General features: G+C 60.4%; 110 protein-coding genes and 1 riboswitch (1 of these 111 only partly in view). Of the genes, 55 read left to right on the top strand and 55 right to left on the bottom strand.

Annotated elements, in window-relative coordinates:
• The 6 genes from ACODR6_RS20830 to ACODR6_RS20805 form a co-directional block, all read right to left on the bottom strand.
• A protein-coding gene (locus tag ACODR6_RS20830; protein WP_489024154.1) for a hypothetical protein crosses the window boundary here: on the bottom strand, positions 1-2,017 show its 5' portion. 860 nt of this gene lie to the left of the window's left edge; 2,017 of the gene's 2,877 nt are visible here — the first part of the coding sequence; the start codon lies at positions 2,015-2,017; the stop codon falls past the left edge of the window.
• Positions 2,018-2,061: 44 nt separating this feature from the next.
• Positions 2,062-2,607 carry a hypothetical protein gene (locus ACODR6_RS20825; protein ID WP_489024152.1) on the bottom strand — a complete coding sequence of 182 codons (546 nt, stop codon included), beginning with the start codon at positions 2,605-2,607 and terminating at the stop codon, positions 2,062-2,064.
• A gap of 2 nt (positions 2,608-2,609) precedes the next feature.
• Complete coding sequence (locus tag ACODR6_RS20820; protein ID WP_489024151.1) at positions 2,610-3,515, bottom strand: hypothetical protein; 906 nt, start codon at positions 3,513-3,515, stop codon at positions 2,610-2,612.
• 4 nt (positions 3,516-3,519) lie between these two features.
• Entirely contained in the window at positions 3,520-4,320 is an 801-nt protein-coding gene (locus tag ACODR6_RS20815; protein ID WP_489024150.1) for a hypothetical protein, read from the bottom strand.
• A gap of 75 nt (positions 4,321-4,395) precedes the next feature.
• On the bottom strand, positions 4,396-5,181 hold the full coding sequence (locus ACODR6_RS20810) for a hypothetical protein (protein WP_489024148.1): 786 nt from the start codon (positions 5,179-5,181) through the stop codon (positions 4,396-4,398).
• A gap of 126 nt (positions 5,182-5,307) precedes the next feature.
• Positions 5,308-6,075, bottom strand: a complete 768-nt coding sequence (locus ACODR6_RS20805) for a hypothetical protein (RefSeq protein WP_489024146.1) — start codon at positions 6,073-6,075, stop codon at positions 5,308-5,310.
• A gap of 183 nt (positions 6,076-6,258) precedes the next feature.
• Here ACODR6_RS20805 and ACODR6_RS20800 point away from each other — a divergent pair, with 183 nt between their 5' ends.
• Positions 6,259-6,504 carry a hypothetical protein gene (locus ACODR6_RS20800; RefSeq protein ID WP_489024144.1) on the top strand — a complete coding sequence of 82 codons (246 nt, stop codon included), beginning with the start codon at positions 6,259-6,261 and terminating at the stop codon, positions 6,502-6,504.
• Here ACODR6_RS20800 and ACODR6_RS20795 read toward each other — a convergent pair.
• Both ACODR6_RS20795 and ACODR6_RS20790 read right to left on the bottom strand, forming a co-directional pair.
• Positions 6,505-7,565, bottom strand: a protein-coding gene (locus ACODR6_RS20795) for an IS630 family transposase (RefSeq protein ID WP_489024142.1) whose coding sequence is annotated in 2 segments (ribosomal slippage) — positions 6,505-7,073 and positions 7,073-7,565 — 1,062 coding nt in all. Because the reading frame shifts where the segments join, the coding sequence is not laid out codon by codon here.
• A gap of 338 nt (positions 7,566-7,903) precedes the next feature.
• The gene (locus ACODR6_RS20790; protein WP_489024140.1) at positions 7,904-8,824 is read right to left on the bottom strand and encodes an SDR family NAD(P)-dependent oxidoreductase; all 921 of its coding nucleotides are present in this window, start codon (positions 8,822-8,824) and stop codon (positions 7,904-7,906) included.
• A gap of 95 nt (positions 8,825-8,919) precedes the next feature.
• Here ACODR6_RS20790 and ACODR6_RS20785 point away from each other — a divergent pair, with 95 nt between their 5' ends.
• Complete coding sequence (locus tag ACODR6_RS20785) at positions 8,920-9,831, top strand: LysR family transcriptional regulator (protein WP_489024138.1); 912 nt, start codon at positions 8,920-8,922, stop codon at positions 9,829-9,831.
• On the opposite strand, the gene ACODR6_RS20780 is transcribed toward ACODR6_RS20785, so the two are convergent.
• On the bottom strand, positions 9,823-12,162 hold the full coding sequence (locus ACODR6_RS20780) for a hypothetical protein (protein ID WP_489024136.1): 2,340 nt from the start codon (positions 12,160-12,162) through the stop codon (positions 9,823-9,825). The genes ACODR6_RS20785 and ACODR6_RS20780 overlap by 9 nt on opposite strands.
• A gap of 833 nt (positions 12,163-12,995) precedes the next feature.
• On the opposite strand from ACODR6_RS20780, the gene ACODR6_RS20775 reads away from it, so the two are divergent.
• The 4 genes from ACODR6_RS20775 (at position 12,996) to ACODR6_RS20760 (ending at position 16,719) form a co-directional block, all read left to right on the top strand.
• Positions 12,996-14,672, top strand: a complete 1,677-nt coding sequence (locus tag ACODR6_RS20775) for a peptidoglycan-binding domain-containing protein (RefSeq protein ID WP_489024134.1) — start codon at positions 12,996-12,998, stop codon at positions 14,670-14,672.
• Positions 14,673-14,680: 8 nt separating this feature from the next.
• Positions 14,681-15,049: a hypothetical protein gene (locus ACODR6_RS20770; protein WP_489024132.1), complete on the top strand. Its 369-nt coding sequence runs from the start codon at positions 14,681-14,683 to the stop codon at positions 15,047-15,049.
• A gap of 169 nt (positions 15,050-15,218) precedes the next feature.
• Positions 15,219-15,779, top strand: a complete 561-nt coding sequence (locus tag ACODR6_RS20765) for a hypothetical protein (protein ID WP_489024130.1) — start codon at positions 15,219-15,221, stop codon at positions 15,777-15,779.
• 364 nt (positions 15,780-16,143) lie between these two features.
• Entirely contained in the window at positions 16,144-16,719 is a 576-nt protein-coding gene (locus ACODR6_RS20760) for a PIN domain-containing protein (protein WP_489024128.1), read from the top strand.
• Between the two features lie 67 nt (positions 16,720-16,786).
• On the opposite strand, the gene ACODR6_RS20755 is transcribed toward ACODR6_RS20760, so the two are convergent.
• The 6 genes from ACODR6_RS20755 to ACODR6_RS20730 are packed head-to-tail and all read right to left on the bottom strand — an operon-like array spanning position 16,787 to position 26,044.
• Positions 16,787-19,273, bottom strand: coding sequence for a DNA/RNA non-specific endonuclease (locus ACODR6_RS20755; RefSeq protein WP_489024126.1), 2,487 nt, complete (start codon positions 19,271-19,273; stop codon positions 16,787-16,789).
• Entirely contained in the window at positions 19,273-20,559 is a 1,287-nt protein-coding gene (locus ACODR6_RS20750; RefSeq protein ID WP_489024124.1) for a hypothetical protein, read from the bottom strand. The genes ACODR6_RS20755 and ACODR6_RS20750 overlap by 1 nt, the downstream gene beginning before the upstream one ends.
• A complete protein-coding gene (locus tag ACODR6_RS20745; RefSeq protein WP_489024122.1) occupies positions 20,556-21,536 on the bottom strand; it encodes a trypsin-like peptidase domain-containing protein in 981 nt (326 codons plus the stop codon). Before ACODR6_RS20745 ends, ACODR6_RS20750 begins: the two co-directional genes overlap by 4 nt.
• Before the next feature lie 23 nt (positions 21,537-21,559).
• Positions 21,560-22,447: a lipase family protein gene (locus ACODR6_RS20740; protein ID WP_489024120.1), complete on the bottom strand. Its 888-nt coding sequence runs from the start codon at positions 22,445-22,447 to the stop codon at positions 21,560-21,562.
• 23 nt (positions 22,448-22,470) lie between these two features.
• Complete coding sequence (locus ACODR6_RS20735; RefSeq protein ID WP_489024118.1) at positions 22,471-24,066, bottom strand: hypothetical protein; 1,596 nt, start codon at positions 24,064-24,066, stop codon at positions 22,471-22,473.
• Between the two features lie 25 nt (positions 24,067-24,091).
• Complete coding sequence (locus tag ACODR6_RS20730; RefSeq protein ID WP_489024116.1) at positions 24,092-26,044, bottom strand: DNA/RNA non-specific endonuclease; 1,953 nt, start codon at positions 26,042-26,044, stop codon at positions 24,092-24,094.
• Positions 26,045-26,458: 414 nt separating this feature from the next.
• On the opposite strand from ACODR6_RS20730, the gene ACODR6_RS20725 reads away from it, so the two are divergent.
• Together ACODR6_RS20725 and ACODR6_RS20720 are read left to right on the top strand one after the other, a co-directional pair.
• A complete protein-coding gene (locus tag ACODR6_RS20725) occupies positions 26,459-27,205 on the top strand; it encodes a lysozyme family protein (RefSeq protein ID WP_489024114.1) in 747 nt (248 codons plus the stop codon).
• 22 nt (positions 27,206-27,227) lie between these two features.
• Complete coding sequence (locus ACODR6_RS20720) at positions 27,228-28,034, top strand: N-acetylmuramoyl-L-alanine amidase (RefSeq protein WP_489024112.1); 807 nt, start codon at positions 27,228-27,230, stop codon at positions 28,032-28,034.
• Between the two features lie 55 nt (positions 28,035-28,089).
• Here the strand turns inward: ACODR6_RS20720 and ACODR6_RS20715 are convergent, their stop codons facing one another.
• Positions 28,090-28,791 (bottom strand): hypothetical protein, encoded by a 702-nt coding sequence (locus ACODR6_RS20715; RefSeq protein WP_489024110.1) that lies wholly within the window; start codon positions 28,789-28,791, stop codon positions 28,090-28,092.
• A 359-nt stretch (positions 28,792-29,150) separates the two neighbouring features.
• Between ACODR6_RS20715 and ACODR6_RS20710 the strand changes: the two genes are divergently transcribed.
• The 7 genes from ACODR6_RS20710 to ACODR6_RS20680 all read left to right on the top strand — a co-directional run bounded on the left by ACODR6_RS20710 (position 29,151) and on the right by ACODR6_RS20680 (position 36,915).
• Positions 29,151-29,624, top strand: a complete 474-nt coding sequence (locus tag ACODR6_RS20710) for a hypothetical protein (protein ID WP_489024108.1) — start codon at positions 29,151-29,153, stop codon at positions 29,622-29,624.
• Positions 29,625-30,246: 622 nt separating this feature from the next.
• On the top strand, positions 30,247-30,444 hold the full coding sequence (locus ACODR6_RS20705; RefSeq protein ID WP_489024106.1) for a hypothetical protein: 198 nt from the start codon (positions 30,247-30,249) through the stop codon (positions 30,442-30,444).
• A 28-nt stretch (positions 30,445-30,472) separates the two neighbouring features.
• Positions 30,473-31,300 carry a hypothetical protein gene (locus ACODR6_RS20700; protein ID WP_489024104.1) on the top strand — a complete coding sequence of 276 codons (828 nt, stop codon included), beginning with the start codon at positions 30,473-30,475 and terminating at the stop codon, positions 31,298-31,300.
• A 39-nt stretch (positions 31,301-31,339) separates the two neighbouring features.
• A complete protein-coding gene (locus tag ACODR6_RS20695; protein ID WP_489024102.1) occupies positions 31,340-33,499 on the top strand; it encodes a hypothetical protein in 2,160 nt (719 codons plus the stop codon).
• 1 nt (position 33,500) lies between these two features.
• Positions 33,501-34,463, top strand: coding sequence for an ATP-binding protein (locus ACODR6_RS20690; protein ID WP_489024100.1), 963 nt, complete (start codon positions 33,501-33,503; stop codon positions 34,461-34,463).
• Positions 34,464-34,467: 4 nt separating this feature from the next.
• On the top strand, positions 34,468-36,321 hold the full coding sequence (locus ACODR6_RS20685; protein ID WP_489024098.1) for a TniQ family protein: 1,854 nt from the start codon (positions 34,468-34,470) through the stop codon (positions 36,319-36,321).
• A gap of 393 nt (positions 36,322-36,714) precedes the next feature.
• The gene (locus ACODR6_RS20680) at positions 36,715-36,915 is read left to right on the top strand and encodes a hypothetical protein (RefSeq protein WP_489024096.1); all 201 of its coding nucleotides are present in this window, start codon (positions 36,715-36,717) and stop codon (positions 36,913-36,915) included.
• 21 nt (positions 36,916-36,936) lie between these two features.
• On the opposite strand, the gene ACODR6_RS20675 is transcribed toward ACODR6_RS20680, so the two are convergent.
• The 3 genes from ACODR6_RS20675 to ACODR6_RS20665 are packed head-to-tail and all read right to left on the bottom strand — an operon-like array spanning position 36,937 to position 38,165.
• The gene (locus ACODR6_RS20675) at positions 36,937-37,194 is read right to left on the bottom strand and encodes a hypothetical protein (protein WP_489024094.1); all 258 of its coding nucleotides are present in this window, start codon (positions 37,192-37,194) and stop codon (positions 36,937-36,939) included.
• Complete coding sequence (locus ACODR6_RS20670; RefSeq protein ID WP_489024092.1) at positions 37,191-37,685, bottom strand: NUDIX hydrolase; 495 nt, start codon at positions 37,683-37,685, stop codon at positions 37,191-37,193. The genes ACODR6_RS20675 and ACODR6_RS20670 overlap by 4 nt, the downstream gene beginning before the upstream one ends.
• A 12-nt stretch (positions 37,686-37,697) precedes the next feature.
• Positions 37,698-38,165: an LBP/BPI/CETP family protein gene (locus tag ACODR6_RS20665; protein WP_489024215.1), complete on the bottom strand. Its 468-nt coding sequence runs from the start codon at positions 38,163-38,165 to the stop codon at positions 37,698-37,700.
• A 220-nt stretch (positions 38,166-38,385) separates the two neighbouring features.
• Here ACODR6_RS20665 and ACODR6_RS20660 point away from each other — a divergent pair, with 220 nt between their 5' ends.
• Positions 38,386-39,519, top strand: a complete 1,134-nt coding sequence (locus tag ACODR6_RS20660) for an ROK family protein (protein WP_489024090.1) — start codon at positions 38,386-38,388, stop codon at positions 39,517-39,519.
• 2 nt (positions 39,520-39,521) lie between these two features.
• Here ACODR6_RS20660 and ACODR6_RS20655 read toward each other — a convergent pair whose 3' ends face one another.
• Positions 39,522-40,568, bottom strand: a complete 1,047-nt coding sequence (locus tag ACODR6_RS20655) for a Gfo/Idh/MocA family protein (RefSeq protein WP_112712050.1) — start codon at positions 40,566-40,568, stop codon at positions 39,522-39,524.
• A 278-nt stretch (positions 40,569-40,846) separates the two neighbouring features.
• Between ACODR6_RS20655 and ACODR6_RS20650 the strand changes: the two genes are divergently transcribed.
• The 9 genes from ACODR6_RS20650 (at position 40,847) to thiD (ending at position 49,674) form a co-directional block, all read left to right on the top strand.
• Positions 40,847-42,145, top strand: coding sequence for an extracellular solute-binding protein (locus ACODR6_RS20650; protein WP_203430981.1), 1,299 nt, complete (start codon positions 40,847-40,849; stop codon positions 42,143-42,145).
• Positions 42,146-42,214: 69 nt separating this feature from the next.
• Positions 42,215-43,144, top strand: coding sequence for a carbohydrate ABC transporter permease (locus tag ACODR6_RS20645; protein ID WP_489024087.1), 930 nt, complete (start codon positions 42,215-42,217; stop codon positions 43,142-43,144).
• The gene (locus ACODR6_RS20640; RefSeq protein WP_112712056.1) at positions 43,141-43,986 is read left to right on the top strand and encodes a carbohydrate ABC transporter permease; all 846 of its coding nucleotides are present in this window, start codon (positions 43,141-43,143) and stop codon (positions 43,984-43,986) included. The genes ACODR6_RS20645 and ACODR6_RS20640 overlap by 4 nt, the downstream gene beginning before the upstream one ends.
• A 40-nt stretch (positions 43,987-44,026) precedes the next feature.
• Positions 44,027-45,265 carry an ROK family transcriptional regulator gene (locus ACODR6_RS20635; protein WP_489024085.1) on the top strand — a complete coding sequence of 413 codons (1,239 nt, stop codon included), beginning with the start codon at positions 44,027-44,029 and terminating at the stop codon, positions 45,263-45,265.
• Between the two features lie 34 nt (positions 45,266-45,299).
• Positions 45,300-46,154: a sugar phosphate isomerase/epimerase family protein gene (locus ACODR6_RS20630; RefSeq protein WP_489024083.1), complete on the top strand. Its 855-nt coding sequence runs from the start codon at positions 45,300-45,302 to the stop codon at positions 46,152-46,154.
• A 22-nt stretch (positions 46,155-46,176) separates the two neighbouring features.
• The gene (locus ACODR6_RS20625; protein WP_489024081.1) at positions 46,177-47,238 is read left to right on the top strand and encodes an ABC transporter ATP-binding protein; all 1,062 of its coding nucleotides are present in this window, start codon (positions 46,177-46,179) and stop codon (positions 47,236-47,238) included.
• A gap of 41 nt (positions 47,239-47,279) precedes the next feature.
• Positions 47,280-47,376: riboswitch (TPP riboswitch) on the top strand.
• 53 nt (positions 47,377-47,429) lie between these two features.
• On the top strand, positions 47,430-48,233 hold the full coding sequence (thiM, locus tag ACODR6_RS20620) for a hydroxyethylthiazole kinase (protein WP_449097789.1): 804 nt from the start codon (positions 47,430-47,432) through the stop codon (positions 48,231-48,233).
• Positions 48,230-48,865, top strand: coding sequence for a thiamine phosphate synthase (gene thiE / locus ACODR6_RS20615; RefSeq protein WP_489024079.1), 636 nt, complete (start codon positions 48,230-48,232; stop codon positions 48,863-48,865). The genes thiM and thiE overlap by 4 nt, the downstream gene beginning before the upstream one ends.
• Positions 48,862-49,674, top strand: a complete 813-nt coding sequence (thiD, locus tag ACODR6_RS20610; protein ID WP_489024077.1) for a bifunctional hydroxymethylpyrimidine kinase/phosphomethylpyrimidine kinase — start codon at positions 48,862-48,864, stop codon at positions 49,672-49,674. The genes thiE and thiD overlap by 4 nt, the downstream gene beginning before the upstream one ends.
• Before the next feature lie 3 nt (positions 49,675-49,677).
• Here thiD and ACODR6_RS20605 read toward each other — a convergent pair whose 3' ends face one another.
• The 4 genes from ACODR6_RS20605 to ACODR6_RS20590 form a co-directional block, all read right to left on the bottom strand.
• Positions 49,678-50,286 (bottom strand): YdeI/OmpD-associated family protein, encoded by a 609-nt coding sequence (locus ACODR6_RS20605; RefSeq protein WP_489024075.1) that lies wholly within the window; start codon positions 50,284-50,286, stop codon positions 49,678-49,680.
• 63 nt (positions 50,287-50,349) lie between these two features.
• Positions 50,350-51,198, bottom strand: a complete 849-nt coding sequence (locus tag ACODR6_RS20600; RefSeq protein WP_203430987.1) for a carbohydrate ABC transporter permease — start codon at positions 51,196-51,198, stop codon at positions 50,350-50,352.
• Positions 51,191-52,129, bottom strand: a complete 939-nt coding sequence (locus ACODR6_RS20595) for a carbohydrate ABC transporter permease (RefSeq protein WP_112712072.1) — start codon at positions 52,127-52,129, stop codon at positions 51,191-51,193. The genes ACODR6_RS20600 and ACODR6_RS20595 overlap by 8 nt, the downstream gene beginning before the upstream one ends.
• A 69-nt stretch (positions 52,130-52,198) precedes the next feature.
• Positions 52,199-53,506 (bottom strand): ABC transporter substrate-binding protein, encoded by a 1,308-nt coding sequence (locus tag ACODR6_RS20590; RefSeq protein WP_489024073.1) that lies wholly within the window; start codon positions 53,504-53,506, stop codon positions 52,199-52,201.
• Between the two features lie 206 nt (positions 53,507-53,712).
• On the opposite strand from ACODR6_RS20590, the gene ACODR6_RS20585 reads away from it, so the two are divergent.
• The 11 genes from ACODR6_RS20585 (at position 53,713) to ACODR6_RS20535 (ending at position 64,461) form a co-directional block, all read left to right on the top strand.
• The gene (locus tag ACODR6_RS20585) at positions 53,713-54,912 is read left to right on the top strand and encodes an ROK family protein (protein WP_130283750.1); all 1,200 of its coding nucleotides are present in this window, start codon (positions 53,713-53,715) and stop codon (positions 54,910-54,912) included.
• Between the two features lie 35 nt (positions 54,913-54,947).
• Positions 54,948-56,048 (top strand): Gfo/Idh/MocA family protein, encoded by a 1,101-nt coding sequence (locus ACODR6_RS20580; protein WP_489024071.1) that lies wholly within the window; start codon positions 54,948-54,950, stop codon positions 56,046-56,048.
• A gap of 17 nt (positions 56,049-56,065) precedes the next feature.
• Positions 56,066-56,707, top strand: a complete 642-nt coding sequence (locus ACODR6_RS20575; RefSeq protein ID WP_489024069.1) for a ThuA domain-containing protein — start codon at positions 56,066-56,068, stop codon at positions 56,705-56,707.
• 184 nt (positions 56,708-56,891) lie between these two features.
• Positions 56,892-57,374, top strand: coding sequence for a GNAT family N-acetyltransferase (locus ACODR6_RS20570; protein WP_489024067.1), 483 nt, complete (start codon positions 56,892-56,894; stop codon positions 57,372-57,374).
• Positions 57,375-57,399: 25 nt separating this feature from the next.
• Positions 57,400-58,422 (top strand): glycoside hydrolase family 3 N-terminal domain-containing protein, encoded by a 1,023-nt coding sequence (locus tag ACODR6_RS20565; RefSeq protein ID WP_489024065.1) that lies wholly within the window; start codon positions 57,400-57,402, stop codon positions 58,420-58,422.
• Positions 58,423-58,461: 39 nt separating this feature from the next.
• Positions 58,462-60,111 carry an ABC transporter substrate-binding protein gene (locus ACODR6_RS20560; RefSeq protein WP_489024064.1) on the top strand — a complete coding sequence of 550 codons (1,650 nt, stop codon included), beginning with the start codon at positions 58,462-58,464 and terminating at the stop codon, positions 60,109-60,111.
• Positions 60,112-60,167: 56 nt separating this feature from the next.
• Positions 60,168-61,145, top strand: coding sequence for an ABC transporter permease (locus ACODR6_RS20555; RefSeq protein ID WP_112712088.1), 978 nt, complete (start codon positions 60,168-60,170; stop codon positions 61,143-61,145).
• Between the two features lie 13 nt (positions 61,146-61,158).
• Entirely contained in the window at positions 61,159-62,037 is an 879-nt protein-coding gene (locus tag ACODR6_RS20550) for an ABC transporter permease (protein ID WP_413712516.1), read from the top strand.
• A complete protein-coding gene (locus tag ACODR6_RS20545) occupies positions 62,034-62,837 on the top strand; it encodes an ABC transporter ATP-binding protein (protein WP_489024061.1) in 804 nt (267 codons plus the stop codon). Before ACODR6_RS20550 ends, ACODR6_RS20545 begins: the two co-directional genes overlap by 4 nt.
• Positions 62,834-63,733, top strand: coding sequence for an ABC transporter ATP-binding protein (locus tag ACODR6_RS20540; RefSeq protein WP_489024059.1), 900 nt, complete (start codon positions 62,834-62,836; stop codon positions 63,731-63,733). The genes ACODR6_RS20545 and ACODR6_RS20540 overlap by 4 nt, the downstream gene beginning before the upstream one ends.
• Before the next feature lie 50 nt (positions 63,734-63,783).
• On the top strand, positions 63,784-64,461 hold the full coding sequence (locus ACODR6_RS20535; protein ID WP_489024057.1) for a spermidine synthase: 678 nt from the start codon (positions 63,784-63,786) through the stop codon (positions 64,459-64,461).
• Here ACODR6_RS20535 and ACODR6_RS20530 read toward each other — a convergent pair.
• From ACODR6_RS20530 to ACODR6_RS20520, 3 genes are read right to left on the bottom strand one after another with little or no spacing between them, the layout of a single operon-like run.
• Entirely contained in the window at positions 64,458-65,255 is a 798-nt protein-coding gene (locus tag ACODR6_RS20530) for an HpcH/HpaI aldolase family protein (protein ID WP_199625330.1), read from the bottom strand. The two genes, ACODR6_RS20535 and ACODR6_RS20530, sit on opposite strands and share 4 nt — an antisense overlap.
• Positions 65,256-65,273: 18 nt before the next feature.
• On the bottom strand, positions 65,274-66,131 hold the full coding sequence (locus ACODR6_RS20525; RefSeq protein ID WP_203430998.1) for a sugar phosphate isomerase/epimerase family protein: 858 nt from the start codon (positions 66,129-66,131) through the stop codon (positions 65,274-65,276).
• Positions 66,132-66,170: 39 nt separating this feature from the next.
• Entirely contained in the window at positions 66,171-67,538 is a 1,368-nt protein-coding gene (locus ACODR6_RS20520; RefSeq protein WP_489024055.1) for an amidase, read from the bottom strand.
• A 232-nt stretch (positions 67,539-67,770) separates the two neighbouring features.
• Here ACODR6_RS20520 and ACODR6_RS20515 point away from each other — a divergent pair, with 232 nt between their 5' ends.
• A complete protein-coding gene (locus ACODR6_RS20515; RefSeq protein ID WP_203431000.1) occupies positions 67,771-68,046 on the top strand; it encodes a hypothetical protein in 276 nt (91 codons plus the stop codon).
• 61 nt (positions 68,047-68,107) lie between these two features.
• On the top strand, positions 68,108-68,545 hold the full coding sequence (locus ACODR6_RS20510) for a DUF1810 domain-containing protein (RefSeq protein WP_489024053.1): 438 nt from the start codon (positions 68,108-68,110) through the stop codon (positions 68,543-68,545).
• Here the strand turns inward: ACODR6_RS20510 and ACODR6_RS20505 are convergent.
• Positions 68,542-68,730, bottom strand: coding sequence for a hypothetical protein (locus tag ACODR6_RS20505; protein WP_130283726.1), 189 nt, complete (start codon positions 68,728-68,730; stop codon positions 68,542-68,544). The genes ACODR6_RS20510 and ACODR6_RS20505 overlap by 4 nt on opposite strands.
• A gap of 75 nt (positions 68,731-68,805) precedes the next feature.
• Positions 68,806-69,429 (bottom strand): TetR/AcrR family transcriptional regulator, encoded by a 624-nt coding sequence (locus ACODR6_RS20500; RefSeq protein ID WP_130283724.1) that lies wholly within the window; start codon positions 69,427-69,429, stop codon positions 68,806-68,808.
• Positions 69,430-69,557: 128 nt separating this feature from the next.
• Here ACODR6_RS20500 and ACODR6_RS20495 point away from each other — a divergent pair, with 128 nt between their 5' ends.
• Positions 69,558-69,776 carry a hypothetical protein gene (locus ACODR6_RS20495; RefSeq protein ID WP_112712111.1) on the top strand — a complete coding sequence of 73 codons (219 nt, stop codon included), beginning with the start codon at positions 69,558-69,560 and terminating at the stop codon, positions 69,774-69,776.
• A gap of 79 nt (positions 69,777-69,855) precedes the next feature.
• Here the strand turns inward: ACODR6_RS20495 and ACODR6_RS20490 are convergent, their stop codons facing one another.
• Together ACODR6_RS20490 and ACODR6_RS20485 are read right to left on the bottom strand one after the other, a co-directional pair.
• Positions 69,856-71,691 carry an ABC transporter ATP-binding protein gene (locus ACODR6_RS20490; protein WP_489024051.1) on the bottom strand — a complete coding sequence of 612 codons (1,836 nt, stop codon included), beginning with the start codon at positions 71,689-71,691 and terminating at the stop codon, positions 69,856-69,858.
• Positions 71,692-71,722: 31 nt separating this feature from the next.
• On the bottom strand, positions 71,723-72,919 hold the full coding sequence (locus ACODR6_RS20485; protein ID WP_489024049.1) for an aminotransferase class V-fold PLP-dependent enzyme: 1,197 nt from the start codon (positions 72,917-72,919) through the stop codon (positions 71,723-71,725).
• Positions 72,920-73,024: 105 nt separating this feature from the next.
• Here ACODR6_RS20485 and ACODR6_RS20480 point away from each other — a divergent pair, with 105 nt between their 5' ends.
• On the top strand, positions 73,025-73,867 hold the full coding sequence (locus tag ACODR6_RS20480) for an IclR family transcriptional regulator (protein WP_130283715.1): 843 nt from the start codon (positions 73,025-73,027) through the stop codon (positions 73,865-73,867).
• A 9-nt stretch (positions 73,868-73,876) separates the two neighbouring features.
• Here ACODR6_RS20480 and ACODR6_RS20475 read toward each other — a convergent pair whose 3' ends face one another.
• From ACODR6_RS20475 to ACODR6_RS20455, 5 genes are all read right to left on the bottom strand, one after another.
• Entirely contained in the window at positions 73,877-74,389 is a 513-nt protein-coding gene (locus tag ACODR6_RS20475; protein WP_130283713.1) for a RidA family protein, read from the bottom strand.
• Between the two features lie 20 nt (positions 74,390-74,409).
• The gene (locus ACODR6_RS20470; protein WP_489024046.1) at positions 74,410-75,618 is read right to left on the bottom strand and encodes an amidohydrolase/deacetylase family metallohydrolase; all 1,209 of its coding nucleotides are present in this window, start codon (positions 75,616-75,618) and stop codon (positions 74,410-74,412) included.
• The gene (locus tag ACODR6_RS20465; protein WP_489024045.1) at positions 75,619-76,488 is read right to left on the bottom strand and encodes an ABC transporter permease; all 870 of its coding nucleotides are present in this window, start codon (positions 76,486-76,488) and stop codon (positions 75,619-75,621) included.
• Positions 76,488-77,429: an ABC transporter permease gene (locus ACODR6_RS20460; RefSeq protein ID WP_489024043.1), complete on the bottom strand. Its 942-nt coding sequence runs from the start codon at positions 77,427-77,429 to the stop codon at positions 76,488-76,490. Before ACODR6_RS20460 ends, ACODR6_RS20465 begins: the two co-directional genes overlap by 1 nt.
• A 76-nt stretch (positions 77,430-77,505) precedes the next feature.
• Positions 77,506-79,032 (bottom strand): ABC transporter substrate-binding protein, encoded by a 1,527-nt coding sequence (locus tag ACODR6_RS20455; protein ID WP_130283707.1) that lies wholly within the window; start codon positions 79,030-79,032, stop codon positions 77,506-77,508.
• Positions 79,033-79,240: 208 nt separating this feature from the next.
• On the opposite strand from ACODR6_RS20455, the gene ACODR6_RS20450 reads away from it, so the two are divergent.
• Complete coding sequence (locus ACODR6_RS20450; RefSeq protein WP_489024041.1) at positions 79,241-79,732, top strand: hypothetical protein; 492 nt, start codon at positions 79,241-79,243, stop codon at positions 79,730-79,732.
• Positions 79,733-79,834: 102 nt separating this feature from the next.
• On the opposite strand, the gene ACODR6_RS20445 is transcribed toward ACODR6_RS20450, so the two are convergent.
• A complete protein-coding gene (locus tag ACODR6_RS20445; RefSeq protein WP_489024039.1) occupies positions 79,835-82,675 on the bottom strand; it encodes an autotransporter outer membrane beta-barrel domain-containing protein in 2,841 nt (946 codons plus the stop codon).
• A gap of 147 nt (positions 82,676-82,822) precedes the next feature.
• Positions 82,823-83,869 (bottom strand): hypothetical protein, encoded by a 1,047-nt coding sequence (locus ACODR6_RS20440; protein ID WP_489024037.1) that lies wholly within the window; start codon positions 83,867-83,869, stop codon positions 82,823-82,825.
• A gap of 170 nt (positions 83,870-84,039) precedes the next feature.
• On the opposite strand from ACODR6_RS20440, the gene ACODR6_RS20435 reads away from it, so the two are divergent.
• Positions 84,040-85,692 carry a transcriptional regulator gene (locus ACODR6_RS20435; protein WP_489024035.1) on the top strand — a complete coding sequence of 551 codons (1,653 nt, stop codon included), beginning with the start codon at positions 84,040-84,042 and terminating at the stop codon, positions 85,690-85,692.
• A gap of 209 nt (positions 85,693-85,901) precedes the next feature.
• On the opposite strand, the gene ACODR6_RS20430 is transcribed toward ACODR6_RS20435, so the two are convergent.
• From ACODR6_RS20430 to ccoN, 11 genes are all read right to left on the bottom strand, one after another.
• Entirely contained in the window at positions 85,902-86,591 is a 690-nt protein-coding gene (locus tag ACODR6_RS20430) for a CBS domain-containing protein (RefSeq protein WP_489024033.1), read from the bottom strand.
• Positions 86,592-86,690: 99 nt separating this feature from the next.
• Positions 86,691-87,410: a response regulator gene (locus tag ACODR6_RS20425; RefSeq protein ID WP_489024031.1), complete on the bottom strand. Its 720-nt coding sequence runs from the start codon at positions 87,408-87,410 to the stop codon at positions 86,691-86,693.
• 108 nt (positions 87,411-87,518) lie between these two features.
• Positions 87,519-87,674, bottom strand: coding sequence for a cbb3-type cytochrome oxidase assembly protein CcoS (gene ccoS, locus ACODR6_RS20420; protein WP_112712143.1), 156 nt, complete (start codon positions 87,672-87,674; stop codon positions 87,519-87,521).
• A complete protein-coding gene (locus tag ACODR6_RS20415) occupies positions 87,671-89,959 on the bottom strand; it encodes a cation-translocating P-type ATPase (RefSeq protein WP_489024028.1) in 2,289 nt (762 codons plus the stop codon). Before ACODR6_RS20415 ends, ccoS begins: the two co-directional genes overlap by 4 nt.
• Positions 89,956-90,441, bottom strand: coding sequence for a FixH family protein (locus ACODR6_RS20410; RefSeq protein WP_203431015.1), 486 nt, complete (start codon positions 90,439-90,441; stop codon positions 89,956-89,958). The genes ACODR6_RS20415 and ACODR6_RS20410 overlap by 4 nt, the downstream gene beginning before the upstream one ends.
• The gene (gene ccoG, locus ACODR6_RS20405; protein WP_489024026.1) at positions 90,438-92,006 is read right to left on the bottom strand and encodes a cytochrome c oxidase accessory protein CcoG; all 1,569 of its coding nucleotides are present in this window, start codon (positions 92,004-92,006) and stop codon (positions 90,438-90,440) included. Before ccoG ends, ACODR6_RS20410 begins: the two co-directional genes overlap by 4 nt.
• Before the next feature lie 183 nt (positions 92,007-92,189).
• Positions 92,190-92,375 (bottom strand): hypothetical protein, encoded by a 186-nt coding sequence (locus ACODR6_RS20400; protein WP_489024024.1) that lies wholly within the window; start codon positions 92,373-92,375, stop codon positions 92,190-92,192.
• Between the two features lie 9 nt (positions 92,376-92,384).
• On the bottom strand, positions 92,385-93,248 hold the full coding sequence (gene ccoP / locus ACODR6_RS20395; RefSeq protein ID WP_112712151.1) for a cytochrome-c oxidase, cbb3-type subunit III: 864 nt from the start codon (positions 93,246-93,248) through the stop codon (positions 92,385-92,387).
• 1 nt (position 93,249) lies between these two features.
• Positions 93,250-93,402, bottom strand: coding sequence for a cbb3-type cytochrome c oxidase subunit 3 (locus ACODR6_RS20390; protein WP_112712153.1), 153 nt, complete (start codon positions 93,400-93,402; stop codon positions 93,250-93,252).
• A gap of 9 nt (positions 93,403-93,411) precedes the next feature.
• Positions 93,412-94,146, bottom strand: coding sequence for a cytochrome-c oxidase, cbb3-type subunit II (gene ccoO, locus ACODR6_RS20385; protein ID WP_130283685.1), 735 nt, complete (start codon positions 94,144-94,146; stop codon positions 93,412-93,414).
• 8 nt (positions 94,147-94,154) lie between these two features.
• On the bottom strand, positions 94,155-95,777 hold the full coding sequence (gene ccoN / locus ACODR6_RS20380; RefSeq protein WP_489024022.1) for a cytochrome-c oxidase, cbb3-type subunit I: 1,623 nt from the start codon (positions 95,775-95,777) through the stop codon (positions 94,155-94,157).
• Between the two features lie 240 nt (positions 95,778-96,017).
• Here ccoN and ACODR6_RS20375 point away from each other — a divergent pair, with 240 nt between their 5' ends.
• The 7 genes from ACODR6_RS20375 (at position 96,018) to ACODR6_RS20345 (ending at position 102,133) form a co-directional block, all read left to right on the top strand.
• Positions 96,018-96,749, top strand: coding sequence for a Crp/Fnr family transcriptional regulator (locus tag ACODR6_RS20375; protein ID WP_489024020.1), 732 nt, complete (start codon positions 96,018-96,020; stop codon positions 96,747-96,749).
• Positions 96,750-96,765: 16 nt separating this feature from the next.
• Positions 96,766-98,691, top strand: coding sequence for a hybrid sensor histidine kinase/response regulator (locus tag ACODR6_RS20370; protein WP_203431022.1), 1,926 nt, complete (start codon positions 96,766-96,768; stop codon positions 98,689-98,691).
• A 104-nt stretch (positions 98,692-98,795) separates the two neighbouring features.
• Positions 98,796-99,239 carry a pseudoazurin gene (locus ACODR6_RS20365; protein WP_199625351.1) on the top strand — a complete coding sequence of 148 codons (444 nt, stop codon included), beginning with the start codon at positions 98,796-98,798 and terminating at the stop codon, positions 99,237-99,239.
• Between the two features lie 155 nt (positions 99,240-99,394).
• Complete coding sequence (speD, locus tag ACODR6_RS20360; RefSeq protein WP_489024017.1) at positions 99,395-99,832, top strand: adenosylmethionine decarboxylase; 438 nt, start codon at positions 99,395-99,397, stop codon at positions 99,830-99,832.
• Positions 99,832-100,935 (top strand): fused MFS/spermidine synthase, encoded by a 1,104-nt coding sequence (locus tag ACODR6_RS20355; protein WP_489024015.1) that lies wholly within the window; start codon positions 99,832-99,834, stop codon positions 100,933-100,935. Before speD ends, ACODR6_RS20355 begins: the two co-directional genes overlap by 1 nt.
• A gap of 3 nt (positions 100,936-100,938) precedes the next feature.
• Positions 100,939-101,766, top strand: coding sequence for a hypothetical protein (locus tag ACODR6_RS20350; protein ID WP_489024013.1), 828 nt, complete (start codon positions 100,939-100,941; stop codon positions 101,764-101,766).
• Between the two features lie 10 nt (positions 101,767-101,776).
• Positions 101,777-102,133 (top strand): hypothetical protein, encoded by a 357-nt coding sequence (locus tag ACODR6_RS20345; RefSeq protein ID WP_148194662.1) that lies wholly within the window; start codon positions 101,777-101,779, stop codon positions 102,131-102,133.
• A gap of 354 nt (positions 102,134-102,487) precedes the next feature.
• On the opposite strand, the gene ACODR6_RS20340 is transcribed toward ACODR6_RS20345, so the two are convergent.
• Positions 102,488-104,287, bottom strand: a complete 1,800-nt coding sequence (locus ACODR6_RS20340) for an IlvD/Edd family dehydratase (protein ID WP_489024010.1) — start codon at positions 104,285-104,287, stop codon at positions 102,488-102,490.
• A 106-nt stretch (positions 104,288-104,393) separates the two neighbouring features.
• Between ACODR6_RS20340 and ACODR6_RS20335 the strand changes: the two genes are divergently transcribed.
• Positions 104,394-105,320 carry a LysR family transcriptional regulator gene (locus ACODR6_RS20335; RefSeq protein ID WP_130283667.1) on the top strand — a complete coding sequence of 309 codons (927 nt, stop codon included), beginning with the start codon at positions 104,394-104,396 and terminating at the stop codon, positions 105,318-105,320.
• A 26-nt stretch (positions 105,321-105,346) separates the two neighbouring features.
• Here ACODR6_RS20335 and ACODR6_RS20330 read toward each other — a convergent pair whose 3' ends face one another.
• On the bottom strand, positions 105,347-105,601 hold the full coding sequence (locus ACODR6_RS20330) for a BON domain-containing protein (protein ID WP_203431027.1): 255 nt from the start codon (positions 105,599-105,601) through the stop codon (positions 105,347-105,349).
• A gap of 142 nt (positions 105,602-105,743) precedes the next feature.
• Between ACODR6_RS20330 and ACODR6_RS20325 the strand changes: the two genes are divergently transcribed.
• Positions 105,744-106,235 (top strand): cytochrome b, encoded by a 492-nt coding sequence (locus ACODR6_RS20325; protein ID WP_489024008.1) that lies wholly within the window; start codon positions 105,744-105,746, stop codon positions 106,233-106,235.
• Positions 106,236-106,241: 6 nt separating this feature from the next.
• On the opposite strand, the gene ACODR6_RS20320 is transcribed toward ACODR6_RS20325, so the two are convergent.
• Positions 106,242-106,736: a hypothetical protein gene (locus ACODR6_RS20320; protein WP_112712179.1), complete on the bottom strand. Its 495-nt coding sequence runs from the start codon at positions 106,734-106,736 to the stop codon at positions 106,242-106,244.
• 113 nt (positions 106,737-106,849) lie between these two features.
• Positions 106,850-107,353 (bottom strand): NUDIX hydrolase, encoded by a 504-nt coding sequence (locus ACODR6_RS20315; protein ID WP_130283862.1) that lies wholly within the window; start codon positions 107,351-107,353, stop codon positions 106,850-106,852.
• A 407-nt stretch (positions 107,354-107,760) separates the two neighbouring features.
• On the opposite strand from ACODR6_RS20315, the gene ACODR6_RS20310 reads away from it, so the two are divergent.
• Entirely contained in the window at positions 107,761-108,000 is a 240-nt protein-coding gene (locus tag ACODR6_RS20310; RefSeq protein ID WP_489024006.1) for a hypothetical protein, read from the top strand.
• Here ACODR6_RS20310 and hemN read toward each other — a convergent pair whose 3' ends face one another.
• Positions 108,001-109,353, bottom strand: coding sequence for an oxygen-independent coproporphyrinogen III oxidase (gene hemN / locus ACODR6_RS20305; RefSeq protein ID WP_489024004.1), 1,353 nt, complete (start codon positions 109,351-109,353; stop codon positions 108,001-108,003). It abuts the gene before it with no gap.
• Between the two features lie 183 nt (positions 109,354-109,536).
• Between hemN and ACODR6_RS20300 the strand changes: the two genes are divergently transcribed.
• Positions 109,537-109,881: a hypothetical protein gene (locus ACODR6_RS20300; protein WP_489024002.1), complete on the top strand. Its 345-nt coding sequence runs from the start codon at positions 109,537-109,539 to the stop codon at positions 109,879-109,881.
• Between the two features lie 42 nt (positions 109,882-109,923).
• Positions 109,924-110,484, top strand: a complete 561-nt coding sequence (locus tag ACODR6_RS20295; RefSeq protein ID WP_489024000.1) for a threonine transporter RhtB — start codon at positions 109,924-109,926, stop codon at positions 110,482-110,484.
• A 1-nt stretch (position 110,485) separates the two neighbouring features.
• Here ACODR6_RS20295 and ACODR6_RS20290 read toward each other — a convergent pair whose 3' ends face one another.
• Positions 110,486-111,565, bottom strand: coding sequence for a LacI family DNA-binding transcriptional regulator (locus tag ACODR6_RS20290; protein WP_489023998.1), 1,080 nt, complete (start codon positions 111,563-111,565; stop codon positions 110,486-110,488).
• A gap of 170 nt (positions 111,566-111,735) precedes the next feature.
• On the opposite strand from ACODR6_RS20290, the gene ACODR6_RS20285 reads away from it, so the two are divergent.
• Positions 111,736-112,719 (top strand): ABC transporter substrate-binding protein, encoded by a 984-nt coding sequence (locus tag ACODR6_RS20285; RefSeq protein WP_199625364.1) that lies wholly within the window; start codon positions 111,736-111,738, stop codon positions 112,717-112,719.
• Positions 112,720-112,795 lie beyond the last annotated feature (76 nt).

Raw genomic sequence — 112,795 nt, 5'->3', positions numbered from 1 at the left:
CCGCGACCACGCTCGCCGCTGCTTTCGCCGAGGAATTCGTTCGCTGCAAGTCGAAGGGCTGCAGTGTCGAGCAAGCCACCTCCGCCCGGCTCGCCTTGGCTCCGTCCGCGCGATCAGATTTCCAATCGGTGATGGCCGTTTCGAATGCTGCCAGACGGTCATCGCTCGCTCGCACCGTCTCCACCGCTTGGCTCCCGGTAGCGACGGCATCCGCAAGCCCGTCTTGATCCTGCCGATCCAAGTCGAAACTTACCAACTTCGCCCGTGCCTCTGACAGCGCCACGACATGCGCTGGGGTGTTGTCTCTTGCTGAAGCAGCCGCAGCCTTGAGGTCGGCAATGCGACCGTCACTTTGTGAGAGCTGCAGCTGGCAAGATTTTGCGTCGTCAAGCGCTTGGCTATGAAGCTTGTCCAAGCGCGATGCGTCGAAGGTGGAGACCGCTAGCGACGCCCGCACGAGATCGGTACACTGGTCGGCAGTTGGCGAATGACCTGCGATAACTGCTGCGGACGACGCAAGCTTTTGGAGCCGTTCGTCACTGGCCTGCAGCGTAGCAATGTCTTGCGCTCGTTCCTCGCGCCAGGTTGCTATTCCGTATAGTCCTCCAAATCCAGCTACGACAGTCACCGCTGCCGCCGCTAGCATTCCGGCACCGCGCACGCGCTTGATCGGCGGCACGACGTTCGGAGTTTCTTGCGGAGGCGACGCACGATCATCGGACTTGGATGCAGGCTCGGATTGAACCAAGGTCGGCGTAGAGACCGCCGCGGGTGCTTCGTGTTCCTCGGCCGCCAGGAGATCGTTTAGATCATTGATATGCGATACGGCACGCCAATCGATTCCCTTCGCTCGCAACGAATCGAGCTTTGGAACCAACGCCTTGTCCGGTCCATCGACGTTATCTTGCGGCACGACGAAGAGCGAGCCGGTGGGAATGAACCGCTGGACGATCTCTATCTTCTCCGCAAGCGCGTCGATGGCGCCTACCTCGCCACCCTGGCGGGGCAAAATAATGCCCGTGGCAACGATGCGCTTGCTCTCCCAATCCTTGGCAAGGCCGTATCTTGCTGACCGATCTGCAATCGCGGCAGCCAATCCAAAGCTGCCACCGAAAAACTCCGAGTCAAATCTGACGCGGGTCTTCAAGGAAAGCTTTGAGCCTGTTGGCTCAGAATGACGTACATCTCGAATGACCTGGTAAAAAGTATCCTCGTTGCCACTTAAGGTGTTGGCAATGGCAAAATGGCGATCGACCGCTTGGCCAAGGACGCTGCCGGACGCTGATGCGAGGCAATCCTCCTCCGTGGTTGCGCCATCCTGCCCAGCAAGCGGAAAAACAGCGACGCCAGCGCTTGGAGGCGGCAGCGGAGTCCGCCTCCGAGATTTCTTGGGAGCCAATTCTTCGACCGGCGCCTTGCCAAGAAGGGCGTCCGGGGCCGTCGAAGGTACCGGGTCCCTGCCATTACCTTGCGCAGTAGCATCAGGCTCCCTCGCGGCCGATCCACTGCTGCGCATGGTAAACCAAGGTCCGTCCATCAACCGCTCAATATCCTCAGCCGCCTTGTGCTCCGAGAATGCCTTGAGCAAATTAATGGCGAGCGTTGCCTGATGGAAAAGCTTTCGGTCCGTGTTGGCTGTATGATAGGTCTTCTGGTCGAAATGCGACTTGTCGTTTCGCAGGTTCAAAAGTTCCCAGCACCACGTCCGTACGCTACCGGAGTAGCGCTTATCCAGGCTAGGAATGTCGCGACCGTACTCGCGGATTGTATGGAGAACGGTGTTTGTATCCCATTTCGGCTGCCCGTTCTCATCGCGGATTGGGTCTAGGCCTCTGGTCTCTCGGCCGCCTTCCCTCTGTACTGGCGTAGTGCGGCGCTTGTTCAGCTTCGCAAACCAGTCTTCTCCCCACGACTTGCCCAGCCCGTTCTCGACCACCGGAATCAATGCGACCAGAAGACGATACTGGATCTCATCGTTGAAGCCCGCGTTCAGGCTGCTCTTCGAAAGTTCGGACATTTTTGACCCCTCTTGATGCCCTTTTTACTGCAGGGAGGCCGTCGTCAAATGCCGACGAAGAGCTGATATTTTGCTGCCCGGTCCAGTGGTGTCTCGTTGGGATACTCCCACAGCCCGCCAATCTGCCCGATTTGATCCGGAGTGCCCTTCAGCCACGTGACGCCCCCACTGTCGTAGAACCGAATTACGGTCTTCGTGAAAAGCTTTGAGCGGAAAGCTTCGTCGAGCTGGAGGGACAAGGACCACTCATGCTGGCCGCCGATCTCGTCGTGGAAAATCGTAAGTACATAGCCTTTGCCCTCGAGCGTCTCTACGTCGCTAGTGCTGCTCGCAGCCCGCAAACTCAGTCCTTCGCCAAAGCCATCGACGTGAAGCTGGTCCTGCATTTCCCGGTCAAGCGTCTCGCGGATCGAAAAATAGCTCTCCCTCACGTCCGGTGAGAACCAGAGCAGCCTCTGCTCCTCGGCGGAAAAATCTGGCCCGGTCGTCAACGCTTCGCGAATACGATCGGCGGTGATCACCCCAAGAGTATCAGTGTCTACTTGCTGTTCGAGCGCAGCCGCCAGTGCGGCAAGTTCAAGCCTATCCATGGCTATCTCCTTAGCAGCAGGTCAAGTGAAGCCTCGACGCACTTTTTCATCATGGTAGCCGCAGCGCTGTACCGCTGCTCAATCTCATACCGGCTGACCCCGATGCTCTGGGCATAAGGCGCTAGCGTAAGTGTGATCCGCGGGTGCATGTCCAGCTTCACCAAAAAGGCGTCCCACAGAGATTGGTCATGCCGAGACAAGCGATCCAGGCAAACCCGCGCAGCTGGCTTGACGCCTGTATCGTGAACAAGGCTCTGGTATCGATCCGTCGACACATTTGGGGCGTCGGGATCGAATGCCTCGCGGGCATCTTCGCAAAATTCCTCGAAGTAACCGCGAAAGGTGGGCAGGTCGACATTCACGTTCTTGTCCGTCGGCCACTTCTCCAAGCACCGCGCCTTGACTTCAAGGATATGCTCAATCGACATCCTATCGACGCGGCGCCCTGCCCTTTCATGTGAGCTTGCAATCTGGCGGCTCTCACGATCCATGCGTTCCCACATCGCGACACGATGAGGAGAGGTGCCGCCTTGCCGCTGGCGAGCCCTATTCAGAAAGCGGGGAAAGATCACCCAAAACGCAGCCTCCGGTGCCGTATTCCTTCGGTCCGGGTTGCCGTTCAAGATAGGATCTCCCTCGATCATCGTAACCAACTCTTCGACATCGCCAAGCAAGGATATCCCATAGGTCCACTTGCTGCTCGAGCCCTGCCGTTCCTTCATGGCGCGTCCAAGTCTCTCGAGAAAAGCGCGAACTTCTCGTGAAACATCCGGTTCGCTGGATGAAAGCCCATCAATAAGCACCCGAACCTCGATGGCGGCCAGCCGCATGATATCGCGGTAAAGGACGCGCCATCCACCGTAGCCGAACCAATGCTTCTCGCCGTATTCTCCTTGACGGGTGGCCATTGGATTAACCTTCAACCAGGAACCTGGACGAGTCGATGGTTTTAGGAGATCTGTCTTTTGGCTCCTTCACGCCAAGAGAAACGGAAAGCGTGTCAGCGTAGCCCGTTCGATCACAAATCGACCAAACGCCGACTTTGTGCATACCGCCTTGCAGGCTGACGATACCATTTTCCGAGCTGCTAGTGGCCTCATAAAACCTTACTTCAGTACTCGTGGTGGCAACGATAGTATCATCAACTAGCACGGAGGTTACGCACTCCCGAGGGGTTCTGTTCCCAGGCGTTTTCACCATGGCAGCCTGAAAGGCATACTCACCGGTTTCCGGCAACATAACGTTGCCCCAGAAATACTGGCCAATGGTTTTGTTCGAGGGGTTGGCATACTGCGACAATCCATCAACCTTCTCGAAAGCCGCCAGGTTGAATGGCATTTTCGATCCGATTATTGCTGAGCCCGCCGGAAAACTTACCGGAGCCGTAGGAAGCTTGTCATTAGGCCCGCCCGATAGGGAATAAACGTCAAGGTTAATGCCTTGTACCAAGTTCGAAGGTGAAGAAGGGTGGCTCTCCACAGTGTGCTCGCCTCCAGTGTTGTTGGCGCTGGTCGGTGAGTTTGGATTGAATGGGCTGGAATCCTCTTTTTTACTCATGAGCTCAATCAGGGCGTCGAGTTTAGTCTCAATGCCGCCCACACGCTTTTCAAGCTGGTCGATCCGGTTAGTATCTTGTGCATGTGCCGAGTTGATGTGCGCGACAGCCAAAAGAACCGGCAACGATATGAACGTTTTCCTTAAAAGATTTCGCATTCACTTTCTCCTCATGAGGATGGACTCTTCACACGAAGTGCGCACCCTGAATTATTGATCTTGTCACTCGAAGGATCACGCGTCTTCGCGCAGTAGAAGATCGGCACTGATCTCCTTCAATGCGCGGTCGCTGGGGCCTTTAATTTTTAAGGGGAAGTGGACGGCACCGAAGTTAATGTCTCTCCCGCTACAATAGCTCCAAAGAGAGAACTTATGCAGGCCTTGCTCCAGCCCAACACGCCGCTGAGAGCTTCCTTGATCGCTGTTGCCATCGACTATGACGGTAGGAGGTACGATAATCTTCGCGGTTAGGATCTGCTGGTCGTCTAGCTGAAGAGATGCCACGCAGCTGCCAGCGTTGGAAAACCCGTCCTTTAAGATTTCCGCTTGAAGCACATATTCACCTCCCTGTTTGACTTGGAGATAACCCGTCCAGTTTAGGACGACTTTCTTCTCCGCATCGGAACGGTACTGGGACATCCCAGAAATTCCCGAGAAGGCGTTGTATTCAAAGCGACTCGGGGCACTCACAGGCTCCGAGGCAATTGCGGCTCCCACGGTAGAAGAATCTAGCCGTTCCGAGAATGGAAGGCGGTACAGATCCAGAAAAAGACCGGGCACCAGATTGGTCGTATCGACCGTGGCCCGCTCCTTACTCGCAGAAGACGTTGACGGCGCCGTCGGGGTCGCCTCTTTCTTTCCCATCATATCGATGAGCGCATCGACTTTCGCTTCAAGCGTGTCCATTCTACGTGATAGCTCGTCGTTGGAGGGCCCTTCCTGCGCCCCCGCTGAGCCGCCGAACATTGTCCCTGCGAGGATGGTTGCCCCTAACAGATTGAAAAGTCTTTTCTTAATCACGGTTTATTCCCCAAAGTTGCTCTGCCTGATCAACATCACCCAAACAGCGTCGACCCGTGGACAGAATACAAATTTTCATTTGTAAGTAGAATCGATTGGATAACAATATCCAATCGATTCCTGTTGTCACCGGGCGAGGTATTCGTCGAACGCCTTATTTGAGACCTGTGGCGCAGTTGCAGTATTGGCGCTTCCCTCCATTAGGTCCTTGGTGGTTCGGATGAGGAGGCCCGTCTCCTTGAGGCCGGTCTCGCTGCCCTTGATGACGCTGTCGATGGCAGCAACGCTGCTACCAAAGTCCGCGAGCGTGATGTTTGCCTTCACGAGTTCGATCTGTGCCGGCAGCATCCGCTTCGCTAGCGTGATATCGCCAGACTGGACCAATAGGCCATCGAGGCGTTCCTGCAGCTTCTTCTGGAGCCCCATCGCATTTGAAAGGCTGGCCTCCAATCCGGCCTTCTCCTGGAAAAGGAGTGCCAGCTGTTGGCGGAACGTATTCGCGTTGGGATATGTCTTGCCTGCAAATGTGATCGGAGATTCAGGCTGGGGCGAACTTGCCTTGAACACCACCTTGCCCTCCTCAAGGAAGGATGCGTTCTTTGCCACAAGCATCTGCTGCTCGTCGACCAATGCAGTGATGCGGTCTTTTTGAGCGCGGATAGCTTCCACTAGCCCACCGACTTGCTTCTCCAGCTTCTGCAGCGTGGTGTAGCGGCTGGTCAGGCAGCCAAGGGGGTTCTCCTCGCAGGCAGCGTCATCCCACCCAAGAATGTTCTCGTAGACGATACCGCTGATCTTGGCGGCGGCGGAGGGTGCGGCATTTTTTAGGGCAATGTAGCCGCCCCCTGCCAGAACTGCGGTGGTTGCGAGGTACATGATAGACTTGAAGAACATTTGATTGATCCCTTTGTTTGGCGGGTGATTTGTTGACAAACAAAGAGCTGCAGGGACCAAAAAGAACTTTGCCGAAATTGCCGGAGAAAGTTTTTCCTTTAGGCCTCAACAAATCGGCAAGCTTCGCGCGAGGCGTGTCGAGCACGAATGTACTCGTAGGGGTTTTAAAGGGATTCCATTTTCATGAAAGTCACGAACGATAATTCGATCTACAGCCTGATGATGCCAAAGGCACAGCGTTCACAAGCACCGGGGGAACAAGCTGCGATGCCCCGGCTTGCACAACAACCCACCGCCGCCACGGCTGCAGGGTCGATGCAGGGCGAAGACGCGATGCTCGCCAATTTCAAGGATCGAATGGCCAAGCAGGCACTGGATTGGGCCGACAGTGACAAGGACGGGACCGTTACTAATACCAGCGCTCAATGATCAGAACCCATTTGCCCATTTTCGGTGCCCGATCGACATGACGCGCCACGGCTGGGTCTCGAGTTTTCGCCAGGCGTCGCAACAGTGATCGACGATATCGTCGTAAGATTTGAAGACGCGGTTTGATAGCCAATTCTCGCGCATGAACTGCCAGAGGTTTTCAACCGGGTTCAGTTCCGGCGATTTTGGTGGTAGCGGCAGGATGGTGATGTTGCCGGGGACAGCGAGTTTATTGGACATGTGCCACCCTGCCTGATCCATGATGAGGATGGCGTGTGCATCATCGGCGACATGGCGAGATATTTCGGCCAGATGCTGGGTCATGGCATGTGTGTCGCACCAGGGCATGACGAGAGCGGCCGCTTTGCCAAGCTTCGGGCAGATTGCCCCGAAGATGTAGGCCGATCTGGTGCGCTGATCGTGCGGTGCTGACGGTCGTGTTCCACGCCTGGCCCAACGGCGTGTGAGCTTGTTCTTCTGTCCGATCCGGGCCTCATCTTGGAACCAGATTTCTATTCGCTTTCCTCGGGCTTCTCCGTCGGCGATTTCTGCCACTGCGGCGGGGAAGTTTTTTTAAACGCCTCAATGGCTTGAGGGTCTTGAGCATGATGCTTCGGTCTGGCGGTGAGCTTACGATAGCCCATCGCATTCAATTCGCGCCCAAGCGTTTGGCGGCTCACCAAGATGCGATGCTCTTGCCACAGCCACTGAACCAGATCAACAAGTCTCCAGCGCACGACGCCGTCGAGGTAGGGGACAGGACCTTTTTCAACCGCCTCGATAAGTGCCTTGCGTTGGCTGTCGGTCAACAATGCCTCTCGCCCCTTGGCCTTCCCGGTCTTCAGGCCATCTGGACCTTGCTGATTGAAACGCTCGACCCAGTCGCGAATAATCTGCAAGCCTACCCCGCCCATAGAGGCGGCCTGGCTGCGCGACCCACAGTCATAGATCACCGACAACGCAAGTAACCGGCGGGACCAATCCGCGTCCCGGCTTTGTCTGGCAAGCCAACGCAGGTCATCGGCGGTGAAGTCCTGACGAATATTCAGTGCCGTTCCCATGGCGAAATCTCCTTCCGCCATGTTGAATCATGATTTGCGCGGAAACGGAATCCCGTGAGTCAGTTTCATCGAGCTCTGGTATAAATCCGAATACCTTGCGGGCCAACAGCGCCTCGCTGAAGCAAACGACAGGCCGTACGACGCCGAGGCCGCCGAGGCGCGATGGAGTGAAATAGACAAGGCCGGAACGGGTGTCGCTTCGGCTCAGGATCTTGTCAGCGGCTTCTTCGACAAAATCCAGTTGGGAGGGGGCAGCATCACCCAACTGCGCCCTGGATCGCGCTGACGCAAAAATGCTCCCGGGCAGAAATGTCCGGGAGCGCATTTCAAGTCAGCAGTCACATACCTATGCGGCTAGTGGTCATTTCCCACAGGCGTTCGGCGTTTGCATCATCGACCGCGTAGGCGGCGACACCGCCACTGAAATCTTTTGGACGCCTGGAGACGACGGGCGCCTCGTTGCAATCCTCGAAGTAACGGCCGCTGATGCCGTCGAGCAGCGGCGAGCACGCCAACAATACACTAGTTGCGGCTCCTTGCTCCGGTGATTTGCGCTTCTCAACCGGCGTCTTCAGGCCACCAGTGAATTTCTGGAGCCCCGTGGCAATCGCTCCTGGATTAAGCGAGTTCGACGTGATGCCGTCGTCCTTCCATCTCTGGGTCACGCCTACGGACAAGAGTGCAGTAGCCGTTTTTGCTTGGCCGTATGCCGTAAACGGAGTGTACGGGATGAATTTGAAGTCAGGATCATCAAAGTAAACCGGTGAGAACAGGTGTCCACTCGAACTCAAGGAGACAACTCGAGCACCGCTAGCCTCTGCGAGCCGTCGGTGCAGGCCTGTTGTTAGCGCGAAATGACCAACGAAATTGGTCGCGAACTGCAGCTCGAAACCATCGCCGGTAAGCTCCAGCTCCGGCACAGCCATGACTCCTGCGTTGTTCACCAAGATATGTACCGGTCCCGAAACGCCGTCCACAAACGAGCTGACGCTTTCCAGGCTCGCGAGATCGAGGGGCCGTACTTCAATTGCATCTCTGCCAGGCCGTTGCTCCAACTGCCCGATCGCCTCCTTCGCAGCATCTGGCCGGCGTGCTGCAACAATCACATTTGCGCCTGCATTCGCCAACGCTCGTGTCGTCTCCAGGCCGATCCCGGCGGCGCCGCCAGTAACAATTACTGTCTTCCCATTCAGGTCGACGTCGCTGGCGACTTCGGCTGCTGTCGTTTCGAAACCGTAGCGGGTCTTGAACAAGCTCATGGTTTTCTCCTCTTGTTTCTTAAAAGGATATAGAGTTGGGTGGATGTGAAGAGAATGCGGACAACACTTTACAGCTAGTTGAGCAAAATTGAACAATGGAAACGCCTTCGCTCGCGGAGCTCCGAGCATTTATCGCCCTTTCCAAGGCAGCCAGCTTTCGGTCGGCAGCTCGTAATCTTGGAGTTTCTCCATCGGCGCTGAGCCATTCCATATCCCAATTGGAAGCCAAGTTAAGCGCCCAACTGGTTAGCCGAACGACGAGAAGCGTCGCGCTGACAGCCACGGGGCAAGCATTTCTAGCGAGGGTCGAGCCAGCGTTTGCGGCTATAGAAAATGCAGCCGCGGAAGTGCTTGATCAGGTGGAAGCGCCGGCGGGCAACATCCGCATCAACACGAGCGAAGCTGGAGCGGAATTGCTTTTGCCGCTGGTCGCCGGCGAGTTTTCAGAGGCGTACCCAGGCATCACCTTTGAGATAAGCACCGAGGGTAGACTGATAGATATTGTCCGGGATGGCTTCGATGCGGGGGTGCGCCTCTTGGAGGCAATACCCCAGGACATGATAGCTATCCCCTTGGGAACGCAGCAGCGACACCTCATAGTGGCATCGCCTCGATTCCTTCAAACGAATGGAAAACCAAGCACACCAGCCGAGCTTTCCAGCTTCGAGTGCATTAGGCAGCGACTGCCTAGTGGGGCACCGCTTCCATGGGAATTCCAGCGACACGGGGAGAGCTTTGTCGTGGATGCTAGAGGGAGGCTGTCGTTTGACAATTCCCGGATGGCGGCGCTGGCAGCCTCGCTCGATAGCGGGATTGCATTTCTCAGCGAATGGGCGGCCAGGCCGTACCTGGAAAAAGGAGCCCTTGTACCCCTGCTCGAAGAATGGACGCCGTCGTATGACGGCCTTCATATCTACTATCCCAGGGCCAGACACCAATCGGCGAGTTTCGCTGCTTTCACGTCGTTCATTCGAAAGGCGGCGCGAGAGAATGTCAGCTCATCGTGACGGCGACCTTGCTTTGTCTAGGAGGTGTCGGATACCGCGAACCGCCATCTTCGAACCACTCGCAACTGTCTCGGTTGCAGTCGGCTCTTCGCCAAGCACCGCCAAAAGATGCGCTAGCTCATGTTGGACAGATTTAGGATGGATCGCATGGCGCCCCATCAGTTCCAGTAGTCGCCGCGCCACGGAAGGTTGCGAAAAAGCATCTAGCGCCTGGGTGACCTCGGCGCGACCCTCGCCAGCAGAAATGATCTTGTCGTCAATCCTCGCGATTTCCCAGCCTGGCGCAGGGATTGCAATCAGAGCGCTCCGTTTTTCGCGAAGCAGATGGGCCCTGACCTCCAATTCACGATCCAAAGCGTTCACGAAAGCTCGCGCTGCCAGGTCGAGTTCCGCAAGCCATTCACTCGCCAACAGCCTCTCTACGCCTTGCCTTGCATGCTTCGCGCCCAACAAGGAGCCTACGCCTCCCAAGCCGCCCAGTATCACCGCGCCAGCTGGTCCAAAGGCCGCCAAGCCAAGAAGCTTGCCGGAAAGGCCGCCTGCCGCGGCGAGCCCCGCTTTAATTGACCCATCCAAGCCGATTGAGAACGGAATATCACGCAAGGCGATCTTCCCACGCCACCAGCGGTATAGGTGACGTATAGAGGACGATGCCACGGAGATGTGCGGCACATGTAAATCGGCTAGCGCGTCACCAGCATCGACGGCCGTTCTCATTATCAGGTCCGCCATGGCGTGATCGTAGCCATCGATAAAGAAGACCTTGCTGACCCAGCTCTCGCCACTGGAAAGCACGGCATCAAGTAGGTCGCTGTTGGCATACACCGGCATGTCGGGATACTTGGAAAAGTGCTCCCGCAATCCCTCCAAGCCCAGCAAGCATTTAACTTGAAAGGGGTGACCATCGACCAGCAAGTCGTAGCCTGGATTGTTTGCAGTCGCGGGAAACGACACGACGTGACCCAACTCGGAAAGTCGAAGCGCCACGACTTGCTCCGAGATATATCCACGGAGGCTGCTCTCCGCTCCTCTCGCGGCGGCACCCTGCATCTCAGACATACGGCTAGCGAATACCGAGAACGAAAACGCACCTACGATATCATCAACCCGCGAGAAATCGGCGGCCCTCACGACCATTGGATCGATCGAGGATATATTGAAGAGCAAGTCAGCGGCGGTCAGGCCTGCAACAACACCAACCTCCGACGCGTCGCCGCGATCGAACGCGAACCGCTCGAACGCCTTGTCGGAAGGCCCTGTTGTGCCCGGATACATCAGGGACGCTGGCCTCGCATCGTCGGCGTCGGATCCGACGCCGATGCGTGGCCTCAGCGACCGAAATTCATCTAGCATGCGATAGAGCCCGGGCTTGTCCGCACCCATTCCCCTCAGCCCCAGCTGGACGCAGAGTTCAGCAGCCAGCCTCGAAGCTGCTGCGCCTCGGACATGCTTATGGGCAAGGGCCGCTCCGCCCAACAGAATAGGTACGCTAAACAAAGGATTCGCTAGCATAAAAAGCGTGGATACCACAGTTGACCCGCCGACCAATGGAATGAAGGCGGCGGCCTGCGCGGCGAAAATGTAGGCGCTGAATCCCGCGAGATTCACGCCCAATCCAATACCGAGCATAGACCCGCTAGACGCAAGCAGCGCCAGGATCGCTCCATCCCCCTTCTTGGCTACTTCACTAAGCGCGAGGTCGTGCGATGCGTCAGGATGCTCGGATAAATATTGTCGAACTCTTGCCGAGAGATCCTGACGCTCATCATCCGTGAAGAGGCCCAGTTCAATGCCCTGTTGCAGCGCCCTCACCGTCACCTGTGCCTGAGCAATCACAAGCGAGCCAAAGCCCATCCCTGGCGGCTTGACGAGTATCTGCGCCAATCGACTTCGAAAGTCGTCGCGGCGTGTTTCGATTGGGCGCTTTACGACAGCCGCAGCCTTGAGCCCGACGTCATCGCAGCATAACCGGGCCGACCTGCTCGAAAGCGGATGCATGGGCGTGAGACCCAGAGCTTTCTGCACCTCCACCCAAAGCCGCTCGCGAAGCACTTGATCAGTGACTTCTGAGGCAGCAAGCCGTCCAGCTAAATCTTGAAGTCGATCGTAAAACTGACCACGCCTGCGCGGTTTCCCTGAAGCCTTCTTAAAAATGTCTGCAGCTTTTCCAGCCGCAAAGTTTGCAAGCGAGGTTTCCTGAATGCCCACGATGTACTGGCATAGCTCAATGCGTTTTAGATCGCTCAACCCCGCCAAGATGACCCAGGAGGGTAGAGCATCACTGTGCAGAAACGCCCCAGGCTGCTTGGAGAGCGATTGCTCGGAGTCCATAGTGTGAATGCCTATAGCTTGGTCGCGCGTTCGATGAGGTACTGCTGGCCATCAGGCGTGACGTCAAAGACCAGTTGTGCCCCCATCAATCGGCCAACGACCAAAGCTTCTTCCAAATAGACTTTCATGACACCTTTATCAGGGCGCATCTCGCCGTCGTCGAAATCGAACCGAGCAGGAAACGTAAAGTCTGGAAGGGTAATCTTCGATGCCTTGGCGATTTCAAGATAAAGCGGCAGCGCGGCGGCGTGGCGTTCACTGGCAGAGGTTTCGGATTGCGGGTTTGAGCGCCACCACTCAATTCGAGCGGCCGATCCTCGGGCTTCGAAACAGACAGAGGCTGACTGTCGCCGTTATACAGCGACCCGGAAAGACGTCGCGCAGCCGCCCCCCTCATTGTGATCCTCATGTTGGCTTCCCCCGATCTTCCTCGATGACATTCTATACTTTTCCGATCGAGAGTTGTCACATCAACCTAAAATAGGCAAATTCCCGGGCAACACGTATCGCATCACTATTGTCGGCATCAAGGAAGAACACTCAAGTTGTTTCACAATTCGAGCAGCAGGCGAGCATCCGAAAAGCTAGGTAGCTTTAAGTCGGACGGATGATGGTTTAGCGGCGGAAAAACGCGCATACGATATTTAGCATGTTCTTTAACCACCACGCGGAAGAGCATTTGCAGTCAGGGCATCGCGACATTAATGCAACTTAGATGGGTTTTTTACTTGATAGCCTGTTTGGAGGTCGCGTGGACCTTTCCGAGCATTAGTCCCGGAGTTAGAAAACCGTGGGCGAATTAATCCAATTAGAGTTGCAGGTTGGGGGCAACGATGGGTCGAAAATATCTTTCTATGCTGATGACGACGGTTGCCATCAGCATTCCAGTAATTGCGCATGCAAACGATGATCTTGTCCGAGGCATATTTGGAGCGATTATCGGCGGCGCGATACAAGGTGCGGCCAACCGAGGCATGCAGCAGCGCCAGCAACAGCAATACCGGGAACCCGAGAGTTATCCTGATCAGCCGCGATACGTTGACGAGCGCACCGAGCTACGCGCCGAGATCCAGCGACGGCTGAACGCACTTGGCTTTATCGCGGGCTACCCTGACGGCGTGTTCGGATCGCAGACAAGGCAAGCAATTGCGCAGTTCCAGCGATCCTCTGGATTCCCAGTAACGGGCAAGATCACGACCGCCCAAGTCTCCGCACTCTATAGGAAGACCGGCGGAGCTCTCCCTTCCAATGTCGCCTCTGCATATGACGACAGCTCCCAGCAAGCGGCAGTAGCGCCTCGCCCCACCACCGTGGAAGAAAATGATCCGCCGGCCACCGAGGTCGCTAGCTCAAGCCAAATCTCCCAGCAGGCCCAGCCATCGGCTGACGAAGATCCGCTTGCCGACGCGCCAGTGTTGAAGGCCATCCCGGGAACGGCGACTTCGCAAAACGGGTTGGAAGCCCCGCAGGCCGCTACGCCAGCGACCGCCTACACTGCGGAGCCTTCACAGGATGATACGGAAGCCGAGTCCGCAGAGGGCGCGGTAACGCAGTTGGCGGCGATAAAGACAACCGTCTCTTCACCCACTACCGTGGAACAAGATCCTCCCGCCCAGGAAGTCGAGGCGTCAGCAACTGTAACAACTGCTGCGTCAAGCAGCACCCCTTCGCAGTCGTCGCCTGAGGCCGCCGCCGCTACCCTCCCGGATCCGCAACCTGCAACTCCCCCTTCCGACCAGCCCGTCGTTGTTGCTTCTGCAGATGGCAGCCTATCACTTACCTACGTCGTCAAGCCCGGACCCTTCAAGTCTAGCCTGACCAATGCTGACATCTTGGGCGTAAAGCTCGGGATGACGCCAGATGAAGTCAAGACGGCGATGTCGGCCGCTGGTTATGAAGCCAGCAGCCCGTCGACAAACACCATAGTTTACCCCCGGAAAGTCAACGGCGTTGAACTGAAGGTCGATGGGCCGAACAGCTATACCGCATCCCTGGGCTTCTCACGCCAAGACGACAATCTCGACGATCACGTTCAAGTGGCGTTTGTTTCCCCGCTCAACGGTAATGCCGCGTACGAAGTCACTCGCAAGATCCGCTATCGGAAGGATGAAGTGAAGCCGGACGGCAAGCAATTCGTTGGATCCCTGTTCACGAAGTATTCGAACCCGTCAGACACGAAGAGCAGCGTCAAGCAAGTGGACATGTCGGGTGGAGGCATGAACGGATACATGTCCGGTGTCCTGGGCTCCACCGAGTACGCGAGATACGACCAGTTGGAAACGTGGTGGTACTTCTCGGGTGGCCGTCAAATTACCACCGCCTCAGGGTACGACGACAAGCTCTATATCCAAGTGTTTGGCACCGCGCCTACGCTTGACGAGATCAACATGGATCTCTTCACCAAGGATATTGGCGACAAGGACGCAAGCCAGAGAAAGGCAGCAGACGAGGAAGCGATGGAACGCACGAAGTCAGTTCCGCGCAGCAACGGCGTGCTGCCAAAGCTTTAGGTATGAAAATGCGACCTGATTTTACGTCCTTGCGATCCGCAATTGCAGCTCTCTTTATATTGACGGCCGGAGCCTCGACTAATGCGGCTGCCGGTCAAGTTACCGGTGGGACGGCAACCTTCGATAGCGTGGGTCAGGCTGGCAATCCGTTTGAGCGTGGCGCTTGGGGAAACGCAAGTAATGGGAGTTCGTGGGCCCAATACGACTTGCCGGCTCCCGCAGTGGTGCGAAGCATCTACATCAAGTCGGCGGGCACAGACATCACGTCAACCCAAAGCGTGATCGACGTCAAGGTCAAGCTCCCCGACGGCTGGCATTCGATTTATACGCTCAAGGAAAAAGTGATCAACCGGGGCTTCAGTGGTGGAGCGACATGACCACAAACTGGGCCCATTCGCATCAATATCGGGAATATTGCAATTAGTGGCGTTAGGCTGGATATGAGCGGACATGGCTGGTTCGCAGCCGAGGACGTCAGGTTGGAAACGCAGTGACACTCGCGCTTCAAGTGCGCCAGTGCCCTGAGAGGACTCGACTAGAAACACCATGTTCCCGCCCGACCTTACAAAAGCGCAGCACATCGAACTGCTGAATGAAATGTCGGACGGAGATTTCGCGCGGTTCCGGTACTGCCAGGAAATGGCCGGCGCATATCTCGCGATCGGCCAGTTCGAAGACACGCTAATTTCCGCCATGCAGATGTGTGACGCCATCAAGGTCCGGAGCAGGTTAGGCGAGGACGCAAAGCGGTGGGAACTCCTGCTAGCAAAGCGACAACACCTGAAAGACTCTACTCTAGGCAGCTTGATTAAGATTCTTCAGGACCATGCGATAGCCCAAGAAGACCTAAGGTACCTGAGATGGCTTCGGGAAAAACGCGATTACTTCGTTCATAGGCTTTTCCACGATGGAGCATGGCCAGGTGACATGAGCGAAGAGCGTTGCCGGTTCATGACCCGACGGCTGCTGGCAATCCAGCTGTGGATGTCGCGGGGTCACCGAAACATTTGGTACATCTTTGAGAGGGCCGGTCTCGTCGATGTTACCAAGCTTCCTGATGGCGGCATGCTTGTAATGAACAAGGATCTCCCCAAGCTTCTCGCCTAATAGAGTTTATTGGCCCTGACCTTTTCCAGCCGTGAGAAATGCCCGAGCCGTCGGGGTTACAGACTCTGGTGCCACCTTCACTAGGTAGATCTCAGAGCCGATTTGTACGCGCAAAGGACCGCCCAACCGTACGCGCTCAAGGAAATCCAAGACTTCCTTGTCACCATCGCCCAGAACTAGGATTTCCTTCGTTTGCATCGATCTCTTGAGCAATTTCCGCGCTATTTCCTTAGCACGATTCTCAGTCATCCCAAATTCGGCAGCTTACCGCGCAGGCTTGCCAGTGCTAAATCTCGCATTCCGCCGTTTATAATCTGGTAACCATGATCCCGGCACGCTTTCCGCCAGAACGGAGCTGCCACACATGACCACGGCCTTCCTGCTCGATACCTGTGTCATAAGTGAAACGAACCTGCCTGATCCCGACCTAAGGGTAATACGCTTCCTGGAGGAAACCGAGCAGTTCTACCTGCCGGCAGGTGCATTGATCGAGCTTATGATGGGAATAACCATGGTCTGCGCGACGAGCCCAACCAAGGCCATCAGGCTTAGTGCCTGGTACCATCAACTGATGAAAAGTGGCATGCCGATCCTGGAAACTGGCAGGGACGTGATTGAGATCATGGGCGTACTGATCGCAGACAGCAAGCTTCGCAATTTATGGGACCGGCCCACTGACAAGTTCGGGAAGGTGATTGGGAGATCGCGCGGCGGCCAGGACGTGCACATTGCTGCTGCAGCGTTAGCACATCGACTGCCGATTGCGACCATGAACGTCGCCGATTTCATGTTGATCAATTCGTACTATCCACTGCCGGGAATCTACGATCCAAGAGCAGGGATTTGGCACGCGAGAATGGAGCCGCTTGCCGAGAGGTTTCCCATCGAGCAAGGGCACTCAGAGACACTCCCAGCCTACAAGCTCGAATTTAGCAGGTGAGCTATAGCAGCTCCCTCCGCGAGCGGCGACTACCCGAGCATGTTCCTATCTGCAATCGTCGCCGGCTCTATCCCTTGGTAGATGAGCTAATCCATATCTCAAGTATCCCTCTTTGAACGAGCTTGCTTGGCTTTGGATTGGGATCCATCGTGTGGTTCAATGACTTGAAATCACCAATCAGCTGTATTGCCGCCGCCCTGTCTTCTGCGCTGTCAGCGTTGTACCGCACTTCGTTGGCGCCGAGAGCCTTGGAAGTGCGCTCCTCCCCCGGCACTTTCCAACCGAGCGCCTTCAAGCCGTTCGCAATTCCTTCCGCTTCGCTCCTGACTAGTCCCGCGAATTGTAGGTAGACCGTCACGTTTGGTCGCGCTTGAGACGACGTGGTGACGTTGTCCCCCAGCAGTTGCCGAACCAAGGCCAATTGCCCCAGTGTGCGAGGTCCTAATGCGAGCGTCCCGTCGTCAAAGCGCTCCTTTATTGCGCGAAGTCTCGCTGTAACGTCTGGCAGCGTATCCTTCCATTCTGGCCACTGCCACTTGGTCGCGGGTATCTGACCAAGCAAATAGAGGAGGTTGTAGCGACCATTGAGCGTCAGTTTGTCGAACTCTTCTGCGGATAATTTCTCCACCATTCTAACGAGGATTTTTGTTTGCTCCCCCGCGATGACCTCATCGTCTCGTATGGCACTGACGATTTGCTGGGTCGCACTAAGCCTGTCGTCCTTGTCCGCGTCATCAATGCTTTCCAACAGACTTGAAAGCTTGTCACCGCTTAGGCCAGCCTTGTTGACGAGCCGTGGATTCAGCGTGTCTGCCTTCCTGACCTCCTCACCAAAATCGATGCCACTCAGCTTCTCGATCGCCGCCACCGGCATTCTATACAGAGCGGGATCGAACGTAGGCGCAACAGAAGTCACGCGCATGATAAATGCATCCACGACGAGCGGCGTGCCGCCTACCTGACCGAGGTCGGAGCGCTTCGATACTGCGACCTTCCAATATGCCTGTGGAACCTGAACATTATCTATTATTGGGTCGGCGTCGGAAAAGACTGGTCCTGTAAAGATCGTCACGCGGGTTGCAAAAGGATTGTGGGCGGCCCGTACCCAATCAGACAACGTGTTCCATGCACTGTTGAAGGATGGTGACTGCGGAACGAAATTGACTGCGACGTTCACCGACTGGTCAACCATTTCTCCCGCCTTGGATGGGTCCAAGGACTGCAGATCCGGCCCCCAAGAAATATCTTCTCGTCCGGCAAGAGGTGAAGCAGAAACAGCACGCCAAGAAAGAGGTTTTGGTTGCACATCGACGGGAAGCCGCGAGTCGGCCCGGATAAGGCTGGGTCCCTTAGGAAGGGCGAGGCGTGTACTCCGGTCCAGGTTAACCGCGGCGTACAGAGGGGATCGGAGAGTTTTGTTCAATACGATTGAGTGGTTGAGATATTTGAGACCCCCGCCATTCTCATAGGCTTCCTTGACCAACTCAGGTGCCAACCCCGGAAGTGGTACGTTAATCCCAGTAAACCTCTCATCATACCCATTCGATCCACTGGCATCACTAAATGTTGGCAACCGATAGTCTTGTACAGCAACGCGGAAGTCCGGCTTCCATTGTGTCTGGTTCATCGTTGGCGTCCGCAACTTATCTGCTCCAGCCTGAACGACAGCTTCTCTTATTTCCTTAGGCAAAGACTCAATGCCTGAGGATGGGTCGCTCAACAAGCTGACAATAGCGTCGATGGATTTCGAGAAGAGGGCGCGGTTCCGTGCGTCCTCGGCAACTCGATTTTGTTCACTCTGCGCGGCTTTCAGTTGAAGGGCAGCATATAGATTGGATAGCTCCTTTTGGCTTTCCTGGAGGGCGTAGTTGGCGTTCTGGAGAGCGTAGTTGGCGTCCTGGTTATCCTTTAAAAGCAGGTCCTTTGTTGCGAGAAGGCGCCCCTTTTCGACCGACTCCTCCTCAGCACGGTCCCATTGGGAGTAGGCAAAAGCAGCGATTGCACCGAAGATAATGGCAAGGGCAGTTGTCGCATAGATATAGATCTTGCCATTGCGGGCTCGAAGTCGCCTGCTCGCGTCGACAAGTTCTTTAATGTCGGCGTCTGACGCGTATTGCTCAGCTTCGCGGAGGGCGTCACTCTTCAGCAGGTAACCCACGCTTTTCGTGGCTTTCCATTGCCTTGCAAGCGCAGAAATACGGATATATGCGCGATCCTTGTCCAACACCGCCTTTGCGCTTGGTGCTTGTACTTGATCGTCAGGACTTGGTCCCTCGTAGTCGATCAGCTTCGCGCTCTTGAAATCTTCTACAGACGCGACCCCTCTCGTCGCCAAAACGCCTGTCCAGTGGTTCAATACTCGTTCGAGAGAAAGCCGATCGCCAGGATCCACGACAGATTTCCCTGCTAGACGTACACGTGCAATAAATTTTCGTAGTGAACTGTCATCGGCCCCACCTGACGCGAAGGACATGAGTTTAACGTGGCTACGTCTGATAGCTTGAACGGTATCACCAGAAGCTGGTGGCGATATAACTTCGTTCAACTCGACCATCAAAGTCTCCCGACAATTTTATCAAGAGGTTTATTGATCTCCGTCATAGAATTGCACTCGGCCAGAAGTGAGATGTCCACCTCCACAAAATATTGCAAAGCCTCCTCGCGAAACGCGCTGAAGACTTCATTGAGCCTAGTGCTTATCCTCTCCGTAGCTAGGAGATCGTCAACATTCCGCGCGGAAAATTCGATTGGTGCTCTCCAGGAACCGGCGGGATCAAGCCTCTTAAGCTGGTCTAGCTGGAATTTTATCCCTTTCCAGAGGCGTCCGAATGCAGGGATGATACTTGCGTTGTCCGCGATCCTGACACTGAGTTGAACCAAATCGCCCAGATCGGCCAGCCTTCCATCCAGCGTCTGCCAATCCTGATGCTGAGAGACTAGCCTAGTTATGATTTCGGACAGGTTGAGCGTTGCCTCCTTAGCATCGCGGAGCCGCTTCTGTTCATCGGCTGATACCTGTGTGATTTCGCTCATCTTGCCGAAAGCGTCTGCAAGATCCTGTAGCTCAAGCCTACCAGCAGTTTGAAAAATTTTTCCATCGATACGGGTTGGTATAAATCGCAGTGGCCCTTTCAACTCTTCGAGATCCGCAACGAGCTGCCCGCGTGCCCCGGTTTGGAGGGCAAGACCAAATCGCTTTTGGCAGACGTCCAGATCCGTGAACCAATTCAATTCATCGTTCCTGACATTGCCGGCGGGAAGTCCATCAATAAGGATGGAAAGAGTGTTACAAAGTTTCTCCAAAAGATCGAAAAATGATCTCAACTCGATCCCGCTGTTATCGTCCCCCTCAAACTTGCTTATGGCCGTCTCAAGACTAGGGTAGTCGATCACCGGAAACTGAAACCGCTGTAGTTCATCATGTATACTCTTATAAGATCTAAGTAGCTCCAAATGCCCTCCAACTTTGTCGAGCCGGGACTTATATCCTTCCATCACGAGCCGAACCTCGTGTTTATTGAGGTTGGCATCTGTCAGCCAGAGACCATCTAGAGCCTTAGATAGGTGATCCAAAGTTGGTCGCTGATAGAGTTGCGCAACATAGCTGCTCCCGAGCGGTTGAAAGGTAGGATCCGCCTTCGCTACCGACATCAACAACGTGCTGGTGGACTTACCACGAGCATCGGTATAGATCAGGATATTGCTCCAAACCGCGGAAGCCGACCCATTTAAATTAATCTTCGTATCATCGATATTGGCATTATTCAGAACGTTTCGAATATCGCTCGTGTCGGAGTATAAGTCAGCAAGCGCGTTGACGATCTCTTCTCGCGTGGTCATCGGCGATCGCCATCCAACTTAATGCGATCGATCAGTATTCCCTCGTTGCGATAGAACGTGGTTTTCGATGGAGAATTTGGTTCCGTAATCCATCCGCCACTATGATGGAGCGCGATGACCCTCCAATCTTTGTCGAACACCGGCGCTCCCGATGAGCCGGGTAGCGTGTCCGTGAGGTACTGCACCCTTCCCTCGCCGATGTAGACCACGACATTCGCCGACAAGGATACTTGCTTTGGCCCACCTCCCGGATGCTGGATGATGTTGACGTGATCGCCAACCGCGATAGCGGGCATCGGATCTATCTCAAGGGCGCCCCACGTGGACGACGGGTTCCCTCCAACCTTCACGGCAGTCCAATCCTCTTCCTTGCAGGTCTGAAAATAGACATCCGGAAGGATAGGGTATTCTTGGATTGGTGCGTCCGTGCCAAGGACCGTGCGCTGGTAATTAGCTTGCGCGACCGCGCTTCGAGCAGCCTCACAATCTGGAAGAACGTGATTGTTAGTGATCGCTAAATCGTTTGCGGTCAGAAACGCCGTACCAGAGCTACCGTCATTGCGGCGGATGCGAATAACAGATCGGCCAGCCTTCAAACCGCGTTCCAGGTAGCTGAACTCAACCAGGGTACTTCTCGAGCCTATGATCTTCTCAAGCGATGATGCAGGCTGACCACCCTTCCACTGGGCTTCTGGTCCCTCGATTTTCGGCGGCGCCTTGCGTTCCGCGGCAAGGATCAATGGCTCTAGACCGGGATTTTCAACCAACGCAACCTGAATTATGCTTCCAACCTTCCGACGGGGGTTGGCCCACCGCAGGATAGATCCCCACATCGCTGTTGCAGAGCCGTTGAAATCGACGCCCGCGATATCCAGGCCAGCATCTTCCGCAATTCGTGTTCCGTCAGCCCGAACGGGATAAAGTCCCGCTAAAATCGCCCGAAGTCGGCTTATTTCCTCGTTGCTGAACTCTTCCAAAATCGCCTCCCGAAAATTTGCGTTTAAATTCCCAGCGCCTTCCTCACGGTTGAACGGACTTGATCTCGCTGAAGGTACTCCTGGATATCGTGTCGCCAGACGCCATGATTGAAGACTTCAACGTCGGTGATCTTGGCTGCACCATCTACCTTGAAGTCATTCGCAAGCATCGGATCGAAGCCATCCACCGGGTCAAGCCGGTCGAAGATGTTAGTCCATCCTCCAATGACACGCTCAGAGGGAAATCCATTGCGTGCCGAATAGCCGGGCGCCAGCTTGTCTTGGATTTCGTCGAGCCCAAGTGGGCTCCCTATAGTGACAAGGCCATCTACAGAGGGGCAGTCACTGACGTTCTTCAGGCAATCGTAGGCTATGACCGTTCCCATGGAGTGGCTGACTACGATGTGCGGCCCTTTCCCCGTAGGTACGCTTTTAAGCGCCTTCACAAAGCGTGCTCGAATCTCTTTGCGGACATGGTATCGAACACCTGGACGCGGGCTGAAATCGACATCGAAGAGATAGTGATGGACATCGCGAAGGAAATTCTCGAGGAAGGCTTTCTTGATTGGCCAAGGCAGCGGTATCCTTTCGGTCTTGATATCGCTGTCGCCCGCCAGGTCTGCTGCCGCCAACGTCCCGCCAAGCTTTGCTGCAAGCCCCGCTGTAAACACAGCCTCCTCGATTGATGGTGCTCGGGGCGGCTGGACATCCCCTGCAGCAAGCGGCGCTTCGGTCAGAGGCACCGGCTCCTCGTAAAGGACGTCCGCCCAGTACACCATTGACGAGCTGACGCCGTTGGCGCCAAGGTCAAGGCCTTCGGGCTCATCTGCCAGGAAAGTCCGCCAAAGCTTCAGGAGCTTGTCGGCTGGTGGCTTGTTTTCAATCCCGTGAATGAAAGTAATATGTGTCACTAATTTCCCCGTTCCTTGCTTTCCTAAAGCGCCCACCGCTCTACTGAATCGTAGAGGATCTTGTCGGGCCGCACCGAGACGTGGACGTGCTTATCGTGCGGGTTCTCGCCAGTATATCGCCGCCACTCCCAAGCGGCGGCACCGTCAATTGCTCGAGAGTAAGCAATGCGTCTGTTCCAAATGACATATTTGATTCGGTGGTCGCGGCTCGTTGTGAGACTTTCCGCTATTGCGGCGGCACTGCAGCCATTTCTCGGATCGTGCGTGATGTCCATTGCCGTGACCACGCCTTTGCTACCATCGATCACCCAAGGATTATGGTCTGAGTTTCTTGTTGCATGATCCGCGTCACCGATGGTCCCGTCGCTTGCCTTCAGCCGCCGTGGCGCCATCCGGTTGACCTGCGCGAGCAATGTCTTGAGGCTTTCGGCGACACGCCATTCTCGGATGGCAGCGCTTTCTTCACCTGGTGCAGATTCTTCTGCGACGCCATTAAGCACCATAGCAGCGTCGCTGTCGTCGGCGTCATTCGGCGTTCTTCGAATTGCTTGCTCTGGCGCCACAGGACTGGAGGGGATGGCATGCATCTCGCCGGTATCGACGTTGCTAAGCCGGGAAATCTGAGTCGCAGCGCCCAAGCGGCGGCTGCCACTTGTATGATAGATGACGTCAGCAAGCATCACTTTTGCCGTCTTGAGGTCCCACAATACAAACTCCGCCGTCGCGCCGGCTGACAGGCTGGCTCCGTCGTTGTTGAGGAGCATCGCGAAGATGTTTTTCCGTATGCGAAGGCTGCCTCCGGTCTTTAGAAGCGTGGGAACCAAAAGGTATGCTCTACCTGCGCCGTCGATCGCACGAACAAGCTCGGTATCGCGCACGAGGTCTGACATGGGATGATTGGCCAAGCTGTCGACAAAGTCATGAAGTGCCTGCGACCCAACTCGCTGATCTACAGGTGTTGCATTCAAGGTCTCACTCTGATCGAGAGTCGTCGCAAGTCGACGGATCCTGGCAAGCCTCGTCAGGAGTCGGGACGAGTGCTCGTTTGCCAAGGGCGCAACCCGCAAGAAGTCTGGCACAGCAACTGGGATACCGTTTGCAGCAAGCCGCCCAGCCACAATGGATAACAGGGCGTCAGCCGGCACCGCTACATCTCGCGACTCGTAGGTAGTTTCGGTGCGGAAGTGGTTGAGAAGGCTTGAAAGCGAGCCTGCCGCGAGCGAAGCGGCTCCAATCGTCTCTACGACGCCTTCTTCATGCGCGGCCTCGGTCTTCTCAGTGCCATGTTCCTGGATTGCCACCTCAACGGTTTCCTCGAACAGGCCCAGTTGTTCCAGCAACTCCAACCCGGAGGTGATTTGGCCAAGAACGCTAGCCCCACCCACAATGACGAGATCCGTGGCTCCCAGGGTTACTATCCTCTTAGACCGGTCGGCTATTTCGCGCCCGACCGCAATCATGCTCTCGAAGGCAAGGGCCGTGACCTCAAAGTCTATCTTCGCATCGACGATAGTCGAGCCTTTAAATTCCGATGCCGTCGACGTGGCGGTACCTGCAGCGTCGTCGCCAGATGCATTGTTATCGCTTTCAGTTCCGTCGGAACCATCCGGATCTTCCATCTCGCCGTCCTCAATACATTGCGAGTTAAACCGATCTCCTGCCTGCATTTGAAAGCACCGCATCCTCGAACGTATCAAGGGGGCGGTAAATCACGGCATCTTCAATCGAATACTCACCGGCGACGGTGCTAACCGACATCGGATCGGCATCTCGCAAGTTGCCGAATTGGAAGCCAGTAATCTCTTCGATGTGTGTTATTGCGACCTGGAAAGTTCGATACGGCCCAAGGACAAAGCCTTCTGCAGATTCCGTCCTCCGTCGCTTCTGCAGCAGATCGCGGATCAAATCTCCCTGACTGAGGAGGTACGCAGTTGCGTGCAATCCGCCCACGACGTTTTTCATGACCACAATTTTCCAGAACTCGATCGGGACCAGCTCGTCGCTCTCGGGAAGCGGGGGATCATCTGCACGCAACACTGGTCCCGTGAACACGCACGCCTTGAACCCGTTGGTGCGGGCGCTGTCCAAAATGTAGTTCTCGAGCCCTTGCCAAAGTGTCTTGCCTTGGTTCAGGCTTGAATGCTGGAGAGCAGAGTTGGTGTAGTGAAAAGTGTCATCGTTGGCGGTGGCAGCCTGCGCTCCCCAATTCGGATCTTCTCTCCGAACCATATGTCCGCGGTCGATCTGGAGGTCGGCGTAGGCCTTCTGTCCCAATTGCAAATCGCGCGGGATGCGTAGGTCAAAGAACCATTGGTCATCTCCTCGCTTAATCCTAACCGCCTTCTCGCCATCGACATTGACCGCGGTAATTCTCGGGCAACGACGACTCTTTGAGTACAGCACGCCGAAGTTAGTGTACCTCAGTTCAAAACTTCCAGCATCCTTTTGATCGCTAGGCTTTTGCAGATCTTCTGCGACCTCGGCCTTGAAGCTAGGCCAAGCAACTTCGAAGCCCTTGCCAAGGAAGCCCTGATCGAAGCCGCGCCTTCCCTTGAAATACACGGCTTCGTGGGTGCCGTCGGCCCTCTCCTTCAGTGTACCCAGATCGGCGCCAGTTACGACCGGCCCGCCCGCGCCGGACAGAAGACGTTTCAATGTCTCCACGCCCACGGCCGCGTTCGCGATACCAAACTCGCCCATGAAGTGAAGGCCCACTACTGCCTTCTGCTCAAGGCTAACCAATGGCGATCCAGAGCACCCCCCGGTCGTCGTGCAGTCATACCTAAGGACGAGACTGCCGCCTTCCTTCATCACTAACCCGCCGGAGAACCTCTTGACGTCGTAAAGGTCACCGAAATACTCCCGCAACTGAGTGAGGTCGTTCCGGCTGTCGTATGCCGGATAGCCAATCGTCGCTACAAGCTCCCTGTCGACCGCAGGCTTCGCAGCGAATTGAAGGGGATCCGGATCTAGCTCTTCACGGGTCTGAATTTCGACGAGTGCCACGTCAGCTTCGGCGGTGTCGGCTAGATAGCGGACACGCTCGACTGGTAGTTCGTAAGATGCGCCCGTGATTGAGCTCACCTCCTCGCGCATGTCCAGTTTCATTCCGTAGAAAACGCCTACGTTAGATCGCAGGAATACCGCCGAGCCATCGCGAACCCGGCGAGAAACAAGCTCGGCAACATGACGATTTGTCGCGAAGATACTTCGTCCTTTTCCAAGGCGCTCGACGATGAACCCAGTACCGCCCCAGCGCAGGGAGTGGTTCAAGAACTCTACGCGGCCGATGGAAGGGATCATGGCGTCCACTCCCCTCACGGCTCCTTCAGTAAGTTCCGGAAATTCAGACACTGACTTGAACTCGACCCGATTGTCCTTGATCAGCATCGGTGGCCTAATATAGCGTTGTATGATGGCCTCGGTATTAAACGCCGGGGCGGCCTCGGCTACTTCCATTGTGTCGCCAACCTTGACCGGACCGCGGGCAAGGAGATCATTCGTAGCATCTTCAATAAGGCGACCAATATCGGTGCCAGAACGCAAACTAGGGGCGAAGCGTTGCCTTATCGCCTCAAATGGATCCTGTGCCGCCATTATCCCCTCCATGCCGAGTGATGCATCGTTTCAGCATCTCGATGGCGTCGATCGCAAGCATCGATGATCTCACGCCGAAGCAATTCCGAGACAATCTACAGGTCGCAGAGTATTTCAACTTAAACTGTCAATACGTTTTCACCCTTATGTTATAAGCCGCCATTCCAAGAAATCTGTCAAGGTTGTATTTTTTCGCGAGGCTTACTGAAATCCCAAGAAATCACAAAATTTTAATTATCCTTAGTTGTCTCGCGTTACCGAAAATCACTAAATCGTTGGCCCGCCTATATAAATGTCTGAGTTGCAATTCGCGACTGTTAAGTATACAATTTAGCTTAGGCGATTTTGCATTCTAACATCCTTGAATTTTCTAGCAGCAGCCAAGATCAAATCACGATCCGGGACAGGAATTTCATGGCCCACGTAGCACAAACAGCAATTTCCGAAGACGAAATCGAAGCCGCTCGCGGTTACAGGGAGGGGCTAATATGGCTTAGGGACACGTACTCATTGGAGACGGTCCAGCCTCACGGCCCCGCATCGACAACACCAATCGGGGACAAGTCTTTTGCCTTGATCGTTGAGTTTGAAGTCTCGAGCAAGCAAGTTTACGAGCGTAAATACAGACACACGATTTGGCCGAAGGAAGAGTCTGGCGTCACTGTTGGAATTGGCTATGACGTGGGCTATGCAACAAAGATCATGCTGCATGCCGATTGGGACGGCGCGATAAGTCCCCAAATGACGGCAGCCCTCGAACGAGCCTTGGGTGTCACGGGAGACAAAGCTGGGCCCCTGGCGCGTGAACTAGCCACGTTCGTTGACATACCGTTTGATATAGCCTTGCAAGTGCACCGAAACAAGGTAATCCCGCGATGGGTTGCCATCGTCGAAGGGGCCTTGCCGAACACGCGCAAAATTCCGGCCGAAGCTTTGGGTTCGCTTGTTTCCGTCACCTATAACCGTGGCGCCTCCTTCTCTAAGGACGGCGATCGCTACAAGGAAATGCGAAATATCAAGTCCCACATGCAATCGGGGAGCTTCGACAAGATTCCTGCCGATCTTCGTTCAATGAAACGGATATGGCCTAACGTTCCCGGTCTGCAGTCACGTCGAGAACGTGAGGCGCAATTATTCGAAACAGCTCTTCGCAACGTGTGAACTCCAGCCTGCAGGTGGAAGAATGGCAAAATTTGCAAAGGCGCAATGGAAGAAAATCTCGGGCGGTTCAGGTAGCTTTCTTGGAGGCCCCGCCAAGATAGTGCACCACACAACAGAGGGTTCCACCGCGCAGGGCGCTTTCGACGCCTTCAAGAAACACAGGTCGGATCCACACTTTACCGTCGATGCAACGACGATCTACCAGCATATTGACACTGACGAAGCGGCGCGAGCGTTGAAGAACCCATCCGGCGGCGTCGAAACCAACCGGGATGGTGCAATCCAAATTGAAATCGTTGGTTTTGCCCACAGACTAAAGACGCGGGCTACGTTGGAAAACGTCAGGAAGCTCTGCCGCTGGATCGAAAAGACCCATGGCATCCCGAAGGTATGGCCAAACGGCCATCCCAAAGCTGCCGTGAATGGCCGCGATCCCGGTGGGCATAATCGGAACGCCAAGACCTGGGATACCAAGGGCGGCCACTATGGCCATAGCAATGTCCCGGAGAACGATCACTGGGATCCTGGATACACGGAGGCAGAAGTCAAGTTTGTGATGATGGAAGATGCCGAAGCGCTGGCGGCCGCTCGAAATGAGGGTCCAGATGTGTTCGAGTCCATCCCCTTTGACGATCCGGGCCTCGAGAATGATCACTCCAGAATGCCCGACCACTCGGAACCAAATGCCCCTAATGGCGGCGCGAAGCGAACGGACATCAAGGCGTCAGCCAAGACAAAGGCAAAGGCCAAAACCGTTGAAGGCGCGGAGACCGCTAGCCGGGCAAAATCTACGAAGCGAAAGGCTGAAACTCGCGGCGTCCCAAAGTAGTCGCGCGTTTGCCATCGGGCGTTGGCCGAAAACCCTCGTAATGGTTTCTGGTAGGTCAGTCGCTGCTCCCGGGCGTGGGCGAATACTCTGGCTGCCGGGACGCGCGATTGGGAAGCTTGATGTCCTTGCCATAACGCGCAAACAGCCGGATAACTGCCTTGAACTGATAATCGTTAATGTATTCGATAAGGGTCGCGCGTTTCGCGTTCGTGAAATGCGATTCGGTCTTATCACCTATCAATTCCAGCCAATACGAGAAGTAGTCGCCAAAACTTTTCTGGCCCACGACACCGTGCTCTATGAGACCTTCAACTCGCTCTAGCCTTCCAGGAAAGGCGTCGAAGGCATCACGAACATATTGCTCCACCGGGGAAAAGAGATCGTCGGATAACTTGCCTTCTGCAGCCCGAGCGATGCTGTACAAGTCCTTCGCCGATTCATACGTCCTGACTTGGCTCCGTAGGAGCGAGTGATGCCTGAGCGCAAGGTGAAATTCCAAAGGCGTGAAGTATTTTTTGTGGCGGGCCCCAACCTCATCGACATAGGACACGCTGCCAAGCTCCCAGTCTATCAGACGGAATGCGAGCTTCACGTGCTCGTCCGATCCAAACTTCTCGATTTCGTCAGCAGCTGCGCGGGCCGCCAATTGTCGGTTAGATCTGGAGTATTGCCACAGGGCAAATGCTCCACCAATGACCGTCAACAACAACGTAAGAGCGTCAATGACGGAAAAATCAGTCGCCCTATCCCATGTCATCTGCGGTCTCCACCATCGACACGATCGTTGCTCAGCGCGAGATGCCACTGAACGATTAAGTGCGAGCTTGCCTCACCTCCGCCCTTCGCGCTACTTCCAAATTAGAAGGGATTTGCAATCTGTCCCGGGCTCGGACCGGCGGCGTATATTACGTCCACGGCCCGCAAACGCCTCGACTTGCGACCACGGCGTTTTGCCGGTTAAGACCCGCTTTGAGCTTCAAAGAAGGGATCCCGCGAGTACCATTGGTCGGCCAATGTTAGACAACTCGGCAAGAAAATGGTCGGGCTAGTAAAGTTTCTTCTTTACGCGGACGGAAAATCACGTTCCCCTATCTCATCACAACCGGTTTCCGAACGATGTCCGCAGTCCTGTCCAATGATCCAAATCCCGTCGCACCGGTTTTCTGGAAGAGTGAAGAGTACATTTCGATAGCACTCGATCACATCTATGATGCTGCAGATGAGGAAATCCGCCAAATACTAGAGCAAGCAGCGCACGGTGACCTTGACGAGGCGATCGCCAATTGTTCCCTGAAGATCTCCGCCAAGGGCATCCATCTCTCGCCAGTACCGATCGACGATTGGGTCCAGGAGCATGACCTGAACGAACCGTGCTTCCTGCACGACTTCCAAGATGGCGATTCACTCCCCTGGCTGACAGGCGTGATCAACGAACATCGCGATGAGCTCAAGCGGCTAATGGTCAGGTACGTACTGAGACAGGTGGGCTACGAGCAGACGTACACCGCCAACAAGTTCACCGATGCATTAGAGCATCGCCTCCCCAAGCGGACGATTTCACAAGTTTTGATCGACGATATCGTTTGGTGACGCCCGTCTCCACGCAGCCATAAGGGTCACGAGCCTTCTTTCTCGCAAACCGATGCTATTGCGACGTTCGATCCAATTCGAGACGACTCAAATTGCAACGAACCGTGAACATTAACCATATTTTAACAATTCCGAAACGAAACGGCGCATTACGTCCAAGACCGTCTTTCAAGTTGAAACAGTTCGCGTATAACCGGGCAATCGAAAACCGAAGCGGAACATTTCGCATGTTTGAAATAGACCTAGACCTATCCGGAGCGCGGGCTACCCGCGGGATCATTCTCTAGGCTTCGATTTTCGAGCGGAGCCCACGAGGCCCGCAGCTACCCGCCTCCACCGAACGCAACTGTGTTAACTGGAACGGTAGCATGACATACTTCTCTTCGACGAACTTCAAGATCATCACTTCTTCCGTGCCGGAGTTTGCCTTCAACCTCCGTATAAAGTCCCGTGCCTTCTGGCCTTCGGAACCGTCCAACAACGGTCCGATCGCGTTCGCCCGGGCTCGCGCCTCCGTCGACCTATGGACGGCGCGACTGGATTGCTTCTAGCAAGCTCCAGTTCTCGCCGCTCCGTCACTTGCTGTTCCAGCAGGTGAACGACTTGTCGCCAGGAGCGCGAAATGAGCACACGTTGTGTGATGAAGTGCATGATCAATAACTCGCAGCACGGCTCGGCAGGGCCGCGCCTCGTTGGCTACGACTGCGATGGCCTCGCCATCGAATGGTTGGAATATGAATTCCACCACCTTGCCCTCGACCTCCACCCGGATGGGTTTCTCGGTCCGATATCGAACGGCTCTGCCTTCGGAAACGACTGATCTCCCATCCCGATAGAGGACGAAAATAATGTCTGTAATTCACGGCAAGGGCCTTGCGTATCGTCTCAACCTCAAGCGTGCTGGCCTCGACTTCCTGAACAAGCGCACCGACAAGGCCAAGATTTACGGCCTGCAGGATCCGAAGTTGCGCGACACCGTTGCAGTCCCCTGCAACAAGCCCGCAATCGAGCCGCAGAAGGAGGTCCATTGGAACCCGCCGACTGCCGGTCTTGCCACGCGCAAGCCGCCCGTCAAGCAGGCAAAGACTGCTCGCGGCTGGACCATCTTCAAGGGCGTCGTTATCTGGCACGAAAGCGAGACGGAGTTGCGCGTCGCACTTCGCATCCAGGCGCGTCGCGACGTAGTGCTGATGTATTCGCAGTTTCCCGTGTTTGCCTTCCACGGCGAGGACGGGAAGATGCACAAGCACACCGCCGATCTCTACGTGGAATATGAAGACGGCTTCAAGCAGGCCATCGTCATCAAGCACGAGAAGAAGCGTGAGAAATTGCTCGACGAAATCGAGCGTATCAAGGCCGACCCCAGTTTTGCGCAGGTCGATGACATCCGTCTCGTAACGGAAGCCTTCGGCAATCTCGAAGCAGCCGAGAACGCCAAGAACATCATCTGGTCCCGCCGCTATCATGACCAGTCCCAGGTGGACACTCTCTTGGCCTTCCTTGCGAAGTCCAGCGGCCCTGTCCAGTTCCGTTTCGGGGATCTCCTGCGTCATTGCGAGAGCCGTCGCCTTCGTCGCATCGCGATCTGGCGCCTTATCGACCTGGGGATCCTTCTCTCTCCCACCGGCGAGAAGATCAACGAACTCACTTGGCTGACCAAGGTCACGGCGCACTAAGCGCCGGACTGCCCCCTGTCCCAAATTCAAGGACCTACGATGAATTACTACCCCATGCCCATTATTCCCGCTCGCGTGCCCGGCCCTTCTATTATCCCGTTGGACTTGGATCCTGTCGTCACCATTGGGGATACGAAGTACACCGTGCAGTCCCACGACCGCACGATCGTCCACCTGCGTGATGAAGAAGGTAACCCCTTCATGATTACGCAGGCGGCGCTCTACGACCTCGTGATTGACAAGAAGACTGCGACGGTCCAGCGCAATCGCAACACCGCAGAGGTGAAGCTGCTCGACCTCTTGTATGGCGACCGCCGTCCCGAGGACTACGGCACCAAGGATCGCTTGATCGCGATCTTCCGCCAAAAGCTCTTTGTAAAATATGACAAGGAGTGCCTGGAGAAGGGTCATATCCCGCGCTCCAAGGACGGCAGCTTCAAGGCTTGGATCGACCGCCAATGGAACGAGCTCATCTTCAAGAACCGTCGCGCCGACACCACCGAGTGGGTGCCGCCGCCACCGTCCGTCTCGACGTTCGAGCGCCGCTACACCGCCTGGAAGAAGAGCAATCACAACATCCTCTCGCTCTTCCCGCGCCACTTTGGTCCGGGCGCAAACAAGATCACCAAGTGGAAGCCCGAGGCGATTGATTTTGCGACGGAGTATGCCGAGCTCTATTTGAGCAAGGAGAAGCCGCGCAAGATCGACGTCTACCTCTGGTACAAGGCAGCTCATTTCAAGGAGAATGCCCAGCTCGAGGAAGCTGGCGAAGAAAAGTTGCAGCGTTTTGGCCGCACCGCCTTCTTCAACATCATCGACAGCTTCCCGGCGTTCGATGTGATGTGCGCCCGCGAGGGCGACGATTATGCCCTCAAGCATTTTGCACCGGTGATCCGGAGCTACGAGACGCAGATGCCCGGCAAGGAAGTCGAGCTGGATTGCGTCAAGACGGACATGATGACCCTCTGGGCACGCGCGGGGCGGCTTAAGCTCGTTCCGAAAAAGCTGCGCAAGATGCTCAAGAAGATCCGCATCTGGTTCGTGGTCGTCATTGATCGCGCTACGCGCTACGTGCTCGCCATCAAGGCCTTGGTCAATCCAACTGGCCAGGGCGTGCTCGACGCAGTGCGCATGACGATGACCGACAAGACGCTGGTATCAGAACTGGTCGGCGCGAAAACACCTTGGGCCGGTCACTGCCTGCCGCGCGAAGTCATCTTCGACAACGGCGACGAAAATATCGTCGAGGAGGTAACGGCGTCCCTCCAGGCCCTTGGCATCACGGTCACCAAGCCTCCGGCCGGTGCGTCCGCCGATCGTCCGTTTGTCGAAAGCCTGTTTCGCATCATCGTGCCGCTTTTCACCGCTTTCTTCGCAGGCCGCACCTTTGCCTCGATCAAGGAGAAGGGCGAATACAAGCCCGCGGAACACGCGAGCTTGTTCATCGACGAATTCGTGGAGCTCTTCCATCTGGGCATCGCAGATATTTACCACAATCGTCCTCACGGTTCGCTGGGTGGTCGCTCGCCGCACAATGCGTGGTGGGAGGCGTGCCATGAGCATGGGTTCGATCCGCCCCCCGGGCCCGAGGAAATGCTCCGCGCTTTTGGCAAGCCTGAGCGCCTCACGCTTGACCAGTATGGCATCAAGCGCATCGGCCTTTCTTACCGCAATGCTCAGCTCGACCACGAATACGGAGACGAAGGCCGTGTGAAGGTCGACGTCCTCGTCGACAGCAGCCGCATCAACGACATCCTCGTAAAGGGCAAGCGTGGCTGGTTCTTGGTTGAAAACCAGAATGGCCTGATGACCGACATGACGGAAGCAGAATGGTCTGCCGCTCGCGCTGCGGACCTCGCTGCCAACAACGAGGAGAGCGAACCGGGCCTTGGCTCGATGTACTCCGCGGTGAACCGTCTTCGCGAGAGCGGCGAAGCTGCTCGTCTTCGCGCCGACATGAGCCCGATGCGCCCGTCGCAGCAGGAACTGGCCACTCGTCGTCGCCAGATGTTCACCGGCTACGAACCGGCCCCTCAGTCAGGCGCGGCCGTGCCCGTCACCTCCGAAATCATCATCCCCCGTGATGAGCTGCGCGATGGGACGGTAAGCCCGGTCGCACGGGTGGTCGATGTCGATGCCGCTCCCGTAGCTCCTAAGCTTCGCAATGCCTCCAAGTTCAACCGCAAGTGGGAAGACTAACATGCAGAACGCAAAGAACTTTGACCGCAACGACTTCCGCAAGACCAAGGTCGATGTCCGCAAGACCTACATTGACGGCGGCGGCCGCGACGAAACCCTTCTCGATGAACTCCGCGCGATCTTGGAGAACATCGAGGACTTCAAGGCAGGCGCAGCATCTCCGCGTCGCTGCCTCTTCGTGACGGGTCCCGCAGGTACCGGCAAGACCACGGCTCTTCGCCATCTGGTCAAGGATATCCCTGAGTTCCAGCCCTATGTCGATGAGCATAAGTCCCCCAAGGTGCCCTTCCTTTACGTCAAGGCCAAGAAGCAGAGTTCCTGCAAGAACCTGGTGGCTGAGATCGTCTCTGCATACGGCTTGCCCGCCGAGGGCTCGGAGAAGGTCCTGACGGAACTGATGTTCGAGCTTATCAAGCAGCGCGAGACCCTCTGCATCCAGGTCGACGAGATCCAGCACGCAATCCGTGCCAATTCCGAGTCGACCTTCGAAGCTGTCCAGGACCTCCTCAAGACGATGGTGGATCTCCAGGACTGGCCCCTCCACCTCATTTTGTCGGGTGTCCCCAAGATCGAGAAGCTGCGCCGCGACGAGCAGATCGCCCGCCGTTCCGTCCTGGTACCGTTCCATCGCCTGCAGTGCCCCGACGATGCAGACTGGGTTCATTCGTGCCTCAAGTCAGTCGCCGTCGATGGTTGCAGCCTGGCTCTCCATGACGATCTTGAAGGGGACGACTTCCTTGGACGCCTTTGCCACTCGGTCAATGGTGCTTGGGGCACGCTGATTGAAATGGTTCAGGCAGCCAGCTTCCGCTGCATGGAGGGCAAGCATGTCGTCCTCACCATCAAGCATTTTGCCCGTGAGTACGAGCGCGATACCGGCTGCGAGATGGCTGACAACATTTTCCTGAGCCCGGTCTGGCAGGACCTGAAGCCCAAGTATGCACTCAAGATGGACGAGGAATAAAACAATGCAGGATCCTGTAACAGTGTCGCTTCCCGTCTTCGAGGCTCCCGAGAGCTTGGTCTCTCGCTTTGCCAAGGCCAACGGCTATCCGTCGCTGCAACACTTCTATGCAACCACGGGCATTCGTCGCAAGGAACTCTTCGCGGGAAACCCTGCGGACCTCGCAAAGTTTGCTAGCCTTGCAGGATGCGACACCCAGCATATGGCGACCTGGATCGTGTCCCGAACTGCGGGTGGCGCGGGGAGCTGGCGCTTGGGGGCCGCGACCTTCAACAAGGAAGCTCGCCGTGGAAAGCGTTTCCGTTTCTGTCCCAACTGCGTGATGCAGGACATCACGGAGGGGACGGGCGTGCCTAGCACGCGTCCATATGTTCGCACGAGCTGGACTGCCCGCATCGTCAAGAATTGCACGACACACAAGCGCCCACTCTCGGAGGTTCCCTTCAGCAAGGCACAGGATGACGATTTCGCTCGGTTCATCGATGCAGAGCATGAGCTGATCAGCCAGGCAGCAAAAGCTGTCCCGGCCACTGCGCTGGTTGCGGTGGACGCGTACGCCGAGGCCCGGATCACCGGCTCTTCAAACGAGCCGTACCTCGATCGCTTCGAGGCGCACGTGGCAATCGAGCTGTGCAACTACCTTGGTCATTTCATCAACCGCAACCAAGTTGCCTTGCGTCAGCTCCCAGTCGAATTCGCAGGGGCGGATCCTCGCGAGATTGGCTTCCATGTCGCCCGTCAGGGCGAGACAGCCATTCGCGAAATCGTCAAGTCTGCTATCAATCACAATCGTCTCGCGCCCAGCTTCCAGGGCGCGTTCGGATTGATGGGACGCTGGCTCCGCGAAAATGCCAGCAGGCCCGCATACACCGAAGTCGCTGAACTTTTCCAAGACATTGCCGAACGCACCCTTCCCGTTGGCCCCGGTGACATCTGCGTTGTTCCAGTGCGCCAGCGCCACGTCCACACGATCCTGAGTGCTAGCATCGAGTACGGCCTGTTCGACAAACGCATCCACGAGCTGCTTTCCGCAGCTGGCATCATCAAGAAGAGCATTCTTGCTCCGAGCCGAATCTGGTTCAATGCCGTTGACGCTCACGATATTCTCATGGATGCGGCGAGGACGCTCACGAGCGCGGAAGCTCGCGAAAAGCTTGGGCTGGCCGAAACAGCCATGGCCGCAATTCTCGAAGCGAACCTCCTCCCACGCGTAGAAACGCGGACGCAGATGCGCAACTATGCCCGGATCCGGTTCCGGGACCTGCGTGCCTTCCAGGAGAAGCTCTTCGCAAACGCGAGGGAACTCGGTCCTGATAACTCGTTGATGCCGATCCAGTCTGCATGCCGCGCAGCTGGTGCGACGCTGCCCGAGGTTCTTCGCTTGATCATCGACGGTACCCTTAAGAATGTTGCCGCCCACGAAAACCATGCCTTCCGTGTCGATGCCCTCCGCATCGATGTCCAAGAAGTCGTGGACCATTTCAAGGCCTCGCGGCTCTTGGCCCCCGATGCCATTGACGCAACTCTCCTCACCGTGCGGGACGCTCAGCGTATGCTGGCAGTGAACTCGGTCACAGTACCGCACCTGCTGCGCCTTGGCGGTCTCGAAACTGTAGAGATCGAAAATCCGCGCACTGCGGCCCGGAAGTTTTACATCCCGATGCTCGCCGTGGAAGCTTTCATGAAGGAGTTCATTTCCATCAAGGAGCTGTCGCGGATCCATGAAACTCATCCGATTACGATGTTCGAATTGCTGGAAGCGGATGGGATCGTACCCGCGTTCGACAAGGAGGGGATGGCTACCCGGTTCTACCGTCGAGCCGATGTCGAAGACGTGGGTTTCCGATTCCGTCGCTAACTTTTCCATATCCACAAGTCGTAGAAACTGGCTCGCGTTGCGGGCCTTTTTTTATGCTTCTGTGAAACTTCTGTTTTGTTTGTGGGGGTTAGGCCCATGCGTGAGCCGGATTCGCGCTGGATTTAGGCTCAGTGATCAACTATAACTGTCGTCACCACCGGTTTGCGATGGAAAACCCCAATCAATAAGCCATTGCTTTTTAACGCTATTCTTCAACTGTGCATCTGATCAGGCTCAAAACTACCCGGTTTCATCATTTGCGCGAGTGGTGGCATCCGACGCCTCACGGACCTGCGCCTATTCGCAGTCGAACACTCTGCTGTAAACCCGCTTGCCAGAGAACGAACGACAACTAGCTTTCAGCCAATCTACATTTCCGGGAGAAGCCGTCCCATGCAAAGCCAACGCAAGAGCCTGTTTCTCTCACTCGCTCTTATCGCAGCAGCCGTTCTTGCGTTCTTTCTTTTCCTCTTCTTGACCGGGCACGACCCGGACGAGACGCCGCCGACGCTGATGGAATGGATGCTGGCGGGAGCGCTGATTGCCCCGGGGTTCGCCTATCTCCTTCGGTGGAGAGCGCAGAAGGATCGCTAGCTTCGCTCGATAACTGAGCCGCTACACACCCGGCGGCACAGTCCCCCGGCTCGCGACCTCATATCCCAATCCACGAAGCGCGCGCACGAGCGCCTGCGGTCCCTTGGTTTCCTCCACCCTCGTCTCGCCGACGCCTTCCCAATAGCGGCGCTGCCAGCTGGAGAAGACCGCCTCGAATGCGCGGTAGTCGGCGTCGGACATTGGGAAGGGTTCCGGAAAGTGGGCGACGTAGAGAGCGCCTGAATTCATCGACTCCCATTCGATGATGATCGTTCTCAATGCGGCGTCCTCCGGGACTGTGGTTTTGGTGACAATGCCAGCTGTTTCTGGAGGTCGTCCAGCATTGGCCGTTGTCCCTTGAGCATCTTTTCCGCCGCCTGTTCAAGCGAAAACCATCCGGCGCGGTCGACCTCGGGAAAGCGCTTCCTTTTGCCGGATTTCGGTGGCCACTCGATTTCGAATTCTATGCTCTCGATATGATCGGCATCGAGATCGGCTTCGACCGACCAGGCGACGACGATCTTGCCGCCCGGCTGCTTGTATTCGCCGAGCAGGAGAAAGTCGCCGTCGATGACGGCGCCGAGTTCTTCGCGCGTTTCACGGATCGCCGCCTCGAGGTCCTCCTCTCCGGCTTCGACGATGCCTTTCGGGATCGACCAGGCGCCCTCATCCTTTCGCGCCCAGAAGGGGCCGCCGGGATGGGCGAGCAGCACCTCGGGGCCGCCGGCGGCGGCGCGATGGATGAGTAGGCCTGCGCTACGCGCCGCCATCGGATACGCCCTTCACTTCTGGCAGAGCTTGGACATGTTGCGTTCGAGGCCGCGGCGCAGCGCGCCGGAGATCTCGTCCTTGAGGCTTTTGACCACGTCGCCGAGATTGCCGCCGGTATCGGTGATCTCGATCGAGCTTTCGGTGGTCTTGCAGGTCGCGAGATCGACATGAACGCTGACATCGGCGGTCGCCGAGAAGCCGCCCTGGACCATGGCATTGTCGGAGGTCTTGCAGGCAAGCGTGCCGCGAACCTTGGCGTCGGCAAGATTGCCGTTCACCGATAGCTGCAGCTGGTCGATCTTCACATAGTCGAGCTTGTCGACCCCGATCTCGACACTGACCCCGAAACTCGATGCCTTGGCCTTCAGCGATCGGCAGGGCTGGGCTTCGCCGATGGCGCGCTCAAGCGCATTTGCGCCACTTGCCGGAACGGCGGTGGTCATCGGTGCGATCAAGGCCGCGGCGGCAAGCATGTTCATCGATCTGCGCATTGCATTCTCCTCGCAGCAGCGGCCGTTTTGTGAGGCCGCCGTCCTCATCTAGGATTCGCAGGCGCTTGTGCCATAAGCAAGGCGCCAATTGCCCGCATGCAAAGACTTGGAATTCTTCGGCAGGAAATCAGATACTTACGATAGGGTGGGCGTTACTTTCATCACTTTCTCGGCTAAAGAAGCAAACAAGCGCTCAAGGAAGTCGGTCATGCGGTATCTTCGATCAGGGCCGCGGCGTCAGGCCCAGGAGACGGGCGTTGCGCGGGGCAAAACGGTGGGGTTGCGATCCGGAGAGATCGCCGACCGGAATATCCGCGTCATCCTGGAGGCGATCCGGCGGCATGGGCCGCTGACGCGCATGGAGCTTGGCCAGCATTCCGGCCTGACCGGCCCCGGCATCACCAATATCCTGCGCCGCCTTGGCGAAGAAGGACTGGTCATCTCGAACCGGCGCAATGGCGCCGGCGGAGGTCCGACCGCGACGGAATTCGCGCTGCGGCCGGAAGGCGCCTATTCGATCGGCATCCGGGTGCGCGCCCGCCGCAGCGAGGCGGTGTTGATCGATCTCAGCGGCCAGGTTCACGACCGCATCTATTTCTCTCTCGATCCGGCGGCCCCCACGGCATCTGTCAGCGAGGCCATCGGATCGATGATCGAGCGCCATGCCGATCTGCCGATCGTCGGCGTCGGCATTGCCTCAAACATCTGGAGCGAGGCTCAGAGCGAAGAGCTCGCCGCTCTATCCGGCCTGCCAAGGCCGGAGACGGAAAACGAATGCACCGCGGGCCTGCTCGCCGAGCGCACGATCGGCACGCCGGCGCCTGCGGGCGGCCTGGCGATGATCGTGCTCGATGACGACGTGCAGGCGGGATTTCTGGTTCGCGGCGTTCCCTATTCCGGCGTTCACGGCCGTGCCGGCGGTATCGGCGAGATGCGGACCGGGCCGGATAACGTTTCGCTGAACAAGGTTGCCGGCTTCGGCTCGCTTTGCGCTGCCGTCGGCAAGGCAGACTGTGCCCGGCTGCTGTCAGGCGAGGACATTTCCTCGCCCGAGCTGGCGCAATGGATCCGTGATGTCGCGAGCCACCTGCTCGATCCGATCATCGGCATTGCCGGTTTCGTCGCGCCTAGCGTCATCATGATCGGCAGCGATCTGCCGCGCGGCGTCATCGAGGCGCTGATCCATCAGCTGTCGGTGGAGCGCCGCGATACCTCGAAGCGCCCCTTCCTGACACCCTGGATCTCGCCGATGAAACCGGCAAGCTTCAGCGGCGGCGGCGTTGCGCTGGGGGCAGCACTCCTGCCCTTCCTCAACACGCTGCTGCCGCCCGTCTCGGCCTGATCTCAAGCCAGTGCCTCGTCCGTATGGCTGAGGTCGGAAGCGAGCGCCTTGTCCAGAACCTTCTGGATATTGGCAGCCCGCCGGAAGGACGGCTCCTGCGTCTTGCCGGCGCGAACCGCCTGCACGAAACGCTGGTAGTTGGTCTCGACAGGATCGAAGGGAACATCGCGCCAGGTCGCGGTGTGGACGTCCTCGCCGAGGCAGGCGCGCAGCGTCGACTTGCCGGTGTCGTAGATCATCTCGATCGATCCGGTCTCGCCATAGACGCGAAGGCGCAGCTGGTCCATCTGGCCGGCGGCGGTGCGGGTTGCCTGGATGGTGCCGATTGCGCCGGTGGTGAAATCGACATTCATCGTGAAGCTGTCATTGGCGTCGAGGTCGTATTCGCCGATCTTGTGACCCGGCGCCTTGTTGAAGGTCTTCAGCCGGGCAAAGACATGCGCGACGTCGAGACCGGAGCCATAGGAGGCGAAGTCGACGATATGGATGCCGATGTCGCCGAGCGCCCCGTTCGAGCCATGCTTCTTGCTGAGGCGCCAGAGCCATTTGCTCTCGCTCTTCCAATCGCCCCAGTGGCGGCCGACCAGCCAGCTCTGCAGATGCGACGCCTCGACATGCCTGACTTCGCCGATCTCGCCGGCGAGCACCATCTGCCGGCCCTTCTGCAGCGCCGGCGAGTTCCGGTAGGTGAAATTCACCATGCCGACCTTGCCGGATTTCTCGATCGCCTCGGTCATCTCCATCGCCTTGGTGGCGTCGGTCGCCAGCGGTTTCTCGCAGAAGACATGCTTTCCGGCGGCAACCGCCTGCAGCGTCGTCGGGTGGTGGATGCGGTCGGGGGTGACATTCGCCACCGCATCGAATTCGCCCCAGGCAAGCGCGTCCTCGAGCGAGCTGAACTGATGGGCGATACCGTGTTCGCTGCAGAAAGCCGCCAGCCGCTCGGGCACGACATCGACACCGCCGACGACGCTGACGCCTTCGATCTCCTTGAACCGCATGGCGTGCTGATTGGCCATTCCGCCAGTGCCGAGAATGAGTAATCGCATTCTATCCTCCATAGATATCGGGTGCGGCTGCCGCCACGGCAGCCGGGCAAAACACATCCTTTGCGTGTTGCGGATCTCCGCAAAACGCCTTGTCGATCTCGTTGGAAAGTGCGGTTCAGCCCGCCTAGCTTGTATTGAATGTCGCCAGCATCTCATTCCTCCCAAGCCTGGCTTGACATCAAATCAAAGTAACTTAATCTAATTAATGCAGCATGGAATTGAGGAGAGGTCAACTGACCACCAGGCTGTATCCGTTGAAAATGGGGAGGAGACCCATCATGAAGAGAGCGTTCGTCAGCGCATTAGCGCTGAGCACAATGTTATTTTCAGTGCCTGCCGCATTTGCCCAAGAACTGGCGACCAAGGACCGTATCGGCGCTGCCGATGCCCCGAAGACGCTCATCGTGCGGTTGACTAACGATAGTCCCAACAATGCCGACCCGGCGATTGCCGAAGGCTACCAGAAGCTGTTCGTCGAGTTCATCAAGAAGCATCCCGACTGGAAGCTGCAGATGCAGTTCATGTCGGCCGATATCGGCACCGAGCAGGCTAAGATGCTGGAGCAGGCGAAGGCCGGCAACGCGCCCGATTGCGCCGCCGTCGACTCCTTCGTGCTGTCGCAGTTCATGGTCAACAAGGTTCTCGCCGACTTCACGCCCTATTTCTCGAAGGAAGAAATCGACGACCTCTTCCCCTTCATCCGCAGCGGCATCACCGACAAGGATCAGACGATCCGCGCCTGGTGGTGGGACACCGATCTGCGCGTCCTCTATCGCAACAAGTCGATCGTGGCTGATGCACCCCAGACCTGGGACGACCTGAAGAAGGCCGGCATCGCGTCCGTTGGCGAAGGCATGGAAGGTATCCTCTTCAATGCCGGCCGTTACGAAGGCTCGACCTTCGACTGGCTCGCGAACTACTGGGCGCTCGGCGGCAAGCTCGTCGACGATTCCGGCAAACCCGTCTTCGGCGAAGGCGACAACAAGGAGAAATTCCTCAAGGCCCTCAACTATTACAAGGACCTCGTCGATTCAGGCGCTGCGCCGAAGCGTGTCACCACGATCGGCAATTACGACGACCTGAACGCGGCAGCGGCGGCGGGCACCACGGCGCTCTTCATCGGCGGCAACTGGCAATACGCGCAGCTGAAGGCGACGCTCGACGACGACGAGTTCAAGAACTGGACCTTCTCGCCGATCCCCGGCCCGACCGCCGATCAGCGCTCGACCGGAACAGGCGGCTGGACGATCGCGTCCTTTGCCAAGGACAAGGACAAGGTCGAGATGTGCGCCAACCTCGCCCGCGAGGTCTATATGGGCCCGGCCAACGCGCTGCAGCAGCAGCTGCCGACGCGCAAGTCGCTGTTCACGAAGTACGATGTCTTCGCGACCGAGGCCAACAAGACCTTCGCCGATGCCCTGGTGAATGGCCAGGCACGTCCCGGTGCGCCGATCTATCCTGAGATCTCCAACCAGATCCAGATCATGATGGGCGACGTGCTTTCCGGCACCAAGAAGCCCGAAGATGCTCTGAACGCCGCGTTCAACGCGACGCTGGAGGCCTACAAGCGTCTCTAACGATTTGAGATCGCGGCGGCGCCCATGACGGGGGCCGCCGGTCCCGTCAAACCCGGATAGAGAAGCCCAATGAGCCCCATCGCCATCGAGGCTGCCAGCCCGCCTCACAGCAGATCGTTCATGCGCCGTTTCGCCGGGGCGCCCCTGCCCTGGATCATGCCCGTCATCATCGTCATCGGCATTTTCTATCTTTACCCGGTGATCGACGTCTTCCGGCTGTCCTTCACCAATGCGACGCTGATCGGCGATAACCAGGAATATACGCTCGGCTCGATCACCAACGCGCTGAGTTCGCCGCAGCTGCCCGATATCATGTGGGCCACCCTCGTCTTCGTCGGCGGCAGCGTCGTCGGCCAGCAGATTCTCGGGATTGCCGTCGCCGTCGTCGTCGTTCGCGGCGAAAAGCGCGGATTGTTCGGCACCACTATTCTCAGAACCACCGCCCTCGTCGCCTGGGTCGTGCCCGGCATTGCCGGTGGTATCATCTGGCAGATGCTGTTTTCCGAAGCGCCCTATGGCGCATTGAACAGCATCCTGCGGATGATGCATCTGCCAGTTGTCGCCTGGCTTTCCGATCCGTCGATCGCGCCCTGGTCGGCGCTGATTTCCAACATCTGGCGCGGCACGGCCTTCTCGATGGTCGTCATGTATGCGGCGCTGAAGGCGATCGATCCGTCGCTCTACGAAGCGGCCGAAGTCGATGGCGCGACGGGCACGCAGCAGTTCTTCTTCGTCACCATTCCGCAGCTGCGCGCCGCAATCCTCGTCAACATGATCCTGATCACGATCATGACGCTCAACACCTTTGATGCGATCATCACGCTGACGGGCGGCGGCCCCGGCCGCGCGACCGAGGTGATCTCGCTCTATGTCTTCAACATCGTCTTCAGAAATTACGATCTGTCGGGGGGCAGCGTGCTGTCGGTGCTGATGCTGATCATCAGCCTCGGGCTTGCCTTCGTCTATGCGTCGTTCCTGCCCAAGGAGGAAGAGCAATGAGCAGCAGGCGCACCGGCACCCGCCTCGGCGACTTTCTGAGCTATCTGTTCATGCTGGCGATGTTCGTCTTCTTCGCCGGCCCCCTCAGCTATCTCCTGTCGATGGCGCTTCGCGACCGGCGGGAAATCTATCGCGGCGTCGCCCGCTATATCCCGCACAACCCGACGATGGAGAACTTCATCACGGTTCTCAACAACAGCTACTTTCCCATCTACCTCTGGAACGGCCTGAAGCTCGCCGCCCTCAGCGGCCTCGGGGTGCTGATCGTCGCGTTGCCGGCGGCCTATGCCTTCTCGCGCTTCCAGTTCCGCGGCAAGGGCCTGTCGATGATGGGACTGCTGCTCTTCCAGATGATCTCGCCGCTGGTCATCATGGTTCCGCTCTACCGCTACATGAACAAGCTCGGCCTGCTCGACACGCATTTCGCCGTGGTCATGGTCTATATCGCGCTCGGCGTGCCGCTCGCGACCTGGCTCCTGAAGAGCACCGTCGACGGCATCCCGCGCAGCCTCGATGAAGCGGCGATGATCGATGGCTGCAACCGCTTCTCCGTCTTCTGGCGGATCGTCCTGCCGCTCTCGGCGCCGGGCATCGCCTCCGTCTTCATCATCACCGTCATCGCCGGCTGGTCGCAGTTCCTCGTGCCATTTCTGCTGCTGACGCAAAACAACTTGATGCCGATCGGCGTCGGGATCTTTAACTTCCGTGGCATGCAGACCGACTCGTCCATTCAGCTGCTCGCCGCCGCCTGCCTGATCTCCGTCGTACCGGCGATCGTGGCTTTCCTCTCGCTCCAGCGATTGATCCTGGGCGCGATGACAAGCGGCGCGGTGAAGGGATGAGAGCGGCTCTGATGTCGATGGAAGACGAAGGATCGCGATCATGAACCAGACCCCTGATGTCAAGCTCTCCCCCGATCTCAGCGGGGCCAATGTCGAGGATGCGGGCGAGCATAACCGCGCGGTCGTGCTGCGCTGCATCCACCGGCAGGCGCCGATTTCGCGCGCGGAGATCGCCAGGCAGACGGGCTTCACCAAGCCGGCGATCGCCCGCATCGTCGACCGCCTACTCGACGAAGGGCTGATCATCGAGGCTCGCCGCCGCCATGGTTTGCGCGGCCAGCCGGCAATCGAGCTCGAGATCAATCCGGACGCATTCTTCGCGATCGGCATCAATATCGATCGCGATCACCTGACCATCCTTGCGGTCGATGCCGTCGGCAATGTCCGCGCCCGCGTCCATCACGAGAAGCGCTACATCCTGCCGGCCGAATTCATGCAGCTGTCGGCCGACGCGATATCGCATTTCCAGCGCAGCCGCCTGATCGATGACGCACATCTGGCCGGCATCGGCCTGGCGATGCCCGACTGGCTCGGCGAAATCGCCTTCCCCGGCAGGCCGGCCGACTACTGGGAATGGATGGAATTCGATGTGCGCGCTGCCCTCGAGGATCTGACGCAGCATCCTGTTTTCATCGAAAACGAAACCAACGCTGCCGCATTGGCCGAGCTCGATTACGGGCTCGGCGCCGAGAGCCGCAGCTTCCTCTATATCGCCGTCAACGCCTGCCCCGGCGGCGGTCTCGTTCTCGACGGTAACGGCCATCGCGGTGCGATGGGCCTCAGCGGTGAAATCGGCTGGGTGCCGATCGCCGACGGCAAGGACGAAAGCACACAGAAGGTTCGCCTGCTCGGCGAGATCTTCTCGCTCTTCTGCCTTTATCAGTTCCTCGCCGAACATGGGATCAAGGTCAGCGTGCCCCAGGATCTCCTGACGCTCGATGCCCGCGGCAAGCGGCTGGTCTCGCAGTGGCTTAAGGAGATGAGCGCGCATCTTGCCGTCGCCGTCCGCCATGTCGGCATGATCGTCGATCCCGATGCCATCCTGGTCGGCGGGCGGCTGCCGATCCGCATGATCGACGAGCTGTTGCGCTATGTGCATGAGCATCTGGACGCCAGCGACGGCGCCCTGCCCTCGATCCACCGCGCCTCGCTCGGCGAGGATGCCTCGGCGATCGGGGCGGCCGCGATGCCGATGGCCGCCGCGCTGATGCTGGCGTCATCGGATGAGGTTCAACGTACCCGTTCACCGCTGAAATACATGGATCGCCTGAACAATTAGCACGGCCGCTGCGGCGGCGCATGGGAGGATTTTGATGAGGATCGGTTTCTATACGTCGACGTTCAACGACCGGCCGCTTGAAGAAGTGGTGGATTTCGCAGCTTCCGCTGGTTTCGATGCCATCGAGATCGATGTCGGCGGGCACATCAAGACCCCTGACAGGGTGAAGGCCGCCGTCTCGCTTGCCCGCGAGCGCAACCTCTTCGTCTCCTCGATCACCTATTTCGGCAACCAGCTCGACGCCGATAATGTCAAGCGCAAGGATCTGCGCTCGCGCACCGCGGAATTCGCGCAGGCGATCGGCGAAACCGGCGTGCCGGTTTTCGTCATCTTCCCCGGCCGCAATGACGATGCCAGCGACGAGGCCAACTACGACGATTTCGCGGCTTACATGAACGGCCTGATCGCCGAGACCGCTTCCAGCGGCCTCACCTTTGCAATCGAGAATTGGCCTGGGCCGAAAGACAATTTCGTCGGCACAACGCCGAAAGGTTACGAGGAGCTGTTCAAGCGCATTCCCGACCGGCGTTTCGGGCTCGAATTCGACCCCTCGCATTTTCTGCGGACGGGTATCGATCCCTATCTGGCGCTGGATGCCGTCAAGGATCGCATCGCCATCCTGCATGCCAAGGACACGGCGGTCGATGCGACCGCGCTGCAGGCCGTCGGTTATCACGGCAAGGGCTGGTGGCAGTACAAGCTGCCGGGTCTTGGCTTGCTCGACTGGTCGAGGTTCCTGAAGCAGGCGCGCAGCTACGGCTTCGACGGCACGATTTCCATCGAGCATGAGGACGCCGCCTATGGCTGGCCGGGTAAGGACCTGGAGGCCCGCAAGGAGGGCGAACGCGTCGGCCTCGGTTATCTCAGAACCGTCTTGGACAAGCTTTGATCGCAGCCTGGGGAGGACGATAATGGCTCATGTTTCAGTCAATAATGCTCGCAAGGACTACGGCGCGTTCAAGGCTATCAAGGGCGTCTCGGTCGATATCCGTGACGGCGAATTCGTCGTCCTCGTCGGCCCGTCCGGCTGCGGAAAATCGACGCTGCTCAGAATGATCGCCGGGCTCGAAGGCATCACGTCAGGCGAAATCCAGATCGGCAAGCATGTCGTCAACGAACTGGCGCCGAAGGACCGGGACATCGCCATGGTGTTTCAGAACTACGCGCTCTACCCGCATATGACCGTTGCCAAGAACATGGGCTTTTCGCTGCGGCTGAAGCGCATGCCGCGGGCGGAGATCGACAAGCGGGTCGGCAATGCCGCAAAGATCCTCGGCCTCGAAAGCCTGCTCGAACGCTATCCGAAGCAGCTTTCGGGCGGCCAGCGCCAGCGCGTTGCCATGGGCCGGGCGATCGTGCGCGATCCCGCCGTCTTCCTGTTCGACGAGCCGCTTTCCAATCTCGACGCCAAGCTACGCGTGCAGATGCGCTCCGAGATCAAGGAGCTGCATCAGCGGCTGCAGACGACGACCATCTACGTCACTCATGACCAGATCGAAGCGATGACCATGGCCGACAAGATCGTCGTCATGAGGGATGGGCGCATCGAGCAGTCGGGCTCGCCGCTCGACCTCTATGACCGGCCGAACAATCTCTTCGTCGCCGGCTTCATCGGCTCGCCCGCGATGAACTTCATCAAGGGCAGCATGACGGATACGGGCTTCCGCACCGAGGATGGCATCACCCTGCCGAGCGACCGTCGCCCCGCCGACGCGGTGACCTACGGGATCCGCCCGGAGCATTTGCAACTCGACCCCAATGGCATCGAGATCACCACCGTCGTCGTCGAGCCCACCGGATCGGAAACACTGGTGATTGCGCGGCTCGGCGCGCAGACGATCAGCTGCGTCTTCCGCGAGCGGATCAGGGCTGCACCCGGCGATGTCCTGAAGGTGGCGCCCATTCACGATGCCGTACATCTCTTCGGCGCCGATGAGCAGCGCATCGTCAGCGGGGAAGCCCGGCTCAACTGATAGGGCGTGACAAGCCGCCGATAATTTGCGATGACCGTGGTGTTGAGAGACAGGGGCGTTCGCCGAAAGGCGGGCTGAGAAGTACCCTTCGAACCTGAACCAGATAATGCTGGCGGAGGGAGTCGCTCGAGGCCCTTCGCTTCCATGTGCCTGGCCTCCCGCGTCTTGCCCCGCCCCAAAAGGGACGCAAGATGACGACTTCCAGATCACCCGGGCAATTGCTGACCGCGCTGCGCGCCGCGCCGCCGCTCGTTCAATGCATTACCAACTATGTCGCGATGAATATCGCCGCCAATGTCGTGCTGGCCGCGGGCGCCTCGCCCGCCATGGTCCATGCCGAAGAGGAAGCCGGTGAATTCGCCGCATTCTCCGGTGCACTGACCATCAATATCGGCACGCTCTCGCCCGCCTGGGTCAGCGGCATGAAACAGGCGGCGAAGGCTGCCGCGCGCAACGGCAAGCCATGGGTTCTCGACCCCGTGGCGCATTACGCCACCGGCTTCCGCCGCGAAAGCGTCGCGGCACTTCTCGACCTCAACCCGGCGATCATCCGCGGCAATGCATCCGAAATCATCGCGCTGGCCGGCAGCGAAAGCCGTGGCCAGGGCGTCGACAGCCGCGATCCCGTCGAGCAGGCGGAAGGTGCTGCCCGCAGCATCGCGGCGCAATATGGCGCCGTTGTCGCGGTCACCGGCCCGGTCGACTTCGTTACCGACGGCACCCGCGCCGTTCGCATTTCCGGCGGTTCGCCGCTGATGCCGCAGATCACCGCGCTCGGCTGCTCGCTGACCTGCCTGACCGGCGCCTTCGCCGCGGTCGCCTCTGACGAGACCTTCGATGCGACGGTCGCCGCTCTCGCAATGTTTGCCGTCGCCGGCGAACAGGCGGCACAGGAAGCCAAGGGGCCCGGATCCTTCTCCTGGCGCTTCCTCGATGCGCTTGCCGCGCTCGATGGTCCGGCACTCGACGCCGCAGCAAGGATCAGCCAGGCGTGAAGAGCTTCGACCTCTCCCTTTATCTCGTCCTCGACCCGGAGCTCTGCGCCGGGTACGGGCTTGTCGAGACCGCCCGCGCAGCCGTCGCCGGTGGGGCGACCATCGTGCAGCTGCGCGACAAGACGGCGACTACCCGGCAGATGATCGAGACGGGCCGGGCACTGCAGCGGGTCCTGTCAGGAAGCGGAGCACTGCTTGTTGTCAACGACGATGTGGAAGCGGCAATCGCGCTCAACGCCGATGGGCTGCATATCGGCCAGGAGGACCTCGGCGCCGCCGAGGCCCGCCACCGCATCGGCCCTGATATGATCCTCGGCCTTTCGGTCGAGACGCATGCGCTTGCCGCAGCCGTCGATCCCGCCATCGTCGACTATGCGGGGATCGGCCCCGTTTTCGCGACGGCGACCAAGCCGGATCACAAGCAACCGATCGGCATCGCAGGTCTGGCGGAGCTGGTTCGTGTCTGCCCGGTTCGCTCGGTGGCAATCGGCGGCCTGAAGGCGGAACATGTGGAGCCAGTGCTCGCAACGGGCACGGAAGGGCTTGCGGTCGTCTCGGCGATCTGTGGCCAGCCGGATCCGCAAGCGGCGACGGCTGCAATCGCCGAACGCATCAGAAAGGCAGGACAATGATCCGCAACGTTCTCTCGATCGCCGGCTCCGACCCATCGGGCGGCGCCGGCATCCAGGCCGACCTCAAGGCATTCTCCGCCCGCGGCACCTATGGCATGGCTGTGCTCACCGCCTTGACTGCGCAGAACACCACCGGCGTCTCGGCTGTGCAGACCGTCTCGCCGGATTTCGTCGCCGAGCAGATCCGCATGGTCTTTGCCGATGTCCGCGTCGATGCCGTCAAGATCGGCATGATAGCCAATGCCGGGATCGCCGAGGCAATTGCCGATGCGCTGCATCCGCATCGCGGCATCCCGCTGGTGCTCGACCCGGTGATGATCGCCAAGGGCGGCGCCGCCCTCCTCGATATCGCCGCGATCGGCGCGCTCACCGACCGTCTTCTGCCGCTGGCAACGATGCTGACCCCGAACCTGCCCGAGGCGGCAGCGCTGCTCGGCGAGGACCACGCCCAAGACCGCGATGCCATGCAGCAGCAGGCGCGCAAACTGCTGGATCGCGGACCGCGCATGGTACTGTTGAAAGGCGGCCATCTCGGCGGCACTGACAGCCCCGATGTGCTGGCAAGCGCCGGCCATATCACCTGGTTCGAGGCGCCAAGGCTTCCGACAAAGAACACGCACGGCACCGGCTGCACGCTGTCGAGCGCCTTGGCCGCCGAGCTTGCAAAGGGCAAAACGCCGGAAGCAGCCGTCGCGATCGCCAAGCAATATCTCGCCGATGCCGTTGCGGCTGCAGAAACGCTCACCGTCGGTTCCGGCCATGGCCCGGTCCAGCATTTCCACGCGCTCTGGGACAAGGCCGATCTCTAAGATTCAGACCTTCGGCTTCCTTGTCTGCGGATAGATCGTCTCGCCTTTCGCCAGCATCTCGACGAAGGTGGCGATCTTCCGCTCGCGGCCCGCGGGCGTCTTCATATTGTGCACGCGGAAGGCGAGCGCGAAGCGGTTTTGCGCGCTGAGCGCCGCAAGCATCGCTTGCGCCTTGGGATCGGCATCGATCGCCGCCTGCAGATCGTCGGGGATCTTCAGGTCCTTGCCGCTGCCATAGGCCCGGTCCCATCGGCCATCCAATTTCGCGGCCTCGACCTCGCGAAGGCCATGCTCGGTCATCCGGCCCTCCGCGACCAGGCGGGCGACATTGTTGACGTTGATCTGGCTCCAGATGCTCTTCCTGCCGCGCGGCGTGTAGCGCTGGAGATAGCTCTTTTCGTCCAGGCTCTTCTTGACCGCATCGATCCAGCCCCAGCAAAGCACCGCGTCGATCGCCTCGACAGGCGTGATCGACGGCAAGCCGGATGCGACCTTGAAGATACGGATCCAGACCTCGCTTTCACGGTCGTGATGCGCGGCCAGCCAGTCGCAGAAATCCTGCTTCGTCTTGAATTCGCGAACCTTCTCCGGATCGACCTTTATCGGTGCCAACCGTCTGCTCTCCCATGATGCCGTGCCGCGGCCATCGTAGCGGCCGCGGCACAAACGGCAACATCAGGATTTGACCGCGCCCGCCGTCAGGCCGGCGATGATGTGTCTCTGGGCCAGGAAGAAAACGATGACGGTCGGCATGATCGTCAGGGTGATGAAGGCGAGTACCAGCTGCCATTCGGTGCCGAATTCGCCGCGATAGACCATGATGCCGAGCGGCCAGGGATATTTCGATTCCGAATTCAGCATGATCAGCGGCAGGATATAGCTGTTCCAGCTGCCGACGAAGGAGATGATGCTGACGGTGGCGATGATCGGCCGCGACAGTGGCAGCGAGATGTACCAGAAGAAGCGCATGTAGCCGCAGCCATCGACGAAAGCCGCCTGGAACAATTCTTCCGGAAGGTTGCGAAAATAGTTTCTAAAAAGAAGGATGCTCATGCCGAGCCCGAAGGCGACCTGCGGCAGCACCACGCCCCAATAGGTATCCAGCAGTCCTAGATCGCGGATGCGGATGAAGAGCGGCAGGATGGCGGTCGCCGCCGGAAACATCAGCCCGAGCAGGAAGTAGTTCAAGAGGAAGGACGAGCCGAAGAAGCGCACATGCGCAAAGGTGAAGGCCGCCATCGACGAGACGATCAGCGTCAGCGACACAGTCAGCACGGCGATGACCAGCGAATTGAAAATCTGCAGCCAGTAGCGCTCGCCGAACAGGATATCGGTATAGTTCGACCATTGCCACGTGGCGGGCAGTCCGAAGGGATTGACGCGCAGGTCGCCGAGCGTCTTGAAGCCGCCGAGCGCCGTCGTCAGCAGCGGGATCAGCACCAGGGCGGCGATGAGCGTCAGCGAGACGTAGAGATAGACCTTCGTCGTCGCGGGCATGCGAATGGTGTCGGTCGTATCAGTCATTGCGCATGAATATCCTTTTGTAGCCGAAGGCGAGCGTGACGCAGATGATGAACAGCACGACGCCGACGGCGCTGCCGAGACCGACCTGCATGCGCATGACGCCGTAGGTGTAGAGGAAGGTCACCATCGTCTGCGTCGAGTTCGAGGGACCGCCGCCGGTGAGCGGCATGATCATGTCGAAGAGCTGCAGGGAGCCGATGACGGCAAAGAAGATCGAAAGCCTGAGCGTCGAGCCAAGCAGCGGCAAGGTGATATAGCGGAACTTCTGCCAGCCGGAGGCGCCGTCGATATCGGCAGCTTCCAGCACGTTCTTATCCACCGATTGCAGACCGGCGATGAACAGCATCATGTGGAAACCGAAATACTTCCAGACGACGACGCCGAGCACCGCATAGATCGCCACGTCCTTGTCGGCGAGCACATAGGGATTGGCCATGCCGAAGAAGCCGGCGATCGCCGCGAACAGCCCGTAGTCGCCGTCATAGACGAAGCGCCAGATCAGGCCGGCGGCGACATCGGCAAGAACATAGGGCAGGAAGAAGATCAGCCGGTAGGTGACGACGCCGGGGATGCGATGCGCCAGCATCGTCGACAGCCAGATCGCCAGCGGCACCTGGATGGCGATGGAAACGACGATGATCAGGCCGTTGTTGATCAGCGCCTGGCTGAAGGCGGCATTGCGGAACAGCACCTGGAAATTCTTGAGCGCGATATACTCGGTCGGCGTGCCGTAGCCGTTCCACTTGTAAAGGCTGTACCAGGCAGCCTCGCCCATCGGCATGATGACGAAGAGCGTGAAGAGGATCAGCGCCGGCGGCAGGAAAAGCAGGAGCACGGCCCAGCGGTCGTGGGCGATCGAACTGCGGTTCTTTCGGGCGGCCTTGCTAGGCGGCGCGGTCCGAACGCCTGATGAAACGGAAATCTCAGCCATATGTCCTGCCTTCGCATGCGCGTGTCATATCCCGGCGCCGCGCGGCGCCGGGAGTGCTTGCTGGGAGGCTTATTGCTCGAGTTCGAAAGCGTCCTGGATCTGCTGGGCGCCGTCCTTCGAGCTCATCTGGCCCGAGACGATCTCGACCGAGACGTCATTGACGACGCGGCCGACAGCGGCGCCAAGATCCTGATCGAAGAAGTTCTGGTGCCAGGTGGATCCAGCCAGCTGCTTGGCGGATTCAGCGAGTAGCGGGTTGACGACCCCATCATCGGCGCCGACAGCGACCGGCAGCAACATGGCGTTCTTTGCCATCTCGCGTTCGTTGTCGGCGTTGGTCAGGTAAGCGAGGAAGTCGAGCGCTTCCTTGGATGCCTTCTTGGTGACCGCCCAGCCGTTCAGGCCGCCGAGCGTATCGGTTGCCTTGCCGGCACCGCCTTCGACGGTCGGGAAGGCGAAGCGGCCGATATTGTCGGGGGCGAGACCCTTGCCGTCACCGGCATTCTTGCGCTGGTTGGCTTCGGTATTTTCAAAGCCCAGGATCATCGCGGCCTTGCCGTCGCCGAAGACGCCGAGCGCCTGCGGCCAGGTCACGCCGAGATAGCCGGGCTGGAAAGGCTCCAGCTTGCCAAGCTCGGCCAGATCGTCGCCGGCTTTGATGATGGCGGGATCCAGGAAGCCTTCGCCCTCGCCCTTCTTGGCGGCATCGAAGACCTTCTGGCCGCCCTCGCGCATGACGAGGTAGCTCCAGTAGAAATGGATCGGCCATTTCTCACCGCCGCCACCGGCGATCGGCACGACACCGGCATCCTTCAGCTTCTTCACGGCATCGAGGAAGTTCGCCCAGCTCTTGATATCCTCGGCCTTCACGCCTGCCTTGGCGAAAAGCTCCTTGTTGTAGAAGAAGCTGACCAGACCGACCTTGTAGGGAACCGCCCAGACCTTGCCGTCAAAGGTCATGCCGTTGACGGAGGCCGGGGTGAACTGGTTGCGCAGCTTGCCACCGTCAGCGTCAAGCGCGGGGCTAACCTCCTGCAGCGCGCCGGTCTCCGACTGCTGCTTCAGGACGCCGCCGCCCCAGGTGTAGAAGAAATCGGGCACGTCGTCCGACTGCAGAAGCGTCGGCAGCTTGGCCTTGAAGGCCTCGTTTTCCAGGAACTGCATCTGGATATCGACATCGGGATGCAGCTCTTCGTATTTCTTGACGATCTCTTCCCACTTCGCCACGAATTTCGGATCGAGCTCCAGATGCAGCCATTTGACGACCGTTTTGGCCGAGGCGGCACCGGCGCCGAGCATCAGCAAGACCCCTGCGGCGGCGGCCAGAAATGCAATGCGCTTGCCGCGAAGGGCCAGGCCCTTGTGCATATACGTCATGATTTTCCTCCCAGGGGAACTGTCCTCACCAATTTTTCCCCAATGCGGAATAATTCAATGGAGCTTGGCCCGATTGTCAACCCGACTACCTGATTTTTTGCCGATCGCGCTTGACAGTGGGCGGGATGTGCCTGTTATTTAATTCGTACCCCGACGAAATTACGTGGCTGTTTCGGCCAGAGATGCGATTGCCCGGCTAGTTTTTCATGAAGACCGCAGATCCCGAATTGATGCGTGCAATCAATCGCTTGAATGTGCTGGACACGATCCGGCGCCACGGGCCGATTTCGCGCGTTGAGATCAGCGAGCGCACCGAACTGTCGACGACAACAGTCTCGGCGATCACCGCATCGCTGCTCGACGACGGCCTGATCCTGCCACGTCACGAAGGCGATATCCGCAACGAGGCGGCGCGCGGCAGGCCACGCGTCATGCTGGAACTGAACCCGGATGCCGCCCGCGTCGTCGGCGCCAAGATCGCCGCCAACCGGATGATCTTCGTCGTCACCGACTTTCGCGGCGACGTGCTCTCGAAGCTGACGCTGCCGATCCGCATCGACCGCCAGCCGATCGCCGTAATCGCCGATCTCGTCGAGGATGGCGTGCGCCGTTGTGTCGTCGATGCTGGATTGTCGCTCGAGGATGTCGATACGGTCTGCCTCGGCCTGCCCGGGGTCATAGAGCACCGCACCGGCCATGTGCGCAGCAGCCCGATCTTCCGCGATGTAAACGTGGATTTCGCAGCCGAGATGACGGCGCGGCTTGGCACGTCGACGATCGTCGAGAGCGACGCGCATGCGATCACGCTTGCCCATCACTGGTTCGGCAAGGCCCGCGATCTCGAAGACATGGTATTGATTTCGCTCGAACAAACGCTCGGGCTCGGAGTGCTGCACGGCAACCAGCTGTTCCGTGGTGCCGGTGGCCTCAGCCACAATCTCGGCGACCTCGTGCTCGGCATGGGACCGCAGGGAACGGTCCGGCTCTCGACGCAGGCGGGCGAGAGCGCCATCCTCGGAGACCAGCAGGCGGATGGCCGGTTTGCCGAAGCGATCCGTCTCGGCCGCGGCATGACGCATGCGCAGGCGCTGATCAAGGCCGAGGACAATACGCTGATCGCCTCGGCGATCCGCGCCGGTGAGGCCGTGGGTTTGACGATCGCCAATATCGTTACGCTGTTCGCGCCCCCGCGCGTCATTCTCGTCGGCTCCAGCCTGGCGCTCGGCGAGCCCTTCCTGAACAGCCTGCGCGACGCTTATGCGGTGGCGATCCCGCCGTCGCTGAAGGGTGTCACCGAGCTCGTCTTCGACGATTCCAGCGACGATTTCTGGGCGCAGGGTGCTGCCGCCGTCGCGCTCTACGAACTCTATGAATCGCCCTGGAGCACCACGGGGCCGGCGCTCTAGGGCGCTGACAACAGAATATCCATCGGGAGGAAAGCATGGACACGGTCGGTATCGGCATCATCGGATGCGGCAATATTTCGGGCGCCTATCTGAAGGCGATGGCGTCCTTCCCGATCCTTGAGATCAGGGGCGTGGCCGACCTCAACCGCGAACTCGCCGACGCCAAGGCCGCCGATTTCAATGTTCCCGCCAGGAATATCGATGAGCTCTTTGCCGATCCCAAGATCGAGATCATCGTCAATCTGACGGTGCCGAAGGCCCATGTCGCCGTTGCCCTGCAGGCGCTTGGGGCAGGCAAGCATACCTATTCCGAAAAGCCGCTCGGCATTAATTTCGCGGAAGGGAAAAAATTGGCAGAGGCCGCCAAGGCCAAGGGGCTTCGCATCGGCGCCGCACCCGATACCTTCCTCGGCGGCGGTCACCAGACGGCGCGTGCGTTGATCGACAAGGGCGTGATTGGCCAGCCGGTCGGCGGCACCGCCACCTTCATGTGCCCCGGCCACGAGCGCTGGCATCCAAACCCGGCCTTCTACTATGAGGTCGGCGGCGGTCCGATGCTCGATATGGGCCCCTATTACATCACCGACCTCGTCAATCTCTTCGGCCCGGTGGCGCAGGTCGCGGGCTTTGCCGTCTCGCCGCGCAAGGAGCGCGTCATCACCAGCGAGCCGCGCAACGGCGAGAAAATCCCGGTTCACGTGCCGACCCATGTCGCAGGCGTCATGGCCTTTGCGAACGGCGCGGTCGTCCAGATCGGCATGAGCTTTGATGTCGCCGGGCACAAGCACGTGCCGCTGGAAGTCTATGGCACCGAGGGCACGCTGATCGTACCGGATCCGAACCATTTCGGCGGCGAAGTGCAATATCTCAAGAAGGGCGGCAGCTTCGAGCCTCAGGACCTGACCTCGCCTTACGCCGACGGCAATTACCGCTCGATCGGCGTCGCCGATCTTGCCCATGCCATCCGCTCGAACCGGCCGCATCGCGCCAATGGCAGCCTGGCGCTGCATGTGCTTGAGGTCATGGAAGCCTTCCATACGGCGTCAGAGACCGGCCGCACGGTCACCATCACCACGGCAACCGAGCGGCCGGCGCCGCTCTCGGAATCGCTCGTCGACGGGCGGCTCGCCAAGTAATTTCAGGAGGAATGGAAATGCGTGAAGCACTGATCGTCTGGGGCGGATGGAGCGGCCACGAGCCGCAGGAATGCGCCGCCATCATCAAGGACATGCTGGAGGAGGACGGCTTCAAGGTCTATGTCGAGCACAGCACCGAGGCCTTCGCCGACCCGTCCGTGCATGACCTCAGCCTCGTCGTGCCGATCGTGACGATGTCGAAGATCGAGAAGGAAGAGATCAAGAATCTCGCGGCCGCCGTCGAAAACGGCGTCGGCATTGCCGGCTATCACGGCGGAGCCGGCGACAGCTTCCGCGAATGCGTCGAGTACCAGTTCATGATCGGCGGCCAGTGGGTGGCGCACCCCGGCAACATCATCGACTACAAGATCAATATCACCCGCCCGGACGATCCGATCATGGAGGGGATCACCGACTTCCCCTACACGTCGGAGCAATATTACATGCATGTCGATCCCTCGAACGAGGTGCTGGCGACGACGACCTTTACCGGCGACCACGCCTACTGGATCGATGGAGTCGTCATGCCCGTTGTCTGGAAGCGCAAATATGGCAAGGGCCGCGTTTTCTATTCCTCGCTCGGCCACCAGGCCAAGGAATTCAGCGTGCCGCAGATGAAGACCATGTTCCGCCGTGGCGCGAATTGGGCAGCCAGGTAAATATCTGATCTTTCGCGTTTCTTTGATGGCCCGGCACTGTGCCGGGCCATTTCCGTTGGGCGGGCACGACGCGGCGTTCTGTCCTCCGCCACATTCCCTGTTGACAAGACTGAGCGAAATCGCGAAGTCTATATCATTAAAAGGGGATAGGTTCCGTAATAACGGAATATGTGGAGGATCACAGGTGCCCGACCTGCTGGTGAGCTTATATTCGAAAAAGCTCGACGAACTCAAATCAAAGGCTGTTGAAGCCGGTGTCAAAATCCGGCCTGCCTTGCCGCCGGAAATGCACGTCGTCATCTCCTGGGTCCGCGAACATTTCAGCGAGAACTGGGCAAGCGAAGTCACCGTCGCCTTCTCCCGCCAGCCGAATGCCTGTCTCATCGCCGTCGAAGACGGAAAGCTGCTCGGCTTTGCCTGCTACGACACAACTGCCCGCGGCTTCTTCGGCCCGACGGGTGTTGCCAGGGAGGCCCGCGGCAAGGGCATCGGCCTCGCACTGTTTTCCGCCTCCCTGCAGACCATGAAGACCCTCGGCCACGCCTACGCCTTCATCGGCGATGCGGGGCCTGTCGATTTCTACGCCAAGACCGCCGGCGCCGTGCCGATCCCCGCGCCCGACAAGGGCGTTTACGAAGGCATGCTCAGAAGCGCGCCGCAGACCTGAACATTTCAAGACCGGAGCATAAAGAGTGTCCAAGCCCCCCCTCGCCCTTTTCGTCGGCATGCCGAACCCCACCCTGTCGGACGACGAATTTGCGATGTTTCGCGAAACCAACCCGCTCGGCCTCTTCGTCGGCCGCCGCAACCAGAAGAACCCCGAACAGGTCCGTATCCTGATCGAGCGCTTCCGCGAGGCCGTCGGCCGCGATGACGCACCTGTCTTCACCGACCAGGAAGGCGGACGCGTTCAGCATCTGGACGCCGGTCCCTGGCCGCTGTTCCGCAGCTTCGGCGCCTTTGCCGAGCTCGCCGGACGTGATTTCGAACTCGGCAAGCGTGCCCTTCGTCTTTCCTCCCAGGCCATGGGGGCGATGATGACGGAACTTGGCCTTTCGAGCGGCTGCTCGCCGGTGCTCGATCTCGTCTTTTCGACGACGAGCGCCGTCATCGGCGCCCGCTCCTTCGGCCCGGATCCAGATTTCATCGCCGCCCTCGGCCGCGAGGTCGTCGATGGTCTGCTCGAAACCGGCAACATGCCTGTCATGAAGCATATCCCCGGCCACGGCCGCGCGACGCTCGATTCCCACAAGGAACGGCCTGTCGTCGACGCCTCGCGCGAAACGCTCGAAGCGACCGATTTCAAGCCTTTCGTGGCGCTCAAGGATACGCCCTGGGCCATGGTCGCCCACGTCGTCTATTCGGCCTATGACAAGGAACTGCCCGCCTCCATCTCGCCGATCATGCATGACGTGATCCGCAAGGACATGGGCTACGAAGGCGTGCTGATTTCCGACTGCATCTTCATGGAATCGCTGAAGGGCACCATGCCGGAGCGCGTTGCTCAGGTTCTGGACGCCGGTTTCGACATCGCGCTCCATAGCCACGGCGACATCCCGGAAAGCGAAGCGGCCGCCAAGGCCGCCCGCCCGCTGACCGACGCAGCGATCGCCCGCATCGAGGCCGGCAAGGCCCGTCTCGGCAATCTCAAGATCGACGTCCGCGCCGCCCATGCGGAAGTCGAGGACATGTTCAAGACCGTGCTGGCCGCCTGACCAGCACGTATCGCGAAGTAACCAAGCAAGGGGAATAAAGTGAAAAAATACATATTCGCCGCCGCGACAGTTCTGTCACTGCTGTCCGGCACCGCCATGGCGCAAACCGTTTTGACTGCGAACATCGAACCGGCAACGACCTGGGTGCGCAACTTCAACCCGTTCAACCAGACGTCCTCGCGCCAGTCGACGCTCGACTTCATCTACGAGCCCCTCGTCATCTTCAACCGCTTCGACAGCAACAAGCCGGTCTATCGCCTGGCCGAAAGCTTCAAGCAGTCGGATGACCTGAAGACGATCGAGTTCAAGCTGCGCGACGGCCTCAAGTGGTCGGACGGCAAGCCGCTGACCTCCGCAGACGTCAAGTTCACCTACGAATACCTGAAGAAGTTCCCGGCGCTGGATTTCGTCAGCATCTGGAGCTTCATCACCGGCGTCGAGGCCGTCGACGGCCAGACCGTCCGCTTCACGCTGAAGGACCCGAGCTCGCTCGCCGCCGAGCAGCTGTCGCAGCTGCCGATCGTTCCCGAGCATGTCTGGAAGGACGTTGCCGATCCGGTCACCTTCGCCAACGAAAACCCCGTCGGCAGCGGCCCGCTTACCGAAGTTCCGCGCTTTACCGGCCAGACCTATGACCAGTGCCGCAACCCGAACTACTGGGATGCCGAGCACCTGAAGGTCGACTGCATGCGCTTCCCGCAGCTCGCCGACAACAACCAGATCCTGACGGCAACCGCCGACGGCACGCTGGACTGGGGCGTCTCCTTCATTCCTGACATCGACAACGTCTATGTCTCGAAGGACCCGGACCACTATCACTACTGGTATTCGCCGAGCAGCATGGTTGCCTTCCTGTTCAACCAGGAAACGGCGAACGAAGCCAACAAGAAGGCGTTCAACGACGTCAAGTTCCGCCGCGCGGTCTCCATGGCGCTCGACCGCAAGACGATGATCGACGTTGCCGGCTACGGCTACCCGACGCTGAACGAAGACCCGGGCCTGATGGGCGAGCTCTACAAGAGCTGGGCGGACCCGTCCGTGAAGGCCGACTTCGGCAAGTTCGCCGCCTATGACGCCGACGCGGCAAAGGCGCTGCTCGACGAGGCCGGCTACAAGGACAAGGACGGCGACGGCTTCCGCGACAACCCGGATGGTTCGAAGATCTCGTTCACGATCATCGTGCCGAACTCCTGGACCGACTGGATCGACACCGTCAACATCGCCATCGAAGGCATGCAGGCGGTCGGCATCGACGCCAAGATCGAGACCCCCGAGGAAGCCGTCTGGACCTCGGACCTGATCGAAGGCAAGTTCGACGCCGCGATCAACAGCCTGCCGGCGTCCTCTTCGCCCTACTATCCCTACAAGCGCGCCTTCAGCGCTTCGGACAAGGGCAAGACGCGCTTCACCGCGCAGCGCTGGTTCAGCCCTGAAGTCGAAGACCTCGTCACCCAGTTTACGCACACTGCCGATCTCGACAAGCAGAAGGAAGCGATGAACAAGGCTCAGCGTATCGTCGCCGAGAACCTGCCGATGATCCCGGTCTTCAACAATCCGAACTGGTATCAGTACAACACCAAGCGCTTCACCGGCTGGTCGACCAAGGAGAACCCCTTTGTCAATCCGTCCATCTCGCGCACCAACCCCGCTCGCCTTCTGAACCTGCTCGCCCTCGAGCCGGTCAAGTAAGCAACGGAGCTTCGGGAGCGGCGCCCCTACGCCGCTCCCGATTTCACGGAGTTTCCATGGCTTTCCTGTTACGCCGCCTGGCCTTCTATCTGGCAGCCTTCATCGCGGCGGCGACGATCAATTTCTTCCTGCCGCGCCTGATGCCGGGTGATCCGGTGCAGATCATGTTCTCCAGCGCCGGCGCCGAATTGCCGCCCGAGAGCCTGAACGCGCTGAAGCTCACCTTCGGCTTCGTCGATGGCCCGCTCTGGCAGCAATATCTGACCTATCTCGGCAGCATCTTCACCGGCGATCTCGGCCGGTCGATCAAGTATTTCCCGTTGCCGGTCACCTCGGTGCTCGGGCACGCGCTCGTCTGGACCGTCGGCCTGATGGGCAGCGCCACGATCATCAGCTTCACCATCGGCAGCTTCCTCGGCATTCTCGCCGCCTGGCGCCGCGGCAGCGCGTTTGACGTCATCGTCTCGGTCGTGGCGATCTTCGCGACCTCGGTTCCGGCCGTCGTCACCTCGCTGATCGTCGTTTTCATCTTCGGCTTCACGCTCGGCTGGTTCCCGAACGGCTATGCCGCCGATCCGTCGCTCGATCCGGCCTTCACGCTGCAATATATCGGCAGCGTCCTCTACCACGCCTTCCTGCCGATGATGACGCTCTGCGCCGTCATGACCGGCGGCTTTGCGGTGACCATGCGCAACAACATGATCAACCTGCTCGGCGAGGACTATATCGTCATGGCCCGCGCCAAGGGTCTCTCCGACCGGCATGTGATGATCTGGTATGCGGCCCGCAATGCGCTGCTGCCCACCGTCTCTTCGCTGGCGATCGCCATCGGCACCATCCTCGGCGGCTCGCTGGTCACCGAGGTCGTCTACAACTACCCGGGCATGGGCAACATTCTGTATCAGGCAATCCTGGCGCGCGATTATCCCGTCATCCAGGGACAGCTGCTGATCATGACCACGACCATGCTGGTCGCCAATTTCATCGTCGATGTCAGCTATGTGCTGCTCGATCCGCGGCTGAAGGGAGCGTGACATGACGACCCTCATTTCCGGGCTCCTGCGCAATCGCAAGGCGCTCGTCGGCGTCGCCATCATCCTGTTCATCATCATCGTCGCCATCGCCGCGCCGCTGATCACGCAATATGACCCGACCGCCCGCACCGGCCGGCCGCACCAGGCGCCGTCGCTCGATCATCTGCTCGGCACGACGCGCATCGGCCAGGACGTGTTCTCGCGGCTGATCTACGGCGCGCGCACCTCGCTTGCCGTCGGCTTCGGCGCCGGCCTGCTGATCACCATCGTCGGCACCGCGCTCGGCATCATCGCCGGCTATCGCGGCGGCAAGACCGATGAAGTCATCAGCTTCTTCACCAACATGGTGCTCGTCGTTCCGAACCTGCCGCTGCTCCTCGTGCTCGCCGCCTTCATCGGCCAGGCCAGCCCGCTCGTCATCGCGCTGATCCTTGGCGGCACCTCCTGGGCCTGGGGTGCACGCGTCACCCGCGCCGAAACGCTTTCGGTGAAGCAGAAGGATTACGTCAAATCGGCAGAAACGATGGGCGAACCGCAATGGCGCATCATGATGTTCGAGATCTTCCCGAACGTCATCTCGATCGTCGGCATCAATTTCATCGGCAGCGTCATCTTCGCGATCATCACCGAAGCGACGCTGGAATTCCTCGGCCTCGGTGATCCCAAGGTCGTGTCCTGGGGAACCATGCTTTACAATGCACAGAAGGCATCCGCGCTTTCGGTCGGTGCCTGGTGGGATATCCTGACGCCCTGCTTTGCTCTCGCACTGCTCGGTATCGGCATGTCGCTCCTGAATTTCGCGGTCGACGAGGTCGCCAATCCGCGGCTTCGCACCGGTGGCCAGCTCGGCCGCTGGAAGGCGCTGATCCGCACCGGGGAGGGCCGCCTGTGAACAAGCCGCTTCTCTCGGTCAAGAACCTGACCATCGACTATATCGGCGAGGAAAAGGACTTCCGCGCCGTCGACAATGTGAGCTTCGATGTCGCCCCCGGCGAGGTCTTCGGGCTCGCCGGTGAATCGGGCTGCGGCAAGAGCACCATCGCCTTCGCCATCAGCCGCCTGCACAAGCCGCCGGCGCTCATCCGCAAAGGCAGCGAGATCCGTCTCGCCGGCCGCGAGGTGCTCGATCTCGACAAGCAGGCGCTGGCAGATTTCCGCTGGCGCGAAGTCGCCATGGTGTTCCAGAGCGCCATGAACTCGCTGAACCCGGTGCTGCGCATCGAGGACCAGTTCTATGACGTGCTGAAGACGCACAAAGGCATGACCAAGGCGCAGGCGCGCGAGCGTGCCGCGGAGATGCTCAAGCTCGTCGATATCGCCCCGGACCGGATGCGCAACTATCCGCACCAGTTTTCCGGCGGCATGCGCCAGCGCATCGTCATCGCCATCTGCATGGCGCTCGATCCCAAGCTGGTCGTCATGGACGAGCCGACGACGGCGCTCGACGTCGTCGTTCAGCGCGAAATCCTGCAGCGCATCAACGAGCTCCGCCGCCAGTTCGGTTTCTCGGTGCTGTTCATCACCCACGATCTCGGGCTGATGGTGCAGTTTTGCGACCGCATCGGCATCATGCTCGCGGGCAAGCTGGTGGAGCAGAACACGGCCGAGGCGATCTACAAGACGCCGCAGCACGACTATACCAAGAAGCTCTGGGCCTCTTTCCCCTCATTGCATGGAGGCGTGCTCGCATGAGCGAAGCGATCCTCTCTCTCGACAAGGTCAACAAGACCTTCGGCCATGGCAGCTCGACGGTGCATGCCGCCCGCTCGATTTCCTTCTCGCTGCATCCCGGCCGCGCACTGGCGCTTGTCGGCGAATCCGGCAGCGGCAAGACCACCTGCGCCCGCATGGCGATGCGCGAATATGCGCCGACGACAGGCCAGATCCTATACAAGGGAAAGCCGGTGGACGCCGCCGGCCGTGCCGAACTCTCCGACTACCGGCGCTCGGTACAGATGATCTTCCAGGACCCGTTCGCCTCGCTGAACCCTGCGCACACGATCGCCTACCATCTGACACGGCCGCTGAAGCTGCATCGTCCCGATATCAAGGCATCGGCGATCGATGCGACCGTGCGCGAGCTTCTGCAGCGCGTGCGGCTCGACCCCGATATCGTTGCCGCCAAGTATCCGCACGAACTCTCGGGCGGCCAGCGCCAGCGCGTCAACATTGCCCGCGCACTTGCTGCAAAGCCGGAGATCATCGTCGCCGACGAGCCGACCTCGATGCTCGACGTTTCCGTGCGTCTCGGCGTCCTCAACCTGCTGAACGAGATGAAGCAGCAGATGAATCTCGGCCTTCTCTACATCACCCATGATATCGCCACGGCACGCTATGTCGCCGAGGATATCGCCGTGATGTATTCCGGCCAGATCGTCGAATGGGGGCCGACGGCTGATGTCATCGACAACCCGATCCATCCCTATACGCGGCTGCTGCTTTCGGCCGTGCCGGATCCCGATGTGCGCTTCGACGATCCCAAAACGCGGCTGAAGCCGGAAGAGGTCGATGGCATCCGCAAGGCTGCCGCTGCGACGCAGGATACCATCGTCGAGGCATCGCCCGGACATTTTGCCCGCAGCCTGTGACTTGCGCCCTTGCCTATGCTAGGGGAGCGGCCGAATAGAAGGCAAACGGCATGCTCCCCTGGATCGAACTCGACAAGGCAACCATTCCCGGCGACGGCGGCGAACTGCGGCTGAAGCAACGCGGCTCGGAATTCTCGATCATGCTCGGCGCCAACGAGCTGATGAATAGCCGTCTCAGCGGTTCGGAAGAGGCGCTTGCCACCCTCTCCTACGAGCGCATCAAGGGCCGCAAGCGGCCGAAGGTGTTGATCGGCGGTCTCGGCATGGGCTTTACGCTCCGGGCAGCGCTCACCGTCCTTCCCGATGATGCCGAAGTGGTGGTGGCCGAGCTTGTCCCGGCTGTCGTCGCCTGGGCACGCGGCCCGATGGCCGAAGTCTTCAAGGGATGCCTCGACGATCCGCGCGTGACGATCTTCGAAGGCGATGTCGGCGAAGCAATCCGCGCCGCGAAGGCCGGGTTCGATGCGATCCTCCTCGATGTCGATAACGGCCCAGATGGCCTGACGCGGAAATCCAACGACCGGCTCTACGATTACGGCGGCATCAACGCCGCCAAGGCCGCACTGCGCGGCGGCGGCGTTCTCGCCGTCTGGTCGTCAGGCCCGGATACGAGCTTTACCCGCCGCCTCAAGGATGGCGGCTTTGCCACCGAAGCGGTCAGCACGCGCGCCGGAAAGGGACGCGGCGCGCGCCATGTCATCTGGCTGGCGGTGAAGCCCGGCCGTTAGCGCTTGAAGCCGTTGCGGGCTGCCGCGATCTCGCGGGCGGCTCCGTTTCGGATCTGCGTGGAATCGCCTGCCGCAATCACCAGATCGCAACCCAGCGTCAGCATTTCGCCGGCGCGAGCGCCGTCGCTGCCGAAAGCGCAGACGAACTTCTTGTGCGCCCGGCAGCGGGCGATCACATGCGACAGCTCCTTGTCGACCTCAGGCGTATCCGGCGCCACCTTGGCTCCATTCGAGAGCGCGATCGACAGGTCCGAAGGACCGACGAAAATGCCGTCGATGCCCTCAACGCCGAGAATGTCGTCGACAGCCTCGAGCGCCGCGCGGGTCTCGACCATGGCGATCGTCACCGTCAGGTCGTTGGCCGTCTTCAGGTATTCGGAAGCCGGAATGCCAACATGGTTGAGCGCCAGGCTCGGGCCCCAGCTGCGCTCGCCGAGCGGCGGATATTTGGTGAAGCTGACGAGTGCTTCGGCATCCGCCTTGGAATTGACCATCGGCGCGATGATGCCTGAGAAACCGGCATCGAGAAGCCGCGAGGCGGCCGAGAAGTCGCCGACCGGAATGCGCGCCAGCGCCGGTTTTCCGGCAACCCGCACCTGGGCGACGGTGGCCGCAGCAGTGCCGAGGTCCCACATGCCGTGCTGCATGTCGAGGACGAGGGAGTCGAAGTCCTCCTGCGCCAGATGATTGACCATCAGCGGCGAGGGAATGCCGATCCAGGCCGAGACCAGGCCGCCATGGCCGCCCTTCCTGATCTTTGCTGCGAAGCCGTCGATTGGCGATGGGGCGCTCATGTCATGTCTCCTTGCATTTCAAGCGATTGCGCGTTGGCGCGTTTCCAAGAAGTCCTCGATAAAGGCCTTCTGCAAAAGGATGCCGTCCCACTCGTCGGCGAAGAAGGGCGAGTCGTAGATCAGCGTGAAGGGGCCGGCATAACCGGCGGCACGGCAGGCTTCCAGGCACTTGCCGTAGTCATCGGCATCGAGGCCCGATGCGCTGTAATCGGCCTTGGCGTGGCAAAGCTCGGCGCGGCCCATGATATCGGCGAGACCGGCATATTTCGCAGGCGCCGACCAGTTGCCGAGATCGCCGTTGAGGCCGATCTTGCCTTCGAGGCCATCGAGCAGCCAGTTCATCTGCTCGGGTGCCGGCAGCAGGTCGAACCAGTTCTCGACGACGACGCGGATACCGCTGCCTTCGGCCTGCGTGGCCAGCCATGTCAGGTTCGTCAGCGCGCGCTGCAGGCTCTCTTGCGACGGCTTCTGCTTGCCGGCGATGACGCGCATGTTCTCCGCTCCGAGCGCCTTGGCGATCTCGATCCAGCCGGCGATCCAGCGGATATCGCGCTCGCCGGTTTCGGGATGGCTCGGGTCGCCGTCTTCGACGAGCAGCGTCTGGAACAAGACGCCCGATGCCTTCATCGCGGCGCGGAACTCGGCGAGATAGGTCGGATCGAGGCTCGGCAGGTGGAAGGAGCAGAGCTCCAGACGGTAGATACCGCGCTCGGCAAGCTGCTTCGGCAGCTCGATCAGCGAGGCGCCGCCAGCGCCGTATTGTTCTTGGCGGAAGGCACTCTTTGCCGGATCCGGACTGTAGGGATAGGTCGGCCCGAGCAGGCGGTGTAGCGACCAGGTGGAGACCGCGAAGCGGCCGTTCGGCAATGACGTCATTATCTTACTCCTCCGATTTCAGATAACTTTCGGGCCGTCTCAGAACCCCTCCTGCACCACCGGCTCGATCGCCAGCGCCGCCGAAAGCAGCGCTTCGTCGCGGTTTGCAGGCGCCGAGAGCAGGAAGCCGACGGGCATATCGGCATCGCCGCGGCCACAGGGCATAGAGACGCCGCACCAGTCCAGGAAATTGCCGAGTAACGTGTTGCGAAGCGTCTTGCCGTTGGTCGCGATGAACAGATCGTCGTCCTGTTCCAGCGGCGCGATCGGCGGGGCAACGTGGGCGACGGCAGGAAAGGCCAGAAGACGGTTGCCGATCAGGGATTCAGAGGCGGCGATCATCTTGGCCCGCGCCTCCAGGATCGCCACGTAATCGGCCATGCTGGTGCGCTCGCCAAGCCGGGTTCGCAACACGACGCGATGGTCCATGCCATTGGCCTCGGGGCCGGAAAGGCGCGCGCGATGAAGCGCAAAGGCTTCCGCCGAGGCCAGCGGACCATGTTTCGCCATCAGCGCGATGATCTCGTCGAAGACCGGCATTGCGATCCTGGTGAATTTCACGCCGCCGCGCGAAAGCCGTTCGACGCTCGCCTCGAAGGCCGCAACCACGCCCGGTTCGGCACCGTCGAACACGATGTTTTCGGGAATGACGATCTCCAGGCCGTCAACGCCACGGCGGCGGACTTCGGACGCCGTTCGCCCGCGCATTGCCGCGTCGATCCAGACGGCATCCTGCACGGTGCGGCAGAGAGGCCCCAGCGAATCCAGGCTCTTGGCCAGCGGAAACACGCCATCCATATCGTAGCGTCCGCGCGTCGCCTTGTAGCCGGTAATGCCGTTCAGCGCGGCGGGGATGCGGACGGAGCCGCCGGTATCCGTACCCATCGCCACCGGCACCAGACCGGCGGCAACGGCCGCGCCTGCGCCGGACGACGAACCGCCCGGTATGCGCGGCTGGTCCTTGCCGTGGGGATTTTTCGGTGTTCCGTAATGCGGGTTGATGCCGAGGCCGGAGAAGGCGAACTCGCTCATGTTCGTGCGACCAAGGGCGATTATCCCCGCCTGCTTCAGCGCCGTGACGATTGCCGCGTCGTTCTTTGCCGGCGGCGCATCGGCGAGAACCGTCGAGCCTGCCGTCGTCGCCATGCCCTCGATGTCGAAGAGATCCTTCCAGGCGATCGGGATGCCATCGAGCACGCCGAGCGAACGGCCCTGCTTAACGCGCGCGGCCGACGCCTTGGCTTCGGCAAGGGCGCGATCCTCGGTCAGCGAGATGAAGATCGCCTGATCCGGATAGGATTTGATGCCTGAAAGGATCGATTCCGTCACTTCGACGGGATCCGCTTCACCGCTTTGAATAAGGACAGAAAGCTGCGCAATGGACATTGCGCCATATGATTTGGTCATGGAGAAAATCCGCAATCTCTGCTGGCTCAAAGACCTACCGCGGATCGCCCGTCATCGCCAGTACCGGATCGGGCAATAACGTCTATTGATGTCATTTTCTGAACACTGCGTTTGCCAAGCGACGGCTTAAATTTGATGAGGCGGCTACATAAATGTGTGGCGCACGCGGGCTCCCACCTGCTGTGAGCGGTGGCTCATATCAGGTCTCGCGGCAATATTCGGAGTTCATGCCATGACCAATTTTGACAGTTTTAGCGCCGGCGACGGCGAGCAGGATTATGCCGAACATGTGAAGGCCCAGCGGCTTTCCGGCATAGAGCGGCTCGTTGTCGTCGCAGCGATCGCGCTCCTTGCGATCGTCGGCCTTACCGGCCATTTCACCACACCGGCCGCAACCGACCCGGTGACGACCTCGGCAATTGCCGCGCCGGTCACTTCCGTTCCACACCCTCATCACCATCTCGATTCCTGCCGCGAATACAGCCCCTACGCGGAAAAAGGCTGCTGACGGCAGCGACATGGAAATCCACGCGGCCTCCCATATCTTCCCCGCATAAGGGAGGCGCCCCATGCCCAGTGATCTCAATTTCGATCTCGACCGTTTCATCGACGCGCAGAACGGCATCTACGGCCAGGCTCTGTCGGAGCTGAAGGCCGGCCGCAAGCGATCGCACTGGATGTGGTTCATCTTCCCGCAAATCGCGGGCCTCGGAACATCGTCGATGGCGGAGAAATACGCCATCCGTTCCGCCGAGGAAGCCGCCGCATATCTCGCCGATCCGATTCTCGGAACGCGGCTGCTTCGCTGTGTCGATGCGATGCTCTCGGTCAATGATCGCAGCGCACACGACATTCTGGGCTCGCCCGACGACCTGAAGTTCCGGTCGTCGCTCACGCTCTTTGCAGCAATCAGCGACCACGGGTCGCCCTTTCACCGGGCGATCGACAAATATTATGCGGGGGAATTCGACAAACGCACCGTCGAGCTTCTGGACGCCGCCAACTAGCGGCTAGGGGAATGTTCCAGATTGTCGATTTCCTGGGTGACTTCGCTGAGGCGCTGGCGCAGATCGGCTTCGGTGCCGTCTTCGACCTCTTCGTCGCCGAAACAGTCGCGCGCTTCATGAAGCTCGAGCTTGGCTTCCAGCTCGGCGCGCTTGGCATACAGGCGATGGAGGTAAGTGTAGTTCATCTCACTGCCACGGGTACTTCCTGACCAGGAAGGTAACGCGTCGCCGCCACGGAGGTTCCACGGCGGCGCTGCGCTTTAGCAGTAGGAAGCGATTGCAGCACTGGCCGCCTTGGCAAAATGGCTGCAGCAACCGCCACTGCCCATTGCCTGGCGCGTCACGCGCGCACCTTCGAGAAGAAGCGTGAGCGTATCGGCCAGGAGCTGCGGCTCGCTGGCACCGGCTGCAGCGCAGAGGGCAACGAGGCGGTGGCGCTGATCGGCCTTGTGGCGCTCGATGACGCCATAGGCCGGATGGCCCTCGCCCTTCAACTCGATCGCCGCATTGGCAAGATCGCAGCCCGCCGGCTCGCCGTTCAGACAGTGCGCGCGGCCTTCGACCCAGGCATCGAGCTGAGCGCGCGGATTGCCGGGATGAGCCGTCTCCAGATCACGCCAGATCTGCTCGGCCTTTTCCGATGCCCGCCGCAGGGTTTCACAGATCAGCTCGTCCTTGGAGCCGAAGTGCCTGTAGAGGGTCATCTTGTTGGTAAGCGCAGCATCGGCAATGGCGTCGACGCCAATGCCACGGATGCCGTGCTCGCGGAAAAGCTCCGAAGCGGTCGAAACGATACGCTCCCGCGGGGGAATCTTTTCGTCTGTCATGCCCTGGGAGATTTCATTCGAAGTTTCTGATTTTTTTGAGGACGAAGTCCTTGACATCGATGTGACCGATCGGTAACAAATGCATTGTTACTTACCGGTAACACCGCTGATCGCCAAAGTCAATGCCGAGAGGGCAGGCTGCGACAGCGGAACACGGGCAGCTGCCCACGAAAGGAGGACTTACCATGACACAGAACAGAGACCTGACCATTTCCGAAGCTCTTCGCGACCCGATGATCGCCATGGTGATGCGCGCCGATGGCGTCAAGCTTGAAGACTTCAAGCAACTCCTTGAGACGGCAGCCCGCAAACGCGAGGCCAGCACCTCGAAGGTAGGCAATTTCATCAACGCCATCGCCAACCGGGCAAAAAGCAACCCGCCCTCCGCTTGCTGCTTCGGTTGACCTCCGGGGATGTTCCCTGCCCCCGTGCGAAAGCCGCCGCAATCCCCCATGCGGCGGCTTTTGCTGTTTTTGGGATTTGTTAGACAGCCACCAAGTGCCCCGGTGACACTTCCCGGTACTCAAGCGGTTTGATCGCATAGTCGACCGGCCGGATCGGGCTCCTCAGCTCGTCGTTAGCCGCCGCCCGCTTCTCGCGCCGGCGATCCGGATCGGGAACCGGCACGGCCGACATCAGCTTCCTGGTATAGTCGTGCTGCGGATTGCCGAAGACGGCGGCGCGTGGCCCGATTTCGACGATCTCGCCGAGATACATGACGGCGACACGGTGACTGACGCGCTCGACGACGGCCATGTCGTGGGAGATGAACAGGAAGGCGAGGTTCAGGCTCTGCTGCAGGTCGAGCATCAGGTTGATCACCTGCGCCTTGATCGAGACGTCGAGCGCAGAAACGCTCTCATCGGCGACGATCACCTTCGGCTCCAGGGCAAGCGCGCGGGCGATGCAGATGCGCTGGCGCTGGCCGCCGGAGAACTCGTGCGGGAAGCGGGAGGCCATGTCCGGCGTCAGGCCGACCTTGGTCAGAAGATCGGCGACGCGTTCCTTCGCCTGCTTTGCGGTCCCCATCCTGTGTTCGAGATAGGGCTCGGCAATGGCGTCACCGACGCGGATGCGCGGGTTGAGGCTGGCGAAGGGATCCTGGAAGATCATCTGCACCGTCTTGCGCATCTCGCGCATGCCCGCCTTGTCGAGCGCCAGCACATCCTTGCCGTCGGCGATAACAGAACCGCTCTGCGCCTCGATCAGCCGCATGATGGCGCGGCCGGTCGTCGACTTGCCGCAGCCGGATTCGCCGACCAGCGACAGCGTCTCGCCGGCGTGGAGATCGAAGGAGACATTCTCGACGGCATGGACGCGGCCGGTCAGCTTGCCGAACAGGCCGGAATGGATGTCGAAGCGCTTGGTGAGGTTCCTGACCTCCAGAACCGGACGGGCGGTCGAAGCAACGGTATCGGCCGTTTCGACCGGCTTGTCGGATTCGCCGGTCGCGGTGTTGACGACGGGAAAGCGCAGCGGCCGCTCGTAGCCGGTCATCGATCCCAGAACCGGGACGGCCGAAAGCAGTGCACGCGTATAAGGGTGTTTGCCGCGATGGAAGATATCGGCGGTCTCGCCGGTCTCCACCTGCTCGCCGCGATACATGACGACAGTGCGGTCGGCGATTTCGGCGACCACGCCCATGTCGTGGGTGATGAAGAGAACCGAGGTGCCCTCCTCTTCCTGCAGCATCTTGATGAGGTCGAGGATCTGCCCCTGGATGGTCACGTCGAGCGCCGTCGTCGGCTCGTCGGCGATCAGCAGCTTCGGGCGCGAGGCCAGCGCCATGGCAATCATCACACGCTGGCGCATGCCGCCGGAAAAGCGATGCGGGTATTCATCGAAACGCGAAGCGGCCGAGGGAATGCGGACCTTCTCCAGCAGGCGGATGGTCTCGGCGCGTGCCTCGGCTTTCGACATCGGCCTATGGCAGAGCAGCGCCTCGGAGATCTGGTCGCCGATCGTGAACAGCGGATTGAGCGAGGTCATCGGCTCCTGGAAGATCATCGCGACATCATTGCCGCGGACCTTGCGCATCTGCTCTTCGGGAAGAGCAAGCAGATCGCGGCCGCCGAGCATGATCTTGCCCTCGATGTGGCTGGAATCGGCCTGCAGCAGGCGCATGATCGACAGCGAGGTGACGCTCTTGCCCGAGCCACTCTCGCCGACGATCGCCACCGTCTCGCCCGGAGCGACATCGAAGGAGACATCGCGCACGACAGGCTTCCAGGTGCCATCGACGAGAAACGATGTCGTCAGATTCCGGACGGAGAGAACCGGTTCTGCCGCCGCGGTGGTTTGTGCCTGAATGCCTGCCATGATCGCCTCCTTCAGAATTGCAGCTCTCGGATCAATCCGGCCAGCGCAGGGCGCCGTCGAAGCGGTGCTTGCTGCGGTTCTCGATCGGCGTCGCGATGATCTCGTTGGAGGCGCGCGCCTTGTCGAGTTCCTCGCCAATACGGCTGGCGACGATCTTTTCCTGGCCCGGATGCAGGTTGCAGGGATCGAGGTAGAAATAGTGATGCTCGACCTCGTGATCGCGCACGATGATCGGCGGCGTGCCGCGCGCCAGCGCATCAGCGAGATCCCAGGCGGTAATGTGGGCTTCATCGGCCTTGATGATGACGCGCATGCGGTCGAGCGGGTTGTTGGTCGGGTCGGGCTCGATCAGGGCGGTGACGCCGGCGCGGCCGTCCAGCGTCTGCTTCCAGAGATTGAGATAGCCCGTCTCACGCTCGCGGATGCCGGCGTGATCGCGCTTCTCCCAGGCCTCCAGCGCCGCCATGACGCCGAAGATGCTTTCCTTGCCGACCTTCATGCCGCGGCCGATGCCCATGTTCTGCAGGAAGGCGTTGCGCACCAGTTCCTTCTTGCCGGCGACGATGCCCGAGGTCGGGCCGGCCAGGAACTTGTGGCCGGAATAAAGCGCGATATCGGCCCCCTGCTCCAGGAAAATCTTCAGATCATATTCCGAAGCCGCATCGACGATGACGGGCACGCCCTTGGCGTGGGCGATCTCGACGAATTCCTTGAGGTTCAGCAGGCCGTAATCGACGACATGATGCGAGACGACATAGACGGCGGCCGCCGTCTTTTCGGTGATCGCGTTTTCCATGTGGAAGCGATGCGTCGAGGTGGCCTGCCCGACGAGCACGACCTTGCCACCGGCCAGACGGATCGCCTGATCGACGGGCGCGCCGTAGCTGACGACGTGGCCCATCTGCACGAGAACTTCGTTCTTGTCGGTGATGACTTCAGGAAGCTTTTCGATCGCCAGCAGATTGTTGCCGGTGATGGTGCCGGCGACCGCCAGCGAAATGCCTGCAGAGCAGGACGCGGTGACGAAACCGGCCTCGCCGCCCGTCAACCGGGCAATGACGGCGCTCGCCTTGCGCTGCAGATCGTTGACCTCGACGAATTGCGGCAGGATCGACGACATGGCGGCGATCGCCTCGGGAACGACGATCGATGCGCCGAGGCTGGTCATGGTGCCGGAAACGTTGATGACCGGGCGAAGGCCGATCGACGGGCGGATGTCATCAGACATTGTTGTCTCCAATTTCGAGTGCCTGGTCACATGGGGTGTTGCGATTTGCCTCAGTGACGGCTATGCCATAGTAATGTAATAAACTCGCATCTGCATACGAGGGACGTGGAATTGGACGGCAAGACATCATCTCCGGTTTACTCCGAAGACAACACCTCCGCCGAAGAGACCGGCAGCGAAAAGACCGCTCGCCGCTCGCGCGTGAGCGGTATCGACCGTGCTCTGCAGGTGATTGATTACCTTTACGAAACCGGATCGCCCGCGGGTGTCTACGCGATCGCCAAGGCGGTCAAGGCGCCGCTGTCGACAGTCTATGTGATCGTCGACGATCTGGTCGAGAAGAACATGCTGACGCGCAATACGGATGGCTCCGTCTGGCTTGGACCGCGGCTCTATCACTACGGCCTGGCCTATGCCCGCTCGCTGGATTTCATGAGCGTCGCCACCCATGAAATGCACGATCTCTGCCGCGAAGCCGGCGAGACCGTGCAGGTCTGCGGCCGCGACGGCGATTACATGCTGGTGCTGGCCATGGCCGACGGCCCGAGCCATTTCCAGGTGGCATCGCGCGTCGGAACGCGGGTGCCGCTGAACTGGACGGCGTCCGGCCGCCTGCTGGCCGGCCACCTGCCGGAGGCCGAGCGTGTCGAGCTCTTCAAGCGCTGCGCCAAGACCTCGCCGACGGGACGCGCCGAGATGGATGCCGAAGTGCTGTCGAGCTCGGCGGGCGCCGCTTTCGACGCGCGCCTGTCGATCCAGGCCGGTGAATCGGACTATGCGGTTGCCTGCATCGCCTCGCCGATCTGCGACCGTGACGGCGAGTGCGTTGCGACCATCTCCATCGTTCTTCCCGAACAGAAGGCCTTTTCGGACGAGAACCGCTACACGGCGCATGTGCGCGCGTCGGCGGAACGCATCGAAAAGATCATGGGCTGGCGCAACCACTGACATCCTCCTCTAGTCGCGCAGGGCGACGATCGCTTCGATCTCGACGGTGATGTTGCCGGGCAGAGAGCCGAAGCCGACCGCCGAGCGCGCATGCTGGCCTGCCTCTTCGCCGAAAACGTCGTTGAAGAGGTCGGAGCAGCCGTTGATAACGCTCGGGTGATCGAGGAAGTCAGGCACGGCATTGACCATGCCGAGCAGCTTGACGACGCGCTTGACGCGCGAGAGATCGCCTAGCGCGTCCTGCATGACGGCGAGCAGGTTGATGCCCGTCAACCGCGCATGCTTGTAGGCATCCTCGACGCCGACAGTGCCGCCGACCTTGCCGGTGTGCAGAAAGCCATCGGCTTCCCGCGGCCCCTGGCCGGAGAGATAGAGAATATTGCCCTCGATGACATGCGTCACGAAGTTGGCGATCGGCGGCGGCGCCGGCGGCAGGGCGATGCCGAGCGCGGCCAGCCTTTCGGCAGGCGTGCCCGAGATCTTGGCGGTAGCGGGAGACGTGTTCACGTAGGCTCCTGTCATGCGATTTCTGTTTTCTTCTCTTAGCGGTAGGAATAGCCGTGGCTGTGACGAACCAGCCTGCGGGCGCGGGGGATGTAACGGCTGGCGGTGATTGCCTCGCTGCCGATGACGGCGTAGCGCGGCTCGAACAGCTTGTTGAGCACCGAGACGTCGCCGTTGGAATCGGTCGCCTCGATGTCGGAATCGATCAGATCGAAGATGGTGAAATCGGCGCGCTGGCCGACGGCCAGGCGGTTTTCCATCGACAGCTTGATGACCGATGCCGGGTGATGGGTGACGGCTTCGACGACCTTGTCGAAGGGCATGCCGACCGAGAGCAGCTTCGACATCGTCGTCGCCAGATCCCAGACCGGGAAGTTCATCGAGTGGCCGTGCAGGTCGGTCGAGATCGAGAACGGCAACAGGCCGCGATTGATCGCCGCTTCCGCCACCTTGAAGGAGAAGGAGGCGCCGCCATGGCCGATATCGAGGCGGATGCCCTCGCCGGCGCAGCGTTCGGCCAGATTGAAGAGATCCTCGTCTTCCATGATGCTCGAACCCGCCTTGCCGTTGAAGCAATGGGTGACGACGTCGCCGGGACCGAGAATTTCCAAGACCTCGTCATAGAGCGCCGGCGGCTCGCCAACATGGACCATCATCGGGATCTTCAGGATCTTCGAGATCTTCTTGCCGAGCTTGACAGGGGTCACGCCCCAGGAACCAGTGATGACGTGGCTGGCGCGCACCTTCAGGCCGACAATATGCTCGCTGTTTTCGGCATAGCATTCGAGGATGCGATCGAGATCGATATCCTTGATGTCACGCAGTTCGGTCACGCGGTTGCAGGCGACGAGGCCGATGGACCCGAGGTTCAGGAACGCCTTGATGCGCTCTCTGGATGGCTCGATGATGTACTCGCGGAAACCGTGGAAATTGGCTTCGCCGGCGGATCCCGCATCGACGAGCGTGGTAACGCCGCGCTCGGCGCCGCATTCCGACGGGCGGATCGAGATATCGGTGCCGCCATGCCAGATATGGACGTGCAGGTCGACCCAGCCGGGCGAAATCCAGGCGCCCTTGCCATCGACGCGCGTCACATCATCGCCAACGGCGAGCTGCGGCCCGATCTTGGCGATCTTTCCCTCGCCATCGACAAGGATATCGACGGCGCCAGCAGGCGTATCGGCGCCAAATGCCATCGGCTTCACATTGGTGAGGAGGAGCGGCTTGGCCGCTTTATCACCGGTCATTTACAAGTCCTTTCGAAGTTTGGGATCGAGCATGTCGCGCAGACCGTCGCCGACCATCTGGAGCGAGAGCACGGAGAGAATGATGGCGACACCCGGAAACAGCGTCATCCAGTCGGCCTGGCCGATATATTGCCGGCCGGCCGCAATCATGGTTCCCCAGGTCGGGATTTCCGGGCTGACGCCGAGGCCGAGGAAGGAGAGCCCGGCCTCGGCGAGCATGGCGCTGGCAAACAGGAAGGTCGCCTGCACCAGGATCGGCGACAGGAGGTTCCTCAGCACATGGCGCGTCATGATGTGGAAGGTGGAAATGCCCAACGCTTGGGCCGCCTCGACATAAGGCAGCTCGCGGATGACTAGCGTCGAGGCGCGGACGATGCGAGCAAGACGCGGTGCATAGACGATAGACAGCGCGACGATGACCGTTGTCAGCGATGGGCCGAGTGCCGCGACCAGCGCGATCGCGAGCAGAATGTCGGGGAAGGCCATCATCGCATCGATCAGGCGGGCGATCGGCGTATCGAGCTTCTTGAAGAAGCCGGCGAGCAGGCCGAGCGTCACGCCGATCACCGCCGACAGGGCGACTACTGCCGCACCGACCAGCAGCGACAGGCGCCCGGCAAAGATGGTGCGCGACAGTACATCGCGGCCGAACTCGTCGGTGCCGAAGAAATAGGTTCCACTCGGCGGCTTCAGCCGGTTGACGATCGAAAGCTTCGACGGCGAATAGGGCGCAACCCATGGCGCGAAGATCGCCAGCAGCACGAAGATGACGAGGATGAGGACGCCAAAGGCCACCGTCTTGCGCTTCAGGAAGCGGCGGATGAACTTGCGGCCTTCGCTTTCGGCCGAGTTGATCGCGATATCGCTCATCAGTAGCGCACCCTCGGATCGACCAGCAGATAAAGCATGTCGATCGCAAAATTGATCAGGACGTAGAGCGCAGCAATGACCAGCAGCGCGCCCTGGATCACCGGATAGTCGCGGCGCAGAACCGCCGAGACGACGAGATTGCCGACGCCTGGGAGACCGAAGACGGTCTCGGTCACCACTGCGCCGGAGATCAGCACGGCAGCCGTCAGGCCAAGCACGGTCAGGATCGGGATCAGCGCGTTCTTCAGGGCATGCTTGAGGATCACCTTGCGCTCGATCAGGCCCTTGGCACGCGCCGTACGGATGTAATCGTCGCCGAGCACATCCAGCATCGAGGCGCGGGTAAAGCGCAGGATCAGCGCCGAGGAGACGATGCCGAGCGCGAAGGCGGGCAGCGTCAGGTGATACATCCGGTCGAGAAATGTCGAGCCCGGACCGCCATAGCCCGAGACCGGAAACATGCCGAAGCGGACGGCGAAGACCTGCATCAGGATCAGGCCGAGCCAGAAGCTCGGGATGCTCGCCGCAAACATCGCCAGCGTCGTTGCCGCCTGGTCGACGAAGGAGCCGCGGCGGTACGCTGCGTAGATGCCGATCGGCAGGGCGATGATGCTGGCGATGGCGAGCGAAAAGATCGTCAGGAAGAAGGTCGGTTCGGCGCGATCGAGAAGTGCCGAGGTGACCGGCATGTTCAGGAAGATCGACTGGCCGAGGTCACCCCTCAGGAGCTGGCCGACATAATAGATGTATTGGACGCCGAGAGACCGGTCGAGGCCGAGACTGGCGCGCAGATCGGCAATATCCTGCGACGTTGCATCGGGGCCGAGCATGACGGCCGCCGGATCGCCCGGCGTGACGCGCACGATGACGAAGACAATCGTGACGACAAGGAACATCACGACGATCATGCCCGCAAGGCGCTGGAGGATGTAGCGTATCATGGATCCGTCTCTGTGCCGCCAGGCACGATGGAAGAAGGATACCGGCGCGAACGCACCGGTATCCTGCGATGGGTCGTTACTTCTTGATGGACGCGTTCCAGAAGTACGGCCACGGAGCCGGATCGACGCCTTCGAGCTTGTTCGACTTCGCCGAAACAGCGTTGAAATCACCGATCTTCATGTAGGGCAGCTCGTCATACATCGCCTTCTGAACATCGGCCCAGAGCGCGATGCGCTTCTGCGGATCGACTTCCGAGGTGAAGGCATCGACGGTCGCCTTGCGTGCCGGCGTATCCCACCAGCCGGGCGAGCTCGGCGAGAGCGAACCGATCAGCGCCGGCTCGGGCAGGAACGGGCTGTGGGTGATATAGATGTCCCACAGCTTGGCGTCGGTGCGGCGCTGTGTCAGCGTTGCCCAGTCGACGACCTGCAGGTCGACGGTGAAGCCCGCCATCTTCAGGTATTCGGCGGCAACCTGCGCCATCTTGTAATGGAACTCGTACTGGCGGCTGGTCAGGATGCGGATCGGCTCGCCGTTGTAGCCTGCCGCCTTGGCGGCCGTGGCAGCGCCTTCCGGATCGGCGACGTTGTAATTTCCTTCGACGCCTGCATCGGTATTCCAGGCGAAGGGCTTCGGATAGATGTCGCCGTCGAGCGTGTAGAAATCCGTGCTGCCGAAGGCCGCTGCCAGCATGTCTTCCATGCTGAGCGCCTGGCGGATCGCCTTGCGGACCTCGACATTCTTGGCAATGCCTTCCTTGGTATTGAAGACGAAGACCGGATAGCCGAAGGGCTTCAGGATGACCGGCTGCGAGGCGCTCGATCCCTTCAGCTTGTCGAAGGATTCGACCGGGATGGAATCGACATAATCATACTGTCCGGAGACGGCCGCCTCGACGCGGGTATTGGCATCAGGAACCGGCACGAAGCGGATTTCGTCGAGATACTGGTGGCGGGCGCCGCCATAACCGTTGCTCTCGCCATCACGCGACTTGTAGCCGTCGAAGCGCACGAGCTGGATATACTGGTCCGCCTTGCGTTCCTTGAGCATGTAGGGGCCGGTACCGATGAATTCCTTCATCGGCTCGTCCTGCTTTTCGGACGGAATGATGATGGCGGCTGAATTGTTGAAGGCGAGCAGCGAGGTCAGCGGCGCATAGGGCTGCTTCAGCGTGATCTTGACGGTCGCCGGATCGACGGCGGCGATGGAATCGATGAAGCCCGCGACCTGCTTGCCGCGCGAAGCGATCTTCGTCCAGCGATTGAGCGAGGCGACGACGTCATCGGAGGTCATGTCCGTATTGTCGTGGAACTTGATGCCGGTACGCAGCTTGATCGTATAGGTCTTACCGTCGGCGCTGATTTCCGGCAGGCTCTCGGCCAGCAGCGGCGTGACGTTCCAGCTCTTGTCGAACGTATAGAGCGTTTCGAAAATGTGCTGCGTGACGATGCCGACCAGATCGGCGGTCGAGGACATCGGATCGAGCGTCGGCGGCTCGCCGATCGTCGCGACGTTGATGACGCCACCCTTTTCCTGAGCCATCATCGTTGTCGGCAGAGCGACCAGCGCAGTGCCGAGAAGGAAAGCGACAAGAGTCTTCATTTCATGCTCCCGGTTTGTTGTTCCGCAATTATGTTATATCAGGCTTTATAATAGAATATCTGCGGAAGTGGTCCTGTCAACCGGGAAAGTGGCTCTATGAGCAGAAATGAAAAGAGTCCGCTTATGGACGGAGATGCCGGGCATCGCCCCTCTTGCGCCGAGGGGAGCGCCATGCGATTGCGCGGCAGCATTTGAAGGCGGACGAGCTATGACACCATCCCGATATTCCGATTTTGCCGAGGACATGAAGGCCCGTTTGGCCGATCTTCACGAGCGCGGAGACCGCTACCAGACCTTCGATCTGCATGTGGAACTCGCCATGGGCTCAAATCTGCTCGTCTATGAAATGCGCAAGCAGAAGGGGCAGATCGATACGATGGCCTATGCCCGCACGGCCGATGGCGACCGACCGGTTTCGCCCGCGGCCGCCTATGAGCGCGTCCTGTCGTTTCTGGCGATGCAGCACCATATCGCGCTGTCGGGCGAGCCGATGATCAAGCTGCACGAGGACTATCCGCATGCGGTGATCAATGTCGAACTGCGAGCGAAGGGCGCGCCGTCGAAGAGCTCCACCAGGATGATCCTCGTCGGCGTCGACGATGCCGAAGATGCCGGGCGCTATGTGGCGGCGAGCGGAGAGCCGCGCGGGCTCGTCAGCAGCAGGCCCTATGCCTCGAAGCGGCTCTGGGAATGGAAATGAGACGCCCGCGCGCGATGGCCCGGCCACGCAGCGCATAGAAAAACCGAAGAGCGGATCTTGCCGATCCGCTCTTCGAGAACATGCAGATGCTTCAGGCCGATCTCAGAATTCGACCTTCACGCCCGCATTTGCCGACCAGGAGTTGACCTCGCTGGTATAGGTCCCGAGCGTGACGCCGCTATAGAGCGTCGTCTGCGGGTTGACCTGCAATTCACCCGACAGTCCGAAACGGCCGCCGACAAGGTTGCGGTCGCTGATGGCGGAGACCATGAAGTCCGTGCCGCTCAGGCTGGCGTTCAGGCCGGAAGCCCCGAGGTTCAGCGTATCGACGAGGGCAGCGCTCAGCGAGACATTCGCCACCATGCCGTTCGTCAGCTTCGTCTGGTTGGTCAGCTTGCCTTCCAGAATGCCTTCGAGCGTGTGTGAAGTACGGTCGTCGTAGGAGATGTTCTGCGTCGAGCCGGTTTCGGAATAGCCCTGATAGAAGCCTGCCGTGTAGCGCAGCCGTGCCGCCGGGGTGAAGGTCCAGCCCGGAGCGACCTCATGCTTCTGCGAGATGGCGATCTCCGGCGAGACGTACCAGCCGGCGAACGAGCCGCGGGCCGGATCGGAGCCGAAGATCTCGCGGCGGCTGTCATTCTCGATACCGCCGGCCACCAGCGAGCTATCGAGCGTCACGCCGCTGAAATCGTTGCGCATGTAGACGCCGCCGAAGCCGGTATTGCCGGCCGTCTGGCCGGAGCCGTCGTCGGCGCGGTTGATGATGCGGCCGTAACCGGCGAGCACGCCGAAGCGGCCGTCGTCGAACTGGCGGTCGACACCAGCGGCAACGCCGTAATTGCTGGAGCGCGTGTCGTTATCGTTGTCGAAGGTCTGCCCGCCAAAGGCGCGCATCCAGAACAGGTTGCCGAAGCGGTCGACAGCCGTGCCCTCGCCAAGCTTCTGAACGGCGGCTGCTGAACCCGTCGGCTTCTTTTCCTCGGCATAGCCGAGAGCGCTGGTGCCCGACGATCCGCTATCGCCGCCTGCGGAAGAACCGACATCGATATTGAGGATCGAGCCGATGACATTGCCGACGGAATTCGTATAGCCGCGAACTGCCGCATCCATCGATGAAGCGCCGGGATCGACGACCTCGAGCCTGCCGTTATTGCTATTCGAATCCACGGAGACGATCAGCGATTGGCGAGAGTTGTTCAGGCTGATCTGGTTGAGCGCCGTCTCGTAATTGTCAACGGCGAGAGAATAGCTGCCGGAACCGAAGTTCGTAGCGTTGTTCTCGGTGGAGTCATAATCCACCGCGCCCTTGATGACCGAGCCCGGCAGAAGGTTCAGCGTGTTTCCGTCAGAGCTAAACCGGATGGAGTTCACGCCGCCGGAGATCGTGCCGCTATTGGTGATGGTTGTGGAACTGGAGGCGAGAATACCGTACGTGCCGCCGGAAATCGTGCCGCTATTGTCAATGGTCATAGCGCCACCGTTGGCGGAAATGATCGCGTTCAGGTCTGCCGAAATTGTGCCGCTGTTGCTGATCGAGGCGGAAGTATTGGATGTTGAGATCACCCCCGTCTGTCCAGTGATCGTGCCGCTGTTCACCAGCGAAAACTCCCCGGTAGAGGCCGCATATACGCCTTGGAAGTCGCCCGCGATCCGACCGCTATTGTTTACGCTGATTTCATCGGAGTAACCTATAGCCAGGGCCTGCACGCCGGCAATCGAACCGCTATTGGCAATCCTTAGAGTTTCTCCGTCATAAGCCTGAACACCACCATCAATCACACCGGAGTTTGCGAGATCAAGGCTGGTGTTGCTGGACCAAATGCCATAGCCGTAGCCGTAGCCGGAAATCGTCCCGGTATTGGTCACCCTCGCAACAGACTCGTCGCCATTCAGGAAGAGACCGTAATAGTCGCCGGAAATCTTACCGCTGTTGACGATCGTGGCGTTGTCGACACGTTGAAGGCTTACGCCGTAAAGATAGCTGATGCCGCCGGCTGCATAGATATTGCCGCTGTTCTCGAGCGAAAATTCTGCTTGTACGTCTTCGGCATAGATCCCGTTCTGGGCACCGGAGATCGTTCCGCTGTTCTGAATGGAAATGCTTTGCCCGTTGATGTCGGCAAGGTTGATTCCGGAATTCGTTTCGCCCGAAATCGTGCCGATATTGGTGATGGCGATCGTCGAATCATCCCATCCGCCCGAGTCGATATTCAGGCCGTTGTAAGCGCCCGAGATCGTACCGCTGTTGGAAATGACGCCGCCTTCAATGCGATAGAGATCGATGCCTGTGCCGGCGACGCTCGACACCGTGCCACTATTGGTGATCGCGATATCGAAGGTGTTATATGCATAGATACCGGCACTGCTGCCGGCGTAATGACTAGCGAAATTGTCAGCCCCCGTACTGGCAATCGTGCCGCTATTGCTGATCGAGAAATCGAAGACATATCCAAAACCGACACCGAAATCATGGCCGCTGATCGTACCGGCATTGTTGATCACCGTCCCATCAGGCTCCGAACCGTCGCCCGGAATGCTCGTGACGGAGATGCCTGCCGAGCCGGATACGCCATCAGTGCCGGAAATCGTGGCACCGGCAGCATTGGTGATAGTGTTGTTGCTAGACCGGTCGATCATCACGCCAGACCAGTTACCGGAGATCTCGCCGCCAGCCAGGTTGCTAATCGAGATACCGTCGGAAGAGGGAGCGACGTGGACCGCCGCCTCAGGCGAAGAGATCGCGCCCGAATTCTCGACGGTACAGTCAGTCTGGTCGGCAATGACATTGCCGGATACAACGCAATCCGCCGCCATCGCGCTATTCACCGGCATCGTCGCAAAAAGTGCAACCGACGAAACGCCTGCCAAGAACACCGTCGTTAAGGCGCGATTGCATCCGTCGCGAATTACCTGGCCGCCTTCGCTCAGAGTAGAGTTGCTCATTTTCAAAATCCTCTGTCGCGGGCGAAATTCAGGGCCCGCAGTCCTGTCCAATCGAGTCGGCGCTCTGGTGAACGCCTTGTATGAAAAAGCAAATCTCATGGCGGCCCGGCTTCGACAACGGATGCGTCAAAAATGGACGGTGGCGCCTCATGACGCCTCCGCCCTGACCGCCAAAGCCCTGGAAAAGGCGTCGTCCAGAATGGATAGTTTGGTCGCCTGCGCTTGCGCATACTGCCTGCGGAAATCGTGCGAGATCCAGAGAGGCGAGCGCCCGCGCAAGCCGCTCCAGCCGACGCCTCCCGCAGCCTCGGCCGCCGAAAGCTTGCGGCTGACATGCGCACGCGACAGACCGGCGAAGCTCGCGAGAGAGGAGATGGAGGTGATATCCGTCTCGTATCGATCGAATGTCGCAGGGATCGTCACGTCGATGCCGCCGAAGAGCCGGTCCATGATCAGGCCACCGGCATCGACACGCGAAAACGTGGCATAGAGCGGGCCCGAGTTGCGGATCCCCGGAGCCGCCAGCAGGCTGTCGGCCACATCCGGCTGCATCTGCAACAGCAGATTGTCGGCATCGGCGCTGAACAAGCTGGCGCGGCTACCGCCGTCGATGACATCGAGCGCTTCGAAATGCAGGCCATACCAATGGGCGAGCATGCCGATGACTTTCGGCGACGGTACGAACCGGTGATGGCCGCCGGGCCGGCGCAGCGTCACCAGCCGGACGAAATCGTATTTCAGCGCCTCGTCGATGAAGGCATGCACGGTGTTGCGGCTGGCGATCGCGTAGCGGTCCGACATCTCCACCAGAACGGGCCGCGTCAGACCGCGGCCGATGCCACCCGTCCTGAAATGCTCCCCGAGCGCCGCATGGCAGAGCAGCCAGCGCTGTTCGGTCGCAAACAGCGCGGCAATGCGCGGCTCCGCCTGATGCGTCGCGACGAAAGCCTGCGCCAGACGCTGCAGCGCCTCGGAAAAGACCGGATCGAAGGGATCGAGGGCCGCCATCGTCTGGCCATCATGCCGGACGACGTCCGGCTCAAGCGCCCGCGCTGCAGAAGAATTGTAATGCAGGCCCATCATCCCTTCGCGTCTTCGTTTGAAACCGCCAGGCGATTTGCGCGAGCGGCCACCCGCCGCTTCGTTCAAGGCGTTCGCTGCCGGCAGGGTCGATGCAGTTGATAGGCGAGCCACTGCGGGAGGTCCTGAATGGGACTGGTGGGGTTCTGAAAAACTTCTGAATTTTTCTGAATGCGCAGCAGGAGCCGAACTCTCCCGATGATGGCCGCCAGTACGAGTTGACGGCTGAGCTCCACCTTTCCTATGTAGGGGCTCATGTCGCGGCCGCTTCACGGTAGGATCGGGTGTTTCGTTTTACTGAATTTGCTTTCGATCCGCATCGCGCCGAGCTCCTGCGCCCCGACGGACAGACGATACGCCTACGGCCGCAGGCGAGCGCGCTGCTGCAGTTTTTCATCGACAACAACAAGCGCATCCTCAGCAAACATGACCTGATGGAAGCGGGCTGGCCCGGCATTCACGTCGCCGAAGACAGCCTGTTTCAATGCATCAGGGAAATCCGCAAGGCACTCGGAGACGAGGCGCGGCAGACGCTGAGGGTCGTCTCGCGCCGCGGCTATATTCTCTCGGCGACCGCAATCTCCGATGGGCTGGAAGCAGCACCCGATGGCGGCGATGCGGATCGGCTCCCCTCCCCGCGTAGAGCAGCCTCCAGGCCTTTCGTCTCGCGGACAAAGCTTCTATCGGGCGCCTTCATCGTCATCGTCGCGCTGGCAGGATTGACCTATCGCTTCATCGCAAGCGACCAGACGCAGCCGTCGTCCCCGCCCGTGATCGACATCTTGCCGATCGCCGATCTGACCGACGATCCGCAGAGCGGAGCGATGATCCGCGGCATCACCAACCAACTGCTGGACGGGCTCGCCCGCACCGGCGGCGTGCAGGTGAGACCGCCGGAGCTCGCGTCCTCCGGCGGCCGTGATCCACACCCCGGTTTCCAGCTGCAGCAGGAGCTTGAACGCAGCGCTCAGGCATGGACGCTCCGAACGCGGATCATCGATGCCTCGACCCGCGAAATTCGCTTTTCGAGCGAAGCTGCGCTTGACGCTGATGTTACCGATGAGGCACTCGGCCAGACCCGGCTTGCGGCGAGCGCCGGTTACGCCATCGCCACCTGGCTCGATCAGCAGAGGGAAGCTCCTTTCAGAAAGAGCCCTGACGCGGCCAACGCGGCGATCGAGCAGGCGATCAGCTCGATCAACCAGACGACCAAGGAGCGGTTCGCGACCGCGCGCTCGATCCTCGAAACCTATCTCGCCCAGCAGCCCGACAATGTCGATCTGCAGGTCGCGCTTGCCGCCCTGCATCTGCGCGGCATCCAGCTCTCATGGTACGGCGAGGCAGAGAAGGCAAAAAAGGAAGAGGATGCCCGCGCGCTGATCGAGAACGCGCTGAAGAGCCGCCCGATGTCGGCCAATGTGCTCGGCACCTATTGCCGCTTCCTTGCGGCAACGAACGCGTTTTCCGAGGCGCTGGTCGCCTGCGCGCGTGACCTGGACCTCAATCCGTGGGACGGCGGAGCGCTCTTCAATCTGGGGCTGACGCAGATCCAGCTCGGCCGCTTCGAGGATGCGCTCTCGACCTTCGAGCGGGCCGACCGCTTCAATACGCCCGATGTCTCCCGCTGGACCTGGCTGCTTGGCGCCGGCTGGGCAAACGTGATGCTCGAGCGCGACGAGGAAGCCCTGACCTGGCTGCAGCGTGCCATCGCCATCACCCCGGGCACCGGGCGGGCGCATATGCTGCTCGCCGTTGCCTATCAAAGGCTCGGCCGCACCGCGGATGCGAAGAATGCGCTTGCCCAGGCTCTCAAGCTCCGCCCGGGCTCGACCGCCAGCAACATCTCGCTTCCTGCAGAAAATGTCAGCCAGATCTATCTCGACAAGCGCCAGGAGATCAGCAACATCCTCATCGAACTCGGGCTGCCGCCTGGCTGAAATTGCGGGATTTTGATCTCGATCAAGGAAGCCGGTGCCCGAGCAGCTAGGTTTGTCTCGCGGGCCGGGAGCGCCCGCGTCAAGTGGGGCAACTTGACAGAGGCTTGGCCGGTCCAGGGGCATGGCGCCGGGCAAGCCTCCGCGTCCCCGCTCTCCTTCCCTGCGCAACGCGAAAACGATGAAGCGGCGCAATCGCCTGCTTCACCGCCCTACATGATCGCAAGCTCGGCTTCCGCCTTCGCCATTTCCACGCGTAGCTGATCCCGGTAGCCGCCAAGCCCGAGGGCTTCGACGAGGGTGCGGACGGCCTTGCGTTTCAGGTCGGATTCCACCTGTCCCTCCAGCGTCACCTGGCCGTTACGCACGGACACCTGCACCTTCTGCGGCGTCAGGCCGAGATCGGAACGCAGCCGCGTGCGCACCGCGAGACGGATCGCCTCGTCCTCGCGCGGCAGCGCCGTTGTCGAGGCGTCGAGGATCATGCCGAGGATATCGCTGCGGCTGACGATGCCGACCAACCTGCCGTCTTCGACGATCGGCAGCCGCTTGATACGATGCGCCTGCAGGCTTTCGGCGATATCGGCCACCTCGCTGTCGGGGCGGGCAACGATGACATCCTCAGACATCACATCCCTGACCGACCAGCCATGGCTGGCGATATAGCGTTCTAGATCGGTCTCGGACATCACTTCCGCAGTCCGCGCCATGCGCGGCGAAACGCGGATCTCCCGGCGCAGCAGCAGATCGCCCTCGGTCAGCATGCCGCAGACCCGGCCTTCGTCATCGACGACAGGAAGACCGCTGACCCGCTTCTGCATCATGACGGCCACGGCGTGACGGATGCCGACTGCCGGGCTGATCGACACCACGTCTGTGGTCATAATGTCCTTTGCCTGCATGCCGGTGCCTCACTCGCCCTGAATATCGATGGCGTCGAGGTTAGCGGGCGTCGGAAGGCACCGCTTTGATCTCTATCAAATGCGCGCATTGGCCGCGCGCTATTGCTGCCTGCCGGTGAAGACATAGCCGACGCCGCGCACCGACTGGATCAGCGCCGGTTCCTTGGGGTCCGTTTCGATCTTCTTGCGCAGCCGGACGATCTGAGCGTCGATTGCCCGGTCGAAGGCTTCGAGATTGCGGTTTCTGGTCTGATCCATCAGCGTTTCGCGCGACAGAACCCGGCCGCGATTGCGCACGAAGACGAGTAGCATGTCGAACTCGCCCGTCGTCAACGCCACGTCGTCCCCGCCGGGAGAGGTCAGCCGACGCCGGGCGACATCGAGCCGCCAGCCATCGAACTGCAGCACTTCCTCTTCGCCACCCGCCGGCCGAACGGTCTGATCGGCAGGCACGCGGCGCCGGAGCACGGTGCGCAGCCGCGCCAGCAGTTCGCGCAGGTGGAAGGGCTTGGCGATATAATCGTCGGCACCGATCTCGAGGCCGACCACCTTGTCGGTGACGTCGTCCTGACCGGTCAGCATCAGCACGGGCACATCGGATGTGGCGCGCAGCTCCTTCAGCAGCTCCAGCCCGTTCTCGCCATTGGGCAGAACAAGGTCGAGGAAGATCGCGGCGTAGCTGCCCTTGGCAAGCTCGGAGCGCATCGCGGCACCATTGCCGACGGCGCTAACCCTGTATCCGTTATCCTCGAAATACCGAACGAGCATCTGCCTGATCCGGGCGTCGTCGTCGACTACCAGAATGCGATCTGCTTCCATGTCACCCGTTCGTCCCGCTTCCATGCTTTCCATCAGAGATAACGCAGGTTTAGCGGCGGCGCTACCATGCGCGCGACAGCGATTGCGACCATGGACAGAAAAGGTTGCTTAGGCCGGCGGATTGGCATCGTCATCGGCAATCGCCCGCCAGGCGGCCCCTTCGAGATCCTCATACTGGCCGCTCTTCAGCGACCAGAGAAAAGCGGCAAGTCCGATGCCGCCCATGAAAAGCGCGATCGGGATCAGATAGATTAGCATGTTCATGCGGCTCGGGCCTCCGCCCGGGCAGCGGCAGGCGCGGGCCGGTCGTTTGCGGCCGCGCCCTTTCCGAAGGCGTTGAGCCGCAGCGCGTTGGAGACCACGATGATCGACGAGGTCGACATCGCCACCGCCGCGATCAGCGGTGTCGCCAGACCCGCAAGCGCGATCGGCACGGCCAGCACGTTATAGCCGATCGCCAACGCGAAATTCTGGCGGATCAGCGCCGCCGACCGGCGGGCGACGGCGATCGCAACAGGCACGGCATCCAGCCGGTCGTTGAAGAACACCAGATCCGCCGCCTGCCGGCCGATATCGGAAGCGGTGGCCGGGGCCATCGAGACATGCGCGGCGGCAAGCGCCGGCGCGTCATTGATGCCATCGCCGACCATGAAGACGCGGTGGCTGTTGCCATTCAGCGCCTGGCATTCCCCGACCTTTTCTCCCGGTGTCAGCCCCCCAAGCGCGTGTCCGATACCGAGCGCACGCGCCGTGTTGTCGACGACGCTCTGCCGGTCGCCGGAGAGGATTGCCGTCGCGAACCCCGCCTTGCGGAGCTCAGCGACGGCTTCGGCTGCGCCCGGCCGCAGCGTGTCGTCGAAGAAGAAGCGGGCAATCGCCCGGCCATCCCTGGAGAAGACCACCTCGGAATAGGGACCTTCGTTGGTGAGCGGTGCCTCGGTACCACCGCAGGCGAAGGCTTCGCTGCCGAGCCGGTAGAGCGCACCCGCATGGCGCGCTTCGAGGCCACCGCCCGGGATTTCCGTGATCTGCTCGAAGGCTGCGGCATCAGAAGTGCCGGTGCGTGCCAGGGCCTGCGACAGCGGGTGGCGTGAATGGCTCGCCAAAGCCGCCGCCCTTGCGATATCGGCCGGATCAGCGGCGTTGACGGCAACAAGCCGCGGCCTGCCGATCGTCAGCGTACCCGTCTTGTCGAAAGCGACGGTATCGATCTCAGCCAGTCGCTCAAGCGCCGACCCATCCTTGACCATGATGCCGCGACGGAAGAGTTCGCCGGCAGCCACGACCTGGACGACGGGAACGGCGAGACCGAGCGCGCAGGGGCAGGTGATGATCAGCACCGCGACGGCAACCAGCATCGCCTGTTTCCAGTCGCCGCCGATGAGGCCCCAACCAAGGAAGGACGCGAGCGCCAAGAGGTGGACGACGGGCGAATAGAGCGCGGCCGCGCGGTCGGCGATCCGCCGGTAGCGGGCGCGGCCGCCTTCGGCCGCTTCAATCAAGCCGATGATTTCGGCGAGCAGTGAATCCCGCGCAAGGCGCGTGGCGCGGACCGCCAGCGAGCCGGTGAGGTTCATCGAGCCGGAACTGACCGGCTGGCCGGTCCGAACCGCGACCGGGCTGCTCTCGCCCGTTACGATCGACAGGTCGAGATCGCTTTGACCGGACACGACAATACCGTCGACAGGGATACGGTCGCCTGCGGCAACGGCGATCTCGTCGCCAACAGAAATTTCCTCGACCGCCACATAGCGGTGCGATCCGTCGGGCTGGATCAGCAATGCACCGCGCGGCGCGATCCGCGCCAGGCCGTTGATCGCAGCCCGCGCCTTCTCGCGCATGACGTGATCCAGCGTCCGGCCGATCAGCAGGAAGAACAGCAGCGAGACCGTGGCGTCGAACCAGGCATGTTCGCCATGATGCATGGTCTCCCAGAGCGAGACGAAATAGGAGAGCGTCACCGCCAGCGAGATCGGCACATCCATATTGGTGCGCCCGTGTTTCAGGGCGTTCCAGGCCGACTGGAAGAAGAAGCGGCCCGAATAGATCAGCGCCGGGGCGGCAATCATCGCCGATATCCAGTGGAACATGTCGCGTGTTGCCGCATCGGCGCCCGACCAGACGGATACCGAGAGCAGCATGATATTGGTTGCCGCAAAGCCAGCGACGCCGACTGCGAGCAGCAGCTGGTTGCGGGTCTTGTCGCTCTCGCTAGCAAGCGGCGCGTAGAGATGCGCGCGGTATCCCGCGCCTGCGACCGCCGCGATGATGCGCGTGGGGTCGACAGCCCTGTTCCCGGCCTTCTCGGCATAGACGCAGGTGACACGGCGCGCGGTCAGGTTGACGCGCGCCCTGCTGACGAAGGGCAGCGCCATCAACGCCTTCTCGATCGTCGAAATGCAGGCGCCGCAGTGGACATCGGGCACGCTGAGATCGAGCTGGTGCAGCCCGCCGCCGAGCGGATGGCTGGCGAGCGCGATCTCCTCGGCACTGAAGGCCGTGCTGCTCATCGCCATCACCCCGTCGGCATCGATCGCGCAGCAGGTCATCGCACGAACTCCGCGGTATCGAAGCGGATCGCCTCATGCATGACGAGGCTGCCGCCCTTCTTCGAAATGAACTCGACGATCCAATCCCCCGCCGGGACATGGCGATCGGTCTCGAAGGCGCCCTCGCCGCGATTGTCCAGCGCAACCGAAAAGTCCTCGTGGTCGCCGACCGGCCGCTTGAAATTGGCCGTGACGGTATCGACGGCGGCCGGTGATCCATCCGGATTGGCGATCCGGTAGATGAAGCGGTCATCCCTGAGCGAGATATGCCCTGCAATGCCCGAGGCGGTCATCGCCTTCATCTCTGCGGCGCGCTGATTGAACTCCTGGCTGGCAACATAGGTGTTCTCGACCACGAGCCCGCTCCAGCTCGACGACGCGAACCACGCCATGGTGACATTGACGCTGATGACCACGGCGAAGAACGAGGTGATGACGAGCAGCATGTGGCGGCCGGTGAAGCCTTGGACACGGGTGGTCATTGCGGATCTCCAGGGGCGTTGAATGCGGCGCGATAGGTCGCCCGGTCGGTGCCGCCGGGCTCATCGATGGTGAAGAGAAACTCATCGACGGCAGCCGCCGTCGGCCTGCGGGTGATGAAGACCTTGACCGTCGTCGCCGCGTCGGGTGCCGCGTCGAGCGTGAAGCTGCGGGCGTCGTCCCTGCTGATTTCGGGGATGCGCATCGTGGCGCCGTCGAGACCCGACAGCGTCAGCGCGATCCGCCGCGGCTGCGGCACCATGTTGAGGATGCGGATCGTGTAGCCGTTGCGGATTGAGCCGTCGCTTTCCATGACGAATTGCGGATTGCGATCGTGAACCACATTGAGCTCCAGACGCCCGCGCATCGACAGATGCACCAGCATGCCGATGCCGATCGCCGCCCAGACGGCGGCGTAGAAGACGACGCGGGGGCGGAAGATGATGCGCCAGTCGAAATGCCGGATGCCATCGATGAACGAGCCGTCGGTATTGCGGACCTTGGCCGGCTGCACCGCAGCACGACCGCCATCGGTGGCGATCGCCATGTTGGCGGAATATTCGCTGAGCGTCGCATAGGCGATCAGGCCGCGTGGCTTGCCGATCTTGTCCATGACGCCGTCGCAGGCATCGATGCAGAGAGCGCAGGTGATGCACTCCATCTGCTGGCCGTCGCGGATGTCGATGCCCATGGGACAGACAGCGACGCAGGCATTGCAATCGACGCAATCGCCGACCGCGAGACCATCCGCCTGCGCCTTCTTGCTATGGCGCGAGCGCTGCTCGCCACGCCAGTCGTTATAGGTCACGACCAGCGAATTCTCGTCCAGCATGGCGCCCTGGATGCGCGGCCAGGGGCACATGTAGGTACAGACCTGCTCGCGCAGCAGACCGCCGAAGACATAGGTGGTGGAGGTCAGGATGGCGACAGTCGCATAGGCGACCGCGGGCGCCGCGCCGGTTGCCAGCGCGACGGCCAGAGACGGCGCATCGGCGAAATAGAAGATCCAGGCGCCGCCGGTAGCGACGCCGATCACCAGCCAGATCGCATGCTTCAAGACACGCTTGCGGAGCTTGCCGAGACTCCAGGGAGCGGCATCGAGCTTGATCCGGGCGTTGCGGTCGCCTTCGATGGCGCGCTCGACGACAAGGAAGAGATCGACCCAGACCGTCTGCGGACAGGCATAACCGCACCAGGCGCGGCCAACCGCCGAAGTCACCAGGAACAGCCCGAACCCTGCCATGACGAGAAGCCCGGCGACGTAATAGAATTCCTGCGGCCAGATCTCGATAAAGAAGAAATAGAAGCGGCGCGAGGCGAGATCGACAAGGATTGCCTGATCGGGGGCATAAGGTCCGCGATCCCAGCGGATCCAGGGTGCCAGATAATAGATGCCGAGGGTGATCAGCATCACGATCCATTTGAAACGGCGGAACTGCCCCTCGGCACGCTTCGGGAAAATCTTTTTGCGCGCCGCATAGAGCGGCTGACGGTTGCGCCGCGCATTCACGGGCTCGACATCGAGCCGCTCCACGCTCTTGGGATCGGGTGCGGTGAAAAGGTTCATAAGTAATGTCTTTCGCGTTCGATACGCCTGTTCTCCTCCTCGAACCGCCAAGCGTCCTTGATAAAGATCAACAAGCACGAGCGGTCGGCAGCCGCAAAAGGACGGGCCGCGCTTCGAGGCGAAGGCGCGGCCCGGAGGAACTGCGGGGGAGAAAACGCCGCTTGGGGTGTCCTCTCCTTTTTTCTAGCGGCTCGACGGCTCGTCATCCTTGAGGGAGGTCAAACTGACGATCGCGCTGCCGATCTTTTCCGGCTGGTCGCCCTTGCAGCCGGGCGGCAGGGATTTGGCGTGCACGGAAACACGGGAATGCCCGACCGAGCGCGGCATGCCGTAAAGCCCGAGAAGCGGATTGTGCCCGTGCGCTGTCATGTCCCTCTCCTACTGACCGCCGCCGAGTGCGTGGACGAAGACCGTCAGTTCCTTGACCGTGGTATCGCCGAGACGCGCCGACCATGCCGGCATGACGCCGTGCTTCGGTGCGGTGACCTGGCGGATGATCGCCTCCTCGCCACGGCCCTTCAGCCAGATCGCATCGGCGAGATCGGGTGCTCCCATCTCGGCCTTGCCCTTGGCATCCTCGCCATGGCAGGCGGCGCAGTTGTCGAGAAAGATCTGCTTGCCGGCCTGAGCCAGCGCCGGATCCGAAGGCGTATTCGTCAAACCCCAGACATAGGCCGCGACCTCCTTCGTCTGGTCCTTGTTGAGGATATCGCCGAAGGCCGGCATTTCCGAAACATGCGTATCGGGATCTTCCTCGAAGCGGATCCCGTGGGCGATCGTCGTCTGGATCGATTGCAGATCACCGCCCCAGAGCCAGTCGTCGTCGTTCAGGTTCGGAAAGCCCGGACCGCCGCTGGCGCCCGATCCGTGACAGGGGGCGCAATTGACCTTGAAGGCCGAGGCGCCGCCGGCGATCGCGAATTCGCGCAGCGCCGGATCGGCATCGATCTCCTCGACGCTCTTTGCCGCGATCATCTCGTGGAACTTCGCCTGACCGGCCTTGGCCTGATCGAGATCCTGCTGCAGCTCGGCGCGGCTGGAATAGCCGAAATAACCCTTCGTCGCCGAGGTGATCATCGGGATCGCCGGATAGACGACGACGTAGCCGATCGCCCAGAGGATCGTCACGTAGAAGGTCAAGACCCACCATCGCGGCATCGGATTGTTCAGTTCGCGGATGCCGTCCCATTCGTGTCCTGTGGTTTCGACGCCGCTGATTTCATCAATATGTTTTTCCGACATCTCAATCATCCTTCAGGGGAATGTCAGCGGCCTCCCTGGCCGTCTTTTTGCTGCCGGGGCGGAGCGTGTAGACGACGGCGCCAACGAAGAACGCCGCCATCGCCAGAAGCCCCCAACTGTCGGCGAAGTGCCGCATTGCCGTGTATGTTTCCATGGGATCACCTCACCGGTAGCCGGTCGCATCGTCGTAGGTCGAGAAATCGACCAGCGTACCGAGCATCTGCAGATAGGCGACGAGAGCGTCCATTTCGGAGAGCTTCTGCGGGTCGCCGTCGAAATCGCCGACCTTGGCCTTCGGATAGCGCTGCAGCAGCGCCGAGGTGTCAGCGTTCGGATCGGCCTGCGCCTTCATGTCGGCTTCGGCATTGGCGATCATGTCGTCGCTATAGGGAACGCCGACATCCTCGTTGGCCTTGAGGTCCATGCCGATATCCTTGACCGTCACCGGCTCCTCTTTGAGGAAGGCGTATTTCGGCATGATCGATTCCGGCACCACGGCTCTCGGGTCGGAGAGGTGCTGGACGTGCCACTCGTTCGAATAGCGGCCGCCGACGCGCGCCAGGTCCGGCCCGGTGCGCTTCGAGCCCCACTGGAACGGATGGTCGTACATGGATTCCGCCGCCAGCGAGTAGTGGCCGTAGCGCTCCACCTCGTCGCGGAATGGCCGGATCATCTGGCTGTGGCAGAGATAGCAGCCCTCGCGGATATAGATGTTGCGTCCCGCAAGCTCGAGCGGCGTGTAGGGGCGCATGCCCTCTACCTTCTCGATGGTGTTCTGAAGGTAGAAGAGCGGCGCGATTTCCACGATGCCGCCGATCGAGACGACGAGCAGCGAGCCGACGAGAAGCAGGGTCGCGTTCTTTTCGAGGATCTTATGTTTGTCCAGTATCGATGCCATGTCTCACCTCACTCGGCAGGCTGTGCCTGGGGCACGTAAGCGGTCGGAATTGCGGCTTCGTCGCGCAGGCGTCCGCGGATGGTCATGAAGACGTTCCAGGCCATCACCAGGCCGCCGGCCAGGTAGAGCACGCCACCCAGCGTGCGCAGCACGTAGTAGGGGAACATCGCCGAGACGGTTTCTGCGAAGGAGTAGACGAGGAAGCCCTGCGAATTGTATTCGCGCCACATCAGACCCTGCTGGATGCCGGCGACCCAGAGAACGGCGGCGTAGACGACGATGCCGAGCGTGGCGAGCCAGAAGTGCCAGTTGACCATTCTGAGGCTGTAGAGACGTTCGCGGCCCCAGAGCTTCGGCGTCAGGTAATAGATGGCACCGAAGGTGATCATGCCGACCCAGCCGAGCGCACCCGAATGCACGTGGCCGATGGTCCATTCCGTATAGTGACTGAGCGAATTGACCGTCTTGACCGACATCATCGGTCCCTCGAAGGTCGACATGCCGTAGAAGGCGATGGCGACGATCATCATGCGGATGATCGGATCGGTGCGGATCTTGTCCCAGGCGCCCGAAAGCGTCATCAGGCCGTTGATCATGCCACCCCAGGACGGCATCCAGAGCATGATCGAGAAGACCATGCCGAGCGTCTGTGCCCAGTCGGGCAGGGCCGTATAATGCAGGTGATGCGGACCGGCCCAGATATACATGAAGATCAGGGCCCAGAAGTGGATGATCGACAGGCGGTAGGAATAAACAGGGCGGTTGGCCTGCTTCGGAACGAAATAGTACATCATCCCCAGGAACCCGGCCGTCAGGAAGAAACCGACGGCATTATGCCCGTACCACCACTGCGTCAGCGCGTCCTGAACGCCCGAGAAGACCGAATAGCTCTTCGACCCCAGGAACGAGACCGGCACCGCCAGATTGTTGACGACATGCAGCATGGCGATGGTGACGATGAAGCCGAGATAGAACCAGTTGGCGACATAGATATGCGGCTCCTTGCGCCTCAGGATCGTGCCCAGGAAGACGGCGAGATAGGCGACCCAGACGATCGTCAGCCAGACATCGACATACCATTCCGGCTCCGCATATTCGCGGGCCTGGGTAATGCCGAGAACATAGCCCGTCGCCGCCATGACGATGAAGAGCTGGTAACCCCAGAACACGAACCAGGCGAGGCTGCCGCCGAAGAGGCGCGCGTGACAGGTGCGCTGCACGACATAGAAGGACGTCATGATCAGCGCATTGCCGCCGAAGGCGAAGACGACGGCCGAGGTGTGAACCGGGCGCAGCCGGCCGAAATTCAGGTAGGGCGCCAGATTGAGATCGGGACAGGCGAGCTGCGCGGCGATGATGACGCCGACGAGAAAGCCGACGACGCCCCAGAAGACGGTGGCGATCAGGCCGTAGCGGATGACCTCGTCGAAATAGCCTGAAGGCTCGACCTTGGGCACCCGGCCCGCCGGCGAGAAATCGACGCGCCGCAGCAGGATGACGGTCCCGGCAAAGAGGCAGAGACACAGGATGCCCATATGGACGGCGAAGAGGTGGTCGTGGGCGAAGGCGGCTCCCAGCACGGCCAGGAAGGCTGCGACCGCGACCAGCACGGTCTCGGTTGAATAGTTCATGATGTCGTCCCCAGTGCGCAGCCGGCCGCATCAGGGCCGACTCTCTCGTACTTTCAGGGAAGGACTGTCACGGCGACGTGAGCGGCTCCTTGATCTACGTCAATGAGCCCAGGCAGCGGCGATCCGGCGGATCGGCTGTTACCAACTGTTACACAGTCTCACCATTTGAAACGCTGCGCTCATCGCTGTGTGACTGAGCGCCCTTCTATTGTCCCCATTGCAGAACGAGGGGACTTCGCAATGCTGATGCAGAACCAACAGGCCTTTGAGCATGCCGAGACGGCAACCAACGCGGCGAAGCTCGGACATTCGCTCGCTTCGCTCTTCGATCTCTCGCCGATCGAGACCGTGCCGGCGGGCAAGGCTCTCTGCTGGGAAGGCGATGCAGCAAAGCATCTCTTTCAGGTGGTCGAAGGTGTGGTCCGCCTGCAGCGCATCATCGGCGAAGGCCGCCGCGTCATCACCGCCTTCCACTTTGCCGGCGACCTGATCGGTGCCTTCCTGCAGGGCGATTTCCTGTTCACGGCGGAAGCCGTCACCGATTGCAGGATCCGCCGCGTCGCCCGCAAGACCTTCCAGGAGAATGTTGCGAAATGTGACGCGCTACGCCCGGAATATATCGCGCTTCTCTGTCACGAGACAGCGGCCGCCCACGAGCAGATGGTGCTCCTGTCGAAGAAGAATGCCGAGGAGCGGCTCTGCAGCTTCATCGTCGAGCTGGCGCGCCGGCCGGGCGGCCAGCCGCGCCAGGGACTACTGCGCGTGCCGATGAACCGCCAGGATATCGCCGACTATCTCGGCCTGACGATCGAGACTGTATCGCGCACCATCACCAAGCTTTCCTCGCGCGGTGTCATCGCCCCGGAGGGGCGCCACGACCTGCGGATCGTCAGCATGGGCAAGCTTGTTCAGCTTTCGGGTAATGCTGATGATTTTACGGAGAAAAGCTGCCATAGGGTCAGTGTTCACTGATCGCGCAGGAGCGCCCATGCCTCACCGGCTCATTTCGCCCAGAACCGCATCGCCACAGGAGCTGGACGCGCTTGTGCATGTGCTCGATGGAGCCGATATCATCGTTCACAGGCTCGAAGGCACGATCACCCATTGGTCGATCGGCTGCGAGAACATGTATGGCTGGGCGCGTGAGGAGGCCGTCGGCGAGATGGTCGATGCGCTGCTCGCGACGCAATATCCCGAACCGGTCGAGACCATCCGCGCCCATCTCAAATCCCGCGGTTTCTGGCAGGGCGAGATCATCCACCGCCACAAGAGCGGCCACGATATTCACGTCGCGACGCGCTGCGTTCTCGTCAACCTCTCGGACGGCGACCCGGCCGTCATTCAGGCCAATAGCGACATCAGCGCGCTGAAGAAGGCCGAGGAGGCCGTGCGTTCGCGCGAGGCACATCTGAGCTCGATCCTCGACACCGTGCCCGATGCTATGGTCGTCATCGACCAGAAGGGCAGCGTGCTCTCCTTCAGCAAGGCAGCCGAGCAGCTGTTCGGCATGACCTCCGACAAGATCTGCGGCAGAAATGTCAGCGATCTCATGCCCTCGCCCTATCGCAGCGCCCATGACGGCTATATCGGCCGCTATCTGGAAACCGGCGAGAAGCGCATCATCGGCTACGGCCGCGTCGTCACCGGCCAGCGCGCCGACGGCTCGCAATTTCCGATGGAGCTGCATGTCGGCGAAGCCACAGCCAATGGCGAGCGCATCTTCACCGGTTTCGTGCGTGATCTGACGAGCCGCTTCCGCATCGAAGAAGACCTTCGCCAGGCCCAGAAGATGGAAGCCGTGGGCCAGCTCACCGGCGGCCTCGCCCATGATTTCAACAATCTCCTGACCGTTATCAGCGGCAATCTCGAAATGATCGAGGACAAGCTGCAGCCGGGTCCGCTGCGCGACATGCTGCGCGAGGCCCAGGATGCGGCGACTGATGGCGCCAAGCTCACCGGCCAGCTGCTCGCCTTCGGACGGCGCCAGCCGCTGAACCCGAAACATGCCGATCTCGGCCAGCTGCTCTCAGGCTTTTCGGATCTGCTGCGCCGTACGCTCGGCGAGGACATCAAGCTCTCGACCGTGCTCTCGGGCTCGGACTTCAATGTGCTGGTCGATAGTTCACAGCTGCAGAATGCGGTCCTCAACATCGCGCTCAATGCCCGCGACGCCATGCCGAAGGGCGGCAGCCTGACGACCGAGATCTCGCGCGTGCATCTCGATGCCGATTACGCCAAGATGTTTCCCGAGGTCCGAAGCGGCAATTTCGTGCTGATCACGATGACCGATACCGGGTCGGGCATGACCGACGAGGTGAAGAAGCGAGCGATCGAACCGTTCTTCACCACCAAGGAAGTTGGCTCCGGGACCGGCCTCGGCCTCAGCATGGTTTATGGCTTCGTCAAGCAATCGGGCGGCCACCTGCAGATCTACAGCGAGGCAGACCGCGGCACGACGATCCGCATCTATCTCCCGGCGCTCACCGGCCCGAAGCCGAGCGCTCTGGAGCAGGAAGGCGCGGCCAGCGAAAGCCCGCTTCCCGGCGGCGACGAGCAGATCCTCGTCGTCGAGGACGATATCCGCGTCCGCCGCGTCGCCGTCGCGCGACTGGCCACCATGGGATACCGCGTGCTTGAAGCCGACAACGGCAGGCAGGCTCTGGAAATCCTGAGGGAAAGCCCGGAAGTCGCCCTGCTCTTCACCGACATCGTCATGCCGGGCGGCATGACCGGCGACGAAGTGGCGCGTGAGGCGCGGGAACTGCGCCCCGATATCGCGGTACTATTCACGTCGGGCTATTCCGAACCGGCGCTTGCCGCCAACGACACGATTTCCGGTGCCCGGTGGCTGCGCAAGCCCTACACGGCGCGCGAACTCGCGGCCCAGATTCGTGAGCTGCTCGACGCCGATTAAACGGCGAGCGATCCCTCCAGTTTGACCGGCATCAAAGAGCATCGCCCTCCCTCGTCCTAGAACTGTTTCCGCGGCCGGATGGCCGCGCAAACAGGAGACGTCAGATGAATTTGAAATACGGTCTGATCGCGGCAACATGCGCCATGCTCGCATCGGCTGCGCCGCTGATGGCGGCCGATCACCAGGTCCAGATGCTCAACAAGGGCACCGACGGCGCAATGGTCTTCGAGCCCGATTTCATCAAGATCGCGCCCGGCGACACCGTGACCTTCGTTCCGACCGACAAGAGCCACAACGTCGAGACCTTCAAGGGCCTGATCCCGGATGGCGCAGCGGAATTCAAGTCGAAGCCGAGCGAGCAGTTCCAGGCAAAGTTCGACATCCCCGGCGCCTATGTCGTCAAGTGCACGCCGCACTTTGCGATGGGCATGGTGGCCCTGATCCAGGTCGGCGACAACCCGGCCAATCTCGACGCTATCAAGGCCGCCAAGGTTCCGAACCTCGCGCGCAAGCGTCTCGATGGCGAGCTGGCCAGATTGGCTCAGTAGCACTGACGATTTGAGGTATGCGGGCTGCAATCCCTGGATGCAGCTCGCCGCCGGCTCCCGGCGATATATGTTGCCTAGCTAATATTTTGTGGCATGCTCGATGGAAGTCCCGTTCGATGTTGGGTTCCATGGGTGGAAGAGCGGCCGAGGACACCATGACGGTGTCCGTTCATCGCAAGTCTGCAGCCTGTTACACGCCACCCATGCCTGTCGGCAGCGGTCTTGGCGCGGCAAAAACCAATGGCGAACTTCCTGGCAGGCATCTGATCGCCGACTTCAGCGGCGCCAGACGGCTCGGCGACGTCGCGCATATTGAGGCGGCTTTCCGGGCGGCGGTAAAGGCCGCGGGTGCGACGCTGCTCGGCATGAACTTTCACGTCTTCGATCCTGGCGGCGGCGTGACAGGAACCGTCTCGCTCGCCGAAAGCCACATGTCCATCCATACCTGGCCCGAACATGCCTACGCGGCACTCGATATCTTCATGTGCGGTGCCTGCGATCCGCTGAATGCCTTGCCGACGCTGGTCGAGGCGCTCTCCCCCGCCCTGGTGGAATTGCGCCAGATCATTCGCGCGGAGGCGGCGGATCTCTGATGGCGATGGTCATAGCCGACGATCCGGAAAAGAGCGCACTTGAGGCACTGCCGTCAGTATCGCGTCCCTATCCCCTGCCGGAATTGCCGCCGGACCGTGTCTTCGTGGAAGGGCTGGATACGAGCGTGCCGCCGAGGAGCGGCAGTGTCTTCGTTCTTGAGGACGCCGATATCTTCGACGAGTACCATTACCGCGCCCAATCCATCGTCTGCTCCTTTCGAACGCCGTTTCAGAACGTGACGATCGCCGATACCTACAGTTTCGGCCGCGCCCTGTTCCTCGACGGCGCCATCCAAAGTGCCGAGGACGACGAGGCGCTTTATCATGAAATGCTCGTGCATCCGGCCATGCTGATGCATGACAATCCGAGCCACGTCCTGATCATCGGTGGCGGTGAGGGCGCGACATTGCGCGAGGTGCTTGCCTATCGCGATGTCACGCGCGCCGTGATGGTCGATATCGACCGCGACGTCGTCGATTGCTGCCGCGAGCATCTCGGCACCTGGAACTACGGCGCCTTCGCCGATCCACGCGCCGAACTGCACTACCGCGACGGCCGGGAATACGTGGAAACCACCGACGAGCTCTTCGATGTCATCATCATTGACGTCGTAGACATGCTGGACAATAGCCCGGCCCAGCACCTCTATACCAAGGAATTCTACCGGTCCCTGCGCGGCTGCCTGCGCGATGGCGGCATCCTGGTGGTGCAGGCGCTCGAATTCTCGTCCTGCAATTACAAGGGCCATACGGCGCTGCGCCGGACCCTTGAGACGGCCTTTACGAAAGTCAGCAGCTATCAGGTGCCGATCCCCTCTTTCCTGGCCATGTGGGGCTTCCTTCTCGCCTCCGACTGGCTCGATGCCGAAGAGGAGAGTGCTGCCCGCCTCGATCAGCTGATCGACACCAGGCTTGGCGATGATTGGCTCGATCACGCGACGGGCGCCTTCATCACGTCCCGCTTCTGCTTCGACAAGGAGACAGATTTTCTGCTCGGCATCGGTGGACCCGTGCTCGAGGACGGCGTCGCCTTCATACCGCCTCCCGACGTCCACATGGTCGATGACGGGATGCGCCAGCTTCCCGCGCTGACGGACGAATAGCCGATGACGGCAAACGGCGCCCAGCATTGCCGGCTTTTCATGCTTCCAGCCGGCGATGCCGGCCGCGCCGGCACGGCCCTCCTCTGCAGCCTCTCCTATCCGCGCGCGGTATCGCTGCATGCGCTGATCGCACCGCTCGACGGCGAAGCCGTCCCCGCCTTCCCGCCCGCCGACGCCGAACAGCTTGATATCGTCTTGCTGCCGAGCGGCTCGCAAACGTCCTTCACTTTGCAGGAGTCGGCAGCGGATTGGCTTCGGAACACCGTTGCGCACGGGCGCTTCGAAAACCTGTCCGCCGACCTGAAGCTCCGACAGGGGCAGATCAGCATCCGCGGCAAGCAGGTCGTCATCCAGTCTGCACCGGAGCTCTTCAGGGATATGCTTTCGGGCGTCGGCGCATTCGGCTGGCTGTGGCTGAATATCGAAGATATCGAACGCGCGTTCGAGACGGCCTGGGATCAGCAGCACGATGATGCCGAACTCCTCGAGCGCTCCTCGTACAGCCGCAGGATCAGCAGCAGCCTGGCCGCCAAGGTGGCCGAAACGGCACGCCTGCGGCAGTGGTTCCTGAAGAGCACGCTGCTTCTGGAGCGCGGCGATCGCGGCCTGCCGCCAGCCTCGCGCCGCAGCTTCTTCGAGCTTTGCCAGCAGATGGATTTCGGGCGGCGGCTCCAGCTGATCGGCGAGGTGATCGAGGCGCGAGAGACGCTCTACGGGACTGCGGCCGAGCGCAGTTTCGAATACCGGCTGTTCTTCGTGTCATGCATCATCGAGGCGGCCATCCTGGCCGGCATCCTGATCGAAATCGCAATCATGCTCTACGATCTCTGAGGAGGGACAGATGAGGTTTGGATTGTTCCTGGCCGCGATGGCGGCCACAGCAGCATCGGCACTGGCCCAGGACGCATTTCTCACCGGGGCGCAGATCAAGGCCGCCTTCGCCGGCAAGACGGTATCGGGAACGGAAGATGGCTCGGCCTATCAGGAAAAGCTCCTTGCCAACGGCTCCATTCAGGGGCGATCCAATCTCGACGGAAGCTATACCGGCGAATGGGAAGTCGATGGCAATGAGATCTGCTTCTATTACGACGATGATGATGACGACGAAGACGATGATTGCTCTCGGGTCGTGCTGAAGGGCGCCAGCGTCATATTCGTCGACGATGACGGCTCCCGTTCAAGGGCGACCCTGCGCTAGAGGCCCGCAATTATCCACTGCCGGGTCCATGTCACGCCGATGTCACGCGACGGCTGCGGGGCGTTGTGGTTAGCTTCTTTTCGAGGGGCTGGGGGCCGCTCATTTCAAGGGCTTCGCCGGTGTTCCAGTAGCGAAGTCCCTGTTCAAGAGACCCGCCGGATACGGCGGGTCTTTCAGCATATGGAGGGGCCAGACGTGACCAAGCTGCACATTTCGTTCGGCATAGCTTTCCTCGTGGCGCTGACATCGATGATCATCTCGCTGACAAGCTCGCCTTTGCCGTTCTAAGCACCACCGAAAACGAAAATGGCACGGATCTCTCCGTGCCATCCAGATTTGCGAAACGGTTGCCGCTCAGTGGTTGTCGCGCGGCACGCCCTTGGTCTGGGCGATGCGCTGATACTTGACCGCGGGTTCGAGAACGGCACCGGTTTCCAGCTGGCCGACGACGGCGCGCTGGATTTCCTGCCACGGCGTCTGGTGGTCCGGATAGCGGTAGCCGCCATCCGCCTTCAGCGCGGCGTGGCGCTCGGCCAGTTCGCTCTCGGAAATCAGGATATCGGCGCGTCCGCGGCCGACGTCGATGCGTACCTTGTCACCGGTCTTCAGAACGGCGAGACCGCCGCCGGCGGCCGCTTCCGGCGAAGCGTTGAGGATCGACGGGCTGCCCGATGTGCCGGACTGGCGACCATCACCGATGCAGGGCAGCGACGAGACGCCCTGCTTCAGCAGATAATCCGGCGCACGCATGTTGACGACCTCGGCCGCACCCGGATAGCCGATCGGACCGGCGCCGCGCATGAAGAGGATCGTATGCGCGTCGATCGAAAGCGACGGATCGTCGATGCGCTTGTGATAATCCTCCGGACCATCGAAAACCACGGCGCGGCCTTCGAAGGCTTCCGGATCGCTCGGGTTCGAGAGATAGCGGTCGCGGAACTCCGGCGAGATGACGCTGGTCTTCATGATCGCCGAGGAGAACAGGTTGCCGCGCAGCACGCGGAAACCGGCGCGCGGCTTCAGCGGCGTCTCGTAACGGCGGATGACCTTCTCGTCCTGGATCGACTGCCCGCGACAGTTCTCGCCGATCGATTTGCCGTTGACCGTCAGCGCCTCTTCCTGGATGAGGCCCTGCCCCATCAGTTCGTTGACCACGGCAGGCACGCCGCCCGCGTGATAATAGTCTTCGCCGAGATATTCGCCGGCCGGCTGCAGGTTGACGAGCAGCGGGACTTCTTCGCCATAGGTCTGCCAGTCATCGACGGTCAGCTCGACGCCGATGTGGCGGGCCAGGGCGTTGAGATGGATCGGCGCATTGGTCGAGCCGCCGATTGCCGAGTTGACGCGGATGGCGTTGATGAAGGCATCCTTGGTGAGGATATCCGACGGCTTCAGGTCTTCTCGGACCATGTCGACGATGCGCAGGCCGGTGCGATAGGAAATTTCCTGGCGGTCGCGATAGGGCGCCGGAATGGCGGCCGAGCCCGGCAGCTGCATACCGAGCGCCTCGGCAAGCGAGTTCATCGTCGTCGCCGTGCCCATCGTGTTGCAATAACCGGTGGAGGGCGCCGAGGAGGCGACGAGTTTGACGAAGCCCTGGTAGTCGATCTCGCCCTTGGCGAGCAGTTCGCGGGCCTTCCAGACGATGGTGCCCGAGCCGGTGCGCTCGCCGCGGAACCAGCCATTCAACATCGGGCCGACCGAAAGCGCGATCGCCGGAATGTTGACGGTGGCCGCCGCCATCAGACAGGCCGGCGTGGTCTTGTCGCAGCCGATCGTCAGCACCACGCCATCGAGCGGATAGCCGTAGAGCACTTCGACGAGGCCTAGATAGGCAAGGTTGCGGTCGAGACCGGCGGTCGGGCGCTTGCCGGTTTCCTGGATCGGATGAACCGGGAATTCGATGGCAATGCCGCCGGCTTCGCGGATGCCCTCGCGCAGGCGGTTGGCGAGTTCCAGATGGTGGCGGTTGCAGGGCGAGAGATCCGATCCCGTCTGGGCAATGCCGATGATCGGCTTGTCGGACTGCAGCTCTTCCTGGCTGAGGCCGAAGTTCATGTAACGCTCGAGATAGAGCGCCGTCATGTCGGCATTATCAGGATTGTCGAACCAGGCGCGGGAACGAAGGCGGGGCTTGCTGTCGTGTTGGGTCATCGCACTATCCACGTTGTTTATTGACATGCAAATATCCTAAGGCAGAGAGATTGTATAATACCGTTCTCCTATTCTGACTTAGGAAAAGCGAATATCAGAGGCCATGATGACACGTCTCGATGCCTTCAAGTTAAAGCATTTGCGCATGCTCGTCGCGCTGGAAGAGCATGGGAAGGTGGGCAGGGTCGCGGCGATGTTCGGCCTGTCGCAGCCATCGCTGTCGCGCACACTGTTCGAGCTCGAATCGCTTGCCGGATACCGGCTGTTCGACCGGCATAATCGCGGCACGACGCTGACCGCCGAGGGCAAGGTGCTGGCGCGCTATGCCCGGACGCTGCTGTCGGAAGCGGCGCGCGCCGAATATGACATGAAGGTCATCGCGTCGGGCAAGCGCGGCAGCGTCAGCATCGGCACGGTTATGACCCCGGCCTCGGATGTCATCGTCCCGGCGCTGAACGATGCGCAAGCGGAGTATCAGGATCTCGACATCAACATCTCGCATGGCAGCAGCGATGCGCTGCTGGCGCAGCTCAATGCCGGAAGCCTCGACTTCGCGATCTGCCGCCTGCCCGAAAACGCCAACCGGGCGATGTTCGATTATGAGCCGATCGGCGAGGAAACCTTTCGCATCGTCGTGGCGGCGAACCATCCGCTGGCGAAGAAATCGGCGGTCGAGGAAACAGATCTCGAAGGCCTCGACTGGGTGCTGCAGCCTGAGGGTTCCTACCTCCGGGATGTGATCGACGATTACCACCGCACGCATGTCATCGTGCCCCGCAGCGTGATTTCCACCTCATCGGTGCTGATGACCATCCTGCTCGTCAGAAGCGGCGGCCGCGTCGGCATGTTCGCGACGACGGTGGCGGAAATGCTCGATCAGCATCACCTGCTGAAGGCTCTGCCGCTGAATGCCCGGATCGACATACCGGGCTTCGGTCTGGTGCAGCTGAAGGGCAAGGAGTTGTCGCCTCAGGCCAAAGGTGTGCTGGAGGCGTTGCGGCAGAAGGCGAGTGAGCGGAAGACGTGGGTTTGAGAGGGAGTGTCTTCGCCCGGAGCCTCCTAGAAAAACCGCCCCAAAGTACGCGCCGTCGAGATATCGTTGACCACCCGGCGAACGCCGCGGACGCTGGCCACAGTCGCACCCGCCGCCTCCCGCGTGCCGGAACTGCCCAACCGGCCCTTGAGCGTGACGACGCCGCTCGCGACGGTCGCCCTCACTGCCTCGTGGCTCAGGCCGAGTTCCAGCTGCAGTCGGTTGCGGACGGCGACCGAGAGGGCGTCGTCACCGATCGGGATGATATCATTGACGAACATCACAGCAGCCTCCGGTTCTCACTGACGGCATCCTCTTCCCGGCGGCCGCCGCTTGCCTTGACTTAGATCAACCGGTGCGCGGCATTCACGTTCGTGTCAGCTTCGTCAGGCACGGAGGAGAGCCAACAGCCGGGAGCCGTTCATGCCGAAGACAAGCTATTCCCTCACCCAGCGCATCCTTCATTGGAGCATGGCGCTGCTGATCTTCTTCAATCTGCTGTTCCCTGACGGAATGGACCGCTGGCACCATCTGCATAGGAGCGGCCAGCCGATCTCGCCCGACGATATCGCCGGCGCCAATATCCACGCCTTTATCGGCATCCTGATCCTGGTGCTCGCAGCACTTCGCCTGATCGTGCGGGCGCTCTCCGGCGCCCCGGCCGAAGCCGAGGGATCACCGGCCGTGCTGCATCTCGTGGCGCGGGCAACCCACGCCGCGCTCTATCTGCTGCTCTTCGCCATGCCGCTGTCCGGCATTGCCGCCTATTACTTCGGGATCGACAGCCTCGGCTCGCTGCATGGCGGCCCGGTCAAGATGCTGCTCTGGGTGCTGATTTCGCTGCATGTGCTCGGCGCCTTCGCCCAGCACTTTTATTGGCGGACGAACGCGCTGCGCCGCATGACGATCGGCTGAAACAGGTCAGACGCCATCGGCCTCGAGTTCCCGGTGCCGGACCGGCCGTTGCTCCGCCTTCGCCGCAGCCATCCGGATATCGCAGAGCATCTGCCGTTCGAGCTTGATCTGCCGGCGCATCGGGCCGGAGAACAGCCGCAGTGCCTGACCGACGGCACCGGGCGAAAGCTGGCTGCGTCCCGCCGCAAGTCCCGTCAGCGCCGCGATTGCCTGCTGTGCCGCATCGAGCTCGGCCGCGCGGCAGGCGGCGCGCAATTCCCGGAGGTTTGCGATTTCGGCTGCCTTGGCGATCAAGGGCAGCGCGGAGCAGATCAGCCGCTCTTCCAGCCGATGGGTTTCTGCCAGCAGCGGCCCGAGTTCGCGGGCCATCGTCGCGCAGAGCGCATTGTCGACATGGCACGGCAGGAAGTCGGCGATCGCCTCCAGAAAATCGCACCAGGAGAGGAGTTTCGTATGACACGCCTCCAGTTCCTCAAGCCCGCCCGGCATCACATCAGTCATCGCTACCCCCGATCAGAACGGCCGGGCAATGCCACGGCCTCCCGTCGGCGATAGACGCAGATGCGAGACCTTTCCTTGAGAGAGATCAACAAGCAAGGATTTGTTGGGCGGGATTACTTCCCCTTGAAGTCGACGAGCAGCGACTTGAGCTCGATTTCGCGCACGCGGCGCGCGGCCTCTTCGGGCTCGACCCAGGCAAGCACGCGCTGGCCACGCTCCTTGAAATCATCGACCTGTTCGAGAACCTCGACCGGATAGATATCGACGATGCAGGGGGCGACGTCGCCGTTGTCGAGCCATTTCAAATAGGTGTAGCGGCCGATCGGTTTCTTGCCGACAGTGCCGCGAACGCCCGCCTCTTCCCACGCTTCCGTGGCGGCGGCCTCGTAGGGCTTCTTTTTCTTCATCGGCCAGCCCTTGGGGATAACCCAGCGGCCGCTCGCGCGCGAAGTCAGGATCAGCACTTCGATGCCGTTAGGCCCGCGACGGAAACAGAGCGCGCCATATTGCTGCTTGAAGGCGCCGGTAAACAGCTTGTCGGGCTTGGCGGCCAACTGCTGCAGCAGCGTCTTCGGCCTTTCCGGTGGCGGCTTGCGCTCTTTCTTCTTGGGCACCATCAGCAGCGGCTGGTTCAGCCATTCGCCGCGATGCGCATATGAAGAGATAAAGTTCATGCCTGCTCCGCCGGAACGACTCAGCCGCCCGCTTCTCCGCCGCCTATGCGGCACCGGGACAAATTGCAGCCCAAGAGCAAAAGGGCAAGTGCGACCTGCAGACACTATGAGATTTTGATACCGGAGCCTCCCGCCACGAATGGAATGCTTAGGCGCTTGGGTCCATCTCTGGCGCAGCATATCCGGCGGCGCCAATCGGCACGCCTGCACCCGATCACAAGACTGAAAATGGAAATGACGATGCGCCTGCAACAACGGCCGTTCACGGTCGAGATCAAGAAGAAGCGCCCGCTTGCAAAGCCGGCACCCGCCCTGCCCGTATCGAGCATCAAGCACAGGAAGCCCGCTTGATGGTCAGCCGCAGCCTACCGCACGAATATTTCGTTCTGACGCCTGCGCAGAAGACCGGCCCCGTGATCGGCCATCTCGACGGTCGGCCGATCGCTGCGGCGGTCATCGACAGGGATGGCGGGCGCTACCGTTTCGTCGGCGTCGCCGCCCGCGATCGCCGCGGCCGACTCGACGTGACGGCGCTAAAGCCGGGCGAATGGATCGTCACTCCCGATCTCGTCTATGCCGAAGCGGCCTAGCTACGCCGCCTTGCTATGCGTGCGGCCGGGCGCGCCGAAATAGGCATCGAAGGCGGATGCCACGGCGCGGACCATGAAGCGGGCGTCCCCGGAAACGGAGAGGCGCCCCTCCGACAAGGTCGCGACGCCATCGCGGAGCAATTGCTCCAGCCGCTCGTTGCGCTCGGTCAGGAAAGCGTGGTCATAGCCGGCCGTTTCGCAGAGGCCGGCGATGTCGACCTGGAAATCGCACATCAGCCGCTCGATCACCTTTGCGCGCAGCTTGTCTTCGTCGCTCAGCCGATAACCCTTGGCGGTCGGCAGGATGCCGGAAGCGATGCACTCGCCATAGCGGCCAAGCGGCACCTCGTTTTGCACATAGCCGCCGGGAAGCCGCCCGATCGATGAGGCGCCGAGACCGATCAAGGTCTCGCAGTCGTCGGTCGTATAACCCTGAAAATTGCGGCGCAACGTTCCCGATGCAGCAGCGACGGCCAATTGGTCGTGCGGCAGGGCGAAGTGATCGAGGCCGATCTGGACATAGCCGGCCTCAACCAGCGCCTCGGCGATCGCTTCCGCCTGGGCGTTCCGCTGCGGCGCATCCGGCAGCACGGCCTCGTCGATCAGCCGCTGATGCTTCTTGAACGACGGCACATGCGCATAGCCGAATACCGCGAGGCGCTCGGGGCGGAGTTCGACAGCCATCTTCACCGTCTCAAGACAGGAAGCGACCGTCTGATGCGGCAGCCCGTAGATCAGGTCGAAATTGATGCTCTCGGTCCCGTTTGCACGCAGGCCTTCGACTGCCGCCCTGGTCTGCTCGAAGGTCTGGATGCGGTTGATCGCGTGCTGCACCGCCGGATCGAAACTTTGGACGCCGAGGCTGGCGCGATCGACGCCGTTTTCGGCGAGCGCAGCGATCATCTGCGCGGTGAGCGTCCGTGGATCGATCTCGATGGCGACGCTGCTTCCCGCCTCGAAGCGGAAGGCGCTGCGCAGCTTCTTCATCAACGCCGAGAAGGCATCCGGGCGGATGATCGTCGGTGTGCCGCCACCGAAATGGACGTTCTTCACCCCAAGCCCGTTACCGGCCGCCTGCGACACCAGCTCGATCTCCTCGGCGAGGAGGTCGAGATAGTCAACCACCGGACCGTCCTGGCGGGTCACCGACGTATGGCAACCGCAATACCAGCACATTGCCCGGCAGAACGGGATGTGCAGGTAAAGCGACACGGGATCCGATGGGCTGAGCGCCGCCAGTCCGGCCGCATAATCCTCTGGCCCGACAGCGGCTGAAAAGGCGGGCGCGGTCGGGTAGCTGGTGTAGCGCGGCAGGCGGGCTTCACCATATTTGGCGACAAGGGCATTGGACATCGTGGCTTCCTTCACAAGCAGTCCCGCCCTTATGGCGCCCCGGCGAACGCATCTCCTTGTTCTAGATCAATGAACCGGCAGCGATACCGAGCGCCCGCGACTTTGACGCAGATCAAAGCGTGTGGCCGCCCGCGCGATAGGATTGCCGCGTTGCGGACCGGTGCGCCAAGGAGAGACCATTCAATGCGATACGTCATCATCGCCGCCCGGTTCGACGTGCGGGAAAAATCCGGACGCATCGAGCTTCATGACGGCGCGCAGGCGAGAACGGTTATCGTCACCCGCCGCGCGCTTCTCAGCATCGCCTCGCCGCCGCGGGCGAACGAGGCCCGATTGCTCCAGAACCTCGATGCCTTCTGCGAGATCGCCCTGAGCCCGGAAATAGCGTCAGACAACAAGGGCGCGATCACCATCACCGCCAAGCACGTCAGGACATGGCGGGGCACCCCGGTTGACGAACCGGTCTGGAGCTGGCGCGAAAGCCAGCCACCCTTAGCGGATCGAAGCGCTTTCCCGCAATCTCTATAAAGACGCTGGCGCAGGCGGCAGGCCTGACGGATATTGCCGAAGATGACCTTGCTGACCTTCTCTCTCGGCGTTCTCGCGCTGCTGATCATGCCCGGCCCGACCAACGCGGTCCTCGCCATGGCGTCGGCAGGCATCACGGCTAGCCGGCTGCTGTCGCTGGTTGGCGCCGTGCTCGCGGCCTATCTGATCGTCATCATTCCAGTCTCGGGGATTGCCGGACCTTACCTGCAGGCGCATCCCGTCGTCGCCCAGAGCGTTCGCATCGTCTCGGCGGTCTGGGTTCTGTCGCTGGCGCTGAAACTTTGGAAAGCCGATCCCGACGCCGGCGCCACCACGGTCGGGCCGCGGCATCTCTTCGTCACGACGCTCCTGAACCCCAAGGCGATCATCATCGGCCTGACGATGGTGCCCGCCGTTCAGGCGCCGCTTGCGCTCGTCATCCTGAGCTTTGCCGCCTGTGTCACACTCACATCGGCAATCTGGGTCGGGCTCGGGCGGCTAATTACCGGAAACGGCAGCGGCATGCCCCTCTTGGCTCAGCGTTGCGGCTCCGCCGTCCTGATGGCCTTTTCGATCACGCTTGCGGTCAGCGCCGTCGCCTGACCTACGATTTCTTCTTCGCGGTCGAAGTCCGAACGACGAGCGGGCCGTCGACCTTGATCGTCATCGGCCGCAGCGACTTTTCGTGCACGGCCATGTCGATCAGCGTCTCGGCCGCCTTCTGGCCCATTTCATAGTTGGGCAGAACCAGCGTCGAGAGCGGCGGATGGGTGTAGCGCGCCAGCTCCTGGTCGTCATAGCCCATGACCGAAAGGTCCTCCGGCACGCGAAAACCCTTCTCGGCCGCTGCCTCCATCACGCCGATCGCCATCAGATCGTTGCCGCAGAAGATCGCCGTCGGCGGGTTCGGCATGGACAGGAGATCGAGGCCGGCCTCGTAGCCGCGCAGCGGCAACCAGTCGCCATCGCGCACCAGCGTCTCGTCGAAAGCGACATCAACGGTGGCGAGCGCCTGCTTGTATCCCTTGAGGCGATCGACCGCGGCGTCCATCCACGGTTCGCCATTGATGAAGCCGATGCGCCGGTGGCCGAGCGAGGTCAGATGCGCCGTGGCGGCAAAGCCGCCCGCCACTTCGCCGGGCACGATCGCCATATGCTGTCGCGGCTCGGCATAACAGTTGAGCAGCACAGTCGGAATGTTCTTGAGCAGGTCCGGCACCTTCACCTTGCGGGTGAAGATCGTCGCGTAGATGACGCCGACGATCGTCGGATCGCGCAGGATCGAGCGCAGCACCGCGTCTTCGAGATCCGGATTGGAGCGCGTCGCATGCGCCGAGGTCAGGAAGCCCTGCTCGAAAGCATAGTCGCGCACGCCGTCGAGGCTCACGACCGGATGCGGGCTGGTCGAGATTTCATCGACGACGAAGGCAATCGTATCCTTCTCGATTCGGGTATCCGGTTGAGCTTCATGACGGACACCAGGTAATTTATAACCAATTTTATGAGCAGCCTCCAAAACCTTGGCCTGGGTCTCTGGAGAGATGCGCGATCCCGACATTTCATTGAGTACGAGCGACACGCTGGACTGCGAAACACCTGCAATACGGGCAACATCGGTCATTGTAGGCCGTCCAGCCTCACCGCGGCGCCCTGTTTCCCCGCCGCGGCCACTCTTCTTCGCCATCCAAATATCCTCCCGATGATTTGCTGCAGCGCAAACCAAAATTTGTGCAATAGCTCATAAAATGACGCTTGACTTGCTAATATTATTAGCTGCAAGATTAGCTCATGTGAAGCAGTTATTGCTCACTGCCGGTTGGGAAGATACCGGAAAATTCGGGAGGAGAAACTGAGATGTCCGCATTCTCACGTCGCACATTCATGCTCGCTGCAACCGCACTCGGCGCCGTCGCCGTTGCCGGCAGCGTTGCCATGGCAGAAGTCCCTGCGCTGAAGCACAAGGACAAGTACAAGGTCGGCTTCGCGCAGACCGAATCCAACAATCCGTGGCGTATCGCGCAGACCGAAAGCATGAAAGCAGAAGCTGCAAAGCTCGGCTATCAGCTGGTCTATACCGATGCTGCCGGTTCTGCCGCCAAGCAGGTCGCAGACGTCAACTCGATGATCGCCCAGGGCGTCGACCTGATCTTCCTGTCGCCGCGCGAAGAAAAGCCGCTTATCCCGGCCGTCAAGGCCGCTGAAAAGGCCGGCATTCCCGTTATCCTGCTCGACCGCAGCGTCGATCCGAAGCTCGCAAAGCCCGGCAAGGACTACCTGACCTTCATCGGCTCCGACTTCATCAAGGAAGGCCAGCGCGTTGCCGAATGGCTAGCGAAGAACGCCAACGGCAAGAAGAAGATCATCGAACTCGAAGGCACGACCGGTTCCTCGCCGGCCAACGACCGCAAGAAGGGCTTCGATGATGCGATCAAGGCCGCCGGCGGCTTCGAGATCGTCGCTTCGCAGTCCGGCGACTTCGCCCGCGACAAGGGCCGTCAGGTTGCCGAAGCGCTGCTTCAGGCCCATCCGGATGCCGATATCATCTACGCTCACAATGACGAAATGGCGATCGGCGCCATCTCAGCCATCGAAGCAGCCGGCAAGGTGCCCGGCAAGGACATCCTCGTCCTGTCGATCGACGGCGGCAAGGAAGCCGTTGGTCTCGTGGCAGATGGCAAGATCGGCGCTGTCGTAGAGTGCAACCCGCGTTTCGGGCCGAAGGCTTTCGAAACGATGGCGCGCTACGCCAAGGGCGAAAAGATCGAGCCGTGGGTCATCAACGAAGACAAGTTCTATGATGCATCCAATGCCAAGGCCGAGCTCTCCAGCGCATACTAAGCTCCCAAAGTGACCGCTCCGGCCGGTTCGGCAAATGCCGTTCCGGCCGGCTTTTCTTCCATAGATAATGGAGTGG

Source organism: Rhizobium sp. FG96 (assembly GCF_057808655.1).
Note: the sequence above shows the minus strand (reverse complement) of the source record. Positions and strands in the feature narration are given on the sequence as shown.

What these genes read in the sequence shown, in the direction of transcription:
- ACODR6_RS20825 (WP_489024152.1), bottom strand. Translation starts at nt 2,607, where the DNA reads ATGGATAGGCTTGAACTTGCCGCACTGGCGGCTGCGCTCGAACAGCAA.
- ACODR6_RS20820 (WP_489024151.1), bottom strand. Translation starts at nt 3,515, where the DNA reads ATGGCCACCCGTCAAGGAGAATACGGCGAGAAGCATTGGTTCGGCTAC.
- ACODR6_RS20815 (WP_489024150.1), bottom strand. Translation starts at nt 4,320, where the DNA reads ATGCGAAATCTTTTAAGGAAAACGTTCATATCGTTGCCGGTTCTTTTG.
- ACODR6_RS20805 (WP_489024146.1), bottom strand. Translation starts at nt 6,075, where the DNA reads ATGTTCTTCAAGTCTATCATGTACCTCGCAACCACCGCAGTTCTGGCA.
- ACODR6_RS20800 (WP_489024144.1), top strand. Translation starts at nt 6,259, where the DNA reads ATGAAAGTCACGAACGATAATTCGATCTACAGCCTGATGATGCCAAAG.
- ACODR6_RS20790 (WP_489024140.1), bottom strand. Translation starts at nt 8,824, where the DNA reads ATGAGCTTGTTCAAGACCCGCTACGGTTTCGAAACGACAGCAGCCGAA.
- ACODR6_RS20785 (WP_489024138.1), top strand. Translation starts at nt 8,920, where the DNA reads ATGGAAACGCCTTCGCTCGCGGAGCTCCGAGCATTTATCGCCCTTTCC.
- ACODR6_RS20780 (WP_489024136.1), bottom strand. Translation starts at nt 12,162, where the DNA reads ATGGACTCCGAGCAATCGCTCTCCAAGCAGCCTGGGGCGTTTCTGCAC.
- ACODR6_RS20775 (WP_489024134.1), top strand. Translation starts at nt 12,996, where the DNA reads ATGGGTCGAAAATATCTTTCTATGCTGATGACGACGGTTGCCATCAGC.
- ACODR6_RS20770 (WP_489024132.1), top strand. Translation starts at nt 14,681, where the DNA reads ATGCGACCTGATTTTACGTCCTTGCGATCCGCAATTGCAGCTCTCTTT.
- ACODR6_RS20765 (WP_489024130.1), top strand. Translation starts at nt 15,219, where the DNA reads ATGTTCCCGCCCGACCTTACAAAAGCGCAGCACATCGAACTGCTGAAT.
- ACODR6_RS20760 (WP_489024128.1), top strand. Translation starts at nt 16,144, where the DNA reads ATGACCACGGCCTTCCTGCTCGATACCTGTGTCATAAGTGAAACGAAC.
- ACODR6_RS20755 (WP_489024126.1), bottom strand. Translation starts at nt 19,273, where the DNA reads ATGGTCGAGTTGAACGAAGTTATATCGCCACCAGCTTCTGGTGATACC.
- ACODR6_RS20750 (WP_489024124.1), bottom strand. Translation starts at nt 20,559, where the DNA reads ATGACCACGCGAGAAGAGATCGTCAACGCGCTTGCTGACTTATACTCC.
- ACODR6_RS20735 (WP_489024118.1), bottom strand. Translation starts at nt 24,066, where the DNA reads ATGGAAGATCCGGATGGTTCCGACGGAACTGAAAGCGATAACAATGCA.
- ACODR6_RS20730 (WP_489024116.1), bottom strand. Translation starts at nt 26,044, where the DNA reads ATGGCGGCACAGGATCCATTTGAGGCGATAAGGCAACGCTTCGCCCCT.
- ACODR6_RS20725 (WP_489024114.1), top strand. Translation starts at nt 26,459, where the DNA reads ATGGCCCACGTAGCACAAACAGCAATTTCCGAAGACGAAATCGAAGCC.
- ACODR6_RS20720 (WP_489024112.1), top strand. Translation starts at nt 27,228, where the DNA reads ATGGCAAAATTTGCAAAGGCGCAATGGAAGAAAATCTCGGGCGGTTCA.
- ACODR6_RS20715 (WP_489024110.1), bottom strand. Translation starts at nt 28,791, where the DNA reads ATGACATGGGATAGGGCGACTGATTTTTCCGTCATTGACGCTCTTACG.
- ACODR6_RS20710 (WP_489024108.1), top strand. Translation starts at nt 29,151, where the DNA reads ATGTCCGCAGTCCTGTCCAATGATCCAAATCCCGTCGCACCGGTTTTC.
- ACODR6_RS20705 (WP_489024106.1), top strand. Translation starts at nt 30,247, where the DNA reads ATGAGCACACGTTGTGTGATGAAGTGCATGATCAATAACTCGCAGCAC.
- ACODR6_RS20700 (WP_489024104.1), top strand. Translation starts at nt 30,473, where the DNA reads ATGTCTGTAATTCACGGCAAGGGCCTTGCGTATCGTCTCAACCTCAAG.
- ACODR6_RS20695 (WP_489024102.1), top strand. Translation starts at nt 31,340, where the DNA reads ATGAATTACTACCCCATGCCCATTATTCCCGCTCGCGTGCCCGGCCCT.
- ACODR6_RS20690 (WP_489024100.1), top strand. Translation starts at nt 33,501, where the DNA reads ATGCAGAACGCAAAGAACTTTGACCGCAACGACTTCCGCAAGACCAAG.
- ACODR6_RS20685 (WP_489024098.1), top strand. Translation starts at nt 34,468, where the DNA reads ATGCAGGATCCTGTAACAGTGTCGCTTCCCGTCTTCGAGGCTCCCGAG.
- ACODR6_RS20680 (WP_489024096.1), top strand. Translation starts at nt 36,715, where the DNA reads ATGCAAAGCCAACGCAAGAGCCTGTTTCTCTCACTCGCTCTTATCGCA.
- ACODR6_RS20670 (WP_489024092.1), bottom strand. Translation starts at nt 37,685, where the DNA reads ATGGCGGCGCGTAGCGCAGGCCTACTCATCCATCGCGCCGCCGCCGGC.
- ACODR6_RS20665 (WP_489024215.1), bottom strand. Translation starts at nt 38,165, where the DNA reads ATGAACATGCTTGCCGCCGCGGCCTTGATCGCACCGATGACCACCGCC.
- ACODR6_RS20660 (WP_489024090.1), top strand. Translation starts at nt 38,386, where the DNA reads ATGCGGTATCTTCGATCAGGGCCGCGGCGTCAGGCCCAGGAGACGGGC.
- ACODR6_RS20655 (WP_112712050.1), bottom strand. Translation starts at nt 40,568, where the DNA reads ATGCGATTACTCATTCTCGGCACTGGCGGAATGGCCAATCAGCACGCC.
- ACODR6_RS20650 (WP_203430981.1), top strand. Translation starts at nt 40,847, where the DNA reads ATGAAGAGAGCGTTCGTCAGCGCATTAGCGCTGAGCACAATGTTATTT.
- ACODR6_RS20645 (WP_489024087.1), top strand. Translation starts at nt 42,215, where the DNA reads ATGAGCCCCATCGCCATCGAGGCTGCCAGCCCGCCTCACAGCAGATCG.
- ACODR6_RS20640 (WP_112712056.1), top strand. Translation starts at nt 43,141, where the DNA reads ATGAGCAGCAGGCGCACCGGCACCCGCCTCGGCGACTTTCTGAGCTAT.
- ACODR6_RS20635 (WP_489024085.1), top strand. Translation starts at nt 44,027, where the DNA reads ATGAACCAGACCCCTGATGTCAAGCTCTCCCCCGATCTCAGCGGGGCC.
- ACODR6_RS20630 (WP_489024083.1), top strand. Translation starts at nt 45,300, where the DNA reads ATGAGGATCGGTTTCTATACGTCGACGTTCAACGACCGGCCGCTTGAA.
- ACODR6_RS20625 (WP_489024081.1), top strand. Translation starts at nt 46,177, where the DNA reads ATGGCTCATGTTTCAGTCAATAATGCTCGCAAGGACTACGGCGCGTTC.
- thiM (WP_449097789.1), top strand. Translation starts at nt 47,430, where the DNA reads ATGACGACTTCCAGATCACCCGGGCAATTGCTGACCGCGCTGCGCGCC.
- thiD (WP_489024077.1), top strand. Translation starts at nt 48,862, where the DNA reads ATGATCCGCAACGTTCTCTCGATCGCCGGCTCCGACCCATCGGGCGGC.
- ACODR6_RS20600 (WP_203430987.1), bottom strand. Translation starts at nt 51,198, where the DNA reads ATGACTGATACGACCGACACCATTCGCATGCCCGCGACGACGAAGGTC.
- ACODR6_RS20595 (WP_112712072.1), bottom strand. Translation starts at nt 52,129, where the DNA reads ATGGCTGAGATTTCCGTTTCATCAGGCGTTCGGACCGCGCCGCCTAGC.
- ACODR6_RS20590 (WP_489024073.1), bottom strand. Translation starts at nt 53,506, where the DNA reads ATGACGTATATGCACAAGGGCCTGGCCCTTCGCGGCAAGCGCATTGCA.
- ACODR6_RS20585 (WP_130283750.1), top strand. Translation starts at nt 53,713, where the DNA reads ATGAAGACCGCAGATCCCGAATTGATGCGTGCAATCAATCGCTTGAAT.
- ACODR6_RS20580 (WP_489024071.1), top strand. Translation starts at nt 54,948, where the DNA reads ATGGACACGGTCGGTATCGGCATCATCGGATGCGGCAATATTTCGGGC.
- ACODR6_RS20575 (WP_489024069.1), top strand. Translation starts at nt 56,066, where the DNA reads ATGCGTGAAGCACTGATCGTCTGGGGCGGATGGAGCGGCCACGAGCCG.
- ACODR6_RS20555 (WP_112712088.1), top strand. Translation starts at nt 60,168, where the DNA reads ATGGCTTTCCTGTTACGCCGCCTGGCCTTCTATCTGGCAGCCTTCATC.
- ACODR6_RS20540 (WP_489024059.1), top strand. Translation starts at nt 62,834, where the DNA reads ATGAGCGAAGCGATCCTCTCTCTCGACAAGGTCAACAAGACCTTCGGC.
- ACODR6_RS20535 (WP_489024057.1), top strand. Translation starts at nt 63,784, where the DNA reads ATGCTCCCCTGGATCGAACTCGACAAGGCAACCATTCCCGGCGACGGC.
- ACODR6_RS20530 (WP_199625330.1), bottom strand. Translation starts at nt 65,255, where the DNA reads ATGAGCGCCCCATCGCCAATCGACGGCTTCGCAGCAAAGATCAGGAAG.
- ACODR6_RS20525 (WP_203430998.1), bottom strand. Translation starts at nt 66,131, where the DNA reads ATGACGTCATTGCCGAACGGCCGCTTCGCGGTCTCCACCTGGTCGCTA.
- ACODR6_RS20520 (WP_489024055.1), bottom strand. Translation starts at nt 67,538, where the DNA reads ATGACCAAATCATATGGCGCAATGTCCATTGCGCAGCTTTCTGTCCTT.
- ACODR6_RS20515 (WP_203431000.1), top strand. Translation starts at nt 67,771, where the DNA reads ATGACCAATTTTGACAGTTTTAGCGCCGGCGACGGCGAGCAGGATTAT.
- ACODR6_RS20510 (WP_489024053.1), top strand. Translation starts at nt 68,108, where the DNA reads ATGCCCAGTGATCTCAATTTCGATCTCGACCGTTTCATCGACGCGCAG.
- ACODR6_RS20505 (WP_130283726.1), bottom strand. Translation starts at nt 68,730, where the DNA reads ATGAACTACACTTACCTCCATCGCCTGTATGCCAAGCGCGCCGAGCTG.
- ACODR6_RS20500 (WP_130283724.1), bottom strand. Translation starts at nt 69,429, where the DNA reads ATGTCAAGGACTTCGTCCTCAAAAAAATCAGAAACTTCGAATGAAATC.
- ACODR6_RS20495 (WP_112712111.1), top strand. Translation starts at nt 69,558, where the DNA reads ATGACACAGAACAGAGACCTGACCATTTCCGAAGCTCTTCGCGACCCG.
- ACODR6_RS20490 (WP_489024051.1), bottom strand. Translation starts at nt 71,691, where the DNA reads ATGGCAGGCATTCAGGCACAAACCACCGCGGCGGCAGAACCGGTTCTC.
- ACODR6_RS20485 (WP_489024049.1), bottom strand. Translation starts at nt 72,919, where the DNA reads ATGTCTGATGACATCCGCCCGTCGATCGGCCTTCGCCCGGTCATCAAC.
- ACODR6_RS20475 (WP_130283713.1), bottom strand. Translation starts at nt 74,389, where the DNA reads ATGACAGGAGCCTACGTGAACACGTCTCCCGCTACCGCCAAGATCTCG.
- ACODR6_RS20470 (WP_489024046.1), bottom strand. Translation starts at nt 75,618, where the DNA reads ATGACCGGTGATAAAGCGGCCAAGCCGCTCCTCCTCACCAATGTGAAG.
- ACODR6_RS20465 (WP_489024045.1), bottom strand. Translation starts at nt 76,488, where the DNA reads ATGAGCGATATCGCGATCAACTCGGCCGAAAGCGAAGGCCGCAAGTTC.
- ACODR6_RS20460 (WP_489024043.1), bottom strand. Translation starts at nt 77,429, where the DNA reads ATGATACGCTACATCCTCCAGCGCCTTGCGGGCATGATCGTCGTGATG.
- ACODR6_RS20455 (WP_130283707.1), bottom strand. Translation starts at nt 79,032, where the DNA reads ATGAAGACTCTTGTCGCTTTCCTTCTCGGCACTGCGCTGGTCGCTCTG.
- ACODR6_RS20450 (WP_489024041.1), top strand. Translation starts at nt 79,241, where the DNA reads ATGACACCATCCCGATATTCCGATTTTGCCGAGGACATGAAGGCCCGT.
- ACODR6_RS20445 (WP_489024039.1), bottom strand. Translation starts at nt 82,675, where the DNA reads ATGAGCAACTCTACTCTGAGCGAAGGCGGCCAGGTAATTCGCGACGGA.
- ACODR6_RS20430 (WP_489024033.1), bottom strand. Translation starts at nt 86,591, where the DNA reads ATGCAGGCAAAGGACATTATGACCACAGACGTGGTGTCGATCAGCCCG.
- ACODR6_RS20425 (WP_489024031.1), bottom strand. Translation starts at nt 87,410, where the DNA reads ATGGAAGCAGATCGCATTCTGGTAGTCGACGACGACGCCCGGATCAGG.
- ccoS (WP_112712143.1), bottom strand. Translation starts at nt 87,674, where the DNA reads ATGAACATGCTAATCTATCTGATCCCGATCGCGCTTTTCATGGGCGGC.
- ACODR6_RS20415 (WP_489024028.1), bottom strand. Translation starts at nt 89,959, where the DNA reads ATGACCTGCTGCGCGATCGATGCCGACGGGGTGATGGCGATGAGCAGC.
- ACODR6_RS20410 (WP_203431015.1), bottom strand. Translation starts at nt 90,441, where the DNA reads ATGACCACCCGTGTCCAAGGCTTCACCGGCCGCCACATGCTGCTCGTC.
- ccoG (WP_489024026.1), bottom strand. Translation starts at nt 92,006, where the DNA reads ATGAACCTTTTCACCGCACCCGATCCCAAGAGCGTGGAGCGGCTCGAT.
- ACODR6_RS20400 (WP_489024024.1), bottom strand. Translation starts at nt 92,375, where the DNA reads ATGACAGCGCACGGGCACAATCCGCTTCTCGGGCTTTACGGCATGCCG.
- ccoP (WP_112712151.1), bottom strand. Translation starts at nt 93,248, where the DNA reads ATGTCGGAAAAACATATTGATGAAATCAGCGGCGTCGAAACCACAGGA.
- ACODR6_RS20390 (WP_112712153.1), bottom strand. Translation starts at nt 93,402, where the DNA reads ATGGAAACATACACGGCAATGCGGCACTTCGCCGACAGTTGGGGGCTT.
- ccoO (WP_130283685.1), bottom strand. Translation starts at nt 94,146, where the DNA reads ATGGCATCGATACTGGACAAACATAAGATCCTCGAAAAGAACGCGACC.
- ccoN (WP_489024022.1), bottom strand. Translation starts at nt 95,777, where the DNA reads ATGAACTATTCAACCGAGACCGTGCTGGTCGCGGTCGCAGCCTTCCTG.
- ACODR6_RS20375 (WP_489024020.1), top strand. Translation starts at nt 96,018, where the DNA reads ATGCTGATGCAGAACCAACAGGCCTTTGAGCATGCCGAGACGGCAACC.
- ACODR6_RS20370 (WP_203431022.1), top strand. Translation starts at nt 96,766, where the DNA reads ATGCCTCACCGGCTCATTTCGCCCAGAACCGCATCGCCACAGGAGCTG.
- ACODR6_RS20365 (WP_199625351.1), top strand. Translation starts at nt 98,796, where the DNA reads ATGAATTTGAAATACGGTCTGATCGCGGCAACATGCGCCATGCTCGCA.
- speD (WP_489024017.1), top strand. Translation starts at nt 99,395, where the DNA reads ATGACGGTGTCCGTTCATCGCAAGTCTGCAGCCTGTTACACGCCACCC.
- ACODR6_RS20355 (WP_489024015.1), top strand. Translation starts at nt 99,832, where the DNA reads ATGGCGATGGTCATAGCCGACGATCCGGAAAAGAGCGCACTTGAGGCA.
- ACODR6_RS20350 (WP_489024013.1), top strand. Translation starts at nt 100,939, where the DNA reads ATGACGGCAAACGGCGCCCAGCATTGCCGGCTTTTCATGCTTCCAGCC.
- ACODR6_RS20345 (WP_148194662.1), top strand. Translation starts at nt 101,777, where the DNA reads ATGAGGTTTGGATTGTTCCTGGCCGCGATGGCGGCCACAGCAGCATCG.
- ACODR6_RS20340 (WP_489024010.1), bottom strand. Translation starts at nt 104,287, where the DNA reads ATGACCCAACACGACAGCAAGCCCCGCCTTCGTTCCCGCGCCTGGTTC.
- ACODR6_RS20335 (WP_130283667.1), top strand. Translation starts at nt 104,394, where the DNA reads ATGACACGTCTCGATGCCTTCAAGTTAAAGCATTTGCGCATGCTCGTC.
- ACODR6_RS20330 (WP_203431027.1), bottom strand. Translation starts at nt 105,601, where the DNA reads ATGTTCGTCAATGATATCATCCCGATCGGTGACGACGCCCTCTCGGTC.
- ACODR6_RS20325 (WP_489024008.1), top strand. Translation starts at nt 105,744, where the DNA reads ATGCCGAAGACAAGCTATTCCCTCACCCAGCGCATCCTTCATTGGAGC.
- ACODR6_RS20320 (WP_112712179.1), bottom strand. Translation starts at nt 106,736, where the DNA reads ATGACTGATGTGATGCCGGGCGGGCTTGAGGAACTGGAGGCGTGTCAT.
- ACODR6_RS20315 (WP_130283862.1), bottom strand. Translation starts at nt 107,353, where the DNA reads ATGGTGCCCAAGAAGAAAGAGCGCAAGCCGCCACCGGAAAGGCCGAAG.
- ACODR6_RS20310 (WP_489024006.1), top strand. Translation starts at nt 107,761, where the DNA reads ATGGTCAGCCGCAGCCTACCGCACGAATATTTCGTTCTGACGCCTGCG.
- hemN (WP_489024004.1), bottom strand. Translation starts at nt 109,353, where the DNA reads ATGTCCAATGCCCTTGTCGCCAAATATGGTGAAGCCCGCCTGCCGCGC.
- ACODR6_RS20300 (WP_489024002.1), top strand. Translation starts at nt 109,537, where the DNA reads ATGCGATACGTCATCATCGCCGCCCGGTTCGACGTGCGGGAAAAATCC.
- ACODR6_RS20295 (WP_489024000.1), top strand. Translation starts at nt 109,924, where the DNA reads ATGACCTTGCTGACCTTCTCTCTCGGCGTTCTCGCGCTGCTGATCATG.
- ACODR6_RS20290 (WP_489023998.1), bottom strand. Translation starts at nt 111,565, where the DNA reads ATGGCGAAGAAGAGTGGCCGCGGCGGGGAAACAGGGCGCCGCGGTGAG.
- ACODR6_RS20285 (WP_199625364.1), top strand. Translation starts at nt 111,736, where the DNA reads ATGTCCGCATTCTCACGTCGCACATTCATGCTCGCTGCAACCGCACTC.